108 protein-coding genes and 1 riboswitch (1 of these 109 only partly in view) are annotated in these 115343 nt (G+C 54.6%); of the genes, 53 read left to right on the forward strand and 55 right to left on the reverse strand.

Translation table 11 applies throughout. The features are described 5' to 3' along the window. Positions 1-85 precede the first annotated feature (85 nt). Both metJ and EHO01S_RS04095 read left to right on the forward strand, forming a co-directional pair. Positions 86-406 carry a met regulon transcriptional regulator MetJ gene (gene metJ / locus EHO01S_RS04085; RefSeq protein ID WP_005290910.1) on the forward strand — a complete coding sequence of 107 codons (321 nt, stop codon included), beginning with the start codon at positions 86-88 and terminating at the stop codon, positions 404-406. 997 nt (positions 407-1403) lie between these two features. Further along, complete coding sequence (locus EHO01S_RS04095) at positions 1404-1667, forward strand: PapB/FocB family fimbrial expression transcriptional regulator (protein ID WP_024522769.1); 264 nt, start codon at positions 1404-1406, stop codon at positions 1665-1667. A 325-nt stretch (positions 1668-1992) separates the two neighbouring features. Here EHO01S_RS04095 and rpmE read toward each other — a convergent pair whose 3' ends face one another. Continuing rightward, positions 1993-2205, reverse strand: coding sequence for a 50S ribosomal protein L31 (rpmE, locus tag EHO01S_RS04100; protein ID WP_024522770.1), 213 nt, complete (start codon positions 2203-2205; stop codon positions 1993-1995). Between the two features lie 201 nt (positions 2206-2406). On the opposite strand from rpmE, the gene priA reads away from it, so the two are divergent. From priA to rraA, 7 genes are all read left to right on the forward strand, one after another. Next, the gene (gene priA, locus EHO01S_RS04105; RefSeq protein ID WP_024522771.1) at positions 2407-4602 is read left to right on the forward strand and encodes a primosomal protein N'; all 2196 of its coding nucleotides are present in this window, start codon (positions 2407-2409) and stop codon (positions 4600-4602) included. A 294-nt stretch (positions 4603-4896) separates the two neighbouring features. After that, entirely contained in the window at positions 4897-5901 is a 1005-nt protein-coding gene (gene cytR / locus EHO01S_RS04110; RefSeq protein WP_071990988.1) for a DNA-binding transcriptional regulator CytR, read from the forward strand. A 66-nt stretch (positions 5902-5967) separates the two neighbouring features. After that, positions 5968-6918, forward strand: a complete 951-nt coding sequence (gene ftsN, locus EHO01S_RS04115; RefSeq protein WP_071990989.1) for a cell division protein FtsN — start codon at positions 5968-5970, stop codon at positions 6916-6918. Between the two features lie 87 nt (positions 6919-7005). Beyond that, positions 7006-7536 carry an ATP-dependent protease subunit HslV gene (hslV, locus tag EHO01S_RS04120; RefSeq protein WP_005290933.1) on the forward strand — a complete coding sequence of 177 codons (531 nt, stop codon included), beginning with the start codon at positions 7006-7008 and terminating at the stop codon, positions 7534-7536. A 12-nt stretch (positions 7537-7548) separates the two neighbouring features. Further along, the gene (hslU, locus tag EHO01S_RS04125) at positions 7549-8880 is read left to right on the forward strand and encodes an ATP-dependent protease ATPase subunit HslU (RefSeq protein ID WP_024522774.1); all 1332 of its coding nucleotides are present in this window, start codon (positions 7549-7551) and stop codon (positions 8878-8880) included. 182 nt (positions 8881-9062) lie between these two features. Then, positions 9063-9980 (forward strand): 1,4-dihydroxy-2-naphthoate polyprenyltransferase, encoded by a 918-nt coding sequence (locus EHO01S_RS04135; RefSeq protein WP_024522775.1) that lies wholly within the window; start codon positions 9063-9065, stop codon positions 9978-9980. Positions 9981-10090: 110 nt separating this feature from the next. Next, complete coding sequence (rraA, locus tag EHO01S_RS04140; protein ID WP_005290943.1) at positions 10091-10576, forward strand: ribonuclease E activity regulator RraA; 486 nt, start codon at positions 10091-10093, stop codon at positions 10574-10576. 61 nt (positions 10577-10637) lie between these two features. Here the strand turns inward: rraA and zapB are convergent, their stop codons facing one another. Continuing rightward, positions 10638-10880 carry a cell division protein ZapB gene (zapB, locus tag EHO01S_RS04145; protein ID WP_024522776.1) on the reverse strand — a complete coding sequence of 81 codons (243 nt, stop codon included), beginning with the start codon at positions 10878-10880 and terminating at the stop codon, positions 10638-10640. A gap of 482 nt (positions 10881-11362) precedes the next feature. Here zapB and EHO01S_RS04150 point away from each other — a divergent pair, with 482 nt between their 5' ends. The 3 genes from EHO01S_RS04150 to glpX all read left to right on the forward strand — a co-directional run bounded on the left by EHO01S_RS04150 (position 11363) and on the right by glpX (position 14961). Then, on the forward strand, positions 11363-12205 hold the full coding sequence (locus EHO01S_RS04150; RefSeq protein ID WP_024522777.1) for an MIP/aquaporin family protein: 843 nt from the start codon (positions 11363-11365) through the stop codon (positions 12203-12205). A gap of 76 nt (positions 12206-12281) precedes the next feature. Beyond that, positions 12282-13790: a glycerol kinase GlpK gene (gene glpK, locus EHO01S_RS04155; RefSeq protein ID WP_024522778.1), complete on the forward strand. Its 1509-nt coding sequence runs from the start codon at positions 12282-12284 to the stop codon at positions 13788-13790. A 160-nt stretch (positions 13791-13950) separates the two neighbouring features. Next, on the forward strand, positions 13951-14961 hold the full coding sequence (glpX, locus tag EHO01S_RS04160) for a class II fructose-bisphosphatase (protein ID WP_024522779.1): 1011 nt from the start codon (positions 13951-13953) through the stop codon (positions 14959-14961). Between the two features lie 78 nt (positions 14962-15039). Here glpX and emrD read toward each other — a convergent pair whose 3' ends face one another. After that, positions 15040-16224, reverse strand: coding sequence for a multidrug efflux MFS transporter EmrD (emrD, locus tag EHO01S_RS04165; protein ID WP_024522780.1), 1185 nt, complete (start codon positions 16222-16224; stop codon positions 15040-15042). Between the two features lie 306 nt (positions 16225-16530). Between emrD and EHO01S_RS04170 the strand changes: the two genes are divergently transcribed. Both EHO01S_RS04170 and fpr read left to right on the forward strand, forming a co-directional pair. Then, positions 16531-17151 carry a helix-turn-helix transcriptional regulator gene (locus EHO01S_RS04170; RefSeq protein WP_024522781.1) on the forward strand — a complete coding sequence of 207 codons (621 nt, stop codon included), beginning with the start codon at positions 16531-16533 and terminating at the stop codon, positions 17149-17151. A gap of 7 nt (positions 17152-17158) precedes the next feature. Beyond that, entirely contained in the window at positions 17159-17905 is a 747-nt protein-coding gene (gene fpr, locus EHO01S_RS04175; RefSeq protein WP_024522782.1) for a ferredoxin--NADP(+) reductase, read from the forward strand. A 47-nt stretch (positions 17906-17952) separates the two neighbouring features. On the opposite strand, the gene EHO01S_RS04180 is transcribed toward fpr, so the two are convergent. Further along, positions 17953-18384, reverse strand: coding sequence for a DUF805 domain-containing protein (locus EHO01S_RS04180; RefSeq protein WP_024522783.1), 432 nt, complete (start codon positions 18382-18384; stop codon positions 17953-17955). 160 nt (positions 18385-18544) lie between these two features. On the opposite strand from EHO01S_RS04180, the gene EHO01S_RS04185 reads away from it, so the two are divergent. Both EHO01S_RS04185 and tpiA read left to right on the forward strand, forming a co-directional pair. Next, entirely contained in the window at positions 18545-19195 is a 651-nt protein-coding gene (locus tag EHO01S_RS04185) for a DUF1454 family protein (RefSeq protein WP_024522784.1), read from the forward strand. A 115-nt stretch (positions 19196-19310) separates the two neighbouring features. After that, positions 19311-20078 carry a triose-phosphate isomerase gene (gene tpiA / locus EHO01S_RS04190; RefSeq protein WP_024522785.1) on the forward strand — a complete coding sequence of 256 codons (768 nt, stop codon included), beginning with the start codon at positions 19311-19313 and terminating at the stop codon, positions 20076-20078. Positions 20079-20250: 172 nt separating this feature from the next. Here tpiA and pfkA read toward each other — a convergent pair whose 3' ends face one another. From pfkA to cpxP, 4 genes are all read right to left on the reverse strand, one after another. Next, on the reverse strand, positions 20251-21213 hold the full coding sequence (gene pfkA, locus EHO01S_RS04195; protein WP_024522786.1) for a 6-phosphofructokinase: 963 nt from the start codon (positions 21211-21213) through the stop codon (positions 20251-20253). Positions 21214-21509: 296 nt separating this feature from the next. Beyond that, positions 21510-22412, reverse strand: coding sequence for a CDF family cation-efflux transporter FieF (fieF, locus tag EHO01S_RS04200; RefSeq protein ID WP_024522787.1), 903 nt, complete (start codon positions 22410-22412; stop codon positions 21510-21512). Between the two features lie 333 nt (positions 22413-22745). After that, entirely contained in the window at positions 22746-23615 is an 870-nt protein-coding gene (locus EHO01S_RS04205; RefSeq protein ID WP_024522788.1) for a GNAT family N-acetyltransferase, read from the reverse strand. A 398-nt stretch (positions 23616-24013) separates the two neighbouring features. After that, entirely contained in the window at positions 24014-24493 is a 480-nt protein-coding gene (gene cpxP / locus EHO01S_RS04210) for a cell-envelope stress modulator CpxP (RefSeq protein ID WP_024522789.1), read from the reverse strand. 150 nt (positions 24494-24643) lie between these two features. Between cpxP and cpxR the strand changes: the two genes are divergently transcribed. Genes cpxR through trmL form a run of 3 tightly spaced genes read left to right on the forward strand, consistent with a single transcriptional unit; the run spans position 24644 to position 27243 of the window. After that, positions 24644-25342: an envelope stress response regulator transcription factor CpxR gene (gene cpxR / locus EHO01S_RS04215; protein WP_024522790.1), complete on the forward strand. Its 699-nt coding sequence runs from the start codon at positions 24644-24646 to the stop codon at positions 25340-25342. Continuing rightward, complete coding sequence (gene cpxA / locus EHO01S_RS04220) at positions 25339-26727, forward strand: envelope stress sensor histidine kinase CpxA (protein WP_024522791.1); 1389 nt, start codon at positions 25339-25341, stop codon at positions 26725-26727. The genes cpxR and cpxA overlap by 4 nt, the downstream gene beginning before the upstream one ends. A gap of 42 nt (positions 26728-26769) precedes the next feature. After that, positions 26770-27243: a tRNA (uridine(34)/cytosine(34)/5-carboxymethylaminomethyluridine(34)-2'-O)-methyltransferase TrmL gene (gene trmL, locus EHO01S_RS04225; protein WP_024522792.1), complete on the forward strand. Its 474-nt coding sequence runs from the start codon at positions 26770-26772 to the stop codon at positions 27241-27243. A 57-nt stretch (positions 27244-27300) separates the two neighbouring features. Here trmL and cysE read toward each other — a convergent pair whose 3' ends face one another. The 5 genes from cysE to EHO01S_RS04250 form a co-directional block, all read right to left on the reverse strand. Then, positions 27301-28122 carry a serine O-acetyltransferase gene (cysE, locus tag EHO01S_RS04230; protein WP_024522793.1) on the reverse strand — a complete coding sequence of 274 codons (822 nt, stop codon included), beginning with the start codon at positions 28120-28122 and terminating at the stop codon, positions 27301-27303. A gap of 291 nt (positions 28123-28413) precedes the next feature. Continuing rightward, positions 28414-29430, reverse strand: a complete 1017-nt coding sequence (gene gpsA, locus EHO01S_RS04235; protein WP_024522794.1) for an NAD(P)H-dependent glycerol-3-phosphate dehydrogenase — start codon at positions 29428-29430, stop codon at positions 28414-28416. Then, the gene (gene secB / locus EHO01S_RS04240) at positions 29430-29891 is read right to left on the reverse strand and encodes a protein-export chaperone SecB (RefSeq protein ID WP_024522795.1); all 462 of its coding nucleotides are present in this window, start codon (positions 29889-29891) and stop codon (positions 29430-29432) included. Before secB ends, gpsA begins: the two co-directional genes overlap by 1 nt. 55 nt (positions 29892-29946) lie before the next feature. After that, positions 29947-30195: a glutaredoxin 3 gene (gene grxC, locus EHO01S_RS04245; protein ID WP_024522796.1), complete on the reverse strand. Its 249-nt coding sequence runs from the start codon at positions 30193-30195 to the stop codon at positions 29947-29949. A 24-nt stretch (positions 30196-30219) separates the two neighbouring features. Continuing rightward, positions 30220-30651, reverse strand: a complete 432-nt coding sequence (locus EHO01S_RS04250; protein ID WP_024522797.1) for a rhodanese-like domain-containing protein — start codon at positions 30649-30651, stop codon at positions 30220-30222. 380 nt (positions 30652-31031) lie between these two features. On the opposite strand from EHO01S_RS04250, the gene gpmM reads away from it, so the two are divergent. The 9 genes from gpmM (at position 31032) to recG (ending at position 42091) form a co-directional block, all read left to right on the forward strand. Continuing rightward, positions 31032-32576, forward strand: coding sequence for a 2,3-bisphosphoglycerate-independent phosphoglycerate mutase (gpmM, locus tag EHO01S_RS04255; protein WP_024522798.1), 1545 nt, complete (start codon positions 31032-31034; stop codon positions 32574-32576). 9 nt (positions 32577-32585) lie between these two features. Next, entirely contained in the window at positions 32586-33938 is a 1353-nt protein-coding gene (envC, locus tag EHO01S_RS04260; protein ID WP_024522799.1) for a murein hydrolase activator EnvC, read from the forward strand. A 38-nt stretch (positions 33939-33976) separates the two neighbouring features. Then, positions 33977-34909, forward strand: a complete 933-nt coding sequence (locus EHO01S_RS04265; protein ID WP_024522800.1) for a divergent polysaccharide deacetylase family protein — start codon at positions 33977-33979, stop codon at positions 34907-34909. A 593-nt stretch (positions 34910-35502) separates the two neighbouring features. Beyond that, positions 35503-36123, forward strand: coding sequence for a trimeric intracellular cation channel family protein (locus tag EHO01S_RS04275; RefSeq protein WP_024522801.1), 621 nt, complete (start codon positions 35503-35505; stop codon positions 36121-36123). Positions 36124-36243: 120 nt separating this feature from the next. Continuing rightward, positions 36244-36867 (forward strand): guanylate kinase, encoded by a 624-nt coding sequence (gene gmk / locus EHO01S_RS04280; RefSeq protein ID WP_024522802.1) that lies wholly within the window; start codon positions 36244-36246, stop codon positions 36865-36867. A gap of 54 nt (positions 36868-36921) precedes the next feature. Beyond that, complete coding sequence (rpoZ, locus tag EHO01S_RS04285; protein WP_005291030.1) at positions 36922-37197, forward strand: DNA-directed RNA polymerase subunit omega; 276 nt, start codon at positions 36922-36924, stop codon at positions 37195-37197. Between the two features lie 19 nt (positions 37198-37216). Then, positions 37217-39310: a bifunctional GTP diphosphokinase/guanosine-3',5'-bis pyrophosphate 3'-pyrophosphohydrolase gene (gene spoT, locus EHO01S_RS04290; RefSeq protein ID WP_024522803.1), complete on the forward strand. Its 2094-nt coding sequence runs from the start codon at positions 37217-37219 to the stop codon at positions 39308-39310. A gap of 5 nt (positions 39311-39315) precedes the next feature. Beyond that, the gene (trmH, locus tag EHO01S_RS04295; protein WP_024522804.1) at positions 39316-40008 is read left to right on the forward strand and encodes a tRNA (guanosine(18)-2'-O)-methyltransferase TrmH; all 693 of its coding nucleotides are present in this window, start codon (positions 39316-39318) and stop codon (positions 40006-40008) included. Position 40009: 1 nt separating this feature from the next. Further along, positions 40010-42091 carry an ATP-dependent DNA helicase RecG gene (gene recG / locus EHO01S_RS04300; protein ID WP_024522805.1) on the forward strand — a complete coding sequence of 694 codons (2082 nt, stop codon included), beginning with the start codon at positions 40010-40012 and terminating at the stop codon, positions 42089-42091. A 14-nt stretch (positions 42092-42105) separates the two neighbouring features. Here the strand turns inward: recG and gltS are convergent, their stop codons facing one another. After that, entirely contained in the window at positions 42106-43320 is a 1215-nt protein-coding gene (gene gltS, locus EHO01S_RS04305; protein WP_024522806.1) for a sodium/glutamate symporter, read from the reverse strand. A gap of 233 nt (positions 43321-43553) precedes the next feature. Between gltS and EHO01S_RS04310 the strand changes: the two genes are divergently transcribed. Both EHO01S_RS04310 and EHO01S_RS04315 read left to right on the forward strand, forming a co-directional pair. Continuing rightward, positions 43554-44951, forward strand: coding sequence for a nucleobase:cation symporter-2 family protein (locus EHO01S_RS04310; protein ID WP_024522807.1), 1398 nt, complete (start codon positions 43554-43556; stop codon positions 44949-44951). Positions 44952-45196: 245 nt separating this feature from the next. Next, positions 45197-46867: an AsmA family protein gene (locus EHO01S_RS04315; RefSeq protein WP_024522808.1), complete on the forward strand. Its 1671-nt coding sequence runs from the start codon at positions 45197-45199 to the stop codon at positions 46865-46867. A gap of 50 nt (positions 46868-46917) precedes the next feature. Here EHO01S_RS04315 and EHO01S_RS04320 read toward each other — a convergent pair whose 3' ends face one another. The 3 genes from EHO01S_RS04320 to EHO01S_RS04330 all read right to left on the reverse strand — a co-directional run bounded on the left by EHO01S_RS04320 (position 46918) and on the right by EHO01S_RS04330 (position 50591). After that, positions 46918-47499 carry a DcrB family lipoprotein gene (locus tag EHO01S_RS04320; protein ID WP_024522809.1) on the reverse strand — a complete coding sequence of 194 codons (582 nt, stop codon included), beginning with the start codon at positions 47497-47499 and terminating at the stop codon, positions 46918-46920. Positions 47500-47727: 228 nt separating this feature from the next. Next, on the reverse strand, positions 47728-49749 hold the full coding sequence (locus tag EHO01S_RS04325) for a glycoside hydrolase family 3 protein (protein ID WP_024522810.1): 2022 nt from the start codon (positions 49747-49749) through the stop codon (positions 47728-47730). Positions 49750-49934: 185 nt separating this feature from the next. Next, positions 49935-50591: a 7-cyano-7-deazaguanine/7-aminomethyl-7-deazaguanine transporter gene (locus EHO01S_RS04330; protein WP_024522811.1), complete on the reverse strand. Its 657-nt coding sequence runs from the start codon at positions 50589-50591 to the stop codon at positions 49935-49937. 223 nt (positions 50592-50814) lie between these two features. On the opposite strand from EHO01S_RS04330, the gene tusA reads away from it, so the two are divergent. After that, on the forward strand, positions 50815-51063 hold the full coding sequence (gene tusA, locus EHO01S_RS04335) for a sulfurtransferase TusA (protein ID WP_024522812.1): 249 nt from the start codon (positions 50815-50817) through the stop codon (positions 51061-51063). 33 nt (positions 51064-51096) lie between these two features. Here the strand turns inward: tusA and EHO01S_RS04340 are convergent, their stop codons facing one another. The 4 genes from EHO01S_RS04340 to EHO01S_RS04355 all read right to left on the reverse strand — a co-directional run bounded on the left by EHO01S_RS04340 (position 51097) and on the right by EHO01S_RS04355 (position 53674). Next, positions 51097-51756, reverse strand: a complete 660-nt coding sequence (locus tag EHO01S_RS04340; protein WP_024522813.1) for an OmpA family lipoprotein — start codon at positions 51754-51756, stop codon at positions 51097-51099. A 157-nt stretch (positions 51757-51913) separates the two neighbouring features. Continuing rightward, positions 51914-52459, reverse strand: coding sequence for a TMEM165/GDT1 family protein (locus tag EHO01S_RS04345; RefSeq protein ID WP_232238256.1), 546 nt, complete (start codon positions 52457-52459; stop codon positions 51914-51916). Positions 52460-52549: 90 nt separating this feature from the next. Beyond that, positions 52550-52655: riboswitch (yybP-ykoY riboswitch) on the reverse strand. Positions 52656-52686: 31 nt separating this feature from the next. After that, the gene (locus EHO01S_RS17415) at positions 52687-53139 is read right to left on the reverse strand and encodes an N-acetyltransferase (RefSeq protein ID WP_035370213.1); all 453 of its coding nucleotides are present in this window, start codon (positions 53137-53139) and stop codon (positions 52687-52689) included. After that, positions 53099-53674, reverse strand: coding sequence for a DNA-3-methyladenine glycosylase I (locus EHO01S_RS04355; RefSeq protein ID WP_024522815.1), 576 nt, complete (start codon positions 53672-53674; stop codon positions 53099-53101). The genes EHO01S_RS17415 and EHO01S_RS04355 overlap by 41 nt, the downstream gene beginning before the upstream one ends. A 226-nt stretch (positions 53675-53900) precedes the next feature. Here EHO01S_RS04355 and glyQ point away from each other — a divergent pair, with 226 nt between their 5' ends. The 6 genes from glyQ (at position 53901) to EHO01S_RS04385 (ending at position 61982) form a co-directional block, all read left to right on the forward strand. Continuing rightward, positions 53901-54809 carry a glycine--tRNA ligase subunit alpha gene (gene glyQ, locus EHO01S_RS04360; RefSeq protein ID WP_024522816.1) on the forward strand — a complete coding sequence of 303 codons (909 nt, stop codon included), beginning with the start codon at positions 53901-53903 and terminating at the stop codon, positions 54807-54809. Between the two features lie 9 nt (positions 54810-54818). Continuing rightward, positions 54819-56888: a glycine--tRNA ligase subunit beta gene (gene glyS, locus EHO01S_RS04365; protein ID WP_024522817.1), complete on the forward strand. Its 2070-nt coding sequence runs from the start codon at positions 54819-54821 to the stop codon at positions 56886-56888. Between the two features lie 134 nt (positions 56889-57022). Beyond that, positions 57023-57742, forward strand: coding sequence for a DUF3053 domain-containing protein (locus EHO01S_RS04370; RefSeq protein WP_024522818.1), 720 nt, complete (start codon positions 57023-57025; stop codon positions 57740-57742). A 418-nt stretch (positions 57743-58160) separates the two neighbouring features. Continuing rightward, complete coding sequence (locus tag EHO01S_RS04375; RefSeq protein ID WP_024522819.1) at positions 58161-60131, forward strand: PTS mannitol transporter subunit IICBA; 1971 nt, start codon at positions 58161-58163, stop codon at positions 60129-60131. A gap of 86 nt (positions 60132-60217) precedes the next feature. Beyond that, positions 60218-61375, forward strand: a complete 1158-nt coding sequence (locus tag EHO01S_RS04380) for a mannitol-1-phosphate 5-dehydrogenase (RefSeq protein ID WP_024522820.1) — start codon at positions 60218-60220, stop codon at positions 61373-61375. Between the two features lie 67 nt (positions 61376-61442). Then, entirely contained in the window at positions 61443-61982 is a 540-nt protein-coding gene (locus EHO01S_RS04385; RefSeq protein WP_035370215.1) for an MltR family transcriptional regulator, read from the forward strand. 15 nt (positions 61983-61997) lie between these two features. On the opposite strand, the gene EHO01S_RS04390 is transcribed toward EHO01S_RS04385, so the two are convergent. From EHO01S_RS04390 to ibpA, 3 genes are all read right to left on the reverse strand, one after another. Further along, the gene (locus EHO01S_RS04390; protein ID WP_024522822.1) at positions 61998-63260 is read right to left on the reverse strand and encodes a valine--pyruvate transaminase; all 1263 of its coding nucleotides are present in this window, start codon (positions 63258-63260) and stop codon (positions 61998-62000) included. Positions 63261-63454: 194 nt separating this feature from the next. Then, a complete protein-coding gene (ibpB, locus tag EHO01S_RS04395) occupies positions 63455-63919 on the reverse strand; it encodes a small heat shock chaperone IbpB (protein WP_024522823.1) in 465 nt (154 codons plus the stop codon). 109 nt (positions 63920-64028) lie between these two features. Continuing rightward, positions 64029-64442, reverse strand: coding sequence for a small heat shock chaperone IbpA (gene ibpA / locus EHO01S_RS04400; RefSeq protein ID WP_024522824.1), 414 nt, complete (start codon positions 64440-64442; stop codon positions 64029-64031). A 285-nt stretch (positions 64443-64727) separates the two neighbouring features. On the opposite strand from ibpA, the gene EHO01S_RS04405 reads away from it, so the two are divergent. Then, complete coding sequence (locus EHO01S_RS04405; protein WP_071990990.1) at positions 64728-65060, forward strand: YceK/YidQ family lipoprotein; 333 nt, start codon at positions 64728-64730, stop codon at positions 65058-65060. Between the two features lie 6 nt (positions 65061-65066). Here EHO01S_RS04405 and EHO01S_RS04410 read toward each other — a convergent pair whose 3' ends face one another. The 6 genes from EHO01S_RS04410 to dnaA all read right to left on the reverse strand — a co-directional run bounded on the left by EHO01S_RS04410 (position 65067) and on the right by dnaA (position 73472). After that, positions 65067-66365, reverse strand: coding sequence for a YidR family protein (locus EHO01S_RS04410; RefSeq protein ID WP_024522826.1), 1299 nt, complete (start codon positions 66363-66365; stop codon positions 65067-65069). A gap of 77 nt (positions 66366-66442) precedes the next feature. Further along, a complete protein-coding gene (gene yidA, locus EHO01S_RS04415) occupies positions 66443-67261 on the reverse strand; it encodes a sugar-phosphatase (RefSeq protein WP_024522827.1) in 819 nt (272 codons plus the stop codon). A gap of 89 nt (positions 67262-67350) precedes the next feature. Beyond that, on the reverse strand, positions 67351-69765 hold the full coding sequence (gene gyrB, locus EHO01S_RS04420; RefSeq protein WP_024522828.1) for a DNA topoisomerase (ATP-hydrolyzing) subunit B: 2415 nt from the start codon (positions 69763-69765) through the stop codon (positions 67351-67353). Between the two features lie 43 nt (positions 69766-69808). After that, on the reverse strand, positions 69809-70885 hold the full coding sequence (gene recF / locus EHO01S_RS04425; RefSeq protein WP_024522829.1) for a DNA replication/repair protein RecF: 1077 nt from the start codon (positions 70883-70885) through the stop codon (positions 69809-69811). Between the two features lie 70 nt (positions 70886-70955). Continuing rightward, positions 70956-72056, reverse strand: coding sequence for a DNA polymerase III subunit beta (dnaN, locus tag EHO01S_RS04430; protein WP_024522830.1), 1101 nt, complete (start codon positions 72054-72056; stop codon positions 70956-70958). 24 nt (positions 72057-72080) lie between these two features. Then, entirely contained in the window at positions 72081-73472 is a 1392-nt protein-coding gene (dnaA, locus tag EHO01S_RS04435) for a chromosomal replication initiator protein DnaA (RefSeq protein WP_024522831.1), read from the reverse strand. 726 nt (positions 73473-74198) lie between these two features. On the opposite strand from dnaA, the gene rpmH reads away from it, so the two are divergent. The 5 genes from rpmH to mnmE all read left to right on the forward strand — a co-directional run bounded on the left by rpmH (position 74199) and on the right by mnmE (position 78037). Further along, entirely contained in the window at positions 74199-74339 is a 141-nt protein-coding gene (rpmH, locus tag EHO01S_RS18145) for a 50S ribosomal protein L34 (RefSeq protein ID WP_005291132.1), read from the forward strand. 17 nt (positions 74340-74356) lie between these two features. Continuing rightward, positions 74357-74716, forward strand: coding sequence for a ribonuclease P protein component (gene rnpA, locus EHO01S_RS04440; protein ID WP_005295677.1), 360 nt, complete (start codon positions 74357-74359; stop codon positions 74714-74716). Then, the gene (gene yidD, locus EHO01S_RS18150; RefSeq protein ID WP_071523913.1) at positions 74680-74934 is read left to right on the forward strand and encodes a membrane protein insertion efficiency factor YidD; all 255 of its coding nucleotides are present in this window, start codon (positions 74680-74682) and stop codon (positions 74932-74934) included. Before rnpA ends, yidD begins: the two co-directional genes overlap by 37 nt. Before the next feature lies 1 nt (position 74935). Further along, positions 74936-76561, forward strand: a complete 1626-nt coding sequence (yidC, locus tag EHO01S_RS04445) for a membrane protein insertase YidC (RefSeq protein WP_024522833.1) — start codon at positions 74936-74938, stop codon at positions 76559-76561. Between the two features lie 111 nt (positions 76562-76672). Next, positions 76673-78037, forward strand: coding sequence for a tRNA uridine-5-carboxymethylaminomethyl(34) synthesis GTPase MnmE (gene mnmE, locus EHO01S_RS04450; RefSeq protein WP_024522834.1), 1365 nt, complete (start codon positions 76673-76675; stop codon positions 78035-78037). Positions 78038-78071: 34 nt separating this feature from the next. Here mnmE and smrA read toward each other — a convergent pair whose 3' ends face one another. Beyond that, positions 78072-78644 carry a DNA endonuclease SmrA gene (smrA, locus tag EHO01S_RS04455; RefSeq protein WP_232238258.1) on the reverse strand — a complete coding sequence of 191 codons (573 nt, stop codon included), beginning with the start codon at positions 78642-78644 and terminating at the stop codon, positions 78072-78074. Then, entirely contained in the window at positions 78641-79294 is a 654-nt protein-coding gene (locus tag EHO01S_RS04460) for a TVP38/TMEM64 family protein (protein ID WP_024522836.1), read from the reverse strand. Before EHO01S_RS04460 ends, smrA begins: the two co-directional genes overlap by 4 nt. 239 nt (positions 79295-79533) lie before the next feature. Between EHO01S_RS04460 and EHO01S_RS04465 the strand changes: the two genes are divergently transcribed. Continuing rightward, entirely contained in the window at positions 79534-80271 is a 738-nt protein-coding gene (locus tag EHO01S_RS04465; RefSeq protein WP_024522837.1) for a 4'-phosphopantetheinyl transferase family protein, read from the forward strand. Positions 80272-80346: 75 nt separating this feature from the next. Here the strand turns inward: EHO01S_RS04465 and EHO01S_RS04470 are convergent, their stop codons facing one another. Then, positions 80347-81684, reverse strand: coding sequence for an NCS2 family permease (locus EHO01S_RS04470; protein ID WP_024522838.1), 1338 nt, complete (start codon positions 81682-81684; stop codon positions 80347-80349). 210 nt (positions 81685-81894) lie between these two features. Between EHO01S_RS04470 and adeD the strand changes: the two genes are divergently transcribed. Beyond that, complete coding sequence (gene adeD / locus EHO01S_RS04475; protein ID WP_024522839.1) at positions 81895-83670, forward strand: adenine deaminase; 1776 nt, start codon at positions 81895-81897, stop codon at positions 83668-83670. Between the two features lie 64 nt (positions 83671-83734). Further along, positions 83735-84406: a 6-phosphogluconate phosphatase gene (gene yieH / locus EHO01S_RS04480; protein ID WP_024522840.1), complete on the forward strand. Its 672-nt coding sequence runs from the start codon at positions 83735-83737 to the stop codon at positions 84404-84406. 70 nt (positions 84407-84476) lie between these two features. On the opposite strand, the gene phoU is transcribed toward yieH, so the two are convergent. The 5 genes from phoU to pstS form a co-directional block, all read right to left on the reverse strand. Then, positions 84477-85202 carry a phosphate signaling complex protein PhoU gene (phoU, locus tag EHO01S_RS04485; protein WP_024522841.1) on the reverse strand — a complete coding sequence of 242 codons (726 nt, stop codon included), beginning with the start codon at positions 85200-85202 and terminating at the stop codon, positions 84477-84479. Between the two features lie 17 nt (positions 85203-85219). After that, on the reverse strand, positions 85220-85999 hold the full coding sequence (gene pstB, locus EHO01S_RS04490) for a phosphate ABC transporter ATP-binding protein PstB (RefSeq protein WP_024522842.1): 780 nt from the start codon (positions 85997-85999) through the stop codon (positions 85220-85222). 45 nt (positions 86000-86044) lie between these two features. Further along, the gene (gene pstA, locus EHO01S_RS04495) at positions 86045-86932 is read right to left on the reverse strand and encodes a phosphate ABC transporter permease PstA (protein ID WP_024522843.1); all 888 of its coding nucleotides are present in this window, start codon (positions 86930-86932) and stop codon (positions 86045-86047) included. 1 nt (position 86933) lies between these two features. Then, positions 86934-87905: a phosphate ABC transporter permease PstC gene (gene pstC, locus EHO01S_RS04500; protein ID WP_024522844.1), complete on the reverse strand. Its 972-nt coding sequence runs from the start codon at positions 87903-87905 to the stop codon at positions 86934-86936. Between the two features lie 65 nt (positions 87906-87970). Next, complete coding sequence (gene pstS, locus EHO01S_RS04505; RefSeq protein WP_024522845.1) at positions 87971-89011, reverse strand: phosphate ABC transporter substrate-binding protein PstS; 1041 nt, start codon at positions 89009-89011, stop codon at positions 87971-87973. Between the two features lie 374 nt (positions 89012-89385). Between pstS and EHO01S_RS04510 the strand changes: the two genes are divergently transcribed. Beyond that, positions 89386-90222, forward strand: coding sequence for a glycosyltransferase (locus EHO01S_RS04510; protein WP_024522846.1), 837 nt, complete (start codon positions 89386-89388; stop codon positions 90220-90222). 70 nt (positions 90223-90292) lie between these two features. Here EHO01S_RS04510 and glmS read toward each other — a convergent pair whose 3' ends face one another. From glmS to asnC, 15 genes are all read right to left on the reverse strand, one after another. Beyond that, complete coding sequence (gene glmS, locus EHO01S_RS04515; RefSeq protein WP_024522847.1) at positions 90293-92122, reverse strand: glutamine--fructose-6-phosphate transaminase (isomerizing); 1830 nt, start codon at positions 92120-92122, stop codon at positions 90293-90295. A 210-nt stretch (positions 92123-92332) separates the two neighbouring features. Beyond that, on the reverse strand, positions 92333-93703 hold the full coding sequence (glmU, locus tag EHO01S_RS04520) for a bifunctional UDP-N-acetylglucosamine diphosphorylase/glucosamine-1-phosphate N-acetyltransferase GlmU (RefSeq protein WP_024522848.1): 1371 nt from the start codon (positions 93701-93703) through the stop codon (positions 92333-92335). Positions 93704-93978: 275 nt separating this feature from the next. Next, complete coding sequence (locus tag EHO01S_RS04525; protein WP_005291204.1) at positions 93979-94398, reverse strand: F0F1 ATP synthase subunit epsilon; 420 nt, start codon at positions 94396-94398, stop codon at positions 93979-93981. Positions 94399-94417: 19 nt separating this feature from the next. After that, on the reverse strand, positions 94418-95800 hold the full coding sequence (gene atpD / locus EHO01S_RS04530) for a F0F1 ATP synthase subunit beta (RefSeq protein WP_024522849.1): 1383 nt from the start codon (positions 95798-95800) through the stop codon (positions 94418-94420). A gap of 34 nt (positions 95801-95834) precedes the next feature. Then, positions 95835-96698 (reverse strand): F0F1 ATP synthase subunit gamma, encoded by an 864-nt coding sequence (atpG, locus tag EHO01S_RS04535; protein ID WP_005291210.1) that lies wholly within the window; start codon positions 96696-96698, stop codon positions 95835-95837. Between the two features lie 62 nt (positions 96699-96760). Next, positions 96761-98302, reverse strand: coding sequence for a F0F1 ATP synthase subunit alpha (gene atpA / locus EHO01S_RS04540; RefSeq protein WP_024522850.1), 1542 nt, complete (start codon positions 98300-98302; stop codon positions 96761-96763). A 12-nt stretch (positions 98303-98314) separates the two neighbouring features. Further along, entirely contained in the window at positions 98315-98848 is a 534-nt protein-coding gene (gene atpH, locus EHO01S_RS04545; protein ID WP_024522851.1) for a F0F1 ATP synthase subunit delta, read from the reverse strand. A 14-nt stretch (positions 98849-98862) separates the two neighbouring features. Continuing rightward, entirely contained in the window at positions 98863-99333 is a 471-nt protein-coding gene (gene atpF / locus EHO01S_RS04550) for a F0F1 ATP synthase subunit B (RefSeq protein ID WP_005291219.1), read from the reverse strand. A 57-nt stretch (positions 99334-99390) separates the two neighbouring features. After that, positions 99391-99630: a F0F1 ATP synthase subunit C gene (gene atpE, locus EHO01S_RS04555; RefSeq protein ID WP_004093904.1), complete on the reverse strand. Its 240-nt coding sequence runs from the start codon at positions 99628-99630 to the stop codon at positions 99391-99393. A gap of 51 nt (positions 99631-99681) precedes the next feature. Beyond that, positions 99682-100500 carry a F0F1 ATP synthase subunit A gene (gene atpB, locus EHO01S_RS04560; RefSeq protein ID WP_024522852.1) on the reverse strand — a complete coding sequence of 273 codons (819 nt, stop codon included), beginning with the start codon at positions 100498-100500 and terminating at the stop codon, positions 99682-99684. Between the two features lie 40 nt (positions 100501-100540). Continuing rightward, positions 100541-100918, reverse strand: a complete 378-nt coding sequence (atpI, locus tag EHO01S_RS04565; protein WP_024522853.1) for a F0F1 ATP synthase subunit I — start codon at positions 100916-100918, stop codon at positions 100541-100543. A 650-nt stretch (positions 100919-101568) separates the two neighbouring features. Next, a complete protein-coding gene (gene rsmG, locus EHO01S_RS04570) occupies positions 101569-102189 on the reverse strand; it encodes a 16S rRNA (guanine(527)-N(7))-methyltransferase RsmG (protein WP_024522854.1) in 621 nt (206 codons plus the stop codon). A gap of 96 nt (positions 102190-102285) precedes the next feature. Continuing rightward, complete coding sequence (gene mnmG, locus EHO01S_RS04575; RefSeq protein WP_024522855.1) at positions 102286-104175, reverse strand: tRNA uridine-5-carboxymethylaminomethyl(34) synthesis enzyme MnmG; 1890 nt, start codon at positions 104173-104175, stop codon at positions 102286-102288. Between the two features lie 396 nt (positions 104176-104571). After that, positions 104572-105015 (reverse strand): FMN-binding protein MioC, encoded by a 444-nt coding sequence (gene mioC, locus EHO01S_RS04580; protein ID WP_024522856.1) that lies wholly within the window; start codon positions 105013-105015, stop codon positions 104572-104574. Positions 105016-105117: 102 nt separating this feature from the next. Beyond that, on the reverse strand, positions 105118-105579 hold the full coding sequence (asnC, locus tag EHO01S_RS04585; protein WP_024522857.1) for a transcriptional regulator AsnC: 462 nt from the start codon (positions 105577-105579) through the stop codon (positions 105118-105120). Between the two features lie 154 nt (positions 105580-105733). Between asnC and asnA the strand changes: the two genes are divergently transcribed. Further along, complete coding sequence (asnA, locus tag EHO01S_RS04590) at positions 105734-106726, forward strand: aspartate--ammonia ligase (RefSeq protein WP_024522858.1); 993 nt, start codon at positions 105734-105736, stop codon at positions 106724-106726. A gap of 10 nt (positions 106727-106736) precedes the next feature. On the opposite strand, the gene viaA is transcribed toward asnA, so the two are convergent. Both viaA and ravA read right to left on the reverse strand, forming a co-directional pair. Next, on the reverse strand, positions 106737-108191 hold the full coding sequence (gene viaA / locus EHO01S_RS04595; RefSeq protein WP_024522859.1) for an ATPase RavA stimulator ViaA: 1455 nt from the start codon (positions 108189-108191) through the stop codon (positions 106737-106739). Position 108192: 1 nt separating this feature from the next. Beyond that, the gene (gene ravA / locus EHO01S_RS04600) at positions 108193-109707 is read right to left on the reverse strand and encodes an ATPase RavA (protein WP_024522860.1); all 1515 of its coding nucleotides are present in this window, start codon (positions 109705-109707) and stop codon (positions 108193-108195) included. 260 nt (positions 109708-109967) lie between these two features. Between ravA and kup the strand changes: the two genes are divergently transcribed. The 5 genes from kup to rbsB form a co-directional block, all read left to right on the forward strand. Beyond that, positions 109968-111836 (forward strand): low affinity potassium transporter Kup, encoded by a 1869-nt coding sequence (gene kup / locus EHO01S_RS04605; protein WP_024522861.1) that lies wholly within the window; start codon positions 109968-109970, stop codon positions 111834-111836. Between the two features lie 206 nt (positions 111837-112042). Next, positions 112043-112462, forward strand: a complete 420-nt coding sequence (gene rbsD, locus EHO01S_RS04610) for a D-ribose pyranase (RefSeq protein WP_024522862.1) — start codon at positions 112043-112045, stop codon at positions 112460-112462. Positions 112463-112469: 7 nt separating this feature from the next. Continuing rightward, on the forward strand, positions 112470-113975 hold the full coding sequence (rbsA, locus tag EHO01S_RS04615) for a ribose ABC transporter ATP-binding protein RbsA (RefSeq protein WP_024522863.1): 1506 nt from the start codon (positions 112470-112472) through the stop codon (positions 113973-113975). Between the two features lie 6 nt (positions 113976-113981). Continuing rightward, positions 113982-114962, forward strand: a complete 981-nt coding sequence (gene rbsC / locus EHO01S_RS04620) for a ribose ABC transporter permease (protein WP_024522864.1) — start codon at positions 113982-113984, stop codon at positions 114960-114962. Between the two features lie 23 nt (positions 114963-114985). Further along, positions 114986-115343: the beginning of a ribose ABC transporter substrate-binding protein RbsB gene (gene rbsB / locus EHO01S_RS04625; protein ID WP_024522865.1), read on the forward strand. The gene runs 530 nt beyond the window's last position; 358 of the gene's 888 nt are visible here — the first part of the coding sequence; the start codon lies at positions 114986-114988; its stop codon lies beyond the right edge, outside the window.

Here is a 115343-nt window from a genome sequence, read left to right on the forward strand (position 1 = left end):
TCCCGCTTTGTGTTAGGGATACGGGATACAATCGGGCATAATAGCGCGTTGGTTTCGGAATAATTTTTTGTGAAGGTATCTCCTCATGGCAGCAGAATGGAACGGCGAATACATTAGCCCATACGCTGAACACGGCAAAAAAAGTGAACAGGTTAAAAAGATTACGGTATCCATTCCACTCAAGGTATTAAAAATCCTCACGGATGAACGTACCCGCCGTCAGGTGAATAACTTGCGCCATGCCACCAATAGCGAATTGCTGTGTGAAGCCTTCCTACATGCATTTACCGGCCAACCTCTGCCAGATGATGACGATCTGCGCAAGGACCGCAGCAACGAGATCCCCGAGGCCGCTAAAGAGTTAATGCGCCAGCTGGGGATCGACCCGGAAAGCTGGGAGTACTAACTCACTGGGCCGGCGGATACGGCGCCCCCTTGACGCGCTTACCTACGACACCCGGCCCTGCCGCATTTTCACCCACTCACCGTATCGCCTCTCCGCTCGCGGAATGAACGCGTCATATGCTTATCTCGCTCACACCTTTTTCCTGCTTGCCCCTCTCCCAGAAGACGCATCATCGCAGGACAAATCAATAATAGGTGATTTAGGTATTTATATTTTCAGCATTTTTTATTTTTAACGCATCATTTTTTAGAGTGTTTAGTATTTTAGATCAAATGCATTATTTTTAATAACATCATTCAAAATTTTTATTTTCATATTTTTAGATTAAAACTAAATAATTATGCAATGATAAATAAGCTAATTTTATCGAATTCGGTCAATTTCCATTATTTTTATATTATTGTTTTATAAGAATCGCAGCCTTTACAGCTAAAAATAACTTTCTTTATAGCTGATAAACCCAATTAATAGTGAAGTAATGGTGTTTGATTTTATAATTTCAACTTTGTACAGGAAAAGAGATCACATATAATGCATCAAGCAATATAAAACACTATATTTTACGGGGAATAACAACCACGCCCATAAGAGGCAGTCGCGAATGTAGATTATTGCTAGCGATAACCGATAGCTCATTACAGCGTATATGACATGCCTGATCTCGGCGAGTTTGGCCAGACCCCATGGGGGGAAAGTAATCATGAGAGTGCCTCTTTCACATCAACGACGATATCGATGTACACCATATCGATATGGTGTCACCGCTTCCATACTGATTCATCAGAATGATATGTAAGAATAAGACACATTATTATCATCTATCGATAATCGATGACATATCGATATTTTATTTAGTTAGTTAAAGAGTATTTTTTTATTGTCTCCCAACCTGATTGATCCGCCTTACTAGGGCGAGGCTACCACCCTTACCTGAAATTCATCAGACTAGGTAATAGAGGGGGGATGACGTTACTACTTAATTTACCGGTGGAATATTATGAAAAAAATAGAATTCATTCATCCTGGTTATGCTTTGCAGCCTGGGGAAGTAACCGAAGAGCAATTTCGCCTGCTGGTCGATATCTCGTCCGTGCGTAGCGCAAAGGTCATCATGGCATTACGCGATTATTTTGTTCTGGGACACAGCAGGAAATTGGTCTGCGAACGCAATCAAGTCAATCCTGGTTATCTTTCCATTAAAATAAGGGAAATACAGGCGCTATGTAAGCGTATCTTAGAACTTTACCCCCATCTCAACTAAGCGCGGTAAAGAACCCATCCCAGTAGGCACCATTATTGTATCCAGGCGAATGCTAGCGTGTCCGGGCAGAGAATGGAGCAGACACCACACGGAGCGATACGGTGGGAAGGCAGCACGTAAAATAGCCTAATGGGATAGGTTCTCCCCTCCGGCGAGATTTTGCTCTCGTACGGCGGTAGCTCTGAGCGTCGTGGCTCCCCCTGCGCATGCAGGCCGCCACAGCACAGAAGAACGTGTGGGATCGCCTACCTCGCCAAGGGGTGCCGCGCTGAATGCGGCCCAATAAAAAAGGCACCCTATGGGTGCCTTTTTCGCCGGATCCAAATTACTTGGAGCCAACCATGTTGAAACGCTTGTTGAAGCGGTCAACGCGGCCGCCGGTAGCGACGTCACGCTGCTTACCGGTGTAGAACGGGTGGCACTTGTCGCACACGTCCAGGTTCAGATCGTGACCAACGGTAGAGCGGGTCTTGATCACGTTGCCGCAAGAGCAGGTTGCCGTGATAGCAACATAGTTCGGGTGGATACCTTCTTTCATGGGAAAACCTCTGTTAAGGCCGCGTCGCTATCCGGCCCTCTTCCGCCAGACACCACGCGTGGTTGATAAAATCGGGTTTGATACAAAACGATATCAAAGGCGGCGAATCATACAGAAAATAGCCGACTAACGCAATCACCCACATCGATCCCGGCGCTATCCGGTGTACACTATAACGCCGTTCACCCGCAGGAAAACGCGATGTCCGTAGCCCACGTAGCGCTGCCCGTACCTTTGGCCCGCACCTTTGACTACCTATTACCACCCGGTATGCTTGCTCAGGCGGGTTGCCGCGTCCGCGTTCCTTTCGGGAACCGTACGCTGATCGGTCTCATCGTGGCGACCAGTGAACACAGCGAACTGGCACCAGAGAGTCTAAAAAGCATCACACAACTCCTCGACAATCAACCGCTGTTCAGTCCTACGCAATGGCGGCTGCTGCGCTGGGCTACCGACTACTACCACCATCCCATCGGCGAGGTACTGTTTCACGCCCTGCCGCAGTTATTACGCCAGGGTAAAGCGGCCAGCCACCCACCGCTGTGGCGCTGGCGACTGACCCCGCAGGGCGAACGCATCGATCCCGCAACACTGACGCGCGCACCGAAGCAACAGCAGGTATTAGCGACACTGGCACGTCAGGCCCTCTATCGCCACCAGGTCGAGGAGTTCGATCTCAGCGATAGTGCGTTCCAGGCTTTAAAGAATAAAGGGCTCATCGCATTAGAAAGCGAGTCGACACCGCCTGAAGACTGGCGCACCACCTTTGCCCCGAGTGCCGATCGCCTGACGCTCAACGCCGAACAGGCGACTGCCGTCGGTGCTATCCGTGCCGATGACGAGCAATTCAGTCCTTGGTTATTAGCTGGGGTTACCGGCTCAGGTAAGACAGAGGTCTACCTGAGCGTCATTGAGAACCTGTTGGCCCGCGGCAAACAGGCGCTGGTACTGGTGCCAGAGATCGGCCTGACTCCCCAGACCATCACTCGCTTCCGGCAACGTTTCAACGTGCCGGTGGACGTACTGCACTCAGGACTCAACGACAGCGAACGGCTATCGGCCTGGTTACGCGCCCGCGATGGCGAGAGTGCCATCGTTATCGGAACTCGCTCGGCATTGTTCACTCCGTTCGCCCGTCTGGGTGGCATCATCATTGACGAGGAGCATGACGGCTCCTACAAGCAACAAGAAGGATGGCGTTATCACGCCCGCGATCTAGCGGTATTACGCGCTCATCTAGAGGGAATCCCCATTCTTCTCGGCTCCGCCACCCCGGCGCTAGAAACCCTGCACAACGTCGAGACGGGGAAGTACCGCCGCCTGTGCCTGACACAGCGTGCCGGCAACGCCAAGCCCGCTACGCAGCATTTGATCGATCTCAAGGGGTTACCTCTCAAGGCGGGCCTGGCCCCAGCGTTGATCGAACGCATCCGTCAACATACCGCTGCCGGCAATCAGGTGATCCTGTTCCTCAATCGCCGTGGTTATGCCCCGGCGCTGCTGTGTCATGAATGCGGCTGGATCGCCGAATGCCCACGCTGTGATCACTTCTATACTCTACATCAGGGCCAACGCCTGCTACGCTGCCACCACTGCGACAGTCAACGGCCGGTACCGCGCCAATGTCCGCAATGCGGCTCGACCCACCTGGTTCCCGTCGGCCTGGGCACGGAACAACTGGAGCACGAGCTGGCCGAAATGTTGCCACAAGTACCGCTGACCCGCATCGATCGCGACACCACCAGCCGCAAGGGCGCCTTGGAGCAACAGTTGGCAGAGGTTCATCAAGGCGGGCCACGTATTCTAATCGGTACTCAGATGCTGGCTAAAGGCCACCATTTTCCCAACGTCACGCTAGTTGCGCTGTTGGATGTCGATGGCGCGCTATTTTCCGCCGATTTTCATGCCGCCGAACGTTTCGCTCAGTTATATATCCAGGTAGCAGGACGCGCCGGACGCGCCGGGAAGCGCGGCGAGGTGTTGCTCCAGACCCATCACCCCGATCACCCCCTACTGCAAACCCTACTACATCAAGGGTATGACGCCTTCGCTCACCAAGCGTTGCAAGAGCGCCAGAGCGTATTTCTTCCCCCTTTCACCCATCATGTGATGCTGCGGGCCGACGACCACGACAACCAGCAGGCTAACACCTTCCTGCAACAGCTACGCACCCTGTTGCAGACACATTCCCCTAATGACGAAGGGCTATGGCTGCTCGGACCGGTACCCGCGCTCCAGGCTAAACGCGGGGGACGCTATCGCTGGCAGTTGCTGTTGCAGCACCCCTCGCGCGCTCGGCTACAGCGACTGCTGCAAGCGACGTTACCTCTGATCCCAAGCTTACCGGCCTATAAGAAGGTAAAATGGTCGATCGATGTCGACCCGATCGACAGTTAACACGTCCCTCTGACGCGAATGAAGTGCGATCAGGATCGAAAAAATCTATTTACATCACACTTTTCCTGCAAATTAAGTAACAGTCCTCCCCACTGTTCCGTTTAATATGTGATCGTATACCCATCGGCTGCCCGCTCAGGGCAGCCATTCCCGGTAATGGAGCAACACGCCGCCGGGTATGGCAGTGTTATCGCTGGCGCAATCGTTACCTTCGCCGCGGGATAATGATCGGGAAGTCATGTCATCGCGCCAGCATGGACTGACGCAAGGAGAAACGCGTTGGAAGAGAAATCAATGAACGCCACCATGAAAGATGTGGCGGAGTATGCCGGCGTATCTACCGCAACGGTATCGCGGGCCTTAATGAACCCAGAGAAAGTCTCCGCCACCACTCGGCAAAAAGTGGAACAGGCCGTCTTGGCCGTCGGCTATGCCCCGCACACCTTGGCGCGTAGCAACAAACGTGGCGAATCGCGCACCATCCTGGTGATCGTCCCAGACATCTGCGATCCCTTCTTTGCCGAAGTGATCCAGGGGATCGAACGCACCGCCGCCGAGCATGGCTACCTGGTGTTGCTCGGTGACTGCGCCCAGCAGATGCAACAAGAGAAAACTTTCGTTAACTTGATCATCACCAAGCAGATCGACGGCATGTTGTTACTCGGCTCCAACATCCCTTTCGATGCCAGCAAAGAGGAGCAGCGCAATCTGCCACCAATGGTGATGGCAAACGAATTCGCGCCAGAGTTAGAACTGCCGACGGTACACATCGATAACCTGACCGCCGCTTTCAAGGCGGTACTTTACCTGCACGATCTCGGCCACCAGCGCATCGGTTGCCTGGCTGGCCCGGAACATATGCCGTTGAGTCAATATCGTCTACAAGGTTACATCCAAGCACTACGCCGCTGCGGACTCAGCGAGGCAGGCTATGTGGCACACGGTGACTTCACCTTCGAAGCTGGCGCCAAGGCGTTAGCTCAGCTAATGAGCTTGCCACAGCCGCCCACCGCTCTTTTCTGTCATAGTGATGTGATGGCAATCGGAGCGCTGTCCCAAGCGAAGAAAATGGGGATCCGCGTGCCCGACGATCTCTCGATCATCGGCTTCGACGACATTCGCCTCGCGCAGTATGTCGATCCGCCGCTGACTACCGTGGCCCAGCCCCGCTACCAGATCGGGCGCGAGGCCATGCTCTTACTACTGGAGCAGTTGCATCATCACCGCATCCCCAGCGGCTCACGCCTGTTGGAGAGTGAGCTGATTATCCGTGGCAGCACGGCGGTGGCGAAACGCTAGTGAATTGCACCTGAGTTCAGTAACATGGCGTCTTGATATTGACTATTGAGTTGTAGCGAAACGACAGTGGCACAAAGAGACTATGTGAGTCGCGGGCGCGCTTCGGGCGCCAAACGCAAAAGCAACGGCCGGGGAAAGAAACGGCGCTCGGGTTCTGGAGTATCTCGAACCATGATGGTGCTCGCCCTGGCCGTGCTGGCAACCTTTGCCGGGGGCCTCTATTTTCTAACCCAGCATAAACCGGACAGCGATACGCTGTTGCCGGAGGCGTCGCCGCATCCTAAGAATGGCCTTCCGCCCAAGCCAGAAGAACGCTGGCGCTATATCAAGGAGCTGGAAAATCGCCAAGTTGGCGTTACGATGCCAACGGAACCGAGCGGCGGCATGCCGCAGCAGGGACAGCCGCAGTTGACCGAAGAACAACGCCAACTGTTGGAACAAATGCAGGCCGACATGCGTCAGGCACCGACGCAGCTGTCGGAAGTCCCCTATAACGATCAATCTCCCGTGACTGTCGCCCCACACAACAGCCGGATGCCGGAGGTGCGTTATAGCCAGCCCACGCCACCTCCGCAGCCAACAAATCAGGCCCCGGCGCGTCAGGCACAACCTGCACCGGCGGCGCGTAATCCTTTCGCGCAATCGCCAAGCAACGCCGTCCCGTCGCACCCAAGCCAGGCGCAAACGTCGCCCCCCGCCAACCGAGAACGGGAACGTAGCGTGACGCCTCCCCCCGCGCCGCAAACGGCGCGGGAGAAACCGGCCGAGAAACCGGAGGAAAAGGCGAGCGGCCAGAAATGGCTGATCCAGTGCGGTTCGTTCCGTAATACCGATCAGGCTGAGTCAGTCCGAGCTCAATTAGCCTTCGGTGGTATCGAAAGCCGCATCACCAGCGGCGGCGGTTGGCACCGCGTACTACTCGGCCCCTACGCCAGCCGACCCGCGGCGGACAAGATGATCGCTCGTCTGAAAGGAAATGGCATGTCTGGCTGTATCACGCTGGCCAGTGGGGGTTGAAATCCCCAAAATCTCCCCCACCTGATCAGGTAATGCCTCCCGTCCTACGCGACGGGAGGATCACTTTTCAGCCACGGGGGTCTGTTCATGACAACAATAGTTAGCGTTCGCCGTAACGGCAAAGTAGTGATCGGTGGGGATGGTCAGGCCACGCTGGGCAATACCGTAATGAAGGGTAACGTCCGCAAGGTACGCCGTCTATACAACGATCGCGTCATCGCCGGATTCGCAGGGGGTACCGCCGACGCCTTTACCCTGTTTGAGCTGTTCGAACGTAAACTGGAGCTGCACCAAGGTCATCTGGTGAAGGCGGCAGTCGAGCTGGCCAAAGATTGGCGTACCGACCGCATGCTGCGCAAACTGGAGGCCTTGTTGGCGGTTGCCGATGAGAACGCCTCATTGATCATCACCGGTAACGGCGATGTGGTCCAACCGGAAAACGATCTGATCGCTATCGGTTCCGGCGGCCCCTATGCTCAAGCCGCCGCTCGCGCACTGCTAGAGAATACCGAGCTGGGCGCCCGCGACATCGTAGAAAAGGCGCTGGGGATTGCAGGCGACATCTGCATCTACACCAACCAGTTCCACACCATTGAAGAATTAGATTCCAAAGCGTAAGGACTGCACATCATGTCTGAGATGACCCCACGCGAAATTGTCAGCGAACTCGACAGTTACATCATCGGCCAACACTCCGCCAAACGCGCCGTAGCGATCGCGCTACGTAACCGTTGGCGCCGCATGCAACTCGGCGAGGCGCTACGCCACGAGGTCACGCCGAAAAATATCCTGATGATCGGTCCTACCGGCGTCGGTAAAACCGAAATCGCCCGCCGTCTGGCCAAGTTAGCCAATGCTCCGTTCATCAAGGTTGAAGCGACCAAATTTACTGAAGTCGGCTACGTGGGCAAGGAGGTTGACTCCATCATCCGCGATCTGACTGACTCCGCGATGAAGATGATCCGGGCACAATCCATCGAGAAAAACCGCTACCGTGCCGAAGAGATGGCGGAAGAGCGTATCCTGGACGTACTCATCCCACCGGCCAAGAACAACTGGGGTCAGGCCGAGCAGAGCAACGAAAACTCACCGGCACGCCAGAGCTTCCGTAAGAAGCTGCGTGAAGGCGAGCTGGACGATAAAGAGATCGAAATCGAACTGGCCGCCGCCCCGATGGGCGTCGAGATCATGGCACCTCCCGGTATGGAAGAGATGACCAGCCAGCTGCAATCCATGTTCCAAAATCTGGGGGGCCAGAAGACCAAGCCGCGCAAGATTAAGATCAAGGATGCCTTCAAACAGCTGATCGAAGAAGAAGCCGCCAAGCTGGTCAACCCCGAAGAGCTGAAGCATCAAGCTATCGAAGCCGTAGAGCAAAACGGTATCGTCTTTATCGACGAGATCGACAAAATCTGTAAGCGCGGCGAAAGCTCCGGGCCGGATGTCTCGCGCGAAGGGGTACAGCGCGACCTGCTGCCGCTAATCGAGGGCTGCACGGTCAACACTAAGCACGGGATGGTCAAAACCGACCACATCCTGTTTATCGCCTCCGGCGCTTTCCAAGTCTCTAGCCCCGCCGATCTGATCCCCGAACTACAGGGCCGTCTACCGATCCGTGTCGAACTCCAGGCGCTGACCACCGAAGACTTCGAACGTATCCTGACAGAGCCGAGCGCCTCATTGACCGAACAGTACCAGGCGCTGATGGCCACCGAAGGGGTCAACATCACCTTTACCGCCGATGGTATCCGGCGTATCGCTGAAGCGGCCTGGCAGGTTAACGAGAGCGCTGAAAACATCGGCGCCCGTCGTCTGCATACCGTGATGGAGCGCCTGATGGAAGAGATCTCCTTCGAGGCCAGCGAAATGAACGGGGCCGCCATCACTATCGATGCCGATTACGTAGGTAATCACCTCGATGAGTTGGTAGCAGATGAAGATCTGAGTCGGTTTATTCTATAATCGCCCCAGAAACCGTCCTTTTCGATCATTGTCAGGGGAAGGCGTCCGCCTTCCCTTTTCTTATTTCGATCGTGCAGGATCCACGGATGGGTAGCGGTTTGTTAATATGGATGGATGCGATAACCCGGCGATCCCCCTCTGCCTGGCTGAGAGGCGCTTGCCCTTGTAACTGAAACCATAACATGACTTCATTGACCCCGATCAGCCGGCCGCGCGCCTGGCTGGAAAGTCTGCGTCTGCGCACGTTGCCGTTGGCTCTAGCCTCGATTATCACCGGCTCGGCTATCGCCGCCTGGCAGCATACCTTTAGCCTCGGCATCGCCTTACTGGCCCTGCTGACCGCCGCCCTGTTGCAGATCCTCTCCAATCTGGCCAACGACTATGGCGATGCCATTAAAGGCAGCGACACCCCAGAACGCATCGGGCCATTACGCGGTATGCAAAAAGGTGTGATCAGCCAAGCACAGATGAAGCGCGCCCTGATCATCACCGTCCTGCTGACCATTATCTCCGGCAGCGCGTTGATCGCCATTGCCTGCCAGAAACCGCAAGATATTCTCGGCTTCCTACTGCTGGGCTTGATGGCTATCATCGCCGCCATTACCTACACCGTCGGCACACGACCTTACGGTTACATGGGGCTGGGTGATATTTCGGTGTTAATCTTCTTCGGTTGGCTAAGCGTCGCAGGGACTTACTATCTTCAGGCTGGGACTTTCGATCAGGTGGTGATGTTGCCGGCGACGGCCTGCGGTCTATTGGCTGCTGCTGTTTTAAATATCAATAACCTGCGCGATATTGAAAACGATGCGCGTAACGGTAAGAATACCCTGGCGGTACGTCTCGGCCCACGTAACGCTCGCTATTACCATGCCGCACTGCTGGGTGGCGCAGTGCTCTGCCTGGCACTATTCGCCCTCCTGGATCTACGCAGCCGGGTCGGCTGGTTATTCGTCCTCGCCGTCCCGATGCTCTACCGCCACGCCAGCTATGTGTTACATCAGCGCTCGCCGGAGGCGATGCGGCCGATGTTGGAAAATATGGTCAAAGGTGCACTGCTGACCAACTTGTTGTTCGCCGTCGGCACCGTACTGAGCTAACGACCAAGTGCCGCCCACCATGGGCGGTACCACCACATCATCGCCGCTTTTGCCAACAAGCGCATTAAGGGGATATACTGATAATTCCTGCGGCAACCGGACGTGGACCCATGAAATACGATACTTCCGAACTATGTGACATTTACCATGAAGAGGTGAATGTTGTAGAACCGTTGTTCTCCAACTTCGGTGGGCGTTCTTCCTTTGGCGGCCAGATCATTACGGTCAAATGCTTTGAAGATAACGGACTGCTCTACGATCTGTTGGAAGAGAATGGTCGGGGCCGGGTTCTCGTCGTCGACGGCGGAGGCTCGGTGCGACGAGCACTGATCAACGCCGAACTGGCTCGGCTGGCGGTACAAAATGAGTGGGAAGGCATCGTGGTATACGGTGCAGTACGCCAAGTGGATGACCTGGAAGAGCTAGACATCGGCATCCAGGCGATGGCCGCGATTCCCGTCGGAGCAGACAGCGCCGGCATCGGTGAGAGCGACATCCGCGTCAACTTCGGCGGCGTCACGTTCTTCTCCGGTGACCATCTGTATGCCGACAACACCGGTATTATCCTGGCGGAAGAGCCGCTGGATCTCGAGTAATCATCGCGTTATGGCAACAAAAAGGCGCTCTGCGAGCGCCTTTTTCATTAGGCCAGCAAGCTTAGTTCACTTCATCCATCTTACCTAGCAGGGCGCGCAGCCGCTCCTGCCATGCGCCTTGCTCGTGCTTCAACTGCTCATTCTCGCGCAGCAGGGCTTCGCGATTGCTCGCCGCTTGCTGCACTTCCTGATTGAGCTGATTGTTCTTATCTTTCAGCTCTTCAATCTCCATCTGTAGCAGGGTAATGGTGTCGATCGCCTGCTGAACTTTCGCTTCCAGTTTCTCAAATACTTCAAATGACATAATCTGTCCCCTCAATAGTAGCCAGGCGTACGTCTTACCGTTACGCACGCCGCCGCAACGACGGCGAACGTATCCTAAATGGGCGCCCTCATCGCGCAGGCCGTCAGGCCGGCGCACAAACCTCATTGACCCGATTGTATGTAGCCCACCCCTTACTGTCTAGGCCGCGTCCCAGTCTGTAACAAATTCAGCTATGGCGCCCGCACTTTTACGCCGCAATAACCGATTTAAAAAAAAGTTACCAACAAACATAAAATAAACAAATACACCTCGACGTGATCGCCGTCAGTGGTCAGATCACAAAACATTTCGTGGCTAAGTCACACAATATACGCGAAAACGACCATTTTTTTGACAAAACACACACATTTAAATTTCGCTATTTCTCGTTTTCGCTCGTTAACGATAAATTCACATCGCAACGTGTTTCATGTTCACAGCGGATACCGATCTTCCACCTCTTCATCGCAGGATTTCTTGTTATGAGCCAGACAGCGAGTTCGACATTAAAAGGACAGTGTATCGCCGAATTTCTGGGCACTGCCCTGCTGATCTTCTTCGGCTGCGGCTGCGTCGCCGCCATGAAGCTGGCCGGGGCCAGCTTAAGCCTCTGGGAGATTAGCGTTATCTGGGGTCTGGGCGTGGCGTTGGCCATCTATCTGACGGCCGCCATCTCTGGTGCACACCTCAATCCGGCGGTCACCATTGCCCTTTGGCTATTCGCCTGTTTCGACCGCCGTAAAGTGATCCCCTACATCATCGCTCAAGTCGCCGGTGCGTTTTGTGCCGCCGCCTTAGTCTATGTCTTGTATCACAACCTGTTTCTCGACTATGAACAGGCTCACAATATGGTACGCGGCAGCGAAGAGAGCCTGACGCTCGCCGGCATCTTCTCTACCTACCCGAACCCGCACATCACCGTATGGCAGGCACTGTTAGTAGAGACCGTCATCACCGCTATCCTGATGTGTCTGATCTTAGCGCTAACCGACGATGGCAACGGCATTCCACGCGGCCCGCTGGCGCCACTGCTGATCGGTGTGTTAATCGCCGTCATCGGCGCCGCAATGGGGCCGCTGACCGGCTTCGCGCTGAACCCGGCGCGTGACTTCGGCCCGAAAGCCTTCGCTTGGATGGCGGGCTGGGGGGAGATCGCCTTTACTGGCGGGCGTACCATCCCTTACTTCTTAGTCCCCATCGTTGGCCCGATCATCGGCGCCTGCCTGGGCGCTTTCGGCTACCGTGCCTTGATCGGCCGCCATCTACCATGTGATGTCTGTGCCGCCGGCGACGAGAAAAAGCATTCCGAGCAGTCCAAAGCCTGATAAGGTTTCCGGGGAGGAGACTTCCCGGTCTTTGAGCGCGCACCGGACTTCCCAACACCAATCCAGGATAACGACCATGACAACCCAACAAAAATACATTGTCGCTCTTGACCAGGGCACCACCAGCTCTCGTGCCGTGATCCTCGACCATGACGCTAATATCGTCAGCGTGTCCCAACGCGAGTTTGAGCAGATTTACCCCAAGGCAGGCTGGGTTGAGCACGACCCCATGGAGATTTGGGCGACCCAGAGCTCCACGCTGACCGAAGCGATGGCCAAAGCCGATATCGAGTCCGATCAGATCGCCGCCATCGGCATCACCAACCAGCGTGAGACCACCATCGTCTGGGAGAAAGAGAGCGGTAAACCGATCTACAACGCCATCGTCTGGCAATGCCGACGAACCGCCGATATCTGCGAGCAACTGAAACGTGATGGACTGGAAGAGTACATCCGCCACAATACCGGCCTGGTGGTCGATCCCTACTTCTCCGGCACCAAGGTGAAATGGATCCTGGACCACGTCGAAGGTGCTCGCGAACGTGCTCAGCGTGGTGAGTTGCTGTTCGGCACCGTCGACACCTGGCTGGTTTGGAAGATGACTCAGGGACGGGTACATGTCACCGACTACACCAACGCCTCCCGTACCATGCTCTTCAACATCCATACCCTGGACTGGGATGAACGCATGCTGGAGGTCTTGGATATCCCGCGCGCCATGCTGCCGCAAGTACGCGCTTCCTCCGAGATCTACGGTAAGACCAATATCGGTGGCAAGGGCGGTACTCGCATTCCGATCGCCGGCATCGCCGGTGACCAGCAAGCAGCGCTGTTCGGCCAACTGTGTGTGCAGCCGGGGATGGCGAAAAATACCTACGGTACGGGCTGCTTCCTGCTGATGAATACCGGCAAAGAGGCGGTACCGTCACAGCACGGCCTGTTGACGACCATCGCTTGCGGCCCACGCGGCGAGGTCAACTATGCCTTGGAAGGGGCGGTATTCATCGGCGGTGCTTCTATCCAGTGGCTGCGCGACGAGCTGAAACTGATTAACGATGCGGCCGACTCCGAGTACTTCGCCAGCAAGGTCAAAGACAGCAACGGCGTCTATGTCGTTCCCGCCTTCACCGGCCTGGGCGCACCCTACTGGGATCCCTACGCCCGCGGTGCCATCTTTGGTCTGACACGCGGCGTGAATAATAACCACATCATCCGCGCAACCCTGGAGTCTATCGCTTATCAGACGCGCGATGTCCTGGACGCGATGCAAGCTGACGCCAATACCCGCCTGCAAGCGCTACGCGTCGACGGCGGTGCGGTAGCCAACAACTTCCTGATGCAGTTCCAGTCCGACATCCTCGGTACCCGGGTCGAACGTCCCGCCGTACTGGAAGTCACCGCCCTCGGTGCCGCCTACTTGGCCGGCCTCGCCGTCGGTTACTGGAATGACCTGGATGAGCTAAGCAGCAAGGCCAGCATCGAACGCGAATTCCGTCCTGGCATTGAGACCGTAGAGCGTAATTACCGCTACAGCGGCTGGAAGAAGGCGGTCGCCCGAGCCCAAGCTTGGGAGGATCACGACTGATCTCCCCAATCTGATGCGATCATGGGGCGAGCAATCGCCCCTTTTTTATTTTGGGTCAACGTTAACCTGCGTTTCCGACGCAAACGTTTCACCCGCTCTGTGTTAGAATCGCCCCCCGTCATCTTATTGCTTATTTTATTCTCATCATTGCAGGACCATCATGAAACGTGAATTAGCCATTGAGTTCTCTCGCGTCACCGAAGCGGCCGCACTGGCCGGATATAAGTGGTTGGGGCGCGGCGATAAAAATGCGGCCGACGGTGCCGCCGTCAACGCCATGCGCATCATGCTTAACCAGGTCGACATCGACGGGGAGATCGTCATCGGTGAGGGGGAAATCGATGAGGCACCTATGCTGTATATCGGCGAACGCGTCGGCAGCGGCCAAGGCGATCAGGTCGACATTGCCGTCGATCCCATCGAAGGCACCCGCATGACGGCCATGGGACAGGCTAACGCGCTGGCCGTAATGGCCGTCGGCGATAAGGGTACCTTCCTGCACGCCCCAGATATGTATATGGAGAAATTGGTAGTCGGGCCACAAGCGAAAGGTTGCGTCGATCTCACTTTGCCGCTAGAGGCCAACCTACGCAACATTGCCGAGCGGCTGGGCAAGCCGCTGTCGCAACTGACGGTGATCACCTTGGCCAAACCACGTCACGACGGCAACATTGCCGCGATGCAAGCGTTAGGGGTACGAGTCTTCGCCATTCCCGACGGCGATGTGGCGGCTTCGATTCTGACGTGTATGCCGGAGAGTGAAGTCGATGTGATGTATGGCATTGGTGGCGCCCCGGAGGGAGTGGTTTCCGCCGCGGTGATCCGTGCCCTGGATGGCGATATGCAAGGCCGTTTGCTGGCCCGCCATCAGGTGAAGGGAGATACCCCGGAAAATCGCCGTCTGGGCGAACAGGAGCTGGCGCGCTGTGAGCAAATGGGGATCTGCGCTGGTGAGGTGCTGGCTCTGAGTGACATGGCGCGCAATGATAATGTGATCTTCTCAGCAACTGGCATTACCAAAGGCGATCTGCTGGACGGCATCTACCGCAAAGGTAACGTTGCCACCACCGAGACCCTATTGATTCGTGGCAAGTCGCGCACTATCCGCCGCATCCGCTCCACTCACTATCTGGAGCGTAAAGACGCCCAGATCCGTGACATCATCCTGTAACATCTCCTGTGATGTAAAATGGCGCGCCACCTGGCGCGCCATCTAGTTTGAATAATGCCCCACAGCCATCCCCTCGGCTTACAGGATCTGTCCCTGTTGGCGCACCTTATGGGCGATGGGCAACCAACACAACAGGATCATCACCGCCATGGCACTCATCAGCATCCCTAGGCTGAACTGGCTATTCTGCGGTAATAACGCGGAGAACCAAGCCATCGTCCCCGAACCGACGTTTTGTAATCCGCCGACTAGTGCGCCGGCCGCGCCCGCCAACAGCGGGAAAGGCTCCATCGCCCCCGTGGTAGCCAGCGGAAATAGCATCCCGGCGCCAAAGAAGAACAACGCAGCCGGTACGATCAACGTCCAAATATTAATGATCCCAAACCAACTCGGCATCCACATCAGCAACCCAGCCAACAGGCAGCTAAAGACCGCATGCCACATCAAGGTAGCGAAGGACTTTCCCGGGCGCCCCGCATACCAAGCGCCGAAGAAAGCGGCCGGGATCGGCAAAATAAACAGGATACTGACCACGATGCCGCTAAGGTGCAACACTCCCCCCAACAAGACGCCGGAGCACGCTTCAAACACTGCCACGCCAGCCAATCCGCCGACCAGCATGATCAGGTAGCAGACAAACTGACCGCTCCCCAACAGTTGGCGGTAGCTAACGACCAGATTGCTGCCTCCTGCCGCCGCCGGGCGTGTCTCCGGCAACCAACGAAACATGCTGTAAGCCACGCCTGCACATAATACCAGTAGAAAGGCGAAGCAAGCGCGCCAACTGATAAAGGCATCCAGCAGACCACCGATCACTGGCGCCAGTAAGGGACTGACTAAGATCCCCATATTCAATAAGCTATTCGCGTAACGTAACGCCGTACCGCTATACAGGTCGCGCGGCATGGTACGCGCCATCACCCCGGCCACTCCGGTCCCCAACCCTTGCAGCGCAGCGGCCAGTACCAAGATATGCAGGCTGGGCGCCAGCAGCGCCGCTAACGCGCCCAACATAAAAATCCCCATCCCGGCCAAGATCACCGGACGACGACCGACACGATCGGACAAAGGACCATAGATCAATTGCGAGGCACCATAGGTCAGCAAATACGCCGCCATCACGCTTTGCAACGCGCCGCTCCGCACGCCCAGATCGTGGCCCATGTCGGGGATCGAAGGAACATAGATGGTTTGCGCCATCTGACCAACGGCGACCAGCAGAATCAACATGACCAACAGATGAAAATTTTCTAGCTTTCTCATTATGTTACGCTTACCAACGCATTGTTAACCAGAGTGATAAACCGCAGAAACAATAAATCTGTGGAATCTATGACCATATTCGGGCGCATAATCTAACAGATAAAGCTAAAATTTGTTCTCATACTCGCTCTTTGTCCTGATTTTTGTTGGCAGCGCGGATCGCCGTTAGCGTAAAGTAAATGTGACAACAACGAAGGGATTCTGCGACAAGTTTAAAAATAAAGAATATTTATCATTTAATGGAGTTTTATAAGTTATTAAACTCGGTTGATTATCAATGTCTCGCCTACCACAAGGATCTGTGCCATGAAGACACCCGAACTCATCTTGTTGCAGCTAAAGAGCCTAGGTCCGCAATCGGCCAAAATGCTGGCAGAGCGCATCGCCATCACCACTATGGGGGTGCGTCAACATTTACAGCAGCTCGAACAACGGGAACTAGTCTGTTATGAGGAGTCGCGTACCAAGGTCGGGCGCCCTACTCGCTTCTGGTCACTGACCGGCAAGGGACACGCCCAATTTCCCGACCGCCACCGCGATCTCTCTCGGACCCTACTGGAGGGGACGCAGAAACTGTTTGGTAACCAAGGCGTCGAACAATTACTCGAAATCCGTGAAGATGCCCTCTATACCCGTTACGCTAACGAGTTAGCACAGCATCCCGCCGGCGAAGAGCGCTTCCGGGCATTGGCTCGTCTGCGCCAAAACGATGGCTACATGGCCGAGGTCGAGTTCGAAAATAATGCGGTAGTATTAGTCGAGAACCATTGTCCCATTGGCATCGCCGCCAGGACCTGCGGTAAGCTGTGCCACTCCGAGCTACGCCTGCTTAACCGCCTGCTAGGCTCCGAGTATCACATTGAACGCGTAGAGCACATCATCAGCGACTCTCGTCGCTGTGCTTACCGCATAACCTCCCGGGAGTGATTAACATATGGCCGAATGGGTAACGGGTACCATTACACAGGTTCAGCACTGGACCGATAAACTGTTTAGCATTCAGTTGCAGGCTCCAATCAAGCCGTTTCAGGCAGGGCAATTCGGCAAGCTGGGCATGGATATTGGCGATGAGCGTATCCAACGCGCCTATTCGTTCGTTAACCCCCCCAGCAGTGATGCCTTGGAGTTTTACCTGATCACCGTTCCGGATGGCGTGCTCAGCCCGCGACTCGCAGCGCTGCAACCGGGCGACACACTGCTGATCAGCGATGAGGCTAACGGCTTCTTCGTCTTGGATGAGGTCCCGGACAGTCGTATCCTCTGGATGCTGGCCACCGGCACCGCGCTCGGTCCCTACCTCTCCATGCTGGAAGAGGGACGCGACCTGGATCGCTTTGAGCATCTGGTGCTGGTGCATGCCGTACGCCATGCGGCCGATCTCAGCTATCTGTCGCGCATGCAGCAACTGGTACAGCGCTATAACGGTAAACTACGCATTCAGCCCATTGTTAGTCGTGAAGCCGCCGTCGGAGCATTGCAGGGACGGATCCCGGCATTGATCGCCAATGGCGCGTTAGAGGCTGCCGTCGGTCTACCGATTAACGCCGAAGAAAGCCATGTGATGCTATGCGGTAACCCGCAGATGGTACGTGATACGCAACAGCTACTCAAAGAGAGCCGCGCCATGCGCAAGCATCTACGCCGTAAGCCGGGTCATGTCACCAGCGAGCATTACTGGTAAATCCGCTCCGCGGCGGGCGCCCCCTTCCCCCCGCCGCATGGGTGCCGTTACCCCCCAAAGCGGCGCCAGTTTAGCGCCGCCGCCGGGGGACCGTAGCGGTTGTCTCCGGCCGTACCGGCGAAGACACCGCAGTCTAATAGCAACATAATGTAGATTAGCAACGGCAGGAAACGCCCTAAAGCCCAGACCCACACCGGCCCCAACATCGTCCAGTTACCGGCAGCCAGCATCCAAGCCAATACGGCCAACAAGGCCCACCAGCCGGACTTATTACGATCATGTAGACGTTTCACCCAAACCGCAGCCGTCGGCCACAGCGATAACACCAATAAAAAGGCTGCCGCCTGTAATGGGAGCAGTCCCCCCCCTGCCAGCGAAAACAGCACCAGCAAGAGCAGCAGCCAGATCCCCATCCATGCCCAGAACGCTTGTCTCCCCAAGCGGCCACGGAGCGAAAAGCACCACTGTTGTAAGCCCATGCGCCATCCTTTTATCATTCGGTTCAGCCAACAGAGCGCCGCAGTGTACCCGATCCTCGGGCAATACAGCGGAATTTTTACGCGGCTTTTTGACAAGCACAGCCATAAAACGCTTTAATCATCTCTCGGATCGTCACCTGCTGTTTAGCGGATTATAAGCATGCTGCGAATCGCCTTACTCTCCCTTCTCATGCTGGCCTGCCTCCCGCTGGTCAGTAACGCTGCATCGTCCGCTTTGACCTCCGAGTCACCGACCGCCGCCTATCTCTTGCCCGGTGCACCGACCTTCGATCTCACCCTAGTTAGTTTCCGTACACGCTATAATCAAGACTTTCCTGCTCTCCCCCTGGCGGAGTATCGCGCCATCAGCGTGCAGGATGAGAATCTGCCGCTCACTCGCGCCGCGACTCGCATCAATCAGGCAATTTACTCCTCCGTGGTATTGGAGAAGGGGACGGGGAAGATCAAGAGCCTACAGATCACTTATCTGCCTGAGGCCGACACCGAAATCACTAACGAACGAGAAAAGGGGAAACGAGAGGCTAAAAACGGAACGGAAAGCGCCGCTCGGCAGCTCGCCATCCGTTATATGGCAGCCATTATGCAAAGCTTTTCGCCCACGATATCTGCACAACAAAGCCTTGAAAAGGTTGCTCAGCTACTGAGTCGCGGGAAAAACCATACCTACTACAGTCAGCAGGATGGCTCATTACGTTATGTGGTAGCAGATAGCGGAGAAAAAGGCATTACTTTCGCTGTTGAACCGATTAAGCTAGCGCTATCAGAGGATGCTGATCCGCAAAGTCCATAGGCATTTAATGATGGAAAACAAAGCGTCTGGCGCGCAATTTTTTATACTGTCAGACAGAAGATGCCGATAAGGCAAATTGATTTCGATTATGTGTTTCCCAATTGGAGGAAAGAAAATGCGTCAACCACTAGTTATGGGTAACTGGAAACTGAACGGTAGCCGCCACATGGTTCACGAGCTGGTCGCAGCACTGCGTGCCGAACTGAGCGACGTTGCAGGTTGTGATGTTGCTATCGCGCCGCCGACCGTGTACCTGGATATGGCCGCACATGAGCTGGCTGGCAGCCGGATCGCACTCGGTGCCCAGGACGTCGGCATCAATGCCTCCGGCGCATTCACCGGTGAAACCGCCGCCGCCATGCTGAAAGACGTGGGAGCCAAATACATCATCATCGGCCACTCAGAGCGTCGCACCTATCACAAAGAGAGCGATACCTTCATCGCCGAGAAATTCGCCGCCCTGAAAGAAGCCGGTCTGATCCCGGTTTTGTGCATCGGTGAAACCGAAGCTGAAAACGAAGCAGGCAAGACCGAAGAAGTTTGTGCCCGCCAGTTGGATGCCGTGCTGAAGAGCATGGGGGCTCAGGTCTTCAAAGGCGCTGTCATCGCCTATGAACCAGTATGGGCCATCGGTACTGGCAAATCCGCTACGCCGGAACAAGCTCAGGCCGTGCATAAATTCATCCGCGACCATATCGCTAAACACGATGCGGAAGCTGCTCAGGAAGTCATCATCCAGTACGGCGGCTCTGTTAACGCCGCCAATGCCGCCGATCTGTTCAAACAGCCGGATATCGATGGTGCACTGGTCGGAGGGGCATCCCTGAAAGCCGATGCTTTCGCCACCATCGTGCGTGCCGCCGCCGACGCAGCACAAGCCTAAGCAGTCGGCCAGATAACCTATATGTCATGACGGCTCCCCGATGGGGAGCCGTTTTTGATGGCCAACTTATAGACGGTATCCACAGGTGGCCCGTCATCACTCGAACGCTAGTACCGACATAAAAAACCCCGCCGAAGCAGGGCCGATAATCTCGTAATCGCGTTAGCAGAAATCAGAACAGCATCTTGGCCGTGTCCAGCCAATCACCCTTAAACGGACGCTTCATGTTTTCCACCGCATCGATAATGTCGTGGTGCACCAGCTTTTCGTTTTGGATACCGACGCAACGACCGCCATACCCTTGCAGTAGTAACTCGATGGAATAAGCCCCCATGCGTGAGGCTAAGATGCGATCATAGGCGACCGGCGCACCGCCACGCTGGATATGACCCAAAACAGTAGCCCGGGTCTCCCGGCCCGTCTCCTGCTCGATAAACTTAGCTAATTCATCAACATCGCAGATGTGTTCAGTGATCGCGACGATTGCGTGTTTCTTGCCTTTAGTGATACCAGCCTTGATCTCTTCGACCAAGTCTTCGCGCTTAAACTCCACCTCCGGCAGCACAATGTACTCACATCCCCCGGCGATCGCCGCCGCTAAGGTTAAGTCGCCACAGTAACGACCCATCACTTCCACGATGGAAATGCGCTGATGAGAGGATGAGGTATCACGTAGGCGGTCGATCGCCTCCACGACGGTCTCCAACGCTGTGAAATAACCGATGGTATAATCGGTCCCGGCGACGTCATTATCGATGGTGCCCGGCAAACCGATGCAAGGGAAGCCCATCTCAGTCAGACGCTTGGCTCCCATGTAAGAACCATCACCGCCGATAACCACCAGGGCGTCTAGGCCAAACTTTCGCATATTTTCCACCGCTTGCGCCCGTACTTTCTCGTCACGGAATTCGGGGAAACGCGCGGAGCCAAGGAAAGTACCACCGCGATTGATAACGTCAGAAACACTATAGCGATCCAGTTGCTCAATACGTCCTTCATACAGACCGAGGTAGCCATCATGAATGCCATACACTTCTAACCCTTTGGACAAGGCTGCACGTACGACACCGCGGATGGCCGCGTTCATGCCCGGCGCATCACCGCCACTGGTCAAAACACCGATTTTTTTGATCATGACTACCTCTGAGCTTGTGGATACTATTTCTTAGAAATGGAGTGGCTTGGCGCGTACAACTTTGGCTCGACCACCGCGTACAACGGTAACCAACGCCCCCCACGCTTGCCTGGTACCCGTAACGCTGGCCCAGGCTTCGCCTTCTGGTACAGAAAATGAACACTTTAGTCGATTACTGTGTAATATTATAGCAAAGTAATCAAGCTGAATTGATTCAGGTCAGTCCGCACATGGTAAATATTTTACGGTGTAAAAAAAATAGCCATGCTGTAATCCGGCTCACAAACTGGTATTTTTTAACACTCCCACCGCCCTTTTTGTTCAAGGGGCACTACTGACGTCGGATCCTGATGAATGATCACGTCTGCACCGGGGAAATGTTGCAATAGCTCATGTTCAACCTGATCGGCAATAGCATGAGCTTCTACCAGAGGCAGTGCATCGTCCATCTCAATATGTAACTGAATGAAACGCGTCGGCCCCGACTGACGGGTTCGCAGATCATGCAGCCCCAATACATCGTGGTGATGGCGTACCAATGAAACAATCAACCGCCGCTCCTCTTCACTCAATGCGCGGTCGAGTAGCGATTGCACCGCCTCATAACCCATCCGCAATGCGCTATAGAGAATATAGACCCCGATTGCCAACGCAAACAGCGCATCAGCCCAGGTTACACCATACCAACTCAGACCCAACGAAATCAGAATCGCGCCATTCATCAGTACATCGGACTGGTAATGTAGCATGTCTGCCCGCACCGCCTGGCTCTGAGTCTTACGTACTACCCAACGCTGAAAGGTCACCAACAACATGGTGCTGATCAAAGCGAAAGCCGTTACCCAGATCCCAACGCCAGGATCATGTAACGCGACAGGCTTAATCAGATGCTGGAAGCCGGTCAGAAACAGGAATAACGCGGAGCCACTGATAAACATGCTCTGCGCCAACGCCGCCAGCGACTCCGCCTTGCCGTGACCGAACGTGTGGTCTTCATCCGCCGGTTGTAGGGAGTAACGGATCACCAACAGGTTCGTCAACGAGGCGGCGATATCCACCAAGGAGTCCACCAGCGAAGCCAGCAGGCTGACCGAGCCGGTATACCACCAAGCCAAGATTTTAAAAATCAGCAGGGTTGTGGCTGTTGCCGTGGCGGCTAGCGCCGCCACCTTAACCAGTCGCGCATATTGCTGATGCATAGATTCACCCAAAAATTTGTTTGATTAGCCGACCAGTATAACGAATTACACGACAAAAAAGAGGCCGCGTACTAAACCCATACCGTACACCCCACCAAGCGTTAGACTCACGGCGTTGCGCGAGCGGGGGACACACGCCCATGTGCAATGTGTGTAGAGCGTACGGTATTCTCTCTAAACATGCGGCTAACTCACAGGCAATGTCAGCGAATTATTCAGGTAAGGCAGGGGAGGCTTCGTAGGCAAGAATATACTATCATCAGACTGGCGCAGTTATCCCGGCTAAATGCCGTGTTGCTATTACGCCAGTCATCTCGCATCGCGGTTTTTGTCTTAAAAAATCACCCGCGATAATAATTGGGGGGTACACCAACGTTTCTTATACTCACCTGACATAAAACCATAGGAGTATTTCACTCCGTCACCTAATTCGGCAACTCGCTCAATATTACGCCACATCAACATTGTACCGAGAGGGTAGTCGTTGTCGACATCGTAACCAATATTGATAAAGTCGACAAAGATCCCCCTGACAGACTCGGTCTTAAGCAATAACTGTATGCCAACAATCTCCCCATTTAGCATGGCGACATCGCCATAGAAGCAATGCTGGAAACGTCTAAAAAACTGCCGATTCAGCTCCAGATTGGCAATTCCCTGCCCCCAACGCTTTTTAAGCAGAGCATCATAGCTATCTAATAGGGTATCGGCTGAGAGGGTGGCTATATCGATAAAATCACCGCCAGCCTGCTGAAACTTCTTTATTTCACGGCGTCGTGTCTGCTGTGTCTTCTTAGAGAAATCGGAAATTTTTTTCGCTACCGCCTCAAGGCGCTTAGAAAATTTTTGAGTAATATTTAAGACATGAGGATAATCCCCACTTATACAACGCGACTTAAATGGTACACAGCACAAGGTACCGCGCTTCATCGGTAATACGATTCCCGATACGGGTAACGACAAGCCAACAATCGATTTATTATTATTTTTAAAGTCATTAACTAACCAGCCATTATCGATACAAGCTACTGCAACTATCTCACCGCCATGATAATAGGCAATGAAATTAAACGTAGCCCCACAATCAAGCATAAATTCAATATAATCAGGCGCTGACTCTGCACTATAGCCATAACGTTGTGCAGCCATCTTATAGCTAGCAAAATCACATTGCCGCCAGCCGAGTAATTTTTTAATAAACATTGACCAACCCTAAATACTTTATAAAATAATATTATCGACGCTAAGAGTCGCGATAGGTAATCAACTCATACCTTATGCCTTCTCCTATCTCACTCAAGGTGTCAACATTTCATTACGCTGTTATTTTACCGAAAAACAGTGAGAATTAATCTTTATATAATAATACTGCAATATAACACAAATTGTAAGTTTACATGATAAGTATTGGATATATAACAAGTTACTTCTATTCATAATGGTGTCATGGGAAGATGGCTATACGCCAGCAAACTGTCGCCAAGGCATCCAATTTCAGCATATGACGACAAACGACAGATAAAAAAAACCCCCACATCATGTGGGGGAAGACAGGGATGGTGTCTATGGCAAGGAAAAACAGGGTGCTACTCGGTCGTACACTACTTCTGGGCAGAAGTATTCTGCATGTACGCTATCTGCTGCTGCCATCCGGCGATCTTTTGCTGATAACGTGCATTTAACTGGGCCTTCTGTTCTGGCGTCAGGAGGTTAAACATCAGGTTACGGATACGTGCCATCTCAACCTGGCGATTAACACTCTCTTGCGCCATCTTCTCTGCCAACGCTCTCACCGCGCTGGCGTCAAATTGTTCTGCTGTCATCAGACGATGCATGGCTTCGATATCGTGCAGATTCACGCGAGAAAAACCGTGACGCGCCGTCTGCATCAAATCCCGCATTTGCTGACGTTGATGCTCTGTCAGACTCACACCATCAAACATATGGTTATGGTCCATACTCTGTTGCATCATGTCGCTGCCCTGATGCCAGCGACTAATCTGCTCACCCTCATTGGCGGATACAGCAACGCTGGTCAGCGTAAGCAAAGCGGCCATGGTCAGGGTTGCAGTCTTTTGCATCTCTCACTCCTATGTACCGACTCGCTCGTTGATTCGATGTAGTGCAGTCTACCCGTGCAGCTGAAAACATGCGTCAGGGGATGTAAAACTAAGTAAAGTCATGGATTAGCGGCATTTGATATCGTATTTTGCGTCAGGAGGTAACACCCAATGAATAAGATTTTACTGGTTGATGACGATCGCGAACTGACGTCGCTTCTTCAGGAACTACTTGATCTTGAAGGATTTGAAGTTATCGTCGCTCACGATGGTGAGCAGGCATTAGCCATGCTGGACGCCAGCATCGACCTGCTACTGCTGGATGTCATGATGCCGAAGAAAAATGGTATCGATACCTTAAAAGAGTTGCGCCAACACCATCAGACGCCGGTCATTATGCTCACCGCCCGCGGCAGCGAACTTGACCGTGTACTCGGGCTAGAGCTGGGTGCCGACGATTATCTTCCAAAACCGTTCAACGATCGGGAGTTAGTGGCGCGCATTCGCGCTATCCTGCGCCGCTCCAGCTGGAACGAGCAGCAGCAAAATGGCGATAATGGCGCACCAATTCTCCAAGTCGACCGCTTGCAACTCAATCCTGGACGCCAAGAGGCCAGCTTTGACGGGCAGCCGTTGGAGCTCACCGGCACCGAGTTTACTCTGCTATACCTGCTAGCGCAGCATCTGGGGCAGGTCGTCTCGCGCGAACATCTCAGCCAAGAAGTGTTAGGTAAACGGCTAACTCCCTTTGATCGCGCCATCGACATGCATATCTCTAACCTTCGCCGCAAGCTGCCTGAACGCAAGGATGGTCAGCCGTGGTTTAAAACCCTGCGCGGGCGCGGCTATCTGATGGTATCTGTTTCATGATCAATAGCCTAACGGCGCGTATTTTTGCCATTTTTTGGCTAACGCTGGCCCTGGTGCTGATGGTGGTGCTGATGCTCCCCAAGCTCGACTCGCGCCAGATCACCAGTCTGCTGGACAGTGAACGGCGCCAAGGCATCATGCTAGAGCAGCATGTCGAAGCCGAACTGGCCGTCGACCCGCCCAACGACCTGCTGTGGTGGCGCCGTCTATTCCGCGCTATCGATAAATGGTCACCACCAGGCCAACGCCTACTGTTGGTAACCAGCGAAGGGCGCGTGATCGGCGCCCAGCGCAACGAAATGCAGATCGTGCGTAACTTTATCGGCCAGTCCGATAACGCCGATCATCCGAAGAAGAAAAAATATGGCCGTGTCGAGATCCTCGGCCCCTTTCCCATCCGCGATGGCGAAGATAACTACCAACTGTATCTGCTACGTCCGGCTAACAGCCCACAATCCGACTTCGTCAACTTGCTGTTTGACCGCCCGTTACTGCTGCTATTGGTCACCATGCTGATCAGCTCACCGTTATTGCTGTGGTTAGCCTGGAGCCTAGCGAGTCCGGCTCGCAAGCTGAAGATGGCGGCGGACGAGGTCGCCAGCGGTAACCTACGCCAGCATCCTGAACTGGAGTCGGGACCTCAGGAGTTCTTAGCAACCGGCGTCAGCTTCAACCAGATGGTGAGTGCGCTTGAGGGAATGGTGAAGGCGCAACAACGGCTAATCTCCGATATCTCGCACGAGTTACGTACTCCACTAACCCGTCTACAGCTGGCCACGGCCCTGATGCGGCGACGTCACGGTGAATACAGCGAGCTGGCGCGCATCGAGACTGAGGCGCAACGCCTAGATAGTATGATCAATGATCTGCTAGCGCTATCGCGCAACCAACACAAGACCGAGCTAGATCGCGAACCGTTGCGTGCGGATGAGTTATGGTGCGACGTACTGGACAACGCCCGCTTCGAAGCAGAGCAACGTGGTAAAAAGCTGGAGATACCGACACCGCCAGGCCCGTGGCCATTGTTTGGTAGCCATGCCGCGCTGGACAGCGCATTCGAGAATATCGTACGCAACGCTCTGCGCTACTCCAATAGCCATATCGTGATCCATTTCAGTTGTGGCAGGCAGGGGATCACTATCCATGTGGATGATGATGGCCCTGGTGTCGCCCCACAGGATCGCGAACAAATCTTCCGTCCCTTCTACCGCACCGATGAGGCCCGCGATCGTGAATCCGGCGGCACCGGGTTGGGACTGGCGATTGTCTCTACCGTAGTCGAACAGCATCATGGCTGGGTACGCGCCGAGGATAGTCCATTGGGAGGACTGCGTCTGACACTCTGGCTACCGCTATCCAACCGTAGCGGCGTGAGCAAAGCCTAATATTCTGCGTTATACTGCGCCCCCTGAACTCTGGGGGCGCCAATGCTAAACATCGTACTCTTCGAACCTGAAATTCCACCCAATACCGGTAATATCATCCGTCTGTGTGCCAATACAGGCTTCCATCTACACGTGATCGAGCCGCTGGGCTTCACCTGGGACGACAAACGCCTGCGCCGTGCCGGCCTGGATTACCATGAGTTCGCCGATATCCGCCGACACCACGACTATGCGGCCTTCCTCGCCAGTGAACGCCCACAACGCTTGTTTGCCCTGACCACCAAGGGCACCCCCGCTCACAGCGCGGTCAGCTACCAGGCTGGCGATTATCTCCTGTTCGGCCCGGAGACCCGTGGTCTGCCGGCCACGATCCTGGATGCGCTACCTGCGGCCCAAAAGATCCGTATTCCCATGCTGGCCAGCAGCCGCAGTATGAACCTGTCTAACGCCGTTTCGGTGGTCGTCTACGAGGCTTGGCGCCAACTGGACTATGCCGGTGCCCTGCTGCGACAATAATACCGAGGGCGGTCAATGACCGCCCGCCCATACCACGCAGGCCCAAATGCACCCCGCTTAAATACCACTGCCATCGGCGAAACCGTGGCTATTGCCATTGAAACGCTGATCCATGTCCATCGCGGGCTTGTCGCTCTCTGGGCGGCCGACGATGCGCGCCGGTACCCCTGCTACCGTCGTGTGCTCTGGTACTGCATGTAGCACGACTGAGCCTGCCCCGATCTTGGCACCTCGCCCAACCTCAATATTACCTAAAATCTTGGCACCGGCCCCGATCATCACTCCTTCGCGGATTTTGGGATGGCGATCACCACACTCCTTCCCCGTCCCCCCTAAAGTAACCGACTGCAAGATCGATACATCGTTCTCTACCACCGCCGTCTCACCGATCACGATCCCGGTTGCATGATCCAGCATAATGCCACAGCCGATACGCGCTGCCGGGTGGATATCCACGCCGAATGCCACGGAAATCTGATTCTGTAGATAGATAGCCAAGGCACGCCGCTCCTGGCGCCACAGCCAATGACCTATACGATACGCCTGTAGCGCATGGAACCCTTTTAGATACAGCAGCGGAGTCGAGTATTTATCGACGGCCGGATCGCGTTGCCGTACCGCGAGGATATCGCGCGCGGCATAGTCCACCATGCAGGGATCGGCGCGATACGCCTCCTCTGCGATTTCACGAATGGCGATCGCCGGCATGATCGGATCAGCCAGCTTATTCGCTAGGATGTAGCTCAACGCGCCAGACAGATTCTCATGCTTCAGTAGGGTGGCATGGAAAAAGCTGGCCAACATCGGCTCACACTCCGCCAGCCCGCGCGCCTCCATCTTGATGTTATGCCAGATGAGCGCTAATTCTTCTGTCGACATGTTGATGCTCCCCTCCTAGTCACCGGCGATACCCCGGCCTTGCCAAACAATCCTCACGCACGCTACCCCATCCTCAGCGTAATGATGCGCGCGGCAACATGACAGCTACCGCCGACACCAGACACTCACAGGAGAGGGAAAGGAAGAGGATCGGATAATGAATTACGTTATTAATTAATCAGACTGGTGCCTGTGGTCAAGGAGAGGATAACGATAATCCCGACCTGATTCACACCACGAGAATGAAAAAGACGTGGTATCCGCCGCTACGACGGATACCTAAAACGCCACTCACCGCGCGTTTTCGTCCTTACTGGCCCGCCCTAACAGCGAGAGCGCCGCCTCACGAACATTCTTATGGCAATACAAGACTTGGTAGATCTGCTCAGTGATCGGCATCTCGACGCCGTGGCGTTGCGCCAGCGACATCACCTCTTTGGTATTGCGGTAACCCTCGACCACCTGGCCGATCTGCGTTTGAGCCTCTTCGACGCCCATGCCTTGCCCCAACATGATGCCGAATCGACGGTTACGTGACTGGTTATCGGTACAGGTCAACACCAGATCACCCAATCCCGCCATTCCCATGAAGGTGGCCGGATCGGCACCAAGCGCGACACCCAGCCGGCTCATCTCCACCAGACCGCGGGTAATCAACGCGGTACGCGCATTGGCACCAAAACCGATACCATCTGACATCCCCGCGCCAATGGCGATGACATTCTTCACCGCCCCCCCCAATTGCACCCCGATGAAATCGGGATTCAGGTAGACGCGGAAGCTCTTACCGCAGTGCAATAGATGCTGCAAATCCTCGGCGAAGGCCATATCTTGCGAGGCGACGGCGATTGCCGTCGGCATCCCCGCGGCCAACTCCTTGGCGAAGGTCGGCCCGGAGATCACCGCTAACGGGATATCCGGCCCTAACGCCTCACGCGCCACGTCTTGCAACAAACGCCCGGTCTCCGCCTCAAGTCCCTTAGTCGCCCAAACCAGACGAGCATCTGGACGCAGATGAGGACGCAGCTGGCGCAACACATCGCCAAAGACATGGCTTGGCACCACCACCAATACGTCACGACTCGCGGCCAAGGCTTGCGCCAGGTCAGTCTCTAACGCCAGACTGTCAGGGAAACGCACATCCGGCAAGAAAGCTTGGTTACAGCGTGCCGCCTCCAGCGCCGCGATATGCGCCGGGTCGTGCCCCCACAATACCACCGGATGCCCGTTACGGGCCAAGGTAATGGCTAATGCGGTGCCGTAGGAGCCAGCACCGATAACCACCATAGAAGCGGCGGGCGTCGTCATTACGCTTCCTGAGTCGGCTCTTCACCGGCCTGCTGTTGCAGATAATTCATGAACAGCGCGTCGAAGTTCACCGGTGCCAAGTTCAGCTGCGGGAAAGTGCCGCGGGCAACCAGATTGGTGATGCACTCACGCGCATACGGGAACAGGATGTTCGGGCAGTAAGCGCCCAAGCAGTGCGCCATTTGCGTGCCTTCGATGCCGGCGATGGTAAAGATACCCGCCTGCTGTACTTCACACAGGAACGCCGTCTCTTCGCCCATGGAGGCCGTTACGGTGACGCGCAGAACCACTTCGAAAACCCCGTCGGCCAGTTGGCTGGAGGCTGTATCCAGATCCAGTTTCACCTCCGGCTGCCACTCTTTCTGAAAGATTGCCGGCGCATTCGGTGCTTCAAAGGAGATGTCTTTGGTGTAGATACGCTGGATCTGGAAAGACATTTCGGTGTTGTTTTGTTCTGACATGGTTGCTTCCTAATCTTTAGCTAATGGGTTAATCCCGATTAAACGTCGACGCCGATTACAGTAGCGGGTCAAGCTCACCCCGGGCATCTAATGCGTGCAGGTCATCACAGCCGCCGATGTGGCGGCCATCGATAAAGATCTGCGGCACAGTGGTGCGACCACTACGCGCAATCATCTCGTCACGCTTCTCGGGATGCGCGTCGATGGCGATTTCGTCAAACCCAGCCCCTTTAGCCGTCAACAGCGCCTTGGCGCGCAAGCAAAACGGACAGGTCGCTTTGGTATAAATCTCAATCTTGGCCATGATGACTCCTCAGTCAATATCAGCTTATTTTCCGCGGGCTAACGGCAGATTATCGCCCTGCCAGCCGGCAATACCATCTTTCAGAGAAAATACCTGGGCGAAACCCGCGTTGACCAGATGCTCCCCAGACTGACGGGAGGTCATGCCATTAGCGCACACCACGATCACCGGCCGCGCCTTATGCTTCTCCAACTCACCAAGACTGCCACTCTTCAGCTCGCTCGGTGTCAGGTTTACGGAGTTGGCGATGTGCCCCTTGCGATACTCTTCGCGTGTCCGGGTATCGACGACGATGGCGTCCTCTTTGTTGATCAGTTGGGTAGCCTGGCCACGACTGATATCTTTCACTTTAGAGAAACGGCTTTTGATCGTCATCACGACAACCGCCACAAACAGCACAATCCACGCCACGCTCAGCACAGGGTGGGCCGTGACGAATTGCATAATCTCTTGCATTTGCATGGGGGGTTACTACTCCCGAATCGGTTAAAGGGCTAAATCAAGGGAACAGAGTATACCTTCGCCTCGCTCCAAATACAGCCGATTAGCACGCGCCGGGCGCTGAAACTGCGGCCTGGCGCGAAAAATTCCCCCCACCTCGCGCCGCGCTTGCGGCGTGATTAGGGTACAAAAGGGTTTCTCTTGATTTTTCTACAGCCAAGCTGCAACGGATTGTAGTAAAATTACGCTAATTCACGACGGAATAGCCGTGTATATTGGGGCGAGTCCCACCATCGCCTGCCGCGCCTCACATCGTCGTCGGCACCTCAGGGGCAGTTGCATCGCGTGTGCACGGCTATTCATTCTTGAACTTATCAATATATGAGGTTGTTGTAATGTCGAACGCCAAAAAACCGATGGTTCTGGTGATCCTTGACGGCTACGGTTACCGTGAAGATCAACAGGATAACGCGATTCTTAACGCCAAGCGTCCGGTGATGAACCGTCTGTGGGCCGAATATCCGCATACGCTGATCTCAGCCTCCGGCCTCGATGTCGGTCTGCCGGATGGCCAGATGGGTAACTCCGAGGTCGGCCATGTCAATCTGGGAGCCGGCCGCATCGTGTACCAGGATCTGACGCGTCTGGACAAAGAGATTAAAGAGGGTGATTTCTTCAATAATGCGGTGCTGACGCGCGCCGTCGATAATGCCGTTGCTGCCGGTAAAGCAGTCCATATCATGGGGTTGATGTCGCCGGGCGGCGTGCATAGCCACGAAGATCACATCATGGCGATGGTCGACCTGGCCGCACAGCGTGGTGCCGAGGCGATCTATCTGCATGCCTTCCTCGATGGTCGCGATACCCCGCCGCGTAGTGCGGAGTCAACACTGAAACGATTCAACGATCGCTTCGCCGCACTGGGTAAAGGTCGCATCGCCTCGCTGGTCGGTCGCTACTACGCTATGGATCGCGACAATCGTTGGGATCGCGTCGAACTGGCCTATAACCTGCTGAGCGAAGCCAAGGGGGAGTTCCAAGCCGATAACGCCATTGATGGCTTGCAGGCCGCCTATGCACGCGGTGAAAACGACGAGTTCGTCAAACCGACCGTGATCCGTGCCGCTGGCCAAGCCGATGCCGCGATGCAAGACGGCGATGCACTGATATTCATGAACTTCCGTGCCGACCGAGCGCGCGAAATCACCCGGGCCTTCGTCAATACCGATTTCGATGGTTTTACCCGTCATAAAGTCGTACAGCTGAGCAGCTTCGTCATGCTGACCGAGTATGCCGCTGACATTCATACCGAGTGCGCCTATCCGCCAGCTTCACTGACCAACACCCTGGGCGAGTGGCTGATGAAGCACAATAAGACCCAGTTGCGTATCTCCGAGACCGAGAAGTACGCCCATGTCACCTTCTTCTATAACGGTGGTGTCGAAACGCCGTTCGAAGGTGAAGCGCGTATCCTGATCAACTCTCCGAAGGTGGCAACCTACGATCTACAACCAGAGATGAGCTCTGCCGAACTGACTGAGAAACTGATCGCCGCCATCGGCAGCGGTCAATATGACACCATCATCTGTAACTACCCGAACGGCGACATGGTCGGTCACACCGGCGTCTATGATGCCGCAGTGAAAGCCGTAGAAGCGCTGGATGCCTGCATTGGTCAGGTTGTCGAAGCGGTGCAGAAAGCCGAAGGGCAGCTGTTGATCACCGCCGATCACGGCAACGCCGAACTGATGCGTGACCAGGAGAGCGGCCAGCCATATACCGCCCACACCAACCTGCCGGTGCCGTTGATCTATATCGGTAAACCCGCTGAGGCGGTTGAAGGTGGCAAACTGTCTGATATCGCGCCGACCATGCTGACCCTGATGGGCATGGACGTACCGGCAGAGATGACTGGCAAGCCGCTGTTCATCGTGAAATAATCGATCCCCATGAGGGGAAACGATCTGTTTTGCATAACTCGCATGGGTACCACGCTGCCTGTCGAGAATGACACCTGTGCCACCGCACTGGCGGCGCAGGTGCGTTGTCGTCTATCACGTCTGTCCATGCTCTGCGTCGGCGTGCTCTTCGCCGGCTGCACCCTTTTCCCCAGCGTCGTCTCGGCGGCGGACAGCAATAAGCAACAGCTACAGTCCATCCGGCAAGATATCGCGGCCAAAGAGAAGAGCGTCAAGCAACAGCAGCAGCAACGCGCCGCCCTACAAGATCAACTCAAAGCCCAAGAAAAGCAGATTGCCCAGGCAGGTCGCGCATTGCACGACACCCAAGCCGAGCTCCGTAAGCTGGATCAGCGCATCACCTCACTCAATACTTCCATTCGTAAGCTACAAAGCAAAGAGAACGGTCAGAACGCACTCTTGGCGCGGCAGCTAGACATGGCGTTCCGCCTTGGCAAACACACCGGCATGCAAGTGTTGCTCAATGGGGAAGAAAGCCAGCGCAGCGAACGCCTACTCGCCTACTTTGGCTACCTCAACGCTGCCCGTCAGCAGAATATCGCCGCCCTACAAGAGACACGCACCGATCTCGGGCAACAGAAACGGGAGCTGGAGAGCGCCAAGAGCGAGCAGAAGGCCGTATTGGCTACCCAGCAGGAGGCGCAACAACTGCTGCAACAAGCCCGCGCCAGCCGCCAGAAGACGCTGACGGCATTAGAGAGTGCGCTGGCCAAGGATCAGCAACAGCTAGACGAACTACGCCAGAACGAGACGCGCCTACGCGACAAGATTGCCCGCGCCGAGCGCGAGGCGCGTGCCCGAGCTGAACGCGAGGCACGTGAGGCCGCACGTGTACGAGCCGAGATGAAAGCCAAAGAGGCCCAGGCTCAGAAGAAGGGCACCACCTATAAACCCAGCGAACGCGAGCGCGCCCTGTTGGCACGCACCGGCGGCCTAGGACGTCCCGCAGGACAGGCTATTTGGCCGGTACGCGGCCGCGTCATCCATGGCTTCGGCGAACCGTTACAGGGTGAGCTACGCTGGAAGGGTATGGTCATCGCCGCACCAGAAGGCAGTGAAGTCCATGCGATTGCTGATGGCCGTGTACTATTAGCTGACTGGTTACAAGGTTATGGTCTGGTCGTGGTGATCGAGCACGGTAAAGGCGACATGAGCCTGTATGGCTACAATCAGAGTGCGCTGGTTAACGTCGGCGCGCAAGTCAAGGCCGGGCAGCCCATCGCGCTGGTCGGCGATAGCGGCGGACAGGGACAATCGGCGCTCTACTTTGAGATCCGCCGCCAGGGGCAGGCGGTTAACCCGCGGCCATGGCTGGGGCGCTAGCGCCCACCAATACGCCTATAGTAAAGAAGGAATAGGCCTTGCGTTCACTGATCCGACTGGCTTTACTCGCGCTACTGGGTAGCGTATTGGCCGCACCGGCGCTGGCCGGCAAACTTGCCATCGTCATTGATGATTTCGGTTACCGTCCGCACGAAGAAAAACAGGTATTGGCGCTGCCGTTACCCATCACCATCGCCGTGCTACCCAATGCGCCCCATGCCCGCGAGATGGCGCTACGCGCTCATGCCCAAGGGCGCGAGATCCTGATCCACCTGCCCATGGCACCGCTCAGCAAACAACCCTTGGAACGAAATACTCTGCAACCCTCTATGAGTGAAGCGGAGATCCAGCGCATCATCCGCCAAGCGGTGGATAACGTCCCCTATGCCGTTGGCATGAATAACCATATGGGGAGCGCTATGACCTCTAATCTGGCCGGAATGCAGAAAGTAATGCGGGCATTGGAACAATATCACTTTCTTTATTTCCTCGACAGCATGACCATCGCCCACAGCCAGGTGAGCAACGCCGCCCAAGGCACGGGAGTGAAGGTCATCAAGCGTAAGGTCTTCCTCGACGACGCGCAGAGTGAGGGCGCCATCCGAGCACAACTCAACCGCGCGATACAACTGGCGCGGCGCAACGGCTCGGCCATCGCGATAGGCCACCCACATCCCGCGACGGTACGCGTCCTACAACAAATGCTGCCCAGTCTGCCGGCCGACATCGTGCTGGTCAAACCCAGCGCGCTGCTCAACGCGGTGGCCGATAGTACCGATGCTGGCACGCCGCGAGCGACACAATCTGCCCCACAGCATGCTCCGCGTTTCAGCGGGATCCGCCAGTGTCGACTGACATCAACGGTCACGCCGATCTACGCCGATCGCGCCTGGCAGGTGATCTTGCAAAGCGTCAATAATGCGCCAGCGATGAAGTGGCTCCAGACTCGATGGACCTTTTGGTTCGCGTGATAGGCGCAACTCGCAACTCGCCTACCGACACCTAGCCATCAACACTAGGCCACCGACAGTCCCGCCATCCGCTAGGGGCCAGGCTGGTTTCAGCCTATCCCCCAAGCACGGCGTCCGTCGCGCGTTTACGCCACAAATATCCGCACAGACGATCGGCCGCCGCTACCTGCCCCATGCTTGCCATTACGCGAACCGTCCCCACAGCAAAGCGGCACAATCAGCGAGTGGCCGGACCCGCCTCCTGCAAACGCTAAGCACACAAGCGCTAGCGCCATTAGCCATTAATCGTTTGCTGGTCGCTGCGTCACTGAATGAGAGCCTCTGTATCTCGTTCCACCTCATCGCACCGCAGGGGTTCCACCACCGGCTTCAGGTGCAAGGCATGGGAGATAGGGTGTATCAAAAAAAACATAAAAACTAATCCGTAAAGAGGACAAAAACGACTGAAAACACCAGCAATCAAGATATTTAACATTAGTAAAAGTAATTAAACTTTAAACTCCTTAGAAAAACTCAGTCGTACGGAACCGCACTGCTGACTATCCTGCCCACTTTCTCCTGTTTACCTGGCTATACGGACGAGCAGAGTCATTATGTTACTGAGCATTCTTTATATTGTCGGCATAACCGCAGAGGCGATGACCGGCGCATTAGCGGCGGGACGCCGTCAGATGGATACCTTTGGTGTAATCATCATCGCTTCGGCGACCGCAATCGGCGGCGGCTCGGTGCGCGATATGCTATTGGGACACTACCCACTGAGCTGGGTCAAACATCCGGAAAACATCGTCATCGTCGCCTGTGCCGCCGTACTGACTACCTGGGTGGCGCCCCTGATGTCACACCTACGCCGCCTGTTTTTATTGCTGGATGCTGTCGGCTTGATGGTATTCTCTATCATCGGTGCCCAGGTGGCCTTAGAAATGGGGCATGGCCCAATCATCGCGGTGATCGCAGCCGTTATCACCGGAGTATTCGGCGGTGTCTTGCGCGACCTGTTCTGCAACCAGATCCCACTGGTGTTCCAAAAGGAGCTGTACGCCGGCATCTCTTTCGCCGCCGCCTGGCTCTACTTGGGGCTGCTCTATCTCCAAGTCCCGCAGGATCTCACGGTGATCATCACCCTGGTGGTCGGTTTTACCGCGCGTCTGCTGGCACTGCGCTTCCACCTGAGCCTGCCGGTATTCGACTACAAGCAACCTGAGCGTGAATAGTCCGTGCGGCGAAATCGCCGCAGCAAGGCAACGAGAGCGCTGCAACCGCCACCATAGCCGTGTATAATGAGCGGATATCTTGCTATATTTCGCTCTTTTACACGCTGACAAGACACACACATGGTACAAGGTACGCTCTATATCGTTTCCGCGCCGAGCGGCGCTGGCAAATCCAGCCTGATCCAGGCCTTGCTGAAGACGCAGCCGGCCTACGACTCCCGGGTTTCCATTTCGCACACCACGCGCGCCAGCCGTCCGGGCGAACAGCATGGCGAGCATTACTACTTTGTCTCTGTGGACGAGTTCAAGGCAATGATCGCGCGTGATGATTTCCTGGAGCACGCCGAAGTTTTTGGCAACTACTATGGTACCTCGCGTCAGGCGATCGAAAAGGTGCTAGCGCAAGGCATTGATGTCTTCCTCGATATCGATTGGCAGGGTGCCCGCCAAGTGCGCGATAAGATGCCGCAGGCCCGCAGTATCTTCATCTTGCCCCCATCGCGCGAGGAGCTGGTTCGTCGCCTGCATGGCCGCGGCCAGGATAGCGATGAAGTCATCGCAGGGCGTATGGACAAGGCGGTCAGCGAAATGTCGCACTATAGCGAGTACGACTATCTCATCATCAACGACGACTTCGACGTCGCGCTCCAGGATCTGCGCACCATCATCCGCGCCGAACGCCTGCGTCGCGAGCGTCAGCAGTTGCGTCATGATGCTTTAATCAGCAAATTATTGGCAGACTGAGCTTAGTTTCAGTATCATGCCCAGTCATTTCTTCACCTGTGGAGTAGCACTTTTATGGCACGCGTAACTGTTCAAGACGCTGTAGAGAAAATTGGTAACCGTTTTGACCTGGTGTTGGTCGCTGCTCGTCGCGCGCGCCAGATGCAGACGGGCGGCAAAGAGCCGCTGGTTCCGGAAGAGAACGATAAGACCACCGTTATCGCCCTGCGCGAGATCGAGGAAGGTCTGATTAACAACCAGATCCTCGACGTACGCGAACGTCAAGAGCAGCAAGAGCAGGAAGCCGCTGAGCTGCAAGCCGTCACCGCCATTGCGGAAGGTCGTCGTTAATTAACCTCAAGGGCAGCCTTTGTATCTGTTTGAAAGCCTGAATCTTCTGATTCAAAAATACCTGCCGGAAGAGCAGATCAAACGTCTGAAGCAGGCCTATCTGGTCGCGCGCGATGCGCACGAGGGGCAAACGCGCTCCAGTGGTGAGCCCTACATTACCCACCCCGTCGCGGTGGCCTGCATCCTGGCTGAGATGCGTCTCGACTACGAGACGCTGATGGCCGCCCTGTTACACGACGTCATCGAAGATACCCCCGCCACCTACCAAGACATGGAGCAGTTGTTCGGCAAGAGCGTCGCCGAACTGGTGGAAGGGGTGTCGAAGCTCGACAAACTGAAGTTCCGCGATAAGAAAGAGGCCCAAGCGGAGAACTTCCGCAAGATGATCATGGCGATGGTGCAAGACATCCGCGTCATTCTGATCAAATTGGCCGACCGAACCCACAACATGCGTACCCTGGGTTCGCTGCGTCCGGATAAACGGCGCCGCATCGCGCGCGAAACCCTGGAAATCTATAGCCCGCTGGCTCACCGCCTGGGTATCCATCATCTCAAAACCGAGCTGGAGGAGTTGGGCTTCGAAGCTCTCTACCCCAATCGTTACCGAGTAATCAAAGAGGTGGTCAAGGCGGCGCGTGGCAATCGCAAGGAGATGATCCAGAAAATCCTGGCGGAGATCGACGGACGCCTGAGCGAAGCGGGAATCGTCTGCCAGGTCAATGGGCGAGAGAAGCACCTCTACTCCATCTATCGTAAGATGCATCTCAAAGAGCAGCGCTTCCACTCCATCATGGATATCTACGCCTTCCGCGTGATCGTTAAGGATGTGGATACCTGCTATCGGGTGCTCGGCCAGGTACATAGCCTGTACAAGCCGCGTCCCGGTCGGGTGAAAGACTACATCGCTATTCCCAAGGCCAACGGCTATCAGTCGCTGCATACCTCGCTGATCGGGCCACACGGTGTCCCGGTCGAGGTGCAGATCCGTACCGAAGACATGGATCAAATGGCCGAGATGGGGGTCGCCGCACACTGGGCCTACAAAGAGGGTGAGTCGAGTACTACCGCCCAGATCCGTGCCCAACGTTGGATGCAGAGTCTACTGGAGCTGCAACAGAGCGCCGGTAGTTCCTTCGAATTTATCGAGAGCGTGAAATCGGATCTGTTCCCCGACGAAATCTATGTCTTTACTCCCGAAGGGCGTATCGTCGAACTGCCCGCCGGTGCCACGCCAGTTGACTTCGCCTATGCGGTGCATACCGATATCGGCCACGCCTGTGTCGGTGCGCGCGTCGATCGCCAACCCTACCCGCTCTCTCAAGCCCTGAATAGCGGCCAGACCATTGAGATCATCACCGCCCCCGGCGCGCGTCCCAATGCCGCTTGGCTGAACTTCGTGGTCAGCTCCAAAGCGCGCGCCAAAATCCGCCAGATGCTGAAAAACCTCAAGCGCGACGACTCCGTCAGTCTGGGACGTCGCCTGTTGACCCACGCGCTGGGTAACGGTCGCAAGCTGGCAACTATTCCGCCGCAGAATATCCAGCGTGAGCTGGATCGAATGAAGCTCCAATCGTTGGATGATCTGCTGGCAGAGATCGGCCTAGGCAACGCGATGAGTGTGGTGGTGGCGCGCAATCTGCTCGGCGAGCAAGATACCCCGCCCGGTGGGCGCAACCTGCCGATCAAAGGTGCCGACGGGGTGTTACTCACCTTCGCTAAGTGCTGCCGTCCGATCCCCGGCGATCCGATCGTCGCCCACGTTAGTCCCGGCAAAGGGTTAGTGATCCACCACGAGTCCTGCCGTAACATCCGCGGCTACCAGAAAGAGCCAGAGAAGTTTATGCCGGTAGAGTGGGACAAGGCGATCGATCAGGAGTTTATCGCCGAAATAAAGGTCGACATGTTCAACCATCAGGGGGCGCTGGCCAACCTAACAGCGGCGATCAACGCTACCGCCTCCAATATCCAGAGCATGAACACCGAAGAGAAAGACGGGCGCGTTTACTCGGTATATATTCGCCTGACAACGCGCGATCGCGTACATCTGGCTAACATCATGCGCAAAATCCGCATCATGCCGGATGTCATTAAAGTCACCCGAAACAGAAACTAATCGCCATGACGCCACAACGCTATGCCCGCATCTGTCAGATGATGGCGGCCCGCCAGCCCGATCTGACCGTCTGCATGGAGCAGGTTCACAAACCGCATAACGTCTCCGCCGTGATCCGCACCGCTGACGCGGTCGGCGTTCATCAGGTACATGCCGTGTGGCCAGGTAAGAGTATGCGTACCCTGGTCTCCACCGCTGCCGGCAGCAACAGTTGGGTCAGCGTCAAAACTCATCGCGACATCGCCTCTGCCGTCAGCGAACTCAAAGGCCAAGGAATGCAGATCCTGGCGACCAACCTGTCGGCAACGGCGGTCGACTTCCGCGAAATCGACTATACCCGCCCTACCTGTATCTTGATGGGACAAGAGAAGCGTGGCATCAGCGCCGAAGCGCTACAATTGGCCGATCGCGACATTATCATTCCAATGGTCGGTATGGTGCAGTCGCTCAACGTCTCCGTCGCCAGCGCCTTGATCCTGTACGAGGCGCAACGTCAACGTCAACAGGCCGGTATGTATCAACACCGCCAACCACGCCTGAGCGACGAGGAGCAGCAGCGCCTGTTATGGGAAGGAGGCTACCCAGTCCTGGCTAGCGTCGCACGCCGTAAAGGGCTAGCGCGTCCCCACATCGGCGACGACGGGCAAATCGAAGCGCCACAGGCCTGGTGGGACGCTATGCAGGCGGCGAGGAGCTGACATGCAGGGCCGCCTGCTCGACGCCGTCCCGCTGACCTCGCTCTCCGGCGTAGGCGCCAGTCAGGCGGGAAAGCTGGCCAAGCTCGGACTGATCACCATACAGGATCTGTTGCTCCACCTACCGCTGCGCTACGAAGATCGTACTCGCTTATACCGCATCGATGAACTCCAGCCGGGCCAGGTGGTCACGGTTGAAGGGGAGGTGCTACGTACCGATGTCGCCTTTGGTCGCCGCCGCATGCTGACCAGCCAGATCAGCGATGGCAGCGGCCTGCTAACGCTACGCTTCTTCAATTTCACTGCCGCGATGAAGAATAGCTTATCACCCGGCAAACGCGTGCTCGCCTATGGTGAGATCAAACGCGGCCATCACGGTGGCGAGATCATCCACCCCGAATACCGTATCCACGGCGACGAGACTCCCATTGCGCTGCAAGCCGCTCTGACGCCAGTCTATCCAACGACCGACGGTGTACGCCAGGCGACGCTGCGCAAGCTGAGCGACCAAGCATTGGCGCTACTCGATATTACCCCGATCCCCGAGCTACTGCCAGAATCTCTTGTCCAGGGACTGATCAGCCTGCCCGACGCCTTACACACCCTACACCGCCCGCCGCCCGACATCCGTCTGGCGGATCTGGCCCAAGGCCGCCATCCGGCGCAACGCCGTCTGATCCTGGAAGAGTTGCTGGCGCACCACCTCAGCATGCTGGCGGTGCGTGCCGGTAATCAACGCCAGCACGCCCTCGCACTCGGCGCCGACGATAACCTCAAGCAACGCCTACTGGCGGCGCTGCCGTTCACCCCGACGGCCGCGCAATGGCGCGTATTGGCAGATATCGAGAGCGATATGGCCAAGAGCGTACCGATGATGCGTCTGGTGCAGGGCGACGTCGGTTGCGGTAAGACACTGGTCGCCGCCTTGGCGGCGCTACGCGCCATCGCCAATGGCTATCAGGTGGCGCTAATGGCCCCCACCGAGCTGCTAGCCGAGCAACACGCCGCTAACTTTCGTCACTGGTTCGAGCCGCTGGGGCTACGCGTGGGTTGGCTGGCTGGCAAGCAGAAAGGTAAAGCACGCCAGACGCAAATGGCCGCCATCGCCGCCGGCGAGGTAGACATGGTCGTCGGTACCCATGCTCTGTTTCAAGAGCAGGTGCAATTCGCTGGTCTAGCGCTGGTGATCATCGACGAACAGCACCGCTTCGGTGTGCATCAACGCCTCGCGTTATGGGAGAAGGGCCAGGCGCAGGGCTTTCACCCCCATCAATTGATCATGACCGCCACCCCGATCCCACGCACACTGGCGATGACCGCCTACGCCGATTTGGATACTTCGGTGATAGATGAGCTACCACCGGGACGAACCCCGATCACCACCGTCGCCATCGCCGATACTCGGCGCGAACAGATCCTGGAACGCGTACGTCACGCCTGCCTCACGGAAAAACGTCAAGCTTATTGGGTATGTACCCTGATCGAAGAGTCGGAACTGCTGGAGGCGCAGGCCGCAGAGGCAACCGCTGAGGCCCTAAGCCAACAGTTGCCTGAGCTGCGCATCGCTCTAGTGCATGGGCGGATGAAAGCGGCAGATAAACAACAGGTGATGGCTCGCTTCAAAGCGGGAGAGATCGACCTGCTGGTCGCCACCACCGTAATCGAAGTCGGCGTCGATGTTCCTAACGCCAGTCTGATGATCATCGAAAACCCGGAGCGCTTAGGGCTAGCCCAACTCCACCAGCTACGCGGACGCGTCGGACGCGGAGCGGTGGCTTCTCACTGCGTTCTGCTGTACAAGGCGCCGCTGAGCCAAACGGCACAACAACGCCTACAGGTTCTACGCGACAGCAACGATGGCTTCGTGATCGCCCAGCGCGATCTGGAGATCCGCGGCCCGGGCGAGCTATTGGGTACCCGCCAGACTGGCAATGCCGAATTCCGCGTTGCCGATCTGCTACGCGACCAAGCGCTGATCCCCGAAGTGCAGCGCATCGCCCGTCACCTACACAGCACCTATCCTCAGCATGCCCAGGCACTGATCGAGCGCTGGCTACCGGCGGGCGATCGCTACTCTAACGCCTGATCGCCCGGCTCGGCTTAACCGAGCGCTTGAGCGAACAGCGGCAGCATCAAATACAACTTAATAATGATGGCGTTAGCAATATCGATAAAGAACGCCCCGACCATCGGAACCACCAAGAAAGCGAGGTGAGAAGGGCCGAAACGCTCGGTGATCGCCTGCATATTGGCGATCGCCGTCGGCGTCGCACCGAGGCCGAAACCACAATGTCCTGCGGCCAATACCGCTGCATCATAGTTTTTCCCCATCACTCGGTAGGTAACGAAAATGGCATACAGTGCCATCACCAGTGTTTGTACCGCCAGGATAGCCAGCATTGGCAGCGCCAGTGAGGCCAACTCCCACAGCTTGAGGCTCATCAGCGCCATCGCCAGGAACAGGGAGAGGCTGACGTTACCCAGTACCGAGACGGCGCGCTCGAACACCTGATAGAAGCCGATCTTCGACAGGGTGTTACTCAGGATAACCCCGACGAACAGTACACAAACGAAAGTCGGTAACTCTAATGCAGAGCCGCGCAACCAACCGGCGATCAGTTGGCCAACAGTCAGACAGATGACGATCAGCGCCAGAGTTTCAATCAGTACTAGCGAGGTGATCATCCGCCCACTCTGCGGTTTCTCGAAAGCACTGGGGACAGCGTTGTCATCAGGGGTACCATCCGGTGTCGAGGAGTGCTTAACCAGATAGCGCGCCACCGGACCACCGATCAAGCCACCGAGAACCAGGCCAAAGGTGGCGCACGCCATCGCGACCTCGGTGGCGTTTTGGAAGCCATAACGCTCAATAAATAGCTTACTCCAGGCTGCGCCAGTACCATGACCGCCGGAAAGGGTGATCGAGCCAGCCAGCAGCCCCATCAACGGATCTAGACCCAGCAGCTTCGCCATGCTGATACCGATCGCATTCTGCACGATCAGTAAACCGACCACGACAAACAGGAAGATACTGAGCGCTTTCCCCCCGGCTCGCAGGCTAGCCAGATTAGCGTTCAGACCGATGGTGGCGAAAAAGGCCAGCATCAACGGATCTTTCAGCGACATATCGAAGTCAATTTCGAATCCGACGCTCTTTTTCAGAACCAACAGGGCCAAGGCGACCAGTAGACCACCCGCCACTGGTTCAGGAATGGTGTATTTGGTTAACAGCGGTATTTTTTGCACCATCTGGCGTCCCAGCAATAACACCAGTGTCGCGGCAACCAAGGTGCCATAAATATCCATGTGATACATTCAGGTACTCCATATAGTTTTTATATTTCAGAAAGTTATATAAACACACCTTCTTAGTACAGTTTTGGAATCCACCAATGTAAAGGCAAAGGTTATGGTGCAGCAAGTTTTTAGAGAAAAAAACTTGTGCATGCAAAAGAGCAAAAAAAAGCGCGCCAACTCACACGCAAACGTTTGCTTTTGCGCGTGAGATCATTAAAATGCGCCCATTGTCGATCCTGGATGCCGTAATTATGACCACACACATCACCGAGCTTAATCCTGCAAACTCGCCGAACACCATACCCAGCAGCGAGCTAATTTACCGTCTGGATGATCGCCCGCCGTTAGCACAAACTCTGTTCGCCGCCTGCCAGCATCTGCTGGCGATGTTTGTCGCCGTGATCACCCCAGCGCTACTCATCTGCCAGGCACTAGGTCTACCGGCCCAGGATACGCAGCATATTATCAGCATGTCGCTCTTCGCCTCGGGGCTAGCATCGCTGCTGCAAATTAAGACCTGGGGCCCCGTCGGATCAGGATTATTGTCGATTCAGGGCACCAGTTTTAACTTTGTCACTCCGCTGATCATGGGCGGCATGACATTGAAAACGGGCGGTGCAGATATTCCCACCATGATGGCTACCCTGTTCGGTACCCTGATGGTGGCCTCCTGCACCGAGATTATCCTGTCCCGTTTCCTGCATCTGGCACGCCGTATCATCACACCACTGGTCTCCGGCATCGTGGTGATGATCATCGGTCTGTCGCTCATTCAGGTCGGCCTAATCTCTATCGGCGGCGGCTATGCCGCGATGAACGATCACAGCTTCGGTGCACCGCGTAATCTATTACTGGCTGGAGCGGTGCTACTGGTGATCATTTTGCTCAACCGCCAACGCAACCCTTATCTCCGCGTCGCCTCATTGGTGATCGCCATGGCCATTGGCTACGCCATGGCTTGGGCGATGAATATGCTGCCACAATCGGCTGCCGAGCCGCATAACGCGCCGCTGGTCATCGTGCCCACACCACTGTATTACGGTCTGGGTATTGACTGGAATCTGCTGATTCCGCTGATGCTGGTATTTATGGTGACGTCGCTAGAAACCATTGGAGATATCACCGCTACCTCGGACGTCTCGGAGCAGCCGGTATCCGGACCGCTGTATATGAAGCGACTGAAAGGTGGGGTTCTGGCGAACGGCCTCAACTCGATGCTATCCGCAGTATTCAACACCTTCCCTAATTCCTGTTTTGGTCAGAATAACGGCGTGATCCAACTGACCGGCGTCGCCAGCCGTAAGGTGGGCTTCGTGGTGGCGCTGATGCTGATCCTGCTAGGCCTATTCCCGGCGGTGGCGGGCTTCGTACAACATATTCCCGAGCCAGTGCTCGGCGGTGCCACCATCGTCATGTTCGGTACCATCGCCGCCTCTGGCGTGCGCATCGTCTCACGTGAGCCGCTCAACCGCCGCGCCATCATGATCATGGCCCTCTCGCTGGCCGTTGGCCTGGGAGTATCCCAGCAGCCAGAAATTCTGCAATTTGCCCCGCAGTGGCTGAAGACGCTGTTGGCCTCCGGTATTGCCGCCGGCGGCATCACCGCCATCGTGCTGAACCTGATCTTTCCACAGGAAACATCGCGCTGATCGCCTCCCTGGTGGACCTTTGTTCCGGTCCGCCTTCTCCTTTCAGAGCGCTCCCCCTTGAGCCTCATGCACAATTACGGCATAAACTAGAAGATATCCCGCTCCCTTCCCACCACCGCGACAGCGTCTGGATCCGTCATCCGGCGTGAGCTGGGCACTGGATGGGAGCGATTGAGCCGTATTGAGGCGGCAGCGAGTTCGCATACAGAGTCTGACTCTGCGGATTACTGAAAGGACGGATCGCCATGAAAGTTGTCGGGAAACTGCTCTTGACCCTCATCATTCTATTGCTGCTGGCATTAGTGGCGGCCTATTTCGTGTTACAAAGTCATTGGGCTGCCCGCCAGATCAGCGCCTGGGTCAACGACCATACCTCCTATCGCATCACCCTCGGCGCCTTACACCACGACATCAGCCGTCCCAGAGAGCTGCAATTAACAGACTTCAGCCTAGCGCGGGCTGGGCAAGCCGCCGAACTGCAAGCAGCGGTGGTGACCCTGACCGTCGGCGGGCAACAGTTCAGTACACCACGTCGCTTCAGTACTATCCGCCTCAGCCGCGGAACTCTCCAGCTAACCTCGACAGGCCTACCAGCGCTTCCCATCGACGCGAATACTCTACAACTACAGGATATGCGGCTCGACTGGCCGAATAGTGACTGGCCGCTACACGCGACGGGCGTCGACGGCGGCATCACTCCGCTACACCCCACCACCTCGCGCATCGCGTTCCAATTTAGCGCGGCCACCTTGCGTGTCGGCGAGCTCCCCGCGCAGAACGTCCTACTCCAGGGAGAGTACCGCGATCGTCAACTGTGGTTTACCAATCTGGGGGCCGACCTGGCCAATGGGCAGATGACCGCACAGGCACGCCGCCTGGCGGACGGGGCCTGGAACATCGAGTCCCTACGCCTTAGCCAGATCCATTGGCAGAGCCCACAAGCGCTGCGCCCGTTCCTGCATACGCTGAAGCGCCTCCCCCCCTTGACGATCCAACGCCTGGATCTGTTGGGCGCCAATCTAGAAGGAGACGGTTGGGCACTAAGCGGTCTGGATGCCAACCTCTCCCGCGTCTCGCTGCACCAGGGCAATTGGCAGAGCCAGCAAGGCGCGCTAGCCTTCAACGCCCGTGATATCGTGCTAGGACCTCTTCACCTGAGTGAGCCGCTATTTGACGCCGACCTGACGCCACAAGGGGTGACCGTACGCCAATTCAGCACTCGCTGGGATAACGCGCTGCTGCGTGCCAGCGGGACCTGGCGCCGCGAGGAGGGAGAACTGACACTGAACGATCTGGCCATTGTCGGGCTGGAATACAGCCTGCCGGCAAACTGGCGAGCGCTGTTGCAACGCCCGCTCCCCGATTGGTTGGCCAGCATTACCCTGGATCACTTCTCACTCAGTCGTACGCTGCTGGTCGACGTCGATCCTACCTTCCCCTTCCAAATGACCGCCTTGGATGGTTTCGGTAATCAAGTAACGCTAGCGCGCCAGCATCGTTGGGGGATCTGGAATGGTCAGATGCAATTCAATGCCAGCGAGGCCACCTTCAACAAGGTCGACTTGCGGCGGCCATCCTTTACCCTGCTAGCAGACGAGCAGGGTATCCGGATCGATGATCTCAGCGCCATCTCGCAAAAGGGACTACTGGAGGCCAAAATTAGCCTCGATCGTCACGATGATCGGCTAAATCTGACGCTCGACGGACATGCTGTTCCGGCGGATCAGTTAAGTGCATGGGGCTGGCCCGCGCTACCACTGCAAGGTGACATTAACCTTCAGCTATCGCTGCACGCGCCTCTGCGCGCCATGACACCATTCCGCCCAGGGGTTAACGCCACCCTGAGCGCACAGGACACCAAAGGGCATAGCCTGCAACAACGCATGGTCGATGGGGTATTGGTCGCAAGCGAGTAAGCTGTCGATGCAACGCGCCCCACCATAACGCGGGGCGCGCTAGCGGGGCATTATGATGACTGCGCGAAAGCGAGGGTGTCGAGGACACCATTGGCGATATTCGCCGCCTCTTGACGGTTATCCCCCGGCAGAGAAATCTGCATGGTCATCAATTGATCACCGACCTGCGCCAGGATGATGCTGGAGTAGACGGCGTGACCATTAGACTGCTGCATACTCACCACCTTCTCCACCGACTTACCGCCCAGCGTCACCGCCTCAGACGAGACCAACTGCAAACTGGCGTCGCGTGACTTCTGCTGATCAATCAGACGCGATGACAGGGTATTCAGGCTATCCTTCGGCATCGGAGCCAGAATGACGATCACTGCCTGCTGCCCGGTCTTATTGGCGTATACCGACATATTGTTGGTCTGTGAACCCAACTTGCTGGTCTGATCGCTCAACCCGGCCGGTAGCGTAAAGCTAATCTTGCCATCCAGTAGATTCACCTTGGCGCCTGCCGGTACGCTGGGCTGCGTCGCACTTGCTCCCTGCGCCGGGGCGCTAGTATCCGTGGTGGAGTTGCCATCACAAGCGGCCAGCCCGGTAACCAACAGCCCGACGCCGATCAACTTCACTAAATTACCCATGGAAATTCCTTATGTTGTCCGAAGGTCTGATGCCACATCGCACCCGATCGCGAAATAAAAAGCAAGTAACCGAATGTTACGCCGTATCCGGAAACCAATCTTTGGTCTGCGACAGGTTAAACGGTAATCATCTCCAACACCGGTTGCTGGAATAATAGGATAACCCTGAAGTCTCGGCATCCTCTCCAGCACAGAAAAGACTCCGTCGGCCGCCATCAAGACGACAATTTACTGATAACGCAGACCAAAACCATAAGGACGCCACGTGTCCAACGCGCGGTATCCCGGCATATCAGACAACTGGGTTACCACCGCCTGCGCTTTATTCGGCAACGCAAACGGCAAGCGGCCCTGGGGGTTAACGCGCCCGCTGAGGACGTCCAGCAATGCGCGGTCAGAAACACCAAACGTCGCCAGAATGGCACCAGCCTGCTCCAACTTGCTAGCCTTATCCAGCACAAACGGTTGGCGGTAATTGATCGCCAAAATAGTATTCTGCGCGCCGACCTGACGCATGATAGCCTGAATATCCGCCAGTGATGGACTGATATGCCAGCTCCGGGAAGCCGCCATACCACTGAATGACAGATTATTCAGCTCATCCTCCGCGGCACCGCCGAAGCGGCGCTCCTCAACATAGGGATTACTGACGACCACCCGGATCACCGCCCGCTTCACCTGCGACGGAATGGCCGACAAAGATTGCCCCGCGCGCCTTTCCCCTTGGATAGCGTTAAACCCATACTCTTCAACAATAGCCTTATCCATCCCAACCACATACAGCGTAGGCGTCTGCGCCGAAGACAAGGGGAGAATGGGGACCTCACCATTCCCATTTTTCAGCAATACTATAGACTTACGCTGTGCCAGATTCGCCCGGGCCTGAAATACCGGGTTCCCCAGAATTTGCGCTGCCTGAGCAGGGTCCACATACGCATTTTCAAACAGCCCCAACGCAAACTGCACTTTCAGAAGTCGGGTGACAGCCAAATCGACCCGTTGCCGGCTGATTTTTCCCGAGGCGATAGCGTCATAGATGCTGTCATTACGGTGATAACCCGACAGCACATCCGTCCCAGCATTGACCGCAATGGCAATCTGATCACGCTCCGCTAAATGCTCAATTCCCCAGGCCCTATCGCCAATAATACCGGTATCGCTGTTAACATATCCCTGAAAACCCAGCGTCTCACGTAGCAACCCTGTCACAATACCGGGTGAAAACGCCATCCCGACATCATTTGGCGTCACGGCCTGCCCAACAGGAATACCGTAATAGGGCATGATCGCCGAGACCCCAAGCGCGATGGCCGTGATGAAAGGCTTAAGGTGATAATCGAAATTCTGCCCCGCATAATTCTGGTTCTTACCATAAGCATAGTGGGGATCGCCGCCCTTCTCTTGCGGCCCGCCACCGGGAAAATGCTTCATAGTCAAGGCAATGCTCTGCCTCCCCAGCGCCGGGCCTTGCAACCCCAGGATCAACTGACGGGCAATATCCGACATCAGATCGGCATCTTCGGTAAATGTTTCATGCACACGGTACCAACGCGGCTCTGTCGCCAAGTCCAGCATATAACCATACATCCCCCGGATCCCGACAGCCCGCCACTCCTGCGCCATAATCTCGGCAAACTCACGGATCAATGCCATATCCCGTGTTGCTGCCAGCCCCGCCTCCTTCGGCCAGGATGAAAATGCCCCACTGGTGACATTAATCCCCTCACGCGCCTGCGGATCAATATGATTGCGGGCATTGGACTTAAACAATAACGGAATACCGTGTGAGGTCTGCTCCGCCAACATCTGTGCCCGGTTTAGCGCGTCGGCCACCTCGCGCGGCGTTAGTTGATTGCTGCCCGCCTGAGGTTTTGCAACCACCGGGTTACGGAAAATAAAGCGGGTCATGTGCTGCTGACTGATCAAGTCAGCCTGATCGGAAGGGATCTCACCTTTCCCTACCAACCGGAAAGTGTCGATCATCATCATACCCGCCTTCTCTCGCCAATCCATCCGCGACACCAGGTCGGCACTGCGCTGCTCGGCAGACAGGCGCCAATCCTCATAGGGATCTAGCCGACCATTGCCATTGGCATCACGGAACGTATACCCCTGAACCGACAGCAACGGGTGAACCTTAGAAACGACCGAGGGCTGTATTATGGCCTCCCCCCTTAACGCCGGGGAAAACAACGCCAGTAAGCCACACAGCAATAATGCGGATTGAGACTTCTCTGTTGCTCTGTACATAGCATCCCCTTCATTCAGTTCAAACCTGCTGGGAAACTAGCACAGTCGAGAGCAAAATAAATTATTTAACTTATTGATATATATTTTATTTTTATTTTTTAACTGTATAATTCGTCATCATTGAGCATAAAAAAACGGGGTTTGCTTACGCCTACCCCGTATCGTTTTCCCTCATCCCATATGAGTTAGGCCAGCGAGACCTGTTGGCGAAAGGCGATGCGTTTCAACAATATATTCAGCATGACGCCGTACATCGGCAGGAAGAAGATCATGCTAATCAACAGCTTGAAAGTATAGTCCACCAGCGCAATCTCAACCCAATGGGTGGCCATAAAAGCATCGCTACTGCGATAAAAGGCGATAAAGAAAAACGACAGCGTATCACTAATATTGCCGAACAGCGTCGAGGCGGTCGGAGCGACCCACCAGGCCCGAGTCTGACGCAGACGATTAAAGACATGCACATCCAAGATCTGACCAAGGACATAAGCCATAAAGCTGGCACAGGCGATACGCGCCACCATCAGGTTCACGCTGCTCAAGGCGGAAACCCCCTGCCATTGCCCCTGGAAAAACAGCGCGGAGACACAGTAAGAGATCAATAGTGCTGGCACCATCACCGCAAGAATGATCCGCCGAGCCAACGGCGCGCCGAAAATACGCACCGTGAGATCCGTCGCCAGAAAAATAAACGGGAAGGTAAATGCGCCCCAGGTAGTATGGAAGCCAAAGATCGTGATCGGCAACTGCACTAAATAGTTGCTTGATGTGATAATCAACACATGGAAGAGCGACAGCCAACACAGGGCCGTAAACCGCTGCTGCGGGGTAAAATTAAACATCGATGTCACCTTTTTGGTTATTGGGGTGAGGGAACCCAAGAAAAATACGTATCCGCTAATGGATGCGGCGGCGATCATACCCGGCTCACGCCATGATGCAACGGTTATTTTTCACGCAAACGTTAACGCCCTTTGCAGGGCGCAGCGTGGCAGGTACACTAACCAGAAATACCTTTGACCCAAACGAATGACCCGCCGACACGATACCAGCCAGAGACCCGCCATGACCGATCGCTTCGCCAACCCCGACAACACCTTGAATGCCTTGGGCCTACGCTGCCCGGAGCCCGTGATGATGGTACGTAAAACCATACGCCATATGACGGTGGGTGAAACGCTACTGATCATCGCCGACGATCCGGCCACCACCCGCGATATTCCCGGCTTCTGCCGCTTTATGGATCACACTCTGCTGGCCCAAGAAACTGAACAGGCGCCTTACCGCTACCTACTGCGCAAAGGCACGGAGTGAGCCGCCCTTCTCGAGCGGCTTGCCGATATTAGCTTATAGCGGACTGAGGGTAATCTCGACACGACGGTTCTGTGCTTTACCCGCCGCGGTGCTGTTGCTGGCGATCGGATTCGCCGGCCCCATACCGATGGTGCGAATACGTCCTGCCGCCACGCCCTGGGTGATCAACGCACTGGCGACAGTGTCGGCGCGTTGCTGTGACAGACGCATGTTCAGATCACGGCTGCCAGTACTATCGGTATATCCCACGACATTCACCGCCGTCTTCTGGTACTCTTTCAACACCATCGCCACCCCGGTGAGGGTATTGGCACCAGCTGGCTTCAAGTTACTACTGTTGGAATCGAAAGTGACGTTATTCGGCATATTCAGGACGATGTTATCCCCCTGGCGCGTCACGCTCACACCGGTTCCGCGCATCTTGTCACGCAGCTTCGCTTCCTGCACATCCATGTAATAACCGATACCACCGCCCAATGCAGCCCCGGCGGCGGCACCGATCAACGCGCCTTTGCCGCGATCGCTCTTCGAGGAGGAGAGAGCGCCGACCCCGGCACCCAGCAAGGCACCCAGACCGGCACCAATGCCCGATTTTCCAGCCTGGGACTCACCGGTATAAGGATTGGTGGTACAACCGGAGAGGATCAGCGCCGCACTGACCAGACCTGCGATGCACAAACGGCTTTTTTTCATGAAGAAACCTCAATGTCGTTAAATGCCCCCGCTCCCGGGGGCGGAAAATCAACGAGATAAACTCGTACTTGGCTCAGGACATGCAGCTTAAGCCACATCGTTCCCGTCTGACCGGAACGGTATGCGTTGGTTCCGTATGAGTGGAGCAAAAATCGGGTCACACGATAAGGGTAACAACTCCTAAAGTGGCGAAGAGCAACGCAGAAAGTCGTCGTCCCCAACCGCTGACCAGATAGGGCTGTAGACGGGCGCCGAACCATAGCATCGGTGCATTGGCCAACACGATCCCCAATGTCGACCCCAGGACGACCCAAGCGAGATGTTGGTAATGGGCCCCTAATAAGACGGTGGCGATCTGCGTCTTATCGCCGATCTCAGCGAGAAAGAACACCATCAGTGAGGTCCAAAAAGGGTGCCCTCCCCGGATCTCACCATCATCTCGATCGGGAAATAGCACCCACACCGCCATCGCCAAGAAACCGATCGCAACCATCCAACGCATAATTTGGGGATTGAGAAACTGATTGACCAATTCACCAAGCAGCGCGGCAAAATAGTGATTAACCAGGGTCGCCAGCGTGATCGCCAACAGAATCAGGAAAGGTTTACCAAAACGCGCCACCAGCAGTAGCGTCAAAAGCTGAGTTTTATCGCCGATTTCAGCTAAGGCGACGGAACTCATCGAAGTCAAAATAATAGACACGACAGACAAATACCGGGGTGAGTAATCTGGACATATGGCGCGACCAGGCCCTCACCCCGGAGTGCGCCTTAGCCGGCCATAGGTCTCGTCAACCCATCGCGTGATGGGCGCTGACGCCATGGTGCTACCACCAAGTTTGTTGACGCCAGCGCCGGTGTGATAGCACACCGACAGACTACTCCCCCATGACGGAAGAGCGCGCAGTGTAATCAAGCTGCCGCCGTTTCTCAAGCCCCATCGGCTTGCCAAAGCAGCGTCGCCACCGCCTGTCCGGTGCCCGGCTGGATCTGCTGCTCTAGAACTCGAAATCCCTGACGACGATAAAAGGCCAACGCCCGACGGTTGGCACAATACGCCTCCAACAACAGCCAAGGATGATGACGTTTAGCATGACGCATTAGACGCTGAGCGAGGCCGCGCCCGCGATAACGGGGAGCGACAAACAGTGCGCCAAGTAGGTGCGGAGGCAAGATGCAGATAAACCCACACATCTTGTCACCGTCCAACGCCAACCAGGTCTGCCCCTCGGGTAGGTAGCGATCGCGCACCCAGGGGAGACTAGAGCGCCAATAACCCGGCGGAATCGTCGGGTGAGCCTGAATGGTCAGCGTCAACCACAGCGTCAACAACGCCGGGTAATCAGCGCGCCGCGCCGGGCGTAGACGCAGGGGCCATGTCATGGTGCAGATAACATTCCGCTTGATGATCGTTCACCATCCCGCAAGCCTGCATGAAGGCGTAGCAGATGGTCGTTCCAACGAAGGTAAAACCACGCCGTTTCAACGCCCGTGCCAACGCATCGGAGGCAGTACTGCGCGTCGCTCCCGCCACTTCCGGCCCGATCGGCGCACCACCAACGAATGACCACAGGAAAGGGACAAAGGCCTCCCCGTCTTGCGTCATGGCCAACAAGGCACGGGCATTGCTGACGATCGCCGCCAACTTGCGCCGGTTACGGATAACCCCGCTATCCTGCATCAGCAGCGCAAGCTCCGCTGGCGTCATCGCCGCAACCCGTAGGGGATCGAAGTTATGGAAGACACGCCGGTAGTGCGAGCGCTTCTTCAAGACCGTCAGCCACGATAATCCGGCTTGCTGCCCCTCAAGGCATAACAGCTCAAACAATGCCCGTTCATCGTATAGTGGTTGCCCCCACTCCCGATCGTGATAGGCGATATAGTCTGGATCGGCCGTAACCCAGGCACAACGTTGCACTGCGTGATGTTCCATGTTGCCTCCCGCTGATGACACGCCCCAATCATACCCTGACAGACCGTCACCCATGGCCCAGATACGCTATTTTGCGCGTAAAATCCGCAATAGCGATGTCAGTGGGGTAAAAAAGCGCGCCTTGTCGCACTATTGCTGTATATCTTACGCACAGGCGGTATACTGATCCTTTCTGTTTCAATCCACTTGAACGCGTGCGAACACATCCAACATGCAAAAGTTTGATATCAAGACCTTTCAGGGGCTGATCCTGACTCTGCAGGACTATTGGGCGCGCCAGGGCTGCACCATCGTCCAACCGCTGGACATGGAAGTCGGCGCCGGCACCTCTCACCCGATGACCTGCCTGCGAGCGCTGGGCCCAGAGCCGATGGCTACCGCCTATGTGCAACCGTCCCGCCGTCCGACCGATGGCCGCTACGGCGAAAACCCGAACCGACTGCAACACTACTACCAATTCCAGGTAGTGATTAAGCCGTCCCCGGACAACATTCAGGAACTGTACTTAGGCTCGCTCAAAGCGCTGGGGCTGGATCCTACCGTGCATGATATCCGCTTCGTCGAAGATAACTGGGAAAACCCGACCCTGGGCGCCTGGGGCTTAGGCTGGGAAGTGTGGCTCAACGGGATGGAAGTCACGCAGTTCACCTACTTCCAACAGGTAGGCGGTCTGGAGTGTAAGCCGGTTACTGGTGAGATCACCTACGGCTTGGAGCGCCTGGCCATGTACATCCAGGGCGTTGAAAGTGTATACGATCTGGTATGGAGCGACGGTCCGCTAGGCAAAACCACCTACGGTGACGTGTTCCATCAGAACGAAGTCGAGCAGTCTACCTACAACTTCGAATACGCGGATGTCGATTTCCTGTTTGCCTGCTTCGAACAGTACGAGAAAGAAGCCCGCATGTTGCTGGAGCTGGAAACCCCGCTACCGCTGCCAGCCTATGAGCGGATCCTGAAGGCTGCCCATAGCTTCAACCTGTTGGATGCGCGTAAGGCGATCTCCGTTACCGAGCGCCAACGCTATATTCTGCGCATCCGCACCCTGACCAAAATGGTCGCCGAAGCCTACTATGCCTCCCGTGAGGCACTGGGCTTCCCGATGTGTAAAAAAGATTAAGAGGCAGCCATGACGCAACAGACTTTCCTGGTTGAAATCGGCACGGAAGAGCTGCCACCGAAAGCCCTTCGCTCCCTGGCGCAAGCCTTCGCTGATAATTTCCGTAGCGAACTGGATAACGCTGGCCTAGCACATGGCGAGATCACCTGGTTCGCCGCACCGCGCCGCCTGGCACTGAAAGTCGCCACCCTCGATGCGGCGCAGCCCGATCGTGAGATCGAGAAACGCGGACCGGCTATCGCCCAAGCCTTTGATACCGAGGGCAAGCCGACCAAGGCGGCCGAAGGTTGGGCTCGTGGCTGCGGCATCAGCGTCGATCAGGCGGAACGCCTGACCAACGACAAGGGCGAATGGCTGCTGTACCGCGCGCTACAGAAAGGGCAACGTGCGCAAGCGTTGCTGCCTAACCTGGTCGCCAATGCGCTGTCCCGACTGCCGATCCCCAAACTGATGCGTTGGGGCGCCAACGATACGCAGTTCGTGCGCCCGGTACACACCGTGACGTTGCTGCTGGGGAGTGAAAGCATTCCGGCTACCATCCTCGGCGTGCAGTCCGATCGCGTGATCCGTGGTCATCGTTTTATGGGCGAGGCCGAGTTCACCATCGATAACGCCGATCAGTATCCGCAGATCCTGCTGGAACGCGGTAAGGTCATCGCCGACTATGAGGCCCGTAAAGCGCAGATTAAACGTGATGCGGAAGCAGCGGCAGCACGTATCGGTGGCCAGGCCGATCTGAGCGACAGCCTGTTGGAAGAGGTTACCTCGCTGGTCGAGTGGCCTGTGGTCTTGACCGCTAAGTTCGAAGAAAAATTCCTCGCCGTACCGGCGGAGGCGTTGGTTTATACCATGAAGGGCGACCAGAAGTACTTCCCGGTTTACGACGCGCAGGGCAAACTGCTGCCGAACTTCATCTTTGTTGCCAACATCGATTCGAAAGATGCGCAGCAGATCATCGCCGGTAACGAGAAGGTCGTTCGTCCACGTCTGGCCGACGCCGAGTTCTTCTTCAAAACGGACCGCAAGCAGCGCCTGGAAGATAACCTGCCGCGCCTGGAAAACGTGCTGTTCCAACAGCAGTTAGGTAGCCTGCGTGACAAGACCGATCGTATCGCCACCCTGGCGGGCTGGATTGCGCAGCAGATCGGCGCCGATGTTAATATGGCGACCCGAGCAGGCTTGCTGTCCAAGTGCGACCTGATGACCAACATGGTGTTCGAATTCACCGACACCCAAGGGGTCATGGGGATGCACTACGCGCGTCACGATGGAGAAGCCGAAGAAGTCGCCGTCTCCCTGAATGAGCAGTATATGCCGCGCTTCGCCGGCGATGCGCTGCCCTCCTCACTGGTGGCCTGTGCCGTAGCGATTGCCGACAAGATGGATACCCTGGCGGGGATCTTCGGTATCGGTCAACACCCGAAAGGTGATAAGGATCCGTTCGCGCTACGTCGTGCTGCACTGGGTGTACTGCGTATCATCGTCGAAAAGAAACTGCCGCTGGATCTGCTCACGCTGACGCAGGAGGCCGTGCGTCTGTATGGCGATAAACTGAGCAACGTTAATGTGGTAGAAGAGGTGGTCGACTTTATGCTGGGCCGCTTCCGCGCCTGGTATCAAGAAGAGGGGCATGCCGTCGACACCATTCAGGCGGTGCTGGCACGCCGGCCGACTCGTCCGGCCGACTTCGATGCCCGCGTGCGCGCCGTCAGCCACTTCCGTACGCTGGATGATGCCGCAACGCTGGCCGCCGCCAATAAGCGTGTCTCCAACATTCTGGCGAAGTCTACGGACATCCTGGCCGACCAGGTACAGGCTAGCCGGCTGAAAGAGGCCGCGGAAATCCGTCTGGCCGCAAACCTAATCACCTTGCAAGAGAAACTGGCTCCGCTGTTCGCCGCTGGTCAGTACCAAGAGGCCTTGGTCGAGCTGGCCACGTTGCGTCAGCCAGTCGATGATTTCTTCGAACAGGTCATGGTGATGGCCGATGATGAGCAGGTACGCATCAATCGCCTGACACTACTGAGTAAGTTACGCGATCTGTTCCTCCAGGTCGCAGACATCTCTGTGCTACAGTAAGCATCGTACCAACGTTACTTAACCCGCCACCAGGCGGGTTTTTTACTTTATGGCTGTTATCCCGCGTGTTACGGGGTAAACTAGATCGGTTAACAGATTTCGCACCACCCTTGCGCGCTACAGGAGTCACTCACATGGCATTCGCGGTAAAAACATGGGCGCAGCGTCTGCTGATGCCCGTAATGGCACTCTTTCTGGTCACGCAACTCAGCGGCTGCGGCGACAGCGATAAAGAGCAGCAAAAAGCCTTCATCGACTATCTGCAAAACACCGTGATGCGGAGCAGCGTCACCATCCCTACGTTGAGCGAGACGCAGAAACAGCAGTTGGGACACTATGCCGGCGACTATGCCGTACTGGTTACTTTTTCCCAAAACTTTAGCCGTGCCATGGATGCCAGCATGACGCCACTGTTCACCACGTTACAACAGATCCGCGCACCACAGGATTACCTCGCCCAGCGAGATCGCCTACAGCAAGAACTGGGGGCGTTAAACATGCTGGGCCAGCAGATCCAGAGCGCCAAGGCGCAGGCGGATAGCGCCTACGCCACGCTGAAACAACCGGAAGAAGTCAAGGCAGTCTTCGATAAAGCCTTCAATAAAGTGGTCACCGGCCCGAGCAATGCTATCATGCCGATGATCCCACAAGCCGCTTCGGTTGCACAGACGCTGGTGCAGGTCGGTGATTTCCTGCAAAACCTGGGGCCACAGGCTCGCTTCGATAATCAGGGGATCCAGCTACAAACTCAGGCCCAAGTCGATCAGTACAACCAATTGATGCGCGATCTATCCGCCAAATACCAGGCGCTGATGGCCGCTAAACAGCAAAATGCCTCACTGATGCAGAACTGAGTCACACTCCAGCATCGATCACCCGGCTACGGCCGGGTTTTTATCGCTATTCCCCGCTCGTCGGCGCTCCCCAGCCACATACTGACCAGTGTCGCGCTCTCTCGCAAATATCTTGCGACATTCGTCACAATTTATAAACAAAACAACCAACAAGATTAGTGATTTAGTTCACGGAAAATAATCAAAACCCCTAAAAATGCTACGCCTTTCCTGGGAATTTTGTGACAAAAATCACTATAAACACCACTATAACCAGGGAGAAAGAGTGATTTTAATCACAAAAAAACCTCGGGGTACGCGTGAACAACGGGTCGTGGTAGAGTCGATTTTGCATACAGAACGACTGATGGTTTTTGGCGAAACCATCCTACAAACCACGACGCGTTGCCTTGTTACGCGCACCACCGAGGGACGTTTTATGTTATCACCAGATATTAAGGTCAAGGTACAAAATTTTGGCCGCTTCCTCAGCAATATGGTTATGCCCAACATTGGCGCCTTTATTGCCTGGGGTCTGATTACCGCTCTCTTTATTCCGACAGGTTGGCTACCCAATGAAACGCTGGCCAAGTTGGTCGCTCCCATGATCACCTATTTATTGCCGCTGCTGATCGGCTATACCGGCGGGCGTCTAATCGGCGGCGAACGCGGTGGCGTCGTCGGCGCCATCACTACAATGGGGGTGATCATCGGCGCCGATATGCCAATGTTTATGGGGGCCATGATGGCCGGTCCGCTGGGTGGTTGGGCTATCAAGCGCGTCGATCATTGGCTCGATGGCCGAGTCAAGAGCGGCTTCGAAATGCTGGCCAACAACTTCTCCGCCGGTATCCTCGGTATGCTGCTAGCCATGCTGGCCTTCCTGGCTATCGGACCATTGGTCGCCGTGCTCTCTACTCTATTAGCTAGCGGTGTCAACTTACTGGTTCAGAATAACTTGTTGCCATTGACGGCGATCTTCGTCGAACCAGCGAAAATTTTATTCCTCAATAACGCGATCAACCACGGCATATTCTCCCCACTCGGTATCCAACAAGCCACCGAGACCGGTAAGTCGATCTTCTTCCTGATCGAGGCAAACCCTGGGCCAGGTCTGGGCGTATTGCTGGCTTATATGTTCTTCGGTAAAGGCAGCGCTAAGCAGTCTGCTCCCGGTGCGGCCGTCATCCATTTCTTCGGAGGAATTCACGAAATCTACTTCCCGTATGTATTGATGAATCCCCGTCTCATCCTGGCGGTGATCCTCGGCGGCATGACCGGTATCTTCACCCTGACACTGTTCCACGCCGGATTGGTCTCTCCCGCCTCACCCGGCTCTATCTTCGCCATCCTGTTGATGACACCAAAGTCGTCACTGATCGGCGTCAGCCTTGCCGTACTCAGCTCCTGCCTCGTCACCTTTGTCGTCGCCAGCCTGATGCTGAAGCGGGCACCTGCCGGTCAGCAAGATAACGACGGTCTGGCCGACGCAACTCGGCGCATTCAGGGGATGAAACAACAGGCAAAAGGTGAATCAGGTCGACAGGCGGCACCACAACCTTCCCGTGCGCATCTCGACCTAGCACACGACCTGAGTCAGGTACATAACATCATCGTAGCGTGTGACGCTGGCATGGGATCGAGCGCTATGGGCGCTGGCGTACTGCGCAAAAAGATCGCCGATGCCGGATTAAGCCAGATCCAGGTCCGTAACCTCGCCATTAACGCCCTACCCAACGATGTGGATCTGGTGATCACCCACCGGGACTTAACTGAACGCGCCCTACGCCAAGCTCCACACGCTATTCATCTGTCGCTGAGCAACTTCCTCGATAGTGGACTGTACAACGACCTAACCACACGCCTGCTCGCCGCTCATTTACCGCAAGCGGCCAACGATAGTCGCCTGATTAATCAACCGGTTGTCGCCGCGAATGATGATCATTATGACCTCGGCGACGAACAGCTATTTACACTACAGGAGCACGACATCTTCCTCGGCCTACATGCCGATGATAAAGAGCAAGCCATCCGCTTCGCTGGAACCCAACTGGTGGCGCGAGGCTATGCCGAGCCTGATTATATTGAAGCGATGCTCGCGCGCGAGGCGCTAACCTCCACTTACCTTGGCGAATCCATCGCCGTGCCGCACGGCACCGTAGCCGCCAAAGATCGCGTCCTGCGTACCGGTGTCGTCATTTGCCAGTACCCACAGGGTGTCCGGTTCGGTGACGATCCTGCTGACATTGCCCATCTGGTGATTGGTATCGCCGCCCGTAACAATGAACATATCCAGGTTATTACTCACCTGACCAACGCCTTGGACGATGAGGACATCATTGCTCGTCTCATCCATAGCACCAGTGTACGTGAAATTCTTCAGCTACTACGCGGTGAGCGAGCGGCGTAATTCGCCGCGACGCAGACGTTGACGACAGCGATAGACGGAGCGTCCTAGGACGCACCGGATCACTTCCTATTAAGGTGAGGTTTAACATGAAAGCAATTCATTTTGGCGCAGGGAATATTGGGCGTGGTTTTATCGGAAAACTGTTGGCGGATGCCAATGCCGAGCTGACCTTCGCCGACGTCAACCAGCCACTGATCGATCAGTTGGCCCATCAGCAAAGCTACGAGGTCCATGTCGTCGGCGAGCAACAACGTATCGAGCGAGTACGGCATGTCAGCGCCATCCACAGCGCCAGCCCCGATGCAATTGCACAAATCGCCCACGCCGATATCATCACCACCGCCGTCGGCCCACAAGTATTAAACCGACTCGCGGCCACTTTGGCGCAAGGATTACTTGAGCGTCATCGCATCGGCAATACGCAGCCACTCAATATCATCGCCTGTGAGAATATGGTTCGCGGCACCAGCCAGTTAAAACAGCACGTCATGGCCATCCTACCGGCGGCGCTGCACGCCTGGGTAAACCAGCAGATCGGCTTCGTCGACTCCGCCGTGGATCGCATCGTGCCGCCCAGCGACGCCGCCAACGACGATCCCTTGGACGTCACGGTGGAAACCTTCAGCGAATGGATCGTCGATAGCACGCAATTCAAAGGAGAGCCACCGGTTATCGCTGGCATGGAGGCGACGGCCAATCTGATAGCCTATGTCGAGCGTAAGCTCTTCACCCTCAATACTGGCCACGCCATTACTGCCTATCTAGGCTGCTTGGCGGGTTATCGTACTATCCGTGAGGCGATACTTGACCCTGCGATCCGCAGCAACGTCAAAGCGGCCATGGCGGAGAGTGGCGCTGTACTGATCCGACGCTATGGCTTTGACCCTCAGCAACACCACGCCTACATAGAAAAAATCCTTTCCCGCTTCGAGAATCCTTATCTGCGGGACGAGGTCGAGCGCGTCGGGCGCCAGCCTTTGCGTAAGTTGGGGGCGATGGATCGCTTAATCAAGCCGTTACGCGGAACGCTAGAATATGCCTTGCCGCATCGTCACCTGCTGATCGGGATTGCTGCCGCCTTATGTTACCGTAACGCACACGATCCCCAGGCACAAGAGATGGCACAACAGATCACGCGCCTCGGCGTGGAGGCGGCGTTAAACCAATTCGCTCAGTTGGAAGATTATCCGCAAGTCACCTCAGCGGTAGCAAAGCTATATCGAACCCTGCGACATAAGGCATAATTTACCCAATACCGACTTCTGATGATAGGCATGCGTCGGGCAGACGTCCGGCGCATGAAACCAAACTATGGCAACAATGGAAGAAACCCAGGCTTTTGAGAACCGTATTCTGGAACGACTCAATACCAGACAGACGGTAAAGGGTCTGCTACAAGCGGCGATACCGCTGCTGGCCGAGGCTATCGACCGTTTGGTGTTGCAGGCGTTCCGTAAGGATGATTATGCGGTGAAATATGCTGTCGAACCGCTGCTAGAAGGCGATGGCCCATTAGCGGCACTACCGATGCGTTTAAAGCTGATCTATGCCTTGGGCGCCATCAGCCGCACCGAGTATGAGGATATCGAACTACTGCTAGCGTTACATAACCAACTGGCGTTGGATAGCCAGACTTATCGCTTTACCGATGATGAAGTGCTTGGCCCACTCAGCATGCTGCACGGCATGCGCCACTTACCCCCCGCCCCCACATTGCATCTTCCTGAGGATGTGGTTGACTCCCGCTTAGTCGATATGCAACAGCAGCGTTACCAGCAAATGGTACGTTCAACACTGGTGTTAAGCATCACCGAAATGCTGGCCAGCCTTGCGCATAAGAAGGCCTTTTAACGGTAATGCCATCTCTCATTCACGTAGCGCCACTTCGCAGTGAGCGCGCTCGACCTCCTCGGCCAAGATCCGTACCCCCTGCTCGATCACCGCAGGCTCCGGCACGTAATTCATCCGCATACATTGCCGCGTATGCGGCCACTCCTGCGCCAGACCGGGGAAAAAATAATCGCCGGGGACCATCAACACGCCACGACGTTTTAGGCGACGATACAGCGTCTCGCTGTCGATCGGCAGATCGGGGAACCACAACCAAAGAAAAATCGCCCCTTCAGGCCGATGGATCAGGCAACGCGCCGGCGTCAAATAACGGCGAATGATCGCTAACGTCTGTTCCACACGCTGCTGATAGAAAGGGCGGATCACCTCACGGCTTAGACGCAATAGGTCGCCGCGTTCGATCATCCGTAACGCCAAGGCCGGCCCGACGCTTCCTGGTGAGAGACTGATAATTCCGTTCATGTTGCTCAACGCCTGAATGGTTGGTGCATCCGCGACTACAATACCGCAACGCACACCCGGTAGCCCTAGCTTCGACAGACTCATGCACAGAATGGTATTGGGATTCCACTGCGGTGTCGCCTCACTGAAGATAATCCCAGGGAAGGGTAAACCATAGGCGTTGTCGATCAACAGCGGGACACCATGCGCCCGTGCCAGGCTGTCCAGTCGTGTCAGCTCTTCATCTGTCAACACATTCCCTGTCGGATTCGTCGGTCGTGAAACACAGATCAACCCGATATCGTCGCCAATATGCAGCTGCTCAAAGTCGATATGATACTTAAACTGCCCCTGCGCTAGCAGGGTGATACGCGGCTTGATCGCCACGAACATCTCGTCATCCAAACCCGCATCGGCGTAACCGATATACTCGGGAGCCAATGGGAACAACACCCGACGGCGGGTGCCATCGTTACTCCGCCCGGCAAACAGGTTAAACAGATAGAAAAATGCGCTCTGACTGCCATTAGTCAGTGCAATATTTTGTGCGCTGATCGGCCAGTCATACTGCTCGGCGAGCAGGCTCGCCAGCGCCTCCAGCAGATCATTTTTACCTTGCGGGCCATCGTAATTGCACAGCGCCTCCCCCAGAACCCCCTCATGTAATAATTCTTGGCAGAGCGCGGTGAAATAAGCCTCCAGTTGATCGATACGCGCCGGATTACCGCCGCCCAGCATTATGGCCCCTGGTGTCCGCAGACCGTCATTGAGATCGTCCATCAGGCGAGTAATCGCCGAATAGCGGGTAAACTTGTCGCCAAAAGTAGAAAACGTCATAGCAAACCACATAGAGGATTGGAGGAGAGTCAGGCCTTACCTTACCCTCAGCTACGCGGCGCGACAAGTCGGTATCAGATGCTTGTTTTTTGATTATTCTAGTAAATTTAGAAATAGCAGCATAAAAAAAGGCGCAGCTAACGCTACGCCAAATCGAGAGGGTTGCTACCCGGAGGCGGGTATGGCAGATCTTATTATTGCTGATGGGTATTCTCGTCATCCCGGCACGTCAAAGCGGCAGGCTCCGACGGCGCACCGATGACGATACGCTGCGGTTGTAATGCCTCCGGCACATGACGCACCAGATCGATATTCAGTAGACCGTTTTCGAAGGCTGCACCCTCGACAGTCAAATGCTCAGCCAACGTAAAGCTCAATTCGAATGCTTTACAGACTAAACCTTGATGCAGGTACTCTACCGGCTTTTCTGGCTGTGCCGGGTTGCCACGCACCGTCAAGCGTGGGCCTTCCACCTCAATATCCAGCTCACTCTGACGAAATCCCGCCAGGGCCAGAGAGATGCGATAATGGTTATCATCACTCTTTTCAATGTTATAGGGAGGAAAACCCTGCGGCTCTAATGAGGTCTGCATGGCATTCGCCAGCTTGTCAAAGCCGATCCACTGACGCATTAACGGTGAAAGATCATAATTACGCATATTTCGATACTCCTTCTAAGAAGCGAGATGTTAATAATCCCAGGCGGAATAATCTCCACCTGTATTGCCCCCAAAGGCAGGCAAGAATAGATTTGTTAGTTGCTATTACTTATTTAATCGCAATTTTTCGCGCCTGCTGAGATTCAGGGACAACGCGCTCAAGATCAATAAATAATAGACCATTCTCCAGCCGTGCGCCTTTTATCTGAATATGCTCGGCCAGTTGGAATTTACGTTCAAAATTACGCTCGGCAATACCTTGATACAGATAGCTACGCGGTTTCTCACTCGTAGGACGCGCCCCTTTTACTATTAACGTGTTGGCGTGGGCGGTAATCTCAAGATCCTGTTCGGCAAAGCCAGCAACGGCGATCGCGATACGATAACGGTTGTCATCCACTCGCTCAACGTTATACGGAGGATACCCTCCATTACTATTATTCTGTCCGGATTCGATCAGGTTAAATAAACGATCAAAACCAATGGCGGAACGGTACAACGGCGCCAAATCAAAATTACGCATACACATGCCTCCTAACTCATTCAGCGAGGGTAAAATAATCTTCCTAATGGACAGATTGATATAATGAATACCCAATCGGCATATTCATCATCGGTCTGATTATAAGATGGTGCCGCCATTTCCTTTTTCAAGAGAAAAAGGAAAAAATTTATACCGCCGCACAAATTGATAAAAATTTCATCAAAAGCAAGCACGACCTAGACATTCCGGTATATGCTAAACGGTACCCATCCCCCAGCTAGGCATGTTGGCGGATGAAAACCAGCCCAGGATGAGATCATGACTATGCCCTTCGGCGTGCGCCAAATCACGCTCCTGTTGACCGGGAGCCTCCTGTTACTCAGCGGTGGATGCTCCAGCGTCATGACGCGTGTCGGCCCGAATCAGGGCTATTATGCAGGGACCAAGAACGATATCCAGATGATCCAAAGTGAGGAGAGCGGTTGGGCCATGCGTCCATTACTGGCGCTAGATCTCCCTCTGTCGGCCGTCGCCGACACCCTACTACTTCCTTATGACTACTATCGCGCCGACGATGATCCAACCCAAGATTCGCCGCGGGCACGCGTACTACGTGCCGAACAGGCCAGCGCCGCACAAACAGCGCCGCTAGACTGAACGTTATCAGTCATCGTTCACCGACAGGCGAGCAATAAAAATTTGCGGCCATCCCTCAATCTCTCGCATGTAGGCGACCCAGTGGCCGTCAGGTGATGGCACCACCGCCTCGGCGCAGGGTGGCTGAGCACTGCGCGCCGTTACCCGCGTCACCGCCCCACTCGCCACATCGCAACGCACCACACTGTTATCCATCACCATCAAGATCGAGCGCCCATCCGGGTGCCAGTTGAAGGCAGACTGGATATCGTGCTCACCGCGCGTGATCTGGCGTGCCTCACCGCCATTGGGCGAGATCAGCCATAACTGCACCACCCCCTGTTCATCCCGCATCAGGAAAGCGATGGCATTGCCATCCGGCGCACTACGTACCCAATGACGTGGTGTCGTCACCAGACCAGGGTGACGCCGCCCATGGGTAAAGGTCAAACGCCGCTGGCGGATACCGGCTGGCGGCGCGGGAAGCGAACAGGTGGTACCCTGTAGCGGTTGGTCACCCGCATGCCGGTAAGCCGCCAGCTCTGCCGGCAGATCAACAATAAATAACTCCGCGACTCGGCGACCGTCCTGCGCCAACGTATCGCCGATAAACGCCAACGCCCAACGTTGACGCTGACCGTCATTCTTTAAGTATCCCAGCTCACCGACCCAACTCTCCTCGTAAGCGCGCGTGATATCATCGCTAGCGGGGCGCGGAGTGGGCGTTGTCTCACTGACCAGTACACAGAAATGGCTACCGCCGTACTCGCGCGGGTGTTGTTTGTCCACCGGTACGGGCCCCATCGGTAACGCCACCCCAATGTTGCGTTGCTCACGCTCAGGGCAGTGCTCATGCATCACATGGTCGTTATAGGTGAAACTCAGACGTGAACCATCTGGACTGAAGACATGTACATGAGAGCCGCCGCGCAAAGCACCAGGCAGATACGGCGGCGTGATCACCAGTGCGTCCAAGGTCTCTGCTTGGCCGGGATGCTCGGCGCTGACGATAACGCCACGCCGATGATGAAAGTCATATTGCCACTGTGCATCGGGATGCTCCGGGCCATGAATGAAGACGTAGCGTTCCGGCGACGTCGGCGCTACCGTGACCACACCAACGCAAGCGCCGTCACTGGCGCGGTAGAGCACCTCGCACCGTCCATCCGGCACCCTGACCCGCTCGATAGTCGCGCCACTAAATGAAGCCGCGTGCGGACGCACGTCGTAAGCGATCCAGCGGCTATCTGGGGTCCAGACCCCCGTATTAGTCAACTGATGTCCGCGGGCACCGTGGGTTAGTTGTAACTCTGATGGATGACGCATAAGGAGCCTCTTGACGGCCTGTTTTCCTCCAGCATAAACCAGGTGCCGCGGCGAGACGACGGTTTTATCTCGCCGTATTAGGCGATATTAAGCACCCAGTGCCGAATCGCCTGCGCTACCCCATCTTCACGGTTACTGGCCGTCACATACTGCGCTGCCGCCAGAATAGCGGGTTCAGCATTCCCCATCGCGACTCCCAGACCGGCATACTCGATCATCGCCAAGTCGTTGCCGTGATCACCGATGCACATCACTGCCTGGCGCTCAATACCCAAATGCTGCGCCAGACGAGCGATCCCTTTCCCCTTATCCACATCGCGATGCAGAATTTCCAAAAAGAAGGGACTGCTACGTAACAAGGTATAGCGCTGGAAGACCTGAGGAGGAATGCGGGCGATTGCCGCCTCCAACACGTCAGGATGATCGATCATCATCATTTTAGGGAAACGCAGCGTCGGATCCATCGACTCAGCCGGGCAAAAATGCAGCGGGATGCCAGTAATAAAGGCCTCATGCACCGTATACTTGCTAATATCACGATTAGCTGTAAACAGGCGTCCAGCGTCCAGGGCGTGAAAATGACTGCCCACCTCGCGTGCCAACGCCTCAAGGTAACGGTAGTCGTCGTAATCCAGCGAGGTCTCAAAAAGTGTCGCGCCACTATCAGCATGGACGACCAGGCCGCCATTGTTGCACAGGCAATACTCTCCGGTGCTATCCAGCCCCAGTTCTTGCAAATAACGCTGTACCCCGACCAGCGGGCGCCCGGTGGCTAATACCACACGCACGCCTTGACGCCGTGCGGCAGCAATCGCCGCCTTGACCGCAGGGGTAATTTCCCGCGCGTCGTTCAACAAGGTGCCATCGAGATCGATGGCGATCAGTTTTATTGGCATGATTAACTCCCTTATTCGATGCACGCTGGCGACTGCACAACAAAAGGGGACGTTCCCGTCCCCTTGCCTACCGATTCAACGCTGAGCGATTAGAAATCCAGGTTGGAAGCCTTCAACGCATTCTCTTCGATAAAGGCACGACGCGGCTCTACCGCATCACCCATTAGCGTAGTGAACAATTGGTCGGCAGCCACAGCATCCTTGATGGTAACACGCAACATGCGACGGCCTTCCGGATCCATGGTGGTCTCCCACAGTTGATCGGGATTCATCTCGCCTAGACCTTTATAACGTTGGATGGCGAGGCCACGACGCGACTCTTTCACCAACCAATCCAACGCCTGCTCGAAGCTAGCAACCGGTTGACGGCGCTCGCCACGCTCGACGAAGGCACTCTCCTCCACCAAGCCACGCAACTTGTCGCCAAGGGCACAGATACGGCGATATTCGGCACCGTGAACGAAGTCGAAATCGAAGAAGTAGTCGGTATCGACCCCATGGGTACGCACGCGGACTACTGGCTCAAACATCTGGCGCTCACGATTTTCCATAATCTGAACGCTGTAGACGCTGCCATGCTGCTCTTTCTCGTTCAGTGTCGTAACCAGTGAGCCGATCCATTGTGCCACCGCCGCCTGATCACTCAGATCGGCCTCGCTCAAGGTCGGCTGATAGATCAACTGGTTCAACACAGCCTTGGGATAACGACGCTCCATACGGCCGATCAGTTTCTGTACCTGATAATGTTCGGCCACCAGCCTCTCCAGCGGTTCGCCGGCTAACGCAGGAGCGGCCGCATTGGTATGCAACGCGGCACCATCTAGAGCAATGGCGATTTGGTATTGATCCATCGCCTCGTCGTCCTTGATGTACTGCTCCTGTTTACCTTTCTTCACCTTATACAGCGGCGGTTGGGCAATATAGACGTGGCCCCGCTCGATAATCTCCGGCATCTGACGGTAGAAGAAGGTCAACAGCAACGTACGAATGTGTGAGCCGTCGACGTCGGCATCGGTCATGATAATGATGCTGTGATAACGCAATTTGTCAGGGTTGTACTCATCCCGGCCAATACCGCACCCCAGCGCAGTGATCAGCGTCGCCACCTCTTGCGAGGAGAGCATCTTGTCGAAGCGCGCCTTCTCGACGTTGAGGATCTTCCCTTTCAACGGCAGGATGGCCTGATTCTTACGGTTACGTCCCTGCTTGGCAGAGCCGCCCGCGGAGTCCCCTTCCACCAGGTAGAGTTCGGAGTGTGCGGGATCGCGCTCCTGGCAGTCGGCCAACTTACCGGGCAGCCCAGCCAGATCCAGCGCACCCTTGCGGCGCGTCATCTCACGCGCCTTACGCGCGGCTTCACGCGCTCGAGCGGCATCAATAATCTTACCGACCACGATCTTAGCGTCATTGGGATTTTCTAACAGGTATTCAGCTAGACGCTCGTTCATCAACGACTCGACGGCCGACTTCACCTCGGAAGAGACCAACTTATCTTTAGTCTGTGAAGAGAATTTGGGATCCGGCACCTTCACGGACACCACGGCGATCAGTCCTTCACGCGCATCGTCACCGGTGGCGGAAATCTTGTTCTTCTTGGTGTAACCTTCATTCTCCATGTAGCTGTTCAGGGTGCGGGTCATTGCCGCCCGGAAACCCGCCAAATGGGTCCCGCCATCACGCTGTGGAATGTTGTTGGTAAAACAGTAGATATTCTCTTGGAAACCGTCATTCCACTGTAACGCGACCTCGACACCAATATCGTCTTTAACGGTAGAAAAGTAGAACACGTTCGGATGGATCGGCGTCTTGTTCTTATTCAGATACTCAACGAACGCCTTGATCCCGCCCTCATAGTGGAAATGGTCTTCGCGATCATTGCGCTTGTCGCGTAGGCGGATGGAGACCCCGGAGTTCAGGAACGACAGCTCGCGCAGACGTTTGGCCAGGATGTCATACTGGAACTCAACCACGTTGCTAAAGGTTTCCATACTCGGCCAGAAACGTACCCGGGTCCCAGTCTGCTCAGTATCCCCTACCACCTTCAATGGGGCTGCCGGCACACCATGATGATAAATCTGCTCATGGACATGGCCATCACGGCGGATCACCAGCTCCAGCTTCTCCGACAGCGCGTTCACCACGGAAACGCCCACACCATGCAAGCCACCGGACACCTTATAGGAGTTATCATCAAACTTACCACCAGCATGCAGCACAGTCATGATCACTTCGGCGGCGGAAACCCCCTCCTCTGGATGGATCCCCGTCGGGATACCGCGCCCATCATCCTGCACGGATACAGAGTTGTCACTGTGGATGGTGACGATGATATCTTTGCAATAACCAGCGAGCGCTTCGTCAATCGCGTTATCCACCACCTCAAACACCATGTGGTGCAGACCTGTACCGTCATCGGTATCCCCGATGTACATGCCCGGGCGCTTACGAACGGCATCCAGCCCTTTTAATACCTTGATACTTGAGGAGTCATACGTATTTGACATCAGCCTTTCTCGCTCATTGGATAACTATCGTAATAAATCGAATCTAAACGGCTATTTTACCCTGTTCTACGCGGAACATCTTGCCCTTTTCATCAACCATGTCGCCGACCTGATCGGCATTGACCGCACTGACAAACACCTGTGCGCCGGTACTTTTCAACCGTTCGGCCAACAAACGGCGCCGACCGGCATCCAGCTCCGAGGCGAAATCATCGATCAGATACAGGCACTGGCGGCCGCTGTGACGTGTTAGGTATTCCCCCTGAGCCAGGCGCAAGGCGCACATCAACAGCTTTAACTGACCGCGCGATAGCAAGTCTTCGACCGGCGTACCGTCGGCACGAATACGAAAATCCGCCTTATGCGGCCCCAGCGCGGTATAGGTGAGCGCGCGATCGCGCTCAAAGTGGCGCTCTAGCAGTTCACCATACTCACTTTCCCGATCCCAGCCACGCATAAATGAGAAAGATAGCGCATATTCGGGCAGAAACTGGCTACAGGTCACCGCGATATCTTGCGCGATGGCCTCACTATAAGCCGCACGCAGGGCGCTGACCTGATTGGCCAGCGGCACCAACGCCTGATCCCAAGGACGGATTTGGGCGTAACGCGTCACTTGACGCAACGCGGCATTACGCTGTTTGAGGAGACGGCGCAGGTTGCTCCACGCGGTAAAAAATTCCCCATCACCGTGGAAACACCCCCAATCGAGGAAGGCTCGCCGGTACTTGGGGCCACCGTTAAGCAGCGTGAACCCTTCCGGGGTGATCAACTGCATCGGCAGCATTTGCGCCAGCTCGGCCACCTTATGGCCATCGCGGCCATCGATACGTACCTTACTGTCGCCCTGGCGATTTTTACTCAGTCCTACAGCCAATTCACGCTCGGTGCCCGTATCAATACGCCCATGCAGGATAAACTCGGCACAGTCGTGGCGGATCACCCGTCCGGCCTGCTGGCTGCGAAAGGCCCGGCCATGACCCAAGGTATAAACGGCCTCCAAGACGCTGGTTTTGCCGCTACCATTGGCACCGACCAGGAAATTGAACCCGCTGGAAGGGGCCAGATCGGCGCTCTCAATATTGCGAAAGTCGCGGATCATCAGGCGGGTCAACGCCATGCGCGCCATCCCCCTGAACTCGGCCGGTAAGGCCGCGCCACCCCATACACAACGCCACTGATCGACATAATCACAGACGCATCGGCATCACGACATAGACCGCCGCCTGACTGGCCGCATCTTCGATCTGTACGCTGGATACCGCATCCGTCAACATCATCACGACACGTTCACACTTCAACGCGTTGAGCACATCCAGGACATAGCTAACGTTGAAACCGATCTCTAGATCGCTGCCCGGGTAGTCGACGTCCAACAGCTCCTCCGCCTCTTCCTGCTCTGGATTATTGGCGGTGATCTTCAGTTGGTTATGGCTAACATGCAGGCGCACCCCACGGAATTTCTCGTTAGAGAGGATCGCCGCTCGAGCGAAGGCCTGTTTCAGTTCATCGCAGCCAGCCTCCAACGTCTTATCGGGATTCTTCGGTAATACACGGCGATAATCGGGGAAACGGCCATCAACGAGCTTAGAGGTAAAGATAAAGCCACCGACGTGTGCCCGTAGGTTGTTGCTCCCGATTTGCAAGCGCAACGGTGTCTCGCCGCCATCCAGTAGACGCATCAGCTCGATGACACCTTTACGCGGCACGATCACCGAATGGTGCGGCAGGCTCTGCCCGATAGGCATCGAGCATACGGCCAGACGGTGGCCGTCTGTCGCCACAGTACGCAATTCTTCCCCTTCGGTTTCGAACAACATTCCGTTCAGGTAATAGCGTACGTCCTGATGCGCCATCGAAAACTGCGTGGCTTCGATCAGACGCTTCAGTGTCGCCTGTGGCAGCGTAAATTCAACCTCACTCTGCCAATCATCCAGATTAGGGAAGTCTGCCGCCGGCAAAGTTGACAGGGAAAAACGGCTGCGCCCAGAGCGCACCAACATGCGATCACCATCCAACGCTACCGAGATCTCGGCACCGTCCGGTAAGCCGCGGCAAATATCCAAAAACTTGCGCGCAGGCACGGTGGTAGCACCCGCCTCATGGGGTTGAGATAACGGCACCTGGGCCACCATCTCCATCTCCAGGTCGGTGCCGGTCAGCGACAGATGGCCATCTTCTACCTGCAACAACAGGTTACCCAGGATCGGCAACGTAGGACGGCCGCCCAACGGACTGCTCACCTGCTGCAACGGCTTGATAAGATGCTCACGCTCAACAATAAATTTCATATCGCTACGATGACTGTTAGGTAATTAGGATGACAACGTTCTGATTAGATTAGAAAAATCTTCTTTGATGTCGTGACTCTCTTCCCGCAGCTGCTCGATCTTACGGCAGGCATGCAGCACCGTGGTATGGTCACGACCGCCAAAGGCATCCCCGATCTCCGGCAAACTGTGGTTGGTCAACTCCTTAGCCAAGGCCATCGCCATCTGGCGTGGACGCGCGACGGAACGGGAACGGCGCTTGGAAAGCAGGTCGGCCACTTTGATTTTGTAATACTCCGCCACCGTCTTCTGAATGTTATCGATGGTGACCAGTTTTTCTTGCAGCGCCAACAGATCACGTAGCGCCTCACGCACGAAATCGATGGTAATTGCCCGCCCGGTGAAGTTGGCATTAGCGATGACACGGTTCAATGCACCTTCCAACTCACGCACATTGGAACGCAGACGCTTGGCGATAAAGAACGCCACTTCACCCGGCAAGCGGATATCGTTCTCATCAGCCTTCTTCATCAAGATGGCGACGCGCGTCTCCAACTCTGGCGGTTCGATAGCCACGGTCAGCCCCCAGCCGAAGCGGGATTTTAGACGATCCTCCACCCCGTTTATCTCTTTAGGATAACGGTCAGAGGTCAAGATGATCTGTTGATTGCCTTCCAGCAGCGCGTTGAAGGTATGGAAGAACTCCTCCTGTGAACGCTCCTTATTGGCGAAAAACTGGATATCATCGATCAATAATGCATCGACGGAGCGGTAGTAACGCTTAAATTCTTCGATAGCGTTATTCTGTAACGCTTTCACCATATCCTGAACAAAGCGCTCCGAATGCATGTAGACCACCTTGGCATTCGGCTTACGCGCCATGATGCCATTGCCTACAGCATGCAACAGGTGAGTCTTACCCAAACCAGTACCGCCGTATAAAAACAACGGATTATAGGCACCACCTGGGTTGTCCGCCACCTGACGCGCCGCCGCGCGCGCCAGTTGGTTAGACTTACCCTCGACGAAGTTATCGAAGGTGTGTTTCGGATTCACATTGGAGCGGTAGGAGAGCTCAGGCTGCGCCGCCACACGCTCCCAACTCGGGCGTGTCGGGCTGCTGGCCCGAGTGCTGGCAGGCGTCGCGCTGTTTTCATTGCCTACGTGATGGCTAATCACACTGGGCGCAACGGGCTTACTGCCTACCTCAAAACGTAGAACGGGAGCATCCGCGCCGCAAAAGTCGTTGAGTAACCCATTAATATTATTCAAATATTTATCACGAACCCAATCGAGAACAAAGCGGTTTGGCGCATACAGCGCCAGCGTATTGTCACTGAGCTCCGCCTGAAGAGGACGGATCCACATACTGAATTCTGTGGCAGGTAACTCATCCTGCAATCGGGCAAGACACTGCTGCCAAAGCGAAAGTGACACGGCGGACTCCACTCGAACAAAGATAAATAAGAAATGATTAGGATGCTCAGGGTTTTTCATCACCGGAAGCGCAGCCGATAACCCGCGATACGCAATGCGCGCGGATCCCAACAGGGAGGCGGGGATCATAAACAGGTTACCCACAACTTGACCACTTCCAGGTCACCGCTTGCGCGGCATTCTCGCACAACCGCTTTCCCGTAGTAAGGATCGCGATCAGGATGGCGGATCATAGCCTAAACCACACAGAAGATCCTCTTCTTCTGCACAGAATCGCTCCTTTTTATCCACAGTCCCTGGCGAACCCAATGATGGATTATCGCTTTTTCTCTCCAATATAGCGCTAGCTATGACACAAAGTGGGGAATTTCAGAGAAACCGTAGCGCGACAGCGCACCGATCCTAGGATCATCGCAAGGATCACACTAAGATCCTTGCGCTTTGATAGGGAGTCCGTATAATTTGCCACCCACGCGTTACGCCTGCGTTCTGTTGCCGGAAACGCAGTATCCCAACCCTCCGGAAGGTTAGGTGTGACGGTGAGAGACGGGGTTACCCGTTTGAGCTCAGGTGAGCTGCTTGGCATAAGTCAATTGACTCAGGACTGTACAATTATTACAATCCTGCCTCTTTAATATATGCGATTGAGGCGTCGGTCGTTCTCACGTCGAGTAGCCAAACGCGTTTACTGATCAGTAATTATTTAAAGTTTAGGTAGAAATCGCTATGAAACGCACTTTCCAACCGTCCGTATTGAAACGCAACCGTACCCACGGTTTCCGTGCTCGTATGGCAACCAAAAACGGCCGTCAGGTTCTTGCCCGTCGCCGCGCTAAAGGCCGCGCTCGTCTGACCGTAGCCGGTTAATTTAGCTGACCAGATTAGTGGTTAAGCTAAGTTTTCCTAGGGAGTTACGTTTGCTAACTCCCAATCACTTCAATTTCGTCTTCCAGCAACCGCAACGAGCCGGTACGCCCCAACTTACCATTCTCGGCCGTATGAACTCGCTGGGGTATCCCCGCATCGGTCTTACTGTCGCCAAAAAGCATGTCAAACGCGCTCATGAGCGTAACCGCATCAAGCGTCTGACACGTGAAAGTTTCCGCTTGCGTCAGCATTCGCTGCCAGCCATGGACTTTGTGGTAATCGTCAAAAAGGGTGTTCAGGAACTCGATAATCGGGCGCTGACAGAGATGTTGGAAAAGTTATGGCGTCGCCATTGTCGCCAGGTTCGCGCCTCCTGATTACGCTGATACGTGGTTATCAGCGTTTCATCAGTCCGCTGCTTGGGCCACACTGTCGCTTCCATCCCACCTGCTCACAATACGGAATTGAGGCATTGCGCAGGTTTGGAATGGTAAAAGGCAGTTGGTTGACACTGAAACGCGTATTAAAATGCCACCCTTTGAACCCAGGTGGCGATGATCCCGTGCCGCCGAAAACCAATAACAGAGAACATTAAGATGGATTCGCAACGTAATCTATTCCTCGTCGCTCTGCTGTTCGTGTCCTTCTTAATCTGGCAGGCCTGGCAAACGGACCACAATCCGCAGCCGGTCGCTCAGACAGCAGGACAGAGCGTCAGCGACGCCGCTAGCCAAGCAGTACCGGAAAGCGGCCAGGGTAAGCTTATTACGGTTAAGACCGATGTACTGGCTTTGACCATCAACACCCGTGGTGGTGACATCGAGCAGGCCGATCTATTGGCCTATCCGGCTACTCTGGGCTCAAATACCCCATTCCAACTGCTGGAAACCACTCCACAGTTTGTCTATCAGGCACAGAGCGGCCTGACCGGTAAGAGCGGTCCGGATAATCCAGCCAATGGTCCGCGCCCGCTATATAGCGCTAACCAAACCAGCTATGAAATGCTGCCGGGGCAGGATGAGTTGCGTATTCCGTTGACGTATACCGCACCGAACGGCGTCATCTATACCAAGACTTTCGTGCTCAAGCGTAATGACTACGCCATCGCCGTCGACTATAAGGTGAAGAACGACAGCCATGAGGCGTTGGATCTGACACTGTTCGGTCAGCTCAAGCAGTCTATCGATTTGCCGAAGCACCGCGATACCGGTAGCAGTAACTTTGCACTGCACACTTTCCGTGGCGCGGCCTACTCTTCCAGCGATGATAAGTATCAGAAGTACAGCTTCAGCGACATCGAAGACAAGAACCTGAACGTGCAGACCAAGGGCGGCTGGGTCGCCATGCTGCAACAGTACTTCGCCACCGCCTGGATCCCGCACGACAGCGGCGTGAATACCTTCTATACCGCGAACCTGGGCAATGGCCAGGCCGCTATCGGTTACAAGGCACCGTCCGTCAGCGTTGCACCGAACACCGAACAGGTGCTCAGTACCACTCTGTGGGTCGGCCCAGAACTGCAAAGCGATATGGCTGCCGTAGCCCCGCACCTCGATTTGACGGTGGATTATGGTTGGTTGTGGTTTATCTCCCAACCGCTGTTCAAGCTGCTACAGCTGATCCATAGCTTCGTCGGTAACTGGGGCTTCGCCATCATCATCATCACCTTTATCGTACGCGGCATCATGTACCCGCTGACCAAGGCGCAGTACACCTCAATGGCCAAGATGCGTATGCTGCAACCTAAGTTGCAGGCAATGCGTGAGCGTATCGGTGACGACAAACAGCGCATGAGCCAAGAGATGATGGCGCTGTACAAGGCAGAGAAGGTGAATCCGCTGGGCGGTTGCTTCCCGCTGCTGATCCAGATGCCGATCTTCCTGGCGTTGTACTACATGCTGATGGGTTCCGTCGAACTGCGCCAAGCACCATTCGCCCTGTGGATCCATGACTTGGCCGCGCCGGACCCGTACTACATCCTGCCGATCCTGATGGGCGTGACCATGTTCTTCATCCAGAAGATGTCACCGACTACCGTCACCGATCCAATGCAGCAGAAGATCATGACCTTTATGCCGGTTATCTTTACCGTCTTCTTCCTGTGGTTCCCGTCAGGTCTGGTGCTGTACTATATCGTCAGCAACCTGGTAACCATCATCCAGCAGCAGCTAATCTACCGCGGCCTGGAAAAACGCGGCCTGCACAGCCGGGATAAGAAATAACCCGCGCTAGCGTATGAGGTACCAGGGGGGCGGTCTAATGACCGCCCCTTTTTCTTGTTTTTGTGCTCGCCATCACGGGCATGCACTCAACGCCAAAAGAGAGAGAATATGATCACTCCATCCGACACCATCGTCGCCCAAGCTACCGCTCCGGGACGCGGCGGCGTAGGGATACTGCGCGTCTCCGGCCCTCAGGTTCAGGCTGTCGCCCAAGCGCTATTGGGTAAACTGCCCAAGCCACGCTACGCCGACTATCTGCCGTTTCGCGACCAGGACGGCACGTCGCTGGATCAGGGGATCGCCCTCTATTTCCCCGGACCGAACTCCTTCACTGGCGAAGATGTACTGGAGCTACAAGGTCACGGTGGTCCGGTAATCCTTGATCTGCTATTGAAGCGTATCTTACAACTGCCAGGGTTGCGCATCGCCCGTCCCGGCGAATTCTCCGAACGGGCTTTCCTGAATGATAAGATGGATCTGGCGCAGGCCGAAGCGATCGCCGATCTGATCGATGCCAGTTCCGAACAGGCGGCACGCTCGGCGCTCAACTCGCTACAAGGGGTCTTTTCAGCCCGCGTTAATCAACTGGTCGAATCGCTGACTCACCTGCGGATTTACGTTGAGGCCGCCATCGATTTCCCCGACGAGGAGATCGACTTCCTCTCCGATGGCAAGATCGAAGCGCAGCTCAATGCAGTGATGAATGAACTGGCCGATGTGCGCGCCGAGGCGCGTCAGGGAAGTCTGCTGCGCGAAGGCATGAAGGTGGTGATCGCCGGGCGGCCCAACGCCGGAAAATCCAGCCTGCTCAACGCGCTGGCGGGGCGTGAAGCGGCCATCGTTACCGATATTGCCGGCACCACCCGCGATGTCCTGCGTGAACACATCCATATCGATGGGATGCCGTTACATATCATCGATACCGCCGGCCTACGTGAAGCCAGTGATGAGGTGGAGCGCATCGGCATCGAGCGAGCCTGGCAAGAGATCGAGCAGGCCGATCGCGTTTTATTTATGGTCGACGGAACCACCACCGACGCCACCGATCCCGCCACTATTTGGCCTGATTTCATCGCCCGTCTGCCGGCTAGCTTGCCGATCACCGTAGTACGCAATAAGGCCGACGTCACCGGCGAACCGTTAGGGATCAGCACGAATCACGGCCACACCCTGGTGCGTCTGTCGGCCCGTACCGGGGCTGGCATCGACGTGCTACGCGATCACTTGAAGCAAAGCATGGGCTTTGAGACTCATCTTGAGGGAGGATTCCTGGCCCGTCGCCGCCACCTACAGGCGCTAGAGCAGGCCGCTATCCATCTCCAACAGGGAAAAGATCAGCTACTCGGTGCCATGGCCGGTGAGTTGCTGGCGGAAGAGCTACGTCTGGCACAACAATCACTGAGTGAGATCACCGGCGAGTTTACCTCCGACGATCTGTTGGGGCGTATCTTCACCAGTTTTTGCATCGGCAAGTAGTTCGGAGGGGGCGATGCGCCCAACCTCGACAAACTCAGCCCAAGCGCTTCTGATGGCGTTCGCGGTTATCGGCCTTGCGCCGTTCACTCTTGCGCAGCAAAACATACAAGGCGCCACTACCACCGTGACGCCGCTCGGCGCTGTGCAGCGCCATCACCTCAGGGATCTGCGGCAACCAAGCGCTGACATAACTCTTCAACAGCGCCTGGGGCTGGCTACGCTCCCCCTTACCATGCAACACCAACACGCAGTCTGCGATGAACTGGAGCAGGGCGCTACGCGCCTCGCTCAGGGTATGGCGATGCAAATCCAACACGGCCTGTAACGCATATTTTCCTAGACGCAGCTTACGGTAAACCCCTTCCTGGATCCCCTCACGTTTAAACCCCACCAGATCGTGAGGACTTAACATCTCAACCGCCTCCAGTGAGAGATAATCCGGCCGCGCCACCAAAACCTGTTGCGCCGCCGCACGCCGGGCAAGCTGCGCCGCACTCGGTGCTGACTGGGCGGCAAAGCGTACCCGATCGGAGACTAACGGCTTCACTCCAATCATCTCCTGATGAAACAGCGACTCGCTCTCCATCTCCCCCTCTTCCCAATTCATCGTTTAACCTCCACGCTTGAGGGTTGGTCCTGCCCCACCGTCAGACAGCGCCGATACACCCGGCGCGCCGCCTGTGTCAACGCAAACAGCAGCAGTCCACACAGCAGCAGCTCCCCGCTGACACGCCAGGTGATACCCTGCTCAGCTAACGTCGCCGCTAGATAACTATATACCCAAGTTCCCGGCAACAGCGTCAATGCCGATATCAGGGTATAACGCCAAAAGCCTATAGCGGTCAGTCCGTAGGCATAATTTTGAATATTATAAGGAAATAATGGGACTAAGCGGGTAAAGATCAGAAAATCGACACCGTACGTATCGATACCGCGCACGATACGTTGAAACAGCGGACGATCACCGAAACGCACCAACAGCCACCCTCGGCCCAAATGACGTGCCAACAAGAAGGCGCAGGCGGAGGCTAATGTCGCGGCCAACAAAGAAAGTAGCGTGCCCCAGACGGGGCCGAACAACAATCCCGCCGCGATCACTAGGGCACTGCCCGGAAACAGTAACAATGAGGCAACGACGAAAAGCAGCACGTAGCCAACGGCACTATAGAGAAACCCCTGTGTGCCGAGCAGTTGACGCAACGCTGTCAGATCCGTACACAACGCCCGCAACGGCGTACATCCTAGACCAACCACCAGCAATGCCAAGGCTCCCCAGGCGAGCCAGCGCTTACCCCTTCTTTTCCATCATCATATCCTCTTAGTTCACACTCGCGGCAGACAACTGGCGCAAATCAGTGCGCTGCACCACACATTACATACATGGTAATTATCAAATTTCGACAAAGGATAAATAATTCTCAGGGTTATACAACACACATGCGCACGACTTATCGGTGTCTGTCGCACAATCTGGATCGATAATGCAGGGAGTGACTATGGAAAGCCACTTTATCTGGTGGAACACAGAGCATCGCCCGTTAGACGTCCATCGCCTTACCGAGGACGTGATCGCCACCTCGCTCCACTACTCACCCAAGCGACGTGAGCGCTTTCTGCATGCTCGCGTGGCTCTGGCTGAGCTGATGGCCATCCTGTATGGCTACAGTAAGTTGCCACGCACCGCGATCGACTGTCATGGTCGCCCTTTCTTTATCGATCCAACCCTGCCCGACTTTAGCCTGGCCTACGCTGGCAACATCGTCGGTGTGATGCTGGGCTGTACCGGTAAGGTTGGCCTCGACATCGAGGTGATCCGGGCACGCCAGGGCGGTTTTATCCCCTTACAACAACAGTGGTTGAGTAATACAGAGAAAGCCTGGATTGCCCGACAGGAGGATTGCCTAGAAGCGACGACCCAACTATGGACCATCCGCCAATCGATCCTGAAAATATCCGGACTCGGCGACAGCGGACTGCCAACGCTGCATATCCAGCCCGGCGCCGGCAAGCTACGCTCCAGCGTGACGCCCCAAGTCGAGACCTTGAGCGCCATCCATCACGACATGGCCTGGTCGTGCAGCCGTAGTCCAGCACTACAACGCCTGCATTACTGGCACATGCAGCCCAATGGACGCCTGGCCAACGTCGATAAAGAGAAGCGCCAGGCGTTAGACCACTCCCCGAGTTTTCTCCGCTTTACGAGCCATAGCGCCCTATCGGTGATCCCAGACTGACAGCAACATGGGCTGGCTACCAATAACAAGGGAGGGCCAAAGCCCTCCCTGTTGTATTTCCTTTATGCTTATTGATCAGTGTGCATCAACTAACACGATCTTCAGCACAAACAACAGCGCTACCGCGATAACGCAGGGACTAATCTCACGCCAGCGGCCGGTAAACGCCTTCATTACGCAATAGGAAATGAAGCCTAGCGCAATCCCTTCGGTAATAGAGAAGCTAAAGGGCATCATCACCGCGGTAATGAAAGCCGGTACGGCTTCGGTCAGATCGTCCCATTTCACACGGGCCAGGCTCGAAGTCATCAACACGCCGACATAGATCAACGCCCCGGCGGCGGCGTAGGCTGGCACCATGGCAGCCAGTGGCGAGAGGAAGATAACCAACATAAACAGTAGCCCCACCACCACAGCAGTCAGGCCAGTTCGGCCGCCGACGGAAACGCCGGAGGAGCTTTCGATATAGGCGGTCACCGAGGAAGTACCAATAAAAGAGCCCGCCACCGAGCTGATACTATCGACATACAGCGCCTGCTGCATGCGCGGAAACTTACCGTTGGCATCCGTCAACCCGGCCTTATCCGTCACCCCGATGAGAGTACCGGAAGAGTCGAACAAGTTCACCAGCATAAACGAGAAGATCACCCCCGACAGACCGATGTTTAGCGCACCGCTCAGGTCAACCTGACCAACCACACTGGTCACACTCGGCGGCATGGAGAATACGCCACTGTACTGCACATCCCCCAGTAGCAATCCAATAGCCGTCGTTACCACGATAGAGACCAATACAGCGGCATGAATGTTACGTGAGGCCAGGATAGCAATAATGAAGAAGCCTAATGCGCCTAACAACACATGGTGCGAGGTCAGCTCACCGACCGTCACCAATGTATCCTTGTTCGGAACAATGATGCCGGCATTCTTCAACCCCATCATGGCGATGAACAGGCCAATCCCACTGGTGATACCAACGCGCAGGCTCAACGGAATGTTAGCGATCATCCAATAGCGAATACGGAATACCGTTAGCAGGAAAAGACCGACGGCTCCCCAGAAGATCGCCCCCATGCCGATCTGCCAGGAAATCCCCATGGCACCGACCACCACGAAAGCGAAGAAAGCATTCAATCCCATCGCCGGCGCCAAGGCGACCGGAAGATTGGCCAACAGCCCCATCAATATGCTGCCGAAGGCGGCGATCAGGCAGGTGGTGACAAACACCGCTTGGGTATCCATACCGGCAGCACTCAAGATCTGCGGGTTTACGAAGACGATGTACACCATGGTAAGGAAGGTGGTGAAACCGGCGATCACCTCGGTCCTAACGGTGGTACCATGCGCCTGAAGTTTAAAGATGCGTTCGAATACGCCCTGGGAGCAGGGTGTCGTGGACTGGGATGGGCTCATACATGAAATCCGTATAGTGTCTTGGATGACTATCCTATACTAAAAATGCCAAATTATGATGTCTGTCACATCCTTTTTTTGGTGTTTTTTTGTCGCTGATCAGCCGACGTGATGTAACGCAAACGCTTATATACATAAAATCGCTACAATAGACAAATAAAAACGCTTTAATATCAAAATGATAAAAACAACAAAATTAAGGTAGTCACGATGAAAAACATTAACCTCAAGTACACGCAATCGCTTTCTCGCACAGCAATGTTGCATCTTCTGGCGGTTTGCCGCGGCGAACAACCTGCCGATATTCGTATCGATAATGTCTTACTGCTGGATCTGATCAACGGTGGTACGCGACCAGGCCCAATCCTGATCAGCGGCGATAGCATCGCTGGCATCGGTCCTGACTATACCGACGCCCCTGCTCGACAACATATCGATGCCGGCGGCGCGGTCGCCGTACCCGGCTTTATCGATGCTCACCTGCATATTGAATCAAGCATGATGACGCCGATTACCTTCGAAAGCGTAACGCTACCTCGTGGAGTGACCACCATCGTCTGCGATCCCCATGAGATCATCAACGTGATGGGCGAAACGGGATTAGCCTGGTTCCTGCGTTGTGCTGAAGGGGCGCGACAGAACCAATTTATACAAGTCAGCTCCTGTGTACCCGCACTGGCCGATACCGACGTCAACGGTGCCGAATTTCCCCTATCCGCGATGCTAAACTACCGCGATCATCCTCACGTCTTGGGACTGGCAGAGATGATGAACTTCCCCGGCGTGATCGCTGGTGATGAATCCACCTTGGACAAACTGGACGCTTTCCGCCATCTGACCCTGGATGGTCACAGTCCGACCCTATGCGGCAAAATGCTGAATGCCTATCTAGCGGCGGGCATCGAAAACTGCCACGAAACCCTGGCTCTGGAGGAGGGCAGGGAAAAGCTGGCACTTGGCATGGCGCTAATGATTCGTGAAGGCTCGGCGGCGCGTAACCTGGATACCCTGGCGCCGCTGATCAATGCGTTCAATAGCCCACAGTGCATGTTATGTACCGATGACCGCAACCCGTGGGAGATCGCCCATGAGGGACATATCGATGCCCTGATCCGCCGCCTGATCCAACAGCATCATCTGGCGCCACACCTGGCGTATCGCGTCGCCAGTTGGTCAGCAGCGCGTCACTATGGTCTAAAACGCCTGGGGTTGATCGCACCGGGGAAAAAGGCTGACATCGTACTGCTGGATGATATTGAGCAAGTCACTATTCGCCAAGTTTTCGCCGGCGGTCACCCCGTCGATGGCGCACAGTTATTGCGTGATGCACCGGCGCGTCAGCTAGCAAGTCGCCCACCGCAGCACAACACTGTGCAACGAGCACCGTTAAGCGCCGCCGATCTGACCCTGGCGTTGACACCAGGCGCTTCCTACCGTGCCCTGACGCTGGTCCCCAACGAACTGATCACCCCGCTCAGCATCGTCCGTTGGCAGGGTGATAGCTTCGATACTCCAGATGTCTGCCGTATGGCGGTGATGGAGCGCTATGGCCACGGGAAGGCCCCGGCGTTAGGTCTACTGCATAACAGCGGCCTGAATAAAGGAGCCCTGGCGGCCACCGTCAGTCATGACAGTCACAATATCGTCACCATCGGACACGATCCGGCGGAGATGGCACTGGCGGTCAATCAGCTCATCCAAGATGGTGGCGGGCTATGCGTCGTTGCCGATGGCCAGATACAGGCCCATCTGCCATTGCCCATCGCCGGGTTGATGAGCACCTTACCGGCCGAAGAAATTGCCGGCATGATCGACCAGCTTAAACAGGCCTGCCGAGCATGTGGTATGACCCTGAATGAACCCTTTATCCAGATGGCGTTCCTCTCCTTGCCAGTGATCCCCTCGCTCAAACTGACCAGCCTCGGTCTATTCGATGTTGATCACTTCTGCTTTACCGAGGTTCGCATGGACGAAGAGAGCGTTTAAACTAGGTAGGTAAGATTGATTCGGCGCGGGCGCTTTCCGCGCCGACTGGCCAAAAGGGACGACCATGAGCAGTATCCGCTGTATTCTCTTCGACTGTGACGGAACGCTGGTAGACAGCGAAATCATCTGTAGCAAAGCCTATGTCAGTATGTTCGCACGCTATGGAATAACCCTCTCTCTGGATGAAGTCTACCGAGAGTTTAAAGGAGTGAGATTGTATGACATCATCGATATCATCCAACGTCGTCACCCTTTTCATGCCGATCGCACCGAGATGGAGTCTCACTACCGCGCTGAGGTCGCGCGCCTGTTCGCCAGCGAACTCCAGCCGATCCCACACGCCCACGAGTTATTACGTCAGATCTGCGTCCCTATGTGTACCGCCTCGAACGGGCCGGTCAGCAAGATGCAAAGTTCGCTCGGCGCCACCGGCATGCTGCCATTCTTCGGCGATCGCTTGTACAGCGGCTACGATATCCAGAGTTGGAAGCCCGAGCCGGACCTGATGTATCATGCGGCGCAAAGCATGGGAGTCGCGATCGAGGAGTGCATACTGGTGGACGATTCGCCAGCCGGGGCGCGATCCGGTATCGCGGCGGGGATCCCCGTATTCTACTTCTGCGCCGATCCCCATAATCCGCCCATCGATCATCCCTTGGTTACCACCTTCGATGATCTGCGCCAATTACCCACGTTATGGCGCCAACGCGGCTGGCAACTGACTCACAGAGCCTAGCCGCTTAATAGCAACGAGCCGCCCTGCAATGCAGGACGGCTCGTCGAGAATACAGATCTCACCGCACGACTTACGGTTGCTCACGGCTTCCCGCTAATAACCGCTCCAGATCGTCCCCGCCGATATGGCGGAAATCCTGCCCTTTCACATAGTAGAAAATGAATTCGCAGATATTCTGACAACGATCGCCGATACGCTCGATGGAACGGGCGCAGAACAACGCCGTCAACACGCTGGGGATAGTGCGTGAATCTTCCATCATATAGGTCATCAGTTGACGGACAATCCCCTCATACTCCTGATCGACTTTCTTATCTTCGCGGTAGATACGAATAGCTTCGTGCAAATCCATACGCGCGAAGGCATCCAGTACATCATGCAGCATTTGTACCGTATGCTGTCCCAGCGATTCTAGGCTGACCAATAACGGTTGATGCTGCTGAGAAAACTTCTCTAACGCGGTACGACAGATCTTATCGGCCACATCACCGATGCGCTCCAGCTCGGAGATAGTCTTGATAATGGCCATTACCAGGCGTAAATCACTCGCTGTCGGCTGACGCTTAGCGATGATTTTGACACAGGCCTCATCGATGGCGATCTCCATCATATTGACCTTCGCATCACCCTCGATCACGCGGCGAGCCAACTCGGCATCCTGGTTATGCATGGCGGTAATGGCATCGGTTAATTGCTGCTCCACCAGCCCCCCCATGCTCATTACCTGAGTGCGAATATGCTCAAGCTCGGCGTTAAACTGACCGGAGGTATGCTTGTTTAAATTCAAATTATCCATATTTACTTCCTCAACCATCAGCCATAACGACCAGTAATATAATCTTCCGTCTGCCGCTGCGCCGGTGCGGTAAACAGTTTATCCGTATCACTAAATTCGATTAGCTCTCCCAAATACATAAAGGCCGTATAGTCGGAACAACGCGCCGCCTGCTGCATATTATGGGTCACGATCACCACGGTATAGTCCTGTTTCAACTCGGTGATCAGCTCTTCAATACGACTGGTCGAGATGGGATCCAGAGCCGAGCAGGGTTCATCCAGCAGCAACACTTCTGGCCGGATGGCGATGCCACGCGCGATGCACAGACGCTGCTGCTGCCCGCCCGATAAGCTGTAGCCGCTCTGATGCAGCTTATCCTTGGTCTCATTCCATAAGGCGGCTTTGGTCAAGGCCCATTGCACTCGCTCATCCATATCGGTGCGTGACAGCTTTTCAAACAGACGCACACCGAAAGCGATGTTGTCATAGATAGACATCGGGAAAGGGGTCGGCTTCTGGAATACCATCCCCACCTTGGCTCGCAATAGGGCCACATCTTGGCTGTCCGTCAGAATATTCTGGCCGTCCAACAGGATCTCCCCTTCAGCGCGCTGCTCCGGATAGAGTTGGAACATCTTGTTAAAGGTGCGTAACAGCGTCGACTTACCGCAACCGGACGGGCCGATGAAGGCAGTGACTTTATTCTGCTCAATATCCAGCGAGATATTCTTCAACGCATGGAATTTACCGTAATAGAAGTTCAGATCGCGTACCTGAATTTTGCTGTTGGTCGTGTCTGTCACTACATTACTCATCGTTTTTCTCTCTGTTAGCGGTGCCGCTATAGCGGCACCCTAAAATTAGTATTTTTTCTTAGCAAAAATCACGCGGGCCAAAATGTTCAGCAACAGGACACACAGCGTGATCAGCAGAACTCCGGCCCAGGCCAACTGTTGCCATTCTGCAAACGGACTCATGGCAAACTTAAAGATGGTGACGGGTAAGTTAGCCAACGGCTGCATCATGTCGGTGCTCCAGAACTGGTTGGAGAGCGAAGTAAACAGCAGCGGTGCTGTCTCGCCAGCGATACGGGCGATGGCCAGTAGTACCCCGGTAATGATCCCTGATACCGACGCTTTCAAGGTGATCGCCAAAATCATCTTCCACTTCGGCGTCCCCAGCGCATAGGCGGCCTCGCGCAGACTATCTGGCACCAACTTCAACATGTTCTCTGTGGTACGAATGACGATAGGCACCTGTAACAGCGCCAGCGCGATCACCCCAGCCCAGCCGGAAAAGTGCTGCATCTTCGCAACGACAATGGTATAGACAAATAGACCGACGACGATCGACGGTGCAGACAGCAAAATATCGTTAATAAAGCGGGTGACATTAGCCAGCAAGCTATTACGACCATATTCGGCCAAGTAGATCCCCGCCATGATACCCAACGGCGTTCCGATCACTGTTGCCCACAGGATCAACAATCCAGAACCAACAATGGCGTTAGCTAACCCTCCACCTTCGGTGTTCGGCGGCGGCGTCATCTCAGTAAACAGCGCCAACGACATGCCATCAATACCACGGGTAAAAGTGGAGAGCAGGATCCACACCAACCAGAACAGGCCGAAAGCCATGGTTCCCATCGACAAGCACAAGGCAATGCGATTCTTCTGCCGACGTCGGGCCTGCATGCGGCGACGGGATTCCGCCAATTGCTGCGGATTTTGTACATCCATCGTTGCCATCTTAACGTCCCTCATTCTTCGCCAGGCGCAGAATCATCAGCTTGGACAACGCCAACACGATGAAGGTAATCACGAACAGAATCAGCCCCAGCTCCATCAACGCCGCGGTATGCAACCCAGACTCCGCCTCAGCAAACTCATTGGCCAGCGCAGAGGTGATGCTGTTGCCCGGCATATACAGCGAAAAACTGTCGAGCTGGTAGGTATTGCCAATGACGAAAGTGACCGCCATGGTTTCTCCCAGTGCACGCCCCAATCCCAGCATAATCCCGCCGATCACACCATTTTTGGTGAAAGGTAGAACAATGCGCCAGATCACCTCCCAGGTAGTGCAGCCGATGCCATAAGCTGACTCTTTCATCATCACCGGCGTCTGCTCGAACACATCACGCATCACCGCGGCAATGTAGGGAATGATCATGATAGCCAGGATTACTCCGGCAGCAAGAATGCCAATGCCGAAAGCTGGACCGGAAAACAAAGTACCAACGATGGGAATGCCGGATAGCACCTCACCCACCGGGGTCTGAAAATATTCGGCGAACAGCGGAGCAAAGATAAACAGGCCCCACATGCCGTAGACGATACTGGGGATCGCTGCCAACAATTCGATCGCCACCCCTAATGGACGACGCAGCCAGCCGGGCGCCAACTCCGTCAGGAACAGGGCGATACCGAAACTGACGGGAACGGCGATGATCAAGGCGATCAATGAGGTCACCAGGGTACCGTAAATAGGGACCAATGCCCCAAACTGCTCCGCCGGAGCATCCCACTCTTTGCTCCACAGAAAGGCGAAACCAAACTTCTCCATGCTGGGGAGAGCGGCGATAATCAGCGAAACGATGATGCCCCCCAGCAACAATAGCGTGATCAACGCCGCTAGCTTGACCAGCAGTGCAAAGATCACGTCTCCGAGCTTGCTCGGCGCTTTTATCATCGGCTGTTTATTAAATGAAGGCGAATCAGCCATCTCTGTCTCTTCTTAAACGATCATGATAAGGCACGCTTTCCTGGGGGAGGCGTGCCCAAAAATCATCAATACAGGGCGTTACCGCCACTATCCTTGACGTTGGCCTTCCAGGCCGCGCGGATTTGCACCACCACCGACTCCGGTAAAGTTGCATAATCCAATGCGTTCGCCTGCTTGGCTCCCTCTTTATAGGCCCAATCGAAGAACTTCAGCACCTCAGCTGTTTGCTTTGGTTTGGTCGAAGCCTTATGCACCAAAATAAAGGTGGTCGAGGTGATCGGCCATACATTATCGCCCGCCTGATTAGTCAGATCTTGAGCGAAAGACTTACTCCAGTCAGCACCTTTAGCCGCATTGCTGAAGCTTACCTCGGTCGGGCTGACCGCCTGACCATCGGCAGAAACCAGCTTGGTATACGCTAACTTATTCTGTTTAGCATAGGCATACTCAACGTAGCCAATGGATCCCGGCAGACGCTGAACGAAAGCGGCGACACCATCATTGCCCTTACCACCTAAACCCGTCGGCCAATTCACCGTCGAGCCAGCACCGACCTCCGCCTTCCAGTGCGAGTTAACCTTGTTCAGATAACTGGTAAAGACAAAAGAGGTGCCGGAACCATCCGCACGACGCACCACGGCGATATTCTGATCCGGCAGTTTAATGCCCGGATTAAGCTTGGCGATCGCCGCATCGTTCCACTTCTTAATTTTACCCAGGTAGATATCGCCCAGTGTCTCCCCATCTAGCGTCAGTTCACCCGATTTCACGCCCGGAAGGTTGACCGCCATTACTACCCCACCGATCACTGTCGGGAACTGAAACAGACCATCGCTCGCTAGCTTCTCGTCACTCAGAGGCGCATCGGAGGCTCCAAAGTCTACGGTATTAGCGATGATTTGTTTTACGCCGCCAGAAGAGCCAATTCCTTGATAGTTAACTTTATTACCGGTTTCTTTTTGGTAGGAATCGGCCCACTTGGCGTAAACCGGCGCGGGGAAGGTCGCGCCGGCACCTGTCAGGCTCTCAGCTGCGAAGGCCGGGGCGGCACTTAAGGAGACGGTCGCGGCGACAATCCCTGCGACAGCGGTACGCATTAGTTTCATATTCCCTCCTGGGAAGAGTTATCAAGCTAACGTAGCAACGATCGGATCAAGTATGGTGCAGGAAGCAAAATAAGGCAGTTTGATGACAGTAAAATGTATGGATTATGACAGTTTTATGACAACAGACTACCGGGATAGTTGGAGAGAGGGGAAACCGTCAAGCTATAGCCGTACAAGACAATGAGCGTGAGACAGACATGAACCGTAACACACAACCATCGCGCGCTGTTTAACGAATGCAAACCTCTATACAGTATCACATTGATGATTTTATTATCATATAATTGCCTATATCTGATGATATTGTTAACTATCCATGGGATAATGCGGAAAAAATTTCCATACATAAGATATGTTTACAGGGTAACGGATAAATGATTTTTCAGGATAATGATAAGCAACACATTAAACTGTCTTATGTGACACATTTTTATTGCAATCAGAAAAGTCTTGATTCTGTATTTTCTTTACTAAAGAAGTATGAGGCGTTACCGTTATCTCTGCGCAGCGTGATCGAGTTTATTATCGTTGATGACGGTTCACCAATTTCTTATGAGATTGGCAAATTAGATTTAAATATCACCTGGTTAAAAATCACCGAGGATATAAAATGGAATCAGGCCGGAGCACGCAATCTCGGCGTCACCTATGCTAAGTCAGATAAAATATTATTGACCGACCTCGATCACGAATTACCAGAAAAAACATTCGAATATTTAATTAAAACTAAAAATCCAGGAAGGAATTTTTATAAAATTTATCGGCGTAGCGATGAACGAGGCATTTACAAAGGTCACTCCAATCTCTTTTTTATGTCACGGGCGCGTTTCTTTCGCCATTTCGGCTATGACGAAGAATTCTCAGGGAATTATGGTGCTGAAGACTATCGTTTTGTCAAATACCATAAATATCATGGTTCTCGTCAAAAATACCTACCTAAAAAGTTCGTCTGTTACGAACGACAGTTAGATCGTGAAAAAAGCTACCATAGTCTACATCGTGATTTATCAGCGAACACCCCCATCGATCGGCAAAAACGACACGAGTGTGAAACCTATGGCGATGAATATGGACACAGCCGTATATTTCTTAATTTTGAGTGGCGCGTCATTTATCGCAATACACTATTTCCGGCAGCATTGCCGCAGGAAAAGCGTTGGTGGAAGCCATTGTGGTGGTTACGCTATTTATTCTCCTCATTAGCGCGTTAACACGAGCTTACAAATTAATGATAAGAAAAAGGGGATGATATTTCATCCCCTTATGGTTACACGCTAGCGCTTACTCTACCGTTACCGATTTAGCCAAATTACGCGGCTGATCCACATCGGTACCTTTGATCAGAGCAACATGATACGAAAGCAACTGTAATGGAATCGTGTAGAAAATCGGCGCGATCACCTCTTCCACATGCGGTAATGCAATAATACGCATCCCTTCACAGGCACTGAACCCAGCACTTTGCGCAGCGAAGACATACAGCAATCCCCCTCGTGCACGGACCTCTTCAATATTGGATTTCAGCTTCTCCAGCAATTCGTTGTTCGGCGCCACCACCACCACAGGCATATCGGCATCGATCAACGCCAGTGGGCCGTGCTTAAGCTCACCGGCGGCATAGGCTTCAGCATGAATATAGGAAATTTCCTTCAGCTTCAGCGCTCCCTCCATTGCGATCGGATACTGATCGCCACGCCCCAAGAACAATGCATGATGTTTATCTAGGAAGTCTTCAGCCAACGCTTCGATACTACGATCCAGCGAAAGCATCTGTTCAATGCGGCTTGGCAAGGCTTGTAGTGCATGAACAATATCATGTTCTACATCATCCGCCATGCCATGTAGACGTCCGATCCGAGCCACCAGCATCAACAACACCGCTAATTGCGTGGTAAAGGCTTTTGTTGATGCAACACCGATTTCTGTACCAGCTCGCGTCATCAGCGCCAGATCGGATTCACGTACCAGCGACGAGCTGGCGACGTTACAAATCGCCAGCGAGCCCAAGTAACCGATCTCCTTCGACAGACGCAACGCAGCCAAAGTGTCCGCCGTTTCACCGGACTGAGACAAGGTGATGATAAGACTGTTTTTACGCACCGCAGACTTGCGATAACGGAACTCAGAGGCGATCTCTACGTCGCAAGGAATACCAGCCAATGCCTCGAACCAATAACGCGCCACCATACCGGAGTGATAAGAAGTACCGCAGGCGATGATTTGCACATGCTCAATCTGTGATAACAGACGGTCACCGGCATTGCCTAATTCGCTCAGATCGATACAACCGTGACTAAAACGTCCCTCGAGAGTTTTTTTAATCGCCTGAGGCTGTTCATAAATTTCTTTTTGCATGTAGTGACGATAGTTGCCTTTATCGCCAGCATCGTACTGCACATTGGATTCGATTTCAGTGCGCTCGACTGCTGTACCGTTGATGTCGAAAATGGTTACGCTATGGCGGGTCACTTCGGCAATATCACCCTCCTCCAGGAAGATGAAACGGCGTGTAACGGGCAATAAGGCCAACTGATCGGAGGCGAGGAAGTTCTCTCCCATACCGCGACCAATAACCAGAGGACTACCGGAGCGTGCGCATACCAGCACCTCAGGATGTTGACTATCCATGACAACGGTGCCGTATGCACCACGCAGTTGAGGGATAACCCGCTTAACAACCTCTAACAACGAGCCGCCTTGACGTTGTTCCCAGTTCACTAAATGGGCAATAACTTCGGTATCGGTTTCCGAGGTAAAACGGTAGCCGCGTTCGATTAATTGTGTACGCAGTGTTTCGTGATTTTCAATGATGCCATTATGTACCACACTAATGTGGCCGGAGACATGCGGATGAGCATTCTGTTCACTCGGTTCGCCATGGGTCGCCCAACGAGTATGAGCGATACCGGTACCACCGATCATCGGAGAAAGGGCAACGGCATCACTCAATGCCTTGACCTTACCGACTCGGCGTAGACGCTGCAAATGGCCTTGTGCATCGACTACAGCCAATCCAGCCGAGTCATAACCGCGATACTCTAGACGGCGCAGGCCTTCTAACAAAATATCTGCGACGTCACGTTGCGCTACTGCGCCAACAATTCCACACATACGATTTAATTCCTATAACAAAACCGCATTAGCGGTTTGTCGATGTCTGTATCGATCTGATTGGTAGACGACGTAAACGTCGTTGCCCCGAGCCTTGTAGAGAGTGGGGCCACGCCTTGTCTTGGCAGGGCGCGTTATAGTGTTTTGCTCTGTATTCCAAATAGGAGTACAGAGCAAAACCGCTGCGGCCGTAGGCCGCAGCGATCGCGCTTATTTTTTCTTCATCGGCCGTTTCCAGCCGCGGATTTGCATCTGTTTCACCCGGCTAATGACTAACTCACCATCACCGACGTCTTTCGTTACCGTAGTACCTGCCGCAATGGTCGCACCACGGCCAATGGTGACTGGCGCCACCAGTTGACTATCGGAGCCGACAAACACCTCATCCCCAATCACGGTCTGATGCTTATTGGCACCATCGTAGTTGCAGGTGATAGTGCCAGCACCAATATTCACTCCCGCGCCGATCTGCGCATCCCCCAGATAGCTCAGATGACCGGCTTTAGAACCATAGCCTAAATGCGCCTTCTTCATTTCGACGAAGTTACCCACATGCGCTTGCGCATCCAGGCATGCGCCAGGACGCAGACGCGCAAACGGCCCCACGGTACAAGATTCGGCGAGCTTAGCTCCTTCGATCACCGTGTAGGGACTGATCACGCTATCGGCGGCGATCTGGCAATCCTTCAACACGCAACCGCTGCCGATATGAACCCGATCCCCCAACGTCACCGTCCCCTCAATGATCACATTGGTATCGATAACCACATCGCGCCCATGGCACAACTCACCACGCAGATCGAAACGCGCCGGATCAAGCAACATGACGCCAGCCAACAAAAGACGCTGTGCTTGTTGCTGTTGATGGGCGCGCTCCAAGGCAGCCAGTTGCAAGCGATTATTCACACCCTCGACTTCATACAGATGATCTGGATGCACCGCCTCGATCCGCCGACCCTCTTGATGGGCCATGGCGATAATATCTGTGATGTAAAACTCACCTTGGGCATTATTGTTATCCAGACGAACCAACCAACGTTTTAGATCAGCACCGTTCGCGACCAGAATACCGGTATTGACCTCATTAATGCTGCGCTGTGCTTCACTGGCGTCCTTATGCTCAACGATACCCGTCACGCTCCCTTCCTGGCGCACGATGCGGCCATAGCCAGTAGGATCAGCGAGTTTTACCGTCAACAAACCAATGCCACCCTGTGGCTTGGCCGCTATAAGGCGTTGCAACGTCGCGGTAGCGATCAATGGCACATCACCGTATAGCATCAAAATATCTTCATCATCAGCAAAATAAGGGGCAGCCTGTTGCATCGCATGGCCGGTACCCAACTGCTGTGCCTGTAAGATCCAATTCAACGGCTGACCGGCCAAGCGAGACTGCAATAGCTCGCCGCCATGCCCATAAACCAGGTGAACCTGCTGTGCTCCCAGCATCAATGCGCTATCGATAACATGCTGCACCATCGGCTTACCTGCCAACGGATGCAACACCTTGGGAAGATCGGAGTACATGCGGGTTCCTTTACCGGCGGCAAGGATGACCACACTTAACGGATGTGTCGACATAAGCAATCTGATCCATTCAAATTGATGGGCTCAAGTAAACCTGTTAACCGGCAGGATTACTACATATTTCTCTACTCAAAACACGCACAGATCCGCGTGCATGGAGGGATGGTATGATGATAGATAACTAGGCACCATCGGGGCAAACCCTCTCTTTCCCTCCCCCCTTTTTTCAGGCCGGAGCTTAATAAGCAACCAGCAACCAAGCAGGAAAAATGCCTTTTTTTTACCATAAAAAAAACCTCTCCAAGGGAGAGGTTTTTGCGGCAGTCTGCTTACATCGCTTTTTTGGTCAGTTCGATTACACGCAGTTTGGCAATCGCCTTGGCCAGCTCTGCGGATGCCTGAGCATAGTCGACATCGCCGTGCGAGCTGCGGATGTGCTCTTCGGCTTTACGCTTCGATTCCATCGCGCGCGCCTCGTCGAGGTCCTGACCACGGATAGCGGTATCGGCCAGCACGGTCACCGCGCTGGACTGCACCTCAAGGATGCCGCCGGACAGGTAGATAAACTCTTCCTCACCGTGCTGTTTAACGATACGCACCATGCCAGGCTTAATGGCAGTAAGCAGCGGAGCGTGGCCTGGGTAGATACCCAATTCACCTTCACTACCCGTCACCTGGATTTTTTGCACCAGCCCGGAGAACATCTGACGCTCCGCACTGACTACATCCAGATGGAAAGTCATAGCCATATCACCCTCCTATCAGGCGTTACAGTTTCTTGGCTTTTTCCACGGCTTCGTCGATAGACCCCACCATGTAGAACGCCTGCTCCGGCAGATGGTCATAATCCCCATTCATGATGCCTTTAAAGCCCTGAATAGTATCTTTCAGTGACACATACTTACCCGGAGAGCCGGTGAACACTTCGGCCACGAAGAACGGCTGAGACAGGAAGCGCTGGATCTTACGCGCACGAGCGACCACCAGCTTATCTTCTTCAGACAACTCATCCATACCCAGAATGGCGATGATATCCTTCAGCTCCTGATAACGCTGCAGGATGGACTGCACGCCGCGCGCGGTATCGTAGTGCTCTTGACCTACCACCAGCGGATCCAACTGACGGCTGGTAGAATCCAGCGGGTCAACGGCCGGGTAGATACCCAGTGAGGCAATCTGACGGCTCAATACTACGGTCGCATCCAAGTGGGCGAAGGTAGTAGCCGGAGAGGGGTCAGTCAAGTCATCCGCCGGTACGTATACCGCCTGAACAGAGGTGATGGACCCGGTCTTAGTGGAGGTAATACGCTCTTGCAGCACCCCCATTTCCTCCGCCAGAGTCGGCTGATAACCTACCGCCGACGGCATACGGCCCAGCAGAGCGGAGACTTCAGTACCGGCCAAGGTATAACGGTAGATGTTATCGATGAACAACAGTACATCACGACCTTCATCACGGAATTTCTCCGCCATGGTCAGACCGGTCAGCGCCACGCGCAGACGGTTTCCCGGTGGCTCGTTCATCTGACCATACACCAGAGAAACTTTATCCAATACGTTGGAATCGGTCATCTCGTGGTAGAAGTCGTTACCCTCACGGGTACGCTCACCCACACCGGCGAAGACTGAGTAACCGGAGTGCTCGATAGCGATGTTACGGATAAGCTCCATCATGTTAACGGTCTTACCCACACCGGCCCCACCGAACAGGCCCACTTTACCGCCTTTAGCGAACGGGCAAATCAGGTCGATAACCTTAATGCCGGTCTCCAGCAGTTCCTGAGAGTTAGACAGATCTTCATAGCTCGGTGCAGCACGATGGATAGCCCAACGCTCTTCTTCACCGATCTCGCCCTTCATGTCGACCGGATCACCCAGTACGTTCATGATACGGCCCAGAGTCGCCTTGCCAACAGGAACCTCGATCGGATGGTCTTGGTCTTCAACCTCTAGCCCACGGCGCAGACCGTCGGAAGAGCCCATCGCGATGCAGCGAACTACGCCGCCACCCAGCTGCTGCTGCACTTCCAGTACCAGTTTCGTGGCACCGCCTTTTACTTCCAGTGCGTTATACACCTTCGGCACGGCGTCCTGCGGGAACTCCACGTCCACCACCGCGCCGATAACCTGGATAATCTTTCCAGTAGCCATCTTGAATCCTCTACGTAATTCGTAAACCTAGCTCTTAAACCGCAGCAGCACCCGAGACGATCTCGGTCAGCTCCTGGGTGATGCTGGCCTGACGAGCCTTGTTGTAGACCAACTGTAGCTCTTTGATCAGGTTGCCGCCGTTATCGGTTGCCGCCTTCATAGCAACCATTCGCGCGGCCTGCTCACTGGCCAGGTTTTCCACGACGCCCTGATAAACCTGAGATTCCACATAACGACGCAGCAGGGTATCCAACAGCGCCTTCGGATCCGGTTCGTACAGGTAATCCCATGATTTCCGCTTCAGCTCCGCATCGTCCGCCTTAGGCAACGGCAACAACTGAAGGACCTGTGGTTCTTGGGCCATGGTGTTGATGAACTTATTGCTCACCACATACAGGCGATCCAGGCGACCTTCATCGTAAGCCTGTAGCATCACCTTCACCGGACCGATCAGCTCGGATAGCGAGGGGTTATCCCCCATACCGGTGACCTGAGCGACGACATTGCCGCCCACGGACCCAAAGAAAGAGACTGCTTTCGAACCGATCAGCGCGAGATCGATGTCCACGCTCTTCTGATTCCACTCTTTCATCTCTGTCAGCAGCTTCTTAAACAAGTTAATGTTCAAGCCACCGCACAGACCACGGTCGGTAGAAACCACCAGATACCCAACGCGCTTCACGTCGCGCTCTTCCAGGTACGGGTGTTTGTATTCCAGATTTCCCAGCGCAAGGTGACCAATCACTTTGCGCATGGTTTCTGCATAGGGACGGCTGGCCGCCATGCGATCCTGCGTTTTACGCATTTTGGAGGCGGCGACCATCTCCATCGCTTTCGTGATCTTTTGCGTGTTTTGCACGCTGGCGATCTTGCTACGTATCTCTTTCGCGCCGGCCATCTCTGCTTCTCCTCAAAACCTTTTACGGCCCGCCGTATTGCTGCCGGCAGGCCGTAAGGCTATTACCAGGACTGGGTTGCTTTGAAGGTATCGAGGATGCCTTTCAGCTTGCCTTCGATCTCGTCGTTATAAGCACCGGTCTGGTTGATTTGTTGCATCAGGTCGGCATGCTCGCGCTCAACGTAAGCCATTAGTGCCGCTTCAAAAGCACCAATCTTTGCCAATTCGACGTCTTCCAAATAGCCACGTTCGGCTGCAAACAGCACCAGTGACTGCGCGGCAACGGACATCGGCGCGTACTGTTTCTGTTTCAGCAGTTCGGTAACCTTCTGGCCATGGCTCAACTGCTTACGGGTCGCATCATCCAGATCAGAGGCAAACTGAGAGAAAGCCGCCAGTTCGCGGTACTGTGCCAGAGCGGTACGAATACCCCCGGACAGCTTCTTCATGATCTTAGTCTGCGCTGCGCCACCCACACGGGATACAGAGATCCCCGGGTTGACCGCAGGACGGATACCAGCGTTAAACAGGTTGGACTCCAGGAAGATCTGACCGTCGGTAATAGAGATAACGTTGGTCGGAACGAACGCGGAAACGTCCCCGGCTTGGGTTTCAATGATCGGCAACGCCGTCAATGACCCCGTATTCCCTTTAACTTCACCCTGGGTGAAGGCCTCGACGTAATCGGCATTAACACGCGCCGCACGCTCCAGAAGACGGGAGTGGAGGTAGAATACGTCGCCAGGGAATGCTTCACGTCCAGGCGGACGACGGAGCAACAGGGAGATTTGACGATAAGCGACCGCTTGCTTGGACAGATCATCATAGATGATCAATGCGTCTTCACCGCGATCACGGAAATATTCACCCATGGCGCAACCCGCATACGGTGCTAGGTATTGCAATGCGGCGGATTCGGAGGCAGATGCAACGACGACGATGGTGTTCGCCAGTGCACCATGCTCTTCCAGCTTACGCACCACGTTAGCGATGGTAGAGGCTTTCTGACCGATGGCGACATAGATACATTTGATGCCGGAATCGCGCTGGTTAATGATGGCGTCAACAGCCAGTGCGGTTTTACCAGTCTGACGGTCACCGATGATCAGCTCACGCTGACCACGGCCGATCGGAATCATCGCATCGACAGACTTATACCCCGTCTGTACCGGCTGATCGACAGATTGACGCTCGATAACGCCCGGTGCGATAGCTTCAACGGCAGAGAAGCCATCATGCTCAACCGGGCCTTTACCATCGATCGGCTCACCCAGGGTGTTCACCACGCGCCCCAGTAGGCCACGGCCAACCGGAACTTCCAAAATACGGCCAGTACACTTGACCTTCATGCCTTCGGCCAGGTCAGCGTAGGGCCCCATAACGACCGCACCTACGGAGTCTCGCTCCAGGTTCAGTGCGATAGCATAACGATTGCCGGGCAGTGCGATCATCTCGCCCTGCATGACATCCGCCAGACCGTGAACACGGATAATCCCGTCACTCACGGATACGATTGTACCTTCGTTGTGAGCCTCGCTCACCACATCGAACTGAGCAATGCGCTGCTTGATCAGTTCGCTGATTTCGGTGGAATTCAGTTGCATGCTCCAGTCCCCTTAAGACTGCAAGACGTCTGCTAGGCGATCCAGACGGCCGCGGATGCTGCCATCGATCACCAAGTCACCCGCGCGGATCACCACGCCGGCTAATACAGACTTATCAATTTTGCAATTCAGCTTCACTTTACGTGACAGACGTTGTTCCATTGCGGCGCTGATTTTATCCCGCTGCATCTGGCTCAGAGGCGCGGCAGAGGTAACCTCTACATCCGCCGTCGCTTCCATCGCATCTCGCAGCGCAATAAATTGCTGCAACACGTCAGGAATAACCTGTAAACGTCCGTTTTCCGCCATCACCCTAATGAAGTTCTGACCGGATTGATCGAGCTGGTCACCGCAAATCTTGATGAAACACGCCGCAAGCGTCTCCGGAGCCAAGGCACCGGACAGCATTTCGGCCACGCTCTCATTGCGGGTCACCTCAGCACTGAATGCCAGCATAGTCTGCCAACGATCCAGGCTGTTATGCTCAACAGCAAAGTCAAAAGCTGCTTTGGCGTAGGGGCGAGCTACCGTGATAAATTCAGACATCGGCCCCTCCCTCCTTACAGTTCAGCGACCAGTTTATCGACGATGTCGCTGTTCGCAGCTTCATCCACGGAACGTTCAATAATTTTCTCGGCACCGGCGATAGCCAGCATGGCGACCTGTTTACGCAGCTCTTCACGCGCACGCTTACGCTCGGCATCGATTTCCGCCTGCGCCTGCGCGACGATCTTGGCACGTTCCTGTTCCGCTTCGGCTTTCGCCTCATCAATGATCTGAGACTTACGCTTATTCGCTTGCTCGATGATCACCTGTGCGTCAGCCTTCGCCTTTTTCAGCTGGTCGGTCGCATTGGCTTGCGCCAAGTCCAGATCTTTTTTCGCACGCTCTGCGGAAGAGAGACCGTCAGCAATCTCTTTCTGACGCTTCTCAATGGCAGCCATAATCGGCGGCCATACATACTTCATGCAGAACCAGACGAACAGGACAAACGCGATGGCCTGGCCGAGGATTGTTGCGTTAAGATTCACAGCACAATGCCTCTTAAATTAGTTAATCGGTTTGGTTGGCGTAACGGAGTATTCCGCTTACGCGACGGCAAACATGACGTACAGACCCAGACCAACCGCAATCATCGGGATAGCATCCACCAGACCCATTACGATAAAGAACTGTGTACGCAGCAGCGGGATCAGATCCGGCTGACGCGCGGCGCCTTCCAGAAATTTCCCACCCAGGATGCCGATACCGATCGCAGCACCGATTGCCGCCAGACCCATCATCACAGCGGCAGCCATGTACAGCAGATCCATACTCAGGTTTTCCATGACAGTCTCCAGTTTGTTTCAGTTAAACGCAGTAGTGTTGTTAAAAAATAATCAATGCTCTTCAGACGCCATCGACAGATAGACGATCGTCAGAACCATGAAGATAAAGGCTTGAAGCGTAATAATCAGAATGTGGAAGATAGCCCATGGAACGTTGAGCAACCACTGTGACCACCACGGCAACAGACCGGCAATCAGGATGAAAATCAGCTCGCCGGCATACATGTTACCGAACAGTCGCAAACCGAGAGAGATCGGCTTGGACAACAGGCTGACGCCTTCCAGAATCAAGTTAATCGGGATAAAAACAGGATGATTGAATGGTTGCAGGGTCAACTCCTTCACGAAGCCCCCCAGTCCTTTCATCTTAATGCTGTAAAACAGGATCAGGATAAATACCCCGAGCGCCATGGAGAGCGTAATGTTGACGTCCGCAGACGGAACAACGCGCAACGCAGGCAATCCCAGCCAATGCTCGGCGATATAAGGCAAGAAGTCGATCGGCACCAAGTCCATCAAGTTCATCAGGAATACCCAGACAAAGATGGTCAAGGCCAACGGTGCGATCAGCTTGCTCTTACCGTGGTACATATCACGTACGCTGCCATCAACGAAGACGATAATCAGTTCGATAGCTGTTTGAAACTTACCCGGTACACCGCTGGTGGCATGTTTAGCGACTTTACGGAACAGAGCCAGAAAGATCAGGCCCAGCACCACAGAGAAAAACATGGAGTCGATGTTCAACGTCCAGAAAGACGCTGGACCAGCGTGCGGATTCACCAGCTCAAAAGTACGCAGGTCCAACTGAAGGTTATTCAGATGGTGCCCGATGTACTCTTGTGGCGTAGAGATTTCTCCTGCAGACATGATGCCTCTTACCCTTTAAGTAGTTAATACGGTAACTGTTTTAATTACGACTAATGAATGCTGGCGCGGCAACCTGCACTACCAGCACCGCAACGTAAGTCAGACCAAGCGGAAGAAAGACCGCCTTCAACCACCCTAGCGACACGATGAGCAGGGCTATTGTGCAGACCACTTTTAGCGCCTCGCCGGTGACAAATACCCAAGCTATACGCCTCTCCCCCTGCTCTCCTGCTCGCTGACGTAAAGCAAACAGCATAAAAACAGCATTGGGTAGCCAGGCAGATAGCCCCCCCAAGAGCGCGGACTCCCCCCAGCTCGCCGTTTTCATCGACAGACAGATACTGAATAGAACAAAGGTCACTAACTGTAGAATCAGCAGGTTACGAACAACCTTCCCGCCATAAAGTGCTCCAGACATGACGTTTGCTCTCTCCGTACCCCCCAGGAGGTATGCTGATTTGAGTGACGTAATAAAACTGCCTTTACGAGACAGAGTCAAGCCAGAAAAACGTGAAAATTATACGGTGCACACCTACAAATTCAATGCATAAGTAGCCAAAAAGTGAATAGTAATTTAAATATTTTCACGTTTTATCGCCAAAGCCACAGAATCCGCGCAATAATCATTTTTAGTGATACATCTGACAATTCCAATATTACATTTTTGCCAGCGCGCATGATCACAGAATAAAACGATAAAAAAGCCTGTATACCATAGGGTTATGATTGTTTCTTAACCAAAATTACTGATATAGATATTTAAAATCATAAAGTTAGGTTATTAACGCAACAATCTACTCAGTAAAACCAAATAGAAACAGCCTATTGACATACGGCGTAGCCCACGTTTTGTAGCACATAACACGCAAACAAAACGGTAAAAATGCCCAGTCAATGGGGCGAAGCGACATATCACCTCCCACGGCCAGGTAGCATAGCCATAATCAGCCTTGTAAAAAAAAAGTAAACAGCACGCTCAACGAACGCTTAGCCGTCGGATAGTACGTCTCTGAATCTGTTCACTTCTCAGTCGGTGGTTTTTTTGATTTTTTTTGATAAAAAACAAAATTAATGTGCTTTAAGCACCACCAGATGGCGTTCCCCCTCTAGCATCGGCACCTGTAAGCGGATCAATGCTTCCAAGGTTATCCCCTCAGGCAGACACAGCAATTCATCTTGCGGCACAACCCCTTTCAGAGCATAAAACCGTCCCAGCTCAGCCGCAGGCAAATGACGGCACCAAGAGATCATATCTTGTAGCGAAGCGAAGGCGCGACTGATTACACCATCGAACAATGGTTCAGCCACAAAGCTTTCTACCCGGCTCTGAACCGGCTCGATATTATCCAGTTGCAGCGCATGTTGAACCTGGCGCAGGAAACGTACCCGTTTCCCTAGGCTATCTAATAACGTGAAGTGAGACTCGGGACGCACAATGGCCAGCGGGATCCCCGGTAGTCCCGGCCCCGTTCCCACATCGATAAAGCGTTGCCCTTGCAGATGAGGACTGACAACGATGCTGTCCATGATATGGCGAACCAACATCTCACGCGGATCGCGTACAGAAGTCAGGTTATACGCCTTGTTCCACTTATCCAACAGCGTGACATAGGCCAACAACTGCTGTTTTTGCTGATCGGTTAACGAAATGCCAGCCTGCGCCAGCAGCGTATCCAGTTGCTTGTGCACGGATTATCTTCCTCTGTCAAATCAAGCGTGACCGCCGCAATGATACGGCGGACGGAACGGAGTGATGAGCCGCCGTAAAGCGGCTCGGCAGCGCGCTTAAACGCTACGGCGTAGCATTCCCTGCTTCTTCAGCCAAACCAACAGAATAGAGATCGCTGCCGGCGTAATACCCGATATACGCGATGCCTGACCGATAGAGCTAGGTTTGTGATCGTTAAGTTTGGCGATCACCTCGTTGGACAAGCCATTCACCTGACGATAATCCAGATCGGCTGGCAACAAAGTATGTTCGTTACGCATTTGCTTTTCGATCTCATCCTGCTGCCTAGCTATATAACCTTGATATTTAACTTGAATTTCAACTTGCTCAGCCGCCTGTCGATCCTCGAGTGGCGGAGAAAACGGTGCCAATGAGGTCAAAGCATCGTAATCCATCTCTGGACGGCGCAGTAAATCTTCCCCATTGGCTTCGCGTGATAATGGTGTCTTTAGCCGCGCATTGACCGCTACCGCGTGCTCCGATTGGGGATGTACCCAGGTATCACGCAGACGCTGACGCTCCCGCTCCATGTTTTCCAACTTACGGTTGAAATGAGTCCATCGCTCATCATCGACGAGGCCCAATTCGCGACCGATCGGCGTCAGACGCAGGTCAGCATTATCTTCGCGTAGCATCAGGCGGTACTCGGCACGCGACGTGAACATGCGGTATGGCTCCTTGGTCCCCAAGGTACACAAATCGTCAACCAGGACACCAAGGTAAGCCTGATCACGTCGTGGAGCCCACCCTTCCAGGTCGGCAGCGCAACGCCCAGCGTTGAGGCCAGCCAGTAGTCCCTGAGCCGCCGCTTCTTCGTAGCCGGTGGTGCCGTTGATCTGACCGGCAAAGAACAATCCTTGAATATATTTGCTTTCGAGTGTTGGTTTTAGATCGCGCGGATCGAAAAAGTCGTATTCGATCGCGTAACCTGGACGCACGATCCGCGCATTTTGCATCCCGGCCATTGAACGTACGATGGCCATCTGAACATCAAACGGCAGGCTGGTAGAAATGCCGTTTGGATAGATCTCATTACTGGTCAGTCCCTCCGGCTCCAAGAAGATCTGATGCGCATTGCGATCGGCGAAACGCATCACTTTATCTTCGATCGAGGGACAATAGCGTGGACCGATCCCTTCGATGATCCCAGCATACATTGGGCTACGATCCAGATTGTTACGGATCACCTCATGAGTACGTTCGTTAGTATGGGTGATATAACAGGGTACCTGCCGCGGATGTTGGCTCGCATTACCCAGGAAAGAGAATACCGGAGCTGGATCATCGCCATGTTGTTGCGCTAAGGAGGCCAGATCGATAGTACGGGCATCCAAGCGTGGTGGGGTCCCCGTCTTCAGACGGTTGACGCGTAATGGTAACTCACGCAGTCGGTGAGCAAGACCGATCGAGGGCGGATCTCCGGCGCGGCCACCACTGTAGTTTTCCAGACCGATATGGATCTTACCGTTAAGGAAAGTCCCGACGGTCAACACGACCGCTTTCGCGCGGAATTTTAGCCCCATTTGCGTGATCGCACCGACGACGCGATCGTTTTCAACGATCAGATCTTCGACGGCTTGTTGAAAGATCATCAAGTTAGGCTGATTCTCCAAAGCAATACGAACGGCCTGCCGGTAAAGAACACGATCCGCCTGAGCGCGCGTCGCCCGTACGGCGGGTCCCTTGCTACCATTGAGAATGCGGAATTGGATCCCACCTTTGTCGATCGCCTGAGCCATCAATCCACCCAGGGCATCGACCTCTTTCACTAAGTGTCCCTTACCGATACCGCCGATGGCTGGATTGCATGACATATGGCCCAGCGTATCAATATTGTGGGTTAACAATAGGGTCTGACGACCCATACGAGCTGAAGCCATAGCCGCTTCGGTACCGGCGTGACCGCCGCCGATAATGATGACGTCAAAGGGATCGGGGTAAAACATGGTACTGCACCTCGCGCTAACCGAAAGGCTGTCAACGATCGTTATTTGCCTAGGGGTGGGGATTCTACTCAAGTTTAGGCGTAGGTCCAACCGAAGAGGATCGTGGATCCTTCGCCCAGTATTTAAAAGATCTTTTTTATTTAAAGATCTCTTTATTAGATCTTCTATTAGGATCGTGATCCTTTGTGGATAACACTCTTTTCTCAATAAGGATCAAGTAACTACGCAGGATCATTTACTGTGGAAGATCAGTGATCCCAGACCGTAAAAGCTGGGATCTTTATTGGTAGTTATACACAGCACAAAAAATGGCTAATGGTTATTATTGGGATAACTACCTGTTTTTTACTGCTTATAACAAGACTTATGCACAGGCTAAGTGGGTAAAAAACAAACTCAATGGATAAGTTTTTCCCACGTGGAGAGCCATTCTTCTGCTGGATCCTCGGGAATATCGTGCTGCTTGATGTCGATCTTGATCACTTCGCCGATCCGTTGGGCGCCGAACGCGATCAAAATGCGATCGACGATGGCGATCCCACCACAAAACGTGTCGTATTCGCTGCTACCGATGCCGACGGCGCCGAAATGGATCCCGGTTAGATCCGGCTGTTGGGTTTCAATTTGTTCAAACAAGGGTTGTAAATTGTCTGGGAGTTCGCCGGCGCCATGGGTTGAGGTGACCACCAGCCAAATCCCTTGTTGTGGCACTTCGTCGAGCTCAGGTCCATGCAGTACCTGTACCTCATGTCCCAGTGCGAGAAGTTTATCGGCCAGATGCTCTGCGACATATTCGGCGTTACCTAGAGTACTGCCGCTGATTACGGTGATGTGTGCCATGATGATCCCAGCCTGTGATTCGGAGGCGCTATTGTACGCTGCGAATTTGCTGGGATCTAGCTGTGGATAATATGGGAATGAAAAGGGATCGTTGATTCGGCCTTAGGGGGTAATGTCGCGCATGATCGGGTTTTGTAGCGAGATCAGGGTCTCTGTCGATTGGATCTCATCGATAGTTTGAATCTTGTTGATAAGTACATGCTGTAACGCTTCAATGGATTTGGTCATCACTTTAATAAAGATACTGTAATGACCAGTGGTGTAGTAGGCCTCGACCACCTCATCCAGGCTCTCCAGGCGCGCCAAGGCGGAAGGGTAGTCTTTGGCGCTTTTTAAGATGATGCCGATAAAGCAGCAGACATCGTAGCCCAACATCTTCGGACTAACTTGCACACAGGCACCGGTGATCACGCCGGCTTGCTTCATCTTTTCCACTCGTACATGGATCGTTCCTGGACTGACGTTAAAGTTTTTGGCTAATTCGGCATAGGGAGTGCGAGCATTTTTCATCAGTGCGTTAAGGATGCCGCGATCGAGATTATCGATCGGATAAATTTCTGCCATTTTTACCCTCTATTTTTGAAGAATTATCAATTTATGTCGCCATATAATGAATGATTAAAAGCCAATAGGCGATATTTGTTGTTGATTATTGAATTCCGTACCGCTTCTGTTGCTTAATCTATAGCAACAGGACAGACAGGTAGTGAGTGTAGTCATGAAAAAATACTATATTGAAAAACAACAACAGATCAGCTTTGTGAAGCAGCATTTTTCTCGTCAATTGGAGCAGCGTCTTGGCTTAATCGAAGTTCAAGCGCCTATCCTGAGCCGTTTAGGCGACGGTACGCAAGATAACCTGTCCGGTCATGAAAAAGCGGTTCAAGTGAAGGTCAAGAACCTGCCGCAGGAGACCTTCGAAGTTGTGCATTCGCTGGCGAAGTGGAAACGTAAGACGCTGGGGATCTATGACTTTGCCCCGGGCGAGGGGTTATATACCCATATGAAAGCCTTACGCCCTGATGAAGATCGCCTATCCGCCATCCATTCGGTCTACGTAGATCAGTGGGATTGGGAAAGGGTCATGGGCGATGGCGAGCGTACTCCGGCGTATTTACAGGAAACGGTGCGTCAGATCTATGCGGCGATGAAGGCAACGGAGCTAGAGGTATGCGAACGCTATGGCTTAACGGCTATCTTACCGGCAGAGATCCACTTTATTCATAGCGAGACATTATTGCGCCGTTATCCTGAGCTGGATGCTAAGGCGCGTGAACGCGCTATTACCCGCGAATTGGGGGCGGTATTCTTAATGGGGATTGGTGGGCGCTTGTCGAACGGCCAAGCGCATGATGTGCGAGCGCCAGACTATGATGATTGGACATCGCTGGGTGCCGAAGGATTTGGTGGTCTGAATGGCGATATTTTGGTGTGGAACCCGGTGCTGGAGGATGCCTTTGAGCTTTCTTCGATGGGGATCCGCGTAGATGCGCAGGCATTGAAGCGCCAGTTGGCGCTCACGGACGATGAAGATCGTATGACTCTGGAATGGCATCAATCGCTGTTACGTGGTGAGATGCCGCAGACCATCGGCGGTGGTATCGGTCAGTCCCGTTTGGTGATGTTACTGTTGCAACAACAACATATCGGCCAGGTACAGTGTGGCGTATGGCCGCCAGCGCTGCGCCAGCAGATCCCTGCGATCCTCTAGTTTCCTGGATCTAACGGCGCCAGCGTCGCAGCAGGCGCCCTTTAATACTGCTATCAAAGCGCCAAATATAATCAAAGACTTTCATTATGCTGGGCTTGCCATGTGGCGACATGGCCACAGCGTGAAAGCTGTGGCCATTCTGTTTTTGCAACTGTTTGATTTCTCGCTGCGTCTCTTCGGGTAAACGTTGAGCGATAAAATCGGATATCACCACTGCATCTGCCAGTTGCCAAGTCGGCTGCTGTAACAAGGTCGTAGTTTGTACCAGACAACGGGCAAGATCGGTTCCACCGCGAAAGCGTTGGCTGAGAAAACGGATCGCCTGATCGATGCCATCATTTGCGGTGAGTTCGTACTGCACGATATCGCTGGAAAATAACATAATGTAGCAACGGCGATTATCGGCCAGCGCGATGCGCATCAATGCCAAGCAAAAGGCTTTGGCGCACTGTTCATGGAATCCTCCCATTGAGCCTGATGTATCGACACAAACGATGAAAGGCCCCTTAGGTTGCTGTTGATGGTGATGGTAAGTGATCATGCGTTGTACCGGCTGCTCTCGCCAGGCGTCGCCTTGCAGACGATAAGTCATCAGTCGTTTCTCCAGTAAGCGACGGTAGAACTCATACTCCAGCTCACTCAATCCCAGAATCGAGAGCTCGCTTGGCATGAGGCGTAAGATCTCGTCGCTCTGGTGGATACCATTGACCTCCTCTGGCATCACGGAGGGTTCTCGCAACAGAACATGGCGAATCTCTTGCTGACTATCGGTTTCCTCTTTAGCTTCAGCGGCGCGACTGCGCCCTAAGCGTTCAGCCAATTGCTGCAACTCAGGTTGTCCGGCTAAGAAGTCGCCATACTGTACCAACAACTGATAATCACCGTGTTGAGGTGTTGAGCGGCTGAGGTCCCACAGGCGTCCGGCGGCATTTTCATTTTCAGCCAATACTGGTTCGAGGGCTCCACTCAGTTGTAGGCGCTGTTGGAGCTCTTGCTGTAGCAGCGCGCGCTCCTCTTCCATCACTTGGTGATGGAGTGTCAGGGTGCGTGCGACCAGGCTGAGGCGCCAGCGTTGTAGAAACAGTGCTCGGAAACTGTCACTGTGGGGAACACGGCCTTGCGGGCACAGTTGATGAGACTCGTGGTGAAAGGGCGAATTCTGGTGTGCAAGCCAGGTGAGTGTCGCGGGTAGACTGCGGATGAACTCCCCCTTCCCCAAGAGAAGTTGATGTTGGTACAGCGTGAATTCTTGCGCCAAGTCATCGGGCACATTGGTTTCACTGATCCGTTTACGCAGCCGTCGTTGCCAACCGGGCCATTCCCGATCAATGAGGTGACGTAGGCGCGGGTGCTTCTCGAAAAATGCCGCCAACTGCGGAGCGGCGATGAGGCCGACTAAAAAGTCTTGCAGCAACTCGCTTTCATTCATGACCAGGAAGGCTTCGACGGCCTCGAGTGATGGCATGTCAGATAGTTTCTCCCTGCAAGCGCGCGGCCAGCGCGTTAAGGTGCTCTTCGACTTCGAGTAGGCTAGCTTCGATTTGTGCCAACCACTCATGACAGACGAAGAGACAAGGCTGTTGGCTGGCGAATTGTTGACGCTGTTGCTGTAACGTTTGGCGTAGTGTATCAAGGCCAGTCAGAATGTCGTCACTCGCCCGTTGGTGGGCGTCACCCGGTAAGCTCAGTAGACTGGATTGCTGGCTGATGTCGCGTACTTCCAACTGATGCTGGGCGGTAACAACAACGTCGACGCTTAGGGCAAAACCGATTCCATTGAGACGGGCGCGTAACTCACCGCCCTTCTGGAGCCAGCGGCTAAGGGCCGCCGTCTCGATGACTAGATGAGTGACCTGCATGTCATGCAGACGTAGCGGTTGTAGCAGTAGTAGCGTCGTCTGTGATGCCTTGAGCTCTTCCGGCAAGGTGTGTTGCGGCTTACGGTTGAAGAGTCCGGCTTTGGTTTGCAGTGTTAGGGCTCGAGTCTGTTGATAGTCACGTTGGCGTTGCAGCCACTGTGTCTCTAGTTGTTGAATTTGCAACAGCAGTGCTTGTTGATGATAGGCCTGTTGAGTCAGGAGCAACTGAATGTGCTGGTTTAGCAATTGGCGAGAGGGCAGATCATGCCAGAGGCACTCTTTTAGTAGGATCAGATCCAACGGTGCGACGTTATTGCGTCCGCTGAAGAAAGCGCAGGCCTGTAAGAGACGAACTGCTTTTTTCCAGCGTCGGTCAGAAATATAGGGCGCGTTCTCCAGTGAATCGATATGCTGGCGTAACTGGAAGATCAGTTCGAAGACGCTATCCGGTAGGGTGACGCTGAGCAATTGTTGTTGCCATTGTTGAAACTCTTCGCTACCGATGCTGAGGCTGGTGGGTACCGGGTTATGGCTGTCGTCCTGATGGCTAGAGATCAGCGCGCGAAAATTGCTCTTTTCCTGTACCTTGTCCAGCCACAGACGGATCAGCATGCGGTCATACAATGCCTCTAGTCCGCCATCGGCCTCCGGCAGTTCGTTTGAGGCTGTTACTAGTAAGCGTAAGGGTATCGCCTCCTCGCACTCACCATTGCGGAAGCGACGCTCGTTGATGGCAGTCAATAAGGTATTCAGGATAGCCGGTCCTGCCTTCCAGATCTCATCGAGGAAGACGATCTCCGCCTCGGGTAGGTAGCCCTGAGTCAGACGCTGATAACGCCCTTCATCTTTTAACGCCTGGATGGAGAGGGGACCGAATACCTCTTCGGGGGTGGAGAAGCGGGTCATCAGGTATTCGAATGCGCGCGCATCGCGAAAGGCGAACTTGAGCCGGCGTGCGATCAGGCTCTTAGCGATGCCTGGCGGACCGAGCAAAAACACGCTCTCGCCGCACAGTGCTGCCAACAGACATAGACGTACCGCCTGTTGCCGCTCATACAAACCTGACTCCAGTGCATGGCTCAGCCGAGAAATACGTTCGGCCAATTGGCGTGGTTGCGTCATACTAATCTCTATTCATGACATGGATGATTTTGTTGTATCTATTTATAAGGTATATGACCAGCTTTATTTCGCCCATACCGGTGTGGTTAGGAGAGAGTCTTGTGTACCGACACGCCATGCTGTTTGTTACATAATCGACGATATTCTTGCGGGTTTTACGGTGGGATTGCGAGGGTATTTATGCATACTGTGCAACCTTTATCTGCGCTCGGGATGTTAGCGCATTTATGGCTGACGGAAATTTCACAACGAAAAATGTTATGAGTACAGAACAGAAACGCTCACTGACCACAGTGACCTTGGCAGCTATCGGCGTGGTATACGGTGATATCGGTACCAGTCCCCTCTATACACTGCGCGAGTGCTTCGCCGGACACTATGGCTTCGAGGTGAAGCCAGAGATCGTCTTTGGTTTCCTCTCGCTGATTTTCTGGATGCAGATCCTCATTGTCTCGCTGAAATACCTGACCTTTGTCATGCGAGCTGATAATGAAGGCGAAGGCGGTATCTTAACCCTGATGTCACTGGCCGGACGTAATACCACGGCGAAGGTGACGGCGACACTGGTGATCCTGGGATTGATCGGTGGTAGCTTCTTCTACGGCGAGGTGGTTATCACCCCGGCAATTTCCGTGATGTCGGCTATCGAGGGGCTGGAAATAGCCGCGCCTTCGCTCGACCCTTACATCGTTCCACTCTCTGTGTTGGTGCTAACACTACTGTTTTTCATCCAAAAGCACGGAACCGGGAGTATTGGGCGCCTGTTTGCTCCGGTGATGGTGCTGTGGTTTCTATCGCTGGCGATCCTGGGAGGACGTAGTATCCTCGCCAATCCTCAGGTGTTACATGCCTTGGACCCGCGCTGGGCGATCAATTTTTTTGTCGAATATAAGAGCTTGGCTTTCTTCGCCTTGGGGGCAGTAGTGCTGTCGATCACCGGGGTCGAGGCGTTGTATGCCGATATGGGCCATTTCGGCAAGAAACCGATTCGACTGGCCTGGTTCCTGTTCGTCATTCCTTCTCTGATGTTGAACTACTTTGGACAGGGAGCATTATTGCTGACCGATCCTAAGGCGATTAAGAATCCCTTCTTTCTATTGGCGCCGGATTGGGCGTTGATCCCACTGTTGGTTCTGGCGACTCTGGCGACGGTTATCGCCTCACAAGCGGTGATTTCCGGGGTCTTTTCTCTGACACGTCAGGCGGTGCGGTTGGGCTATCTGCCGCCGATGCGTATCATCCATACTTCCGACATGGAGGCCGGTCAGATCTATATTCCGGCGATTAACTGGGCGCTGTACATCAGCGTGGTATTGGTGATCATCGGTTTTGAGCGCTCTAGCAATTTGGCCGCGGCGTACGGCATTGCGGTGACTGGTACTATGGTACTTACCAGCATGCTCTCTTGTACTGTGGCACTGAAAAACTGGCACTGGAACCGTTTCATCGTGGTCGTATTGCTGTTGGGGTTGCTATGCCTCGACGTGCCGTTGTTTAGTGCCAATGCGATGAAGATCCTCTCTGGCGGTTGGCTACCACTAACGCTGGGCCTGTTGATGTTCATCATCATGACGACCTGGAAAAGTGAACGTTTTCGCTTATTGCGCCGTCTACATGAGCACGGTAACTCCCTGGAGGCGATGATCGCCTCGCTGGAAAAATCGCCGCCGGTACGAGTACCGGGTACGGCGGTATATATGTCGCGTGCGGTGAATGTCATCCCTTTGGCAATGTTGCATAACTTAAAACATAACAAAGTACTGCATGAGCGAGTGATCCTGCTGACCTTGCGTACTGAGGATGCACCTTATGTGCATAATGTACGGCGTGTGACCTTGGAGCAACTTTCGCCGACGTTCTGGCGTGTTGTGGCCAGCTACGGTTTTAAGGAGACGCCAAACGTCGAGGAGATTTTCCACCGCTGTGGCTTGGAGGGATTACCCTGTCGTATCATCGAAACTTCCTTCTTCATGTCGCATGAGTCGCTGCTATTGGGGCGTCGGCCTTGGTATCTCAAGGCGCGAGGCCGTCTGTTTATGGCTTTGAGCCGTAATGCGCTGCAAGCCGCCGATCAATTTGAGATCCCACCGAATCGGGTGATTGAGTTAGGTACGCAGGTCGAGATCTAACCGTCTTACTCGCTTTCTCGCTAGCCTACTACGGGGTAAAGGGCGCCTTTCGGCGCCCTTTGTGATTAAAACCTTGTTTTAGCTGAATCGCTTTTGCCGCGAAACGTTTCGATATCGATCACATTTTTTTATTTTTCCCTTGGTTCACTCTCTTCCGCCCCTTACACTGAGTAGATGAGCGAAACGTTTCGCTGGTGGAGTAAGCGATGAAAAAAGGCACTGTATTAAATTCTGAAGTTTCGGCGTTGGTTGCGCGTCTTGGTCATACGGATAGCGTGACCATTGGAGATGCGGGGTTGCCGATCCCTAATGGGGTGGTGCGCATCGATTTGGCGTTAACCCACGATGTCCCACGCTTTATGCAGGTGGTGGAGACGGTAACGACGGAGATGCAGGTCGAGCGGGCCGTTCTGGCGCAGGAGATGGCGCAAAGTAATCCCGATGTCTATCAGCAATTGCTGGCTTGGCTACAGTTACTCGCTCAGCGCCAAGGAAATAACATTCAAATCGATTATGTCACTCATAATCAATTTAAGGTGCTGAGCGGCGAGAGTAAGGCTGTCATCCGCAGTGGCGAATGTTCCCCTTACGCCAATGTACTGCTGTATGCCGGCGTGACCTTCTGAGGCCATTATGCAACCGTTACTGGCGTTAAATGCGATCGATAAATCCTTTCCTGGTGTTAAGGCATTATCCGGCGCCTCATTGAACGTGTATCCCGGCCGCGTGATGGCATTGGTGGGGGAAAATGGCGCGGGTAAATCCACCATGATGAAGGTGTTGACCGGGATCTACCAGAAAGATGCCGGCTCGTTGCACTACTTGGGAAAGGAGACGGCGTTTAGCGGCCCGAAATCCTCTCAAGAGGCTGGCATCGGCATCATCCATCAAGAGTTGAATCTGATTCCGCAGCTTACCATCGCGGAGAATATCTTTTTAGGACGTGAATTTACCAATCGTTGGGGGCGTATCGACTGGAAAAAAATGTATGCCGAGGCCGACCGACTGTTGGCGCGCCTTAATCTGGGGTACAGCAGTCATCGTCTGGTCGGTGAATTGTCCATTGGTGAACAGCAGATGGTGGAGATCGCCAAGGTCCTGAGTTTTGAGTCTCGGGTTATCATCATGGATGAGCCGACGGATGCCCTGACCGATACGGAGACTGCATCACTGTTCAACGTGATCCGTGAGTTGAAGGCACAGGGTTGCGGTATTGTCTATATCTCCCATCGCTTGAAAGAGATTTTTGAAATTTGCGATGACGTAACGGTGTTGCGTGATGGCCAATTTATCGCTGAACGTCCCGTTAATGCTCTGACGGAAGATTCGCTGATCGAGATGATGGTCGGTCGTAAGTTGGAGGAGCAGTATCCGCGTCTGGATAAGGCACCTGGCGCGTTGCGGTTACAAGTAGAGCAATTGTCTGGACCGGGAGTGCATGCCGTATCCTTTAGCCTACGCAGCGGTGAGATCTTGGGAGTCTCAGGGTTGATGGGCGCTGGACGTACCGAACTGATGAAGATCCTGTATGGCGCATTGCCACGTACTCAGGGCTCGGTCACGTTGGAGGGACATGAGGTACAGATTCGCTCACCTCAGGAGGGGCTAGCCAATGGCATTGTCTATATTTCAGAGGATCGTAAACGCGATGGCCTAGTGCTGGGCATGTCGGTGAAAGAGAACATGTCGTTGACGGCACTGCGCTATTTCAGCCGCCTCAACGGATCGCTCAAACACGGTGAGGAGCAGGAGACGGTCGGCGACTTTATCTCATTATTCAACATTAAGACGCCGTCGATGGAACAGACGATCGGCCTACTCTCCGGCGGTAACCAGCAAAAGGTCGCTATCGCACGTGGGCTGATGACTCGCCCGAAGGTATTGATTCTTGATGAGCCGACGCGTGGTGTTGATGTCGGTGCTAAAAAAGAAATATATCAACTAATTAATCAATTTAAGGCGGATGGATTGAGCATCATCCTGGTTTCCTCGGAGATGCCCGAAGTGCTGGGAATGAGCGATCGTATCCTGGTAATGCATGAAGGGCATCTGAGCGGGGAATTCCCGATCGCACAGGCGACACAAGAAGTGCTGATGGCGGCCGCCGTCGGCAAGCAATACGGCGTTAAGCAGGAGTAATCCCCGATGAATAACCAAGTCTCAGTCAATCAGGGCGGATTCAGCAAAGCCCGGCTCAAAACCTGGCTGGTGGAACAGAAGTCGCTGATCGCCTTATTGGTGCTGATCGCGGTGGTCTCCTCCATGAGTCCTAACTTTTTTACCCTGAATAACTTGTTCAACATACTGCAACAGACATCGGTCAACGCCATCATGGCTGTTGGTATGACTCTGGTGATCCTAACCTCCGGCATCGATCTGTCCGTCGGATCGTTACTGGCATTGACTGGTGCGGTGGCGGCCTCCATCGTTGGCCTGGATGTCAACGCGCTGCTGGCCGTTGGCGCAGCTCTGGCGCTGGGCGCGGCGATAGGTGGCTGTACCGGTATCATTGTAGCCAAAGGGAATGTACAGGCCTTTATCGCAACCCTGGTGATGATGCTACTGCTACGCGGGGTCACCATGGTGTATACCGACGGTAGTCCGATTAATACCGGCTTCTCGGAACAGGCGGATCTCTTTGGCTGGTTTGGTATCGGTCGCCCGTTAGGTGTGCCGACGCCAATTTGGCTGATGATGATTGTCTTTGCTCTGGCCTGGTACATGCTGCACCACACGCGTTTGGGGCGTTACATCTATGCGCTGGGGGGCAATGAAGCCGCGACGCGTTTGTCGGGTATCAACGTCGATCGCGTTAAGATCGTAGTTTATGCCTTATGCGGCCTATTATCGGCCTTGGCCGGGGTGATCGAAGTGGCGCGCTTATCCTCAGCACAGCCGACGGCCGGTACGGGCTATGAGTTGGATGCGATCGCGGCGGTAGTTCTGGGTGGCACTAGCTTAGCTGGTGGCAAAGGGCGAATCATGGGGACGTTGATCGGCGCACTGATCTTGGGCTTCTTGAATAACGGATTAAACTTACTTGGTGTTTCCTCCTACTACCAAATGATCGTCAAGGCTGCGGTGATTCTGTTGGCGGTTTTGGTAGACAACAAAAGCAATAAATAACCTTACCTACAGGAATCGATGAGATGAACATGAAAAAACTGGCGACCCTGATCTCCGCTGCGGCGCTGAGCGCCTCTCTCAGCACCAACGCGTTGGCACAAGATACTATCGCACTGGTGGTGTCTACTCTAAATAACCCCTTCTTCGTATCAATGAAGGATGGAGCTCAAAAAGAAGCGAATAAACTGGGTTATAAACTGGTGGTGTTAGATTCTCAGAATAACCCGGCAAAAGAGCTGGCGAACGTACAGGATTTGACGGTACGCGGCGCAAAGCTGATGTTGATTAACCCGACGGACTCTGATGCGGTCGGTAATGCGGTGAAGATGGCTAATCAGGCCAACATTCCGGTGATCACCTTGGATCGCGCAGCCAGCCAAG

It is taken from the genome of Edwardsiella hoshinae NBRC 105699 = ATCC 33379, assembly GCF_000474215.1.
Taxonomy (GTDB): Bacteria; Pseudomonadota; Gammaproteobacteria; order Enterobacterales; family Enterobacteriaceae; genus Edwardsiella; species Edwardsiella hoshinae.

What these genes read in the sequence shown, in the direction of transcription:
- metJ (WP_005290910.1), top strand. Translation starts at nt 86, where the DNA reads ATGGCAGCAGAATGGAACGGCGAATACATTAGCCCATACGCTGAACAC.
- EHO01S_RS04095 (WP_024522769.1), top strand. Translation starts at nt 1,404, where the DNA reads ATGAAAAAAATAGAATTCATTCATCCTGGTTATGCTTTGCAGCCTGGG.
- rpmE (WP_024522770.1), bottom strand. Translation starts at nt 2,205, where the DNA reads ATGAAAGAAGGTATCCACCCGAACTATGTTGCTATCACGGCAACCTGC.
- priA (WP_024522771.1), top strand. Translation starts at nt 2,407, where the DNA reads ATGTCCGTAGCCCACGTAGCGCTGCCCGTACCTTTGGCCCGCACCTTT.
- cytR (WP_071990988.1), top strand. Translation starts at nt 4,897, where the DNA reads ATGAACGCCACCATGAAAGATGTGGCGGAGTATGCCGGCGTATCTACC.
- hslV (WP_005290933.1), top strand. Translation starts at nt 7,006, where the DNA reads ATGACAACAATAGTTAGCGTTCGCCGTAACGGCAAAGTAGTGATCGGT.
- hslU (WP_024522774.1), top strand. Translation starts at nt 7,549, where the DNA reads ATGTCTGAGATGACCCCACGCGAAATTGTCAGCGAACTCGACAGTTAC.
- EHO01S_RS04135 (WP_024522775.1), top strand. Translation starts at nt 9,063, where the DNA reads ATGACTTCATTGACCCCGATCAGCCGGCCGCGCGCCTGGCTGGAAAGT.
- rraA (WP_005290943.1), top strand. Translation starts at nt 10,091, where the DNA reads ATGAAATACGATACTTCCGAACTATGTGACATTTACCATGAAGAGGTG.
- zapB (WP_024522776.1), bottom strand. Translation starts at nt 10,880, where the DNA reads ATGTCATTTGAAGTATTTGAGAAACTGGAAGCGAAAGTTCAGCAGGCG.
- EHO01S_RS04150 (WP_024522777.1), top strand. Translation starts at nt 11,363, where the DNA reads ATGAGCCAGACAGCGAGTTCGACATTAAAAGGACAGTGTATCGCCGAA.
- glpK (WP_024522778.1), top strand. Translation starts at nt 12,282, where the DNA reads ATGACAACCCAACAAAAATACATTGTCGCTCTTGACCAGGGCACCACC.
- glpX (WP_024522779.1), top strand. Translation starts at nt 13,951, where the DNA reads ATGAAACGTGAATTAGCCATTGAGTTCTCTCGCGTCACCGAAGCGGCC.
- emrD (WP_024522780.1), bottom strand. Translation starts at nt 16,224, where the DNA reads ATGAGAAAGCTAGAAAATTTTCATCTGTTGGTCATGTTGATTCTGCTG.
- EHO01S_RS04170 (WP_024522781.1), top strand. Translation starts at nt 16,531, where the DNA reads ATGAAGACACCCGAACTCATCTTGTTGCAGCTAAAGAGCCTAGGTCCG.
- fpr (WP_024522782.1), top strand. Translation starts at nt 17,159, where the DNA reads ATGGCCGAATGGGTAACGGGTACCATTACACAGGTTCAGCACTGGACC.
- EHO01S_RS04180 (WP_024522783.1), bottom strand. Translation starts at nt 18,384, where the DNA reads ATGGGCTTACAACAGTGGTGCTTTTCGCTCCGTGGCCGCTTGGGGAGA.
- EHO01S_RS04185 (WP_024522784.1), top strand. Translation starts at nt 18,545, where the DNA reads ATGCTGCGAATCGCCTTACTCTCCCTTCTCATGCTGGCCTGCCTCCCG.
- tpiA (WP_024522785.1), top strand. Translation starts at nt 19,311, where the DNA reads ATGCGTCAACCACTAGTTATGGGTAACTGGAAACTGAACGGTAGCCGC.
- pfkA (WP_024522786.1), bottom strand. Translation starts at nt 21,213, where the DNA reads ATGATCAAAAAAATCGGTGTTTTGACCAGTGGCGGTGATGCGCCGGGC.
- fieF (WP_024522787.1), bottom strand. Translation starts at nt 22,412, where the DNA reads ATGCATCAGCAATATGCGCGACTGGTTAAGGTGGCGGCGCTAGCCGCC.
- EHO01S_RS04205 (WP_024522788.1), bottom strand. Translation starts at nt 23,615, where the DNA reads ATGTTTATTAAAAAATTACTCGGCTGGCGGCAATGTGATTTTGCTAGC.
- cpxP (WP_024522789.1), bottom strand. Translation starts at nt 24,493, where the DNA reads ATGCAAAAGACTGCAACCCTGACCATGGCCGCTTTGCTTACGCTGACC.
- cpxR (WP_024522790.1), top strand. Translation starts at nt 24,644, where the DNA reads ATGAATAAGATTTTACTGGTTGATGACGATCGCGAACTGACGTCGCTT.
- cpxA (WP_024522791.1), top strand. Translation starts at nt 25,339, where the DNA reads ATGATCAATAGCCTAACGGCGCGTATTTTTGCCATTTTTTGGCTAACG.
- trmL (WP_024522792.1), top strand. Translation starts at nt 26,770, where the DNA reads ATGCTAAACATCGTACTCTTCGAACCTGAAATTCCACCCAATACCGGT.
- cysE (WP_024522793.1), bottom strand. Translation starts at nt 28,122, where the DNA reads ATGTCGACAGAAGAATTAGCGCTCATCTGGCATAACATCAAGATGGAG.
- gpsA (WP_024522794.1), bottom strand. Translation starts at nt 29,430, where the DNA reads ATGACGACGCCCGCCGCTTCTATGGTGGTTATCGGTGCTGGCTCCTAC.
- secB (WP_024522795.1), bottom strand. Translation starts at nt 29,891, where the DNA reads ATGTCAGAACAAAACAACACCGAAATGTCTTTCCAGATCCAGCGTATC.
- grxC (WP_024522796.1), bottom strand. Translation starts at nt 30,195, where the DNA reads ATGGCCAAGATTGAGATTTATACCAAAGCGACCTGTCCGTTTTGCTTG.
- EHO01S_RS04250 (WP_024522797.1), bottom strand. Translation starts at nt 30,651, where the DNA reads ATGCAAGAGATTATGCAATTCGTCACGGCCCACCCTGTGCTGAGCGTG.
- gpmM (WP_024522798.1), top strand. Translation starts at nt 31,032, where the DNA reads ATGTCGAACGCCAAAAAACCGATGGTTCTGGTGATCCTTGACGGCTAC.
- envC (WP_024522799.1), top strand. Translation starts at nt 32,586, where the DNA reads ATGAGGGGAAACGATCTGTTTTGCATAACTCGCATGGGTACCACGCTG.
- EHO01S_RS04275 (WP_024522801.1), top strand. Translation starts at nt 35,503, where the DNA reads ATGTTACTGAGCATTCTTTATATTGTCGGCATAACCGCAGAGGCGATG.
- gmk (WP_024522802.1), top strand. Translation starts at nt 36,244, where the DNA reads ATGGTACAAGGTACGCTCTATATCGTTTCCGCGCCGAGCGGCGCTGGC.
- rpoZ (WP_005291030.1), top strand. Translation starts at nt 36,922, where the DNA reads ATGGCACGCGTAACTGTTCAAGACGCTGTAGAGAAAATTGGTAACCGT.
- trmH (WP_024522804.1), top strand. Translation starts at nt 39,316, where the DNA reads ATGACGCCACAACGCTATGCCCGCATCTGTCAGATGATGGCGGCCCGC.
- recG (WP_024522805.1), top strand. Translation starts at nt 40,010, where the DNA reads ATGCAGGGCCGCCTGCTCGACGCCGTCCCGCTGACCTCGCTCTCCGGC.
- gltS (WP_024522806.1), bottom strand. Translation starts at nt 43,320, where the DNA reads ATGTATCACATGGATATTTATGGCACCTTGGTTGCCGCGACACTGGTG.
- EHO01S_RS04310 (WP_024522807.1), top strand. Translation starts at nt 43,554, where the DNA reads ATGACCACACACATCACCGAGCTTAATCCTGCAAACTCGCCGAACACC.
- EHO01S_RS04315 (WP_024522808.1), top strand. Translation starts at nt 45,197, where the DNA reads ATGAAAGTTGTCGGGAAACTGCTCTTGACCCTCATCATTCTATTGCTG.
- EHO01S_RS04320 (WP_024522809.1), bottom strand. Translation starts at nt 47,499, where the DNA reads ATGGGTAATTTAGTGAAGTTGATCGGCGTCGGGCTGTTGGTTACCGGG.
- EHO01S_RS04325 (WP_024522810.1), bottom strand. Translation starts at nt 49,749, where the DNA reads ATGTACAGAGCAACAGAGAAGTCTCAATCCGCATTATTGCTGTGTGGC.
- EHO01S_RS04330 (WP_024522811.1), bottom strand. Translation starts at nt 50,591, where the DNA reads ATGTTTAATTTTACCCCGCAGCAGCGGTTTACGGCCCTGTGTTGGCTG.
- tusA (WP_024522812.1), top strand. Translation starts at nt 50,815, where the DNA reads ATGACCGATCGCTTCGCCAACCCCGACAACACCTTGAATGCCTTGGGC.
- EHO01S_RS04340 (WP_024522813.1), bottom strand. Translation starts at nt 51,756, where the DNA reads ATGAAAAAAAGCCGTTTGTGCATCGCAGGTCTGGTCAGTGCGGCGCTG.
- EHO01S_RS17415 (WP_035370213.1), bottom strand. Translation starts at nt 53,139, where the DNA reads ATGACATGGCCCCTGCGTCTACGCCCGGCGCGGCGCGCTGATTACCCG.
- glyQ (WP_024522816.1), top strand. Translation starts at nt 53,901, where the DNA reads ATGCAAAAGTTTGATATCAAGACCTTTCAGGGGCTGATCCTGACTCTG.
- glyS (WP_024522817.1), top strand. Translation starts at nt 54,819, where the DNA reads ATGACGCAACAGACTTTCCTGGTTGAAATCGGCACGGAAGAGCTGCCA.
- EHO01S_RS04370 (WP_024522818.1), top strand. Translation starts at nt 57,023, where the DNA reads ATGGCATTCGCGGTAAAAACATGGGCGCAGCGTCTGCTGATGCCCGTA.
- EHO01S_RS04375 (WP_024522819.1), top strand. Translation starts at nt 58,161, where the DNA reads ATGTTATCACCAGATATTAAGGTCAAGGTACAAAATTTTGGCCGCTTC.
- EHO01S_RS04380 (WP_024522820.1), top strand. Translation starts at nt 60,218, where the DNA reads ATGAAAGCAATTCATTTTGGCGCAGGGAATATTGGGCGTGGTTTTATC.
- EHO01S_RS04385 (WP_035370215.1), top strand. Translation starts at nt 61,443, where the DNA reads ATGGCAACAATGGAAGAAACCCAGGCTTTTGAGAACCGTATTCTGGAA.
- EHO01S_RS04390 (WP_024522822.1), bottom strand. Translation starts at nt 63,260, where the DNA reads ATGACGTTTTCTACTTTTGGCGACAAGTTTACCCGCTATTCGGCGATT.
- ibpB (WP_024522823.1), bottom strand. Translation starts at nt 63,919, where the DNA reads ATGCGTAATTATGATCTTTCACCGTTAATGCGTCAGTGGATCGGCTTT.
- ibpA (WP_024522824.1), bottom strand. Translation starts at nt 64,442, where the DNA reads ATGCGTAATTTTGATTTGGCGCCGTTGTACCGTTCCGCCATTGGTTTT.
- EHO01S_RS04405 (WP_071990990.1), top strand. Translation starts at nt 64,728, where the DNA reads ATGCCCTTCGGCGTGCGCCAAATCACGCTCCTGTTGACCGGGAGCCTC.
- EHO01S_RS04410 (WP_024522826.1), bottom strand. Translation starts at nt 66,365, where the DNA reads ATGCGTCATCCATCAGAGTTACAACTAACCCACGGTGCCCGCGGACAT.
- yidA (WP_024522827.1), bottom strand. Translation starts at nt 67,261, where the DNA reads ATGCCAATAAAACTGATCGCCATCGATCTCGATGGCACCTTGTTGAAC.
- gyrB (WP_024522828.1), bottom strand. Translation starts at nt 69,765, where the DNA reads ATGTCAAATACGTATGACTCCTCAAGTATCAAGGTATTAAAAGGGCTG.
- recF (WP_024522829.1), bottom strand. Translation starts at nt 70,885, where the DNA reads ATGGCGTTGACCCGCCTGATGATCCGCGACTTTCGCAATATTGAGAGC.
- dnaN (WP_024522830.1), bottom strand. Translation starts at nt 72,056, where the DNA reads ATGAAATTTATTGTTGAGCGTGAGCATCTTATCAAGCCGTTGCAGCAG.
- rpmH (WP_005291132.1), top strand. Translation starts at nt 74,199, where the DNA reads ATGAAACGCACTTTCCAACCGTCCGTATTGAAACGCAACCGTACCCAC.
- yidD (WP_071523913.1), top strand. Translation starts at nt 74,680, where the DNA reads ATGGCGTCGCCATTGTCGCCAGGTTCGCGCCTCCTGATTACGCTGATA.
- yidC (WP_024522833.1), top strand. Translation starts at nt 74,936, where the DNA reads ATGGATTCGCAACGTAATCTATTCCTCGTCGCTCTGCTGTTCGTGTCC.
- smrA (WP_232238258.1), bottom strand. Translation starts at nt 78,644, where the DNA reads ATGAATTGGGAAGAGGGGGAGATGGAGAGCGAGTCGCTGTTTCATCAG.
- EHO01S_RS04465 (WP_024522837.1), top strand. Translation starts at nt 79,534, where the DNA reads ATGGAAAGCCACTTTATCTGGTGGAACACAGAGCATCGCCCGTTAGAC.
- EHO01S_RS04470 (WP_024522838.1), bottom strand. Translation starts at nt 81,684, where the DNA reads ATGAGCCCATCCCAGTCCACGACACCCTGCTCCCAGGGCGTATTCGAA.
- adeD (WP_024522839.1), top strand. Translation starts at nt 81,895, where the DNA reads ATGAAAAACATTAACCTCAAGTACACGCAATCGCTTTCTCGCACAGCA.
- yieH (WP_024522840.1), top strand. Translation starts at nt 83,735, where the DNA reads ATGAGCAGTATCCGCTGTATTCTCTTCGACTGTGACGGAACGCTGGTA.
- phoU (WP_024522841.1), bottom strand. Translation starts at nt 85,202, where the DNA reads ATGGATAATTTGAATTTAAACAAGCATACCTCCGGTCAGTTTAACGCC.
- pstB (WP_024522842.1), bottom strand. Translation starts at nt 85,999, where the DNA reads ATGAGTAATGTAGTGACAGACACGACCAACAGCAAAATTCAGGTACGC.
- pstA (WP_024522843.1), bottom strand. Translation starts at nt 86,932, where the DNA reads ATGGCAACGATGGATGTACAAAATCCGCAGCAATTGGCGGAATCCCGT.
- pstC (WP_024522844.1), bottom strand. Translation starts at nt 87,905, where the DNA reads ATGGCTGATTCGCCTTCATTTAATAAACAGCCGATGATAAAAGCGCCG.
- pstS (WP_024522845.1), bottom strand. Translation starts at nt 89,011, where the DNA reads ATGAAACTAATGCGTACCGCTGTCGCAGGGATTGTCGCCGCGACCGTC.
- EHO01S_RS04510 (WP_024522846.1), top strand. Translation starts at nt 89,386, where the DNA reads ATGATTTTTCAGGATAATGATAAGCAACACATTAAACTGTCTTATGTG.
- glmS (WP_024522847.1), bottom strand. Translation starts at nt 92,122, where the DNA reads ATGTGTGGAATTGTTGGCGCAGTAGCGCAACGTGACGTCGCAGATATT.
- glmU (WP_024522848.1), bottom strand. Translation starts at nt 93,703, where the DNA reads ATGTCGACACATCCGTTAAGTGTGGTCATCCTTGCCGCCGGTAAAGGA.
- EHO01S_RS04525 (WP_005291204.1), bottom strand. Translation starts at nt 94,398, where the DNA reads ATGGCTATGACTTTCCATCTGGATGTAGTCAGTGCGGAGCGTCAGATG.
- atpD (WP_024522849.1), bottom strand. Translation starts at nt 95,800, where the DNA reads ATGGCTACTGGAAAGATTATCCAGGTTATCGGCGCGGTGGTGGACGTG.
- atpG (WP_005291210.1), bottom strand. Translation starts at nt 96,698, where the DNA reads ATGGCCGGCGCGAAAGAGATACGTAGCAAGATCGCCAGCGTGCAAAAC.
- atpA (WP_024522850.1), bottom strand. Translation starts at nt 98,302, where the DNA reads ATGCAACTGAATTCCACCGAAATCAGCGAACTGATCAAGCAGCGCATT.
- atpH (WP_024522851.1), bottom strand. Translation starts at nt 98,848, where the DNA reads ATGTCTGAATTTATCACGGTAGCTCGCCCCTACGCCAAAGCAGCTTTT.
- atpE (WP_004093904.1), bottom strand. Translation starts at nt 99,630, where the DNA reads ATGGAAAACCTGAGTATGGATCTGCTGTACATGGCTGCCGCTGTGATG.
- atpB (WP_024522852.1), bottom strand. Translation starts at nt 100,500, where the DNA reads ATGTCTGCAGGAGAAATCTCTACGCCACAAGAGTACATCGGGCACCAT.
- atpI (WP_024522853.1), bottom strand. Translation starts at nt 100,918, where the DNA reads ATGTCTGGAGCACTTTATGGCGGGAAGGTTGTTCGTAACCTGCTGATT.
- mnmG (WP_024522855.1), bottom strand. Translation starts at nt 104,175, where the DNA reads ATGTTTTACCCCGATCCCTTTGACGTCATCATTATCGGCGGCGGTCAC.
- mioC (WP_024522856.1), bottom strand. Translation starts at nt 105,015, where the DNA reads ATGGCACACATCACCGTAATCAGCGGCAGTACTCTAGGTAACGCCGAA.
- asnC (WP_024522857.1), bottom strand. Translation starts at nt 105,579, where the DNA reads ATGGCAGAAATTTATCCGATCGATAATCTCGATCGCGGCATCCTTAAC.
- asnA (WP_024522858.1), top strand. Translation starts at nt 105,734, where the DNA reads ATGAAAAAATACTATATTGAAAAACAACAACAGATCAGCTTTGTGAAG.
- viaA (WP_024522859.1), bottom strand. Translation starts at nt 108,191, where the DNA reads ATGCCATCACTCGAGGCCGTCGAAGCCTTCCTGGTCATGAATGAAAGC.
- ravA (WP_024522860.1), bottom strand. Translation starts at nt 109,707, where the DNA reads ATGACGCAACCACGCCAATTGGCCGAACGTATTTCTCGGCTGAGCCAT.
- kup (WP_024522861.1), top strand. Translation starts at nt 109,968, where the DNA reads ATGAGTACAGAACAGAAACGCTCACTGACCACAGTGACCTTGGCAGCT.
- rbsD (WP_024522862.1), top strand. Translation starts at nt 112,043, where the DNA reads ATGAAAAAAGGCACTGTATTAAATTCTGAAGTTTCGGCGTTGGTTGCG.
- rbsA (WP_024522863.1), top strand. Translation starts at nt 112,470, where the DNA reads ATGCAACCGTTACTGGCGTTAAATGCGATCGATAAATCCTTTCCTGGT.
- rbsC (WP_024522864.1), top strand. Translation starts at nt 113,982, where the DNA reads ATGAATAACCAAGTCTCAGTCAATCAGGGCGGATTCAGCAAAGCCCGG.